The sequence below is a fragment of the Streptomyces caniscabiei genome (assembly GCF_014930365.1).
Classification (GTDB): domain Bacteria; phylum Actinomycetota; class Actinomycetes; order Streptomycetales; family Streptomycetaceae; genus Streptomyces; species Streptomyces caniscabiei.
In genome coordinates, this window is record NZ_JABXWI010000009.1 from 230,687 (window position 1) to 346,029 (window position 115,343).

General features: G+C 71.6%; 100 protein-coding genes and 1 pseudogene (2 of these 101 running past the window's edge). 36 read left to right on the plus strand and 65 right to left on the minus strand.

Going from position 1 to position 115,343, the window contains the following annotated elements; translation table 11 throughout:
* The 4 genes from HW837_RS25300 to HW837_RS25315 all read right to left on the minus strand — a co-directional run.
* Positions 1–801: the 5' portion of a TIR-like protein FxsC gene (locus HW837_RS25300; protein ID WP_159040885.1), read on the minus strand. Its footprint begins 537 nt before the window's first position; only the first 801 of its 1,338 coding nucleotides appear in the window; it begins with the start codon at positions 799–801; its stop codon lies beyond the left edge, outside the window.
* A 111-nt stretch (positions 802–912) separates the two neighbouring features.
* Positions 913–1,695, minus strand: a complete 783-nt coding sequence (locus HW837_RS25305) for an AAC(3) family N-acetyltransferase (RefSeq protein WP_237270354.1) — start codon at positions 1,693–1,695, stop codon at positions 913–915.
* Positions 1,688–3,853 carry a radical SAM/SPASM protein FxsBH, inactivated beta-hydroxylase extension form gene (fxsBH, locus tag HW837_RS25310; RefSeq protein ID WP_193380047.1) on the minus strand — a complete coding sequence of 722 codons (2,166 nt, stop codon included), beginning with the start codon at positions 3,851–3,853 and terminating at the stop codon, positions 1,688–1,690. The genes HW837_RS25305 and fxsBH overlap by 8 nt, the downstream gene beginning before the upstream one ends.
* 103 nt (positions 3,854–3,956) lie before the next feature.
* Positions 3,957–4,244, minus strand: a complete 288-nt coding sequence (locus HW837_RS25315) for a hypothetical protein (RefSeq protein WP_218162081.1) — start codon at positions 4,242–4,244, stop codon at positions 3,957–3,959.
* A gap of 152 nt (positions 4,245–4,396) precedes the next feature.
* Between HW837_RS25315 and HW837_RS25320 the strand changes: the two genes are divergently transcribed.
* A complete protein-coding gene (locus tag HW837_RS25320) occupies positions 4,397–5,311 on the plus strand; it encodes a DUF4231 domain-containing protein (protein WP_045557848.1) in 915 nt (304 codons plus the stop codon).
* Positions 5,312–5,341: 30 nt separating this feature from the next.
* Here the strand turns inward: HW837_RS25320 and HW837_RS25325 are convergent, their stop codons facing one another.
* The 5 genes from HW837_RS25325 to HW837_RS25345 form a co-directional block, all read right to left on the minus strand.
* Positions 5,342–5,833 carry a hypothetical protein gene (locus HW837_RS25325; RefSeq protein ID WP_196789368.1) on the minus strand — a complete coding sequence of 164 codons (492 nt, stop codon included), beginning with the start codon at positions 5,831–5,833 and terminating at the stop codon, positions 5,342–5,344.
* Positions 5,834–6,075: 242 nt separating this feature from the next.
* Positions 6,076–7,113, minus strand: a complete 1,038-nt coding sequence (locus HW837_RS25330) for a rod shape-determining protein (protein WP_045558044.1) — start codon at positions 7,111–7,113, stop codon at positions 6,076–6,078.
* Between the two features lie 210 nt (positions 7,114–7,323).
* The gene (locus HW837_RS25335) at positions 7,324–8,757 is read right to left on the minus strand and encodes a carboxyl transferase domain-containing protein (RefSeq protein ID WP_193380046.1); all 1,434 of its coding nucleotides are present in this window, start codon (positions 8,755–8,757) and stop codon (positions 7,324–7,326) included.
* The gene (locus HW837_RS25340) at positions 8,754–10,235 is read right to left on the minus strand and encodes an acyl-CoA synthetase (RefSeq protein ID WP_045557851.1); all 1,482 of its coding nucleotides are present in this window, start codon (positions 10,233–10,235) and stop codon (positions 8,754–8,756) included. Before HW837_RS25340 ends, HW837_RS25335 begins: the two co-directional genes overlap by 4 nt.
* Before the next feature lie 101 nt (positions 10,236–10,336).
* Positions 10,337–11,704, minus strand: coding sequence for an SLC13 family permease (locus tag HW837_RS25345; RefSeq protein WP_045557852.1), 1,368 nt, complete (start codon positions 11,702–11,704; stop codon positions 10,337–10,339).
* A 299-nt stretch (positions 11,705–12,003) separates the two neighbouring features.
* On the opposite strand from HW837_RS25345, the gene HW837_RS25350 reads away from it, so the two are divergent.
* The 3 genes from HW837_RS25350 (at position 12,004) to HW837_RS25360 (ending at position 14,739) form a co-directional block, all read left to right on the plus strand.
* Positions 12,004–12,714 (plus strand): FadR/GntR family transcriptional regulator, encoded by a 711-nt coding sequence (locus HW837_RS25350; protein WP_045557853.1) that lies wholly within the window; start codon positions 12,004–12,006, stop codon positions 12,712–12,714.
* Between the two features lie 193 nt (positions 12,715–12,907).
* Positions 12,908–13,678: a hypothetical protein gene (locus HW837_RS25355; RefSeq protein ID WP_193380045.1), complete on the plus strand. Its 771-nt coding sequence runs from the start codon at positions 12,908–12,910 to the stop codon at positions 13,676–13,678.
* Complete coding sequence (locus tag HW837_RS25360) at positions 13,675–14,739, plus strand: nucleotidyl transferase AbiEii/AbiGii toxin family protein (protein WP_045557855.1); 1,065 nt, start codon at positions 13,675–13,677, stop codon at positions 14,737–14,739. Before HW837_RS25355 ends, HW837_RS25360 begins: the two co-directional genes overlap by 4 nt.
* Here the strand turns inward: HW837_RS25360 and HW837_RS25365 are convergent.
* Positions 14,736–15,809 (minus strand): MerR family transcriptional regulator, encoded by a 1,074-nt coding sequence (locus HW837_RS25365; protein WP_193380044.1) that lies wholly within the window; start codon positions 15,807–15,809, stop codon positions 14,736–14,738. The two genes, HW837_RS25360 and HW837_RS25365, sit on opposite strands and share 4 nt — an antisense overlap.
* Positions 15,810–16,095: 286 nt before the next feature.
* Here HW837_RS25365 and HW837_RS25370 point away from each other — a divergent pair, with 286 nt between their 5' ends.
* From HW837_RS25370 to HW837_RS25380, 3 genes are all read left to right on the plus strand, one after another.
* Positions 16,096–16,911 (plus strand): DUF3152 domain-containing protein, encoded by an 816-nt coding sequence (locus tag HW837_RS25370; protein ID WP_313895580.1) that lies wholly within the window; start codon positions 16,096–16,098, stop codon positions 16,909–16,911.
* Positions 16,912–17,105: 194 nt separating this feature from the next.
* Complete coding sequence (locus HW837_RS25375; protein WP_045557858.1) at positions 17,106–18,008, plus strand: ATP-grasp domain-containing protein; 903 nt, start codon at positions 17,106–17,108, stop codon at positions 18,006–18,008.
* A 167-nt stretch (positions 18,009–18,175) separates the two neighbouring features.
* Entirely contained in the window at positions 18,176–20,683 is a 2,508-nt protein-coding gene (locus HW837_RS25380) for a LuxR C-terminal-related transcriptional regulator (protein WP_193380042.1), read from the plus strand.
* On the opposite strand, the gene HW837_RS25385 is transcribed toward HW837_RS25380, so the two are convergent.
* Together HW837_RS25385 and HW837_RS25390 are read right to left on the minus strand one after the other, a co-directional pair.
* On the minus strand, positions 20,661–21,092 hold the full coding sequence (locus HW837_RS25385; protein ID WP_313895581.1) for an ATP-binding protein: 432 nt from the start codon (positions 21,090–21,092) through the stop codon (positions 20,661–20,663). The two genes, HW837_RS25380 and HW837_RS25385, sit on opposite strands and share 23 nt — an antisense overlap.
* Positions 21,089–22,009 (minus strand): MEDS domain-containing protein, encoded by a 921-nt coding sequence (locus HW837_RS25390; RefSeq protein WP_045557860.1) that lies wholly within the window; start codon positions 22,007–22,009, stop codon positions 21,089–21,091. Before HW837_RS25390 ends, HW837_RS25385 begins: the two co-directional genes overlap by 4 nt.
* A 312-nt stretch (positions 22,010–22,321) precedes the next feature.
* On the opposite strand from HW837_RS25390, the gene HW837_RS25395 reads away from it, so the two are divergent.
* Positions 22,322–23,128 carry a nucleotidyltransferase domain-containing protein gene (locus HW837_RS25395; RefSeq protein ID WP_193380104.1) on the plus strand — a complete coding sequence of 269 codons (807 nt, stop codon included), beginning with the start codon at positions 22,322–22,324 and terminating at the stop codon, positions 23,126–23,128.
* 171 nt (positions 23,129–23,299) lie between these two features.
* Entirely contained in the window at positions 23,300–23,719 is a 420-nt protein-coding gene (locus HW837_RS25400) for a hypothetical protein (RefSeq protein ID WP_193380041.1), read from the plus strand.
* Between the two features lie 41 nt (positions 23,720–23,760).
* Here the strand turns inward: HW837_RS25400 and HW837_RS25405 are convergent, their stop codons facing one another.
* From HW837_RS25405 to pgfA, 11 genes are all read right to left on the minus strand, one after another.
* Positions 23,761–24,414: a hypothetical protein gene (locus tag HW837_RS25405; protein WP_234442524.1), complete on the minus strand. Its 654-nt coding sequence runs from the start codon at positions 24,412–24,414 to the stop codon at positions 23,761–23,763.
* 30 nt (positions 24,415–24,444) lie between these two features.
* Entirely contained in the window at positions 24,445–25,062 is a 618-nt protein-coding gene (locus HW837_RS25410) for a hypothetical protein (protein ID WP_045557864.1), read from the minus strand.
* On the minus strand, positions 25,022–25,861 hold the full coding sequence (locus HW837_RS25415) for an FkbM family methyltransferase (protein ID WP_045557865.1): 840 nt from the start codon (positions 25,859–25,861) through the stop codon (positions 25,022–25,024). The genes HW837_RS25410 and HW837_RS25415 overlap by 41 nt, the downstream gene beginning before the upstream one ends.
* Entirely contained in the window at positions 25,858–26,127 is a 270-nt protein-coding gene (locus HW837_RS25420; RefSeq protein WP_093789215.1) for a Trm112 family protein, read from the minus strand. The genes HW837_RS25415 and HW837_RS25420 overlap by 4 nt, the downstream gene beginning before the upstream one ends.
* Positions 26,124–27,038, minus strand: coding sequence for a hypothetical protein (locus tag HW837_RS25425; protein WP_045558046.1), 915 nt, complete (start codon positions 27,036–27,038; stop codon positions 26,124–26,126). Before HW837_RS25425 ends, HW837_RS25420 begins: the two co-directional genes overlap by 4 nt.
* A 15-nt stretch (positions 27,039–27,053) precedes the next feature.
* Positions 27,054–27,836, minus strand: coding sequence for a class I SAM-dependent methyltransferase (locus tag HW837_RS25430; protein WP_045557867.1), 783 nt, complete (start codon positions 27,834–27,836; stop codon positions 27,054–27,056).
* A complete protein-coding gene (locus HW837_RS25435) occupies positions 27,836–29,263 on the minus strand; it encodes a condensation protein (protein ID WP_193380040.1) in 1,428 nt (475 codons plus the stop codon). Before HW837_RS25435 ends, HW837_RS25430 begins: the two co-directional genes overlap by 1 nt.
* Complete coding sequence (locus tag HW837_RS25440; RefSeq protein ID WP_193380103.1) at positions 29,260–33,717, minus strand: alpha-(1->3)-arabinofuranosyltransferase; 4,458 nt, start codon at positions 33,715–33,717, stop codon at positions 29,260–29,262. The genes HW837_RS25435 and HW837_RS25440 overlap by 4 nt, the downstream gene beginning before the upstream one ends.
* Complete coding sequence (locus tag HW837_RS25445) at positions 33,714–34,394, minus strand: class I SAM-dependent methyltransferase (protein ID WP_060884830.1); 681 nt, start codon at positions 34,392–34,394, stop codon at positions 33,714–33,716. The genes HW837_RS25440 and HW837_RS25445 overlap by 4 nt, the downstream gene beginning before the upstream one ends.
* A 149-nt stretch (positions 34,395–34,543) precedes the next feature.
* The gene (locus HW837_RS25450) at positions 34,544–35,695 is read right to left on the minus strand and encodes a glycosyltransferase family 4 protein (protein WP_045557871.1); all 1,152 of its coding nucleotides are present in this window, start codon (positions 35,693–35,695) and stop codon (positions 34,544–34,546) included.
* 250 nt (positions 35,696–35,945) lie between these two features.
* Complete coding sequence (pgfA, locus tag HW837_RS25455) at positions 35,946–36,923, minus strand: cell envelope lipid trafficking protein PgfA (protein WP_193380039.1); 978 nt, start codon at positions 36,921–36,923, stop codon at positions 35,946–35,948.
* 195 nt (positions 36,924–37,118) lie between these two features.
* Between pgfA and HW837_RS25460 the strand changes: the two genes are divergently transcribed.
* From HW837_RS25460 to HW837_RS25475, 4 genes are all read left to right on the plus strand, one after another.
* A complete protein-coding gene (locus tag HW837_RS25460; RefSeq protein WP_177261771.1) occupies positions 37,119–37,271 on the plus strand; it encodes a hypothetical protein in 153 nt (50 codons plus the stop codon).
* Positions 37,272–37,274: 3 nt separating this feature from the next.
* Positions 37,275–38,516 (plus strand): PucR-like N-terminal domain-containing protein, encoded by a 1,242-nt coding sequence (locus HW837_RS25465; protein WP_045557873.1) that lies wholly within the window; start codon positions 37,275–37,277, stop codon positions 38,514–38,516.
* 343 nt (positions 38,517–38,859) lie between these two features.
* Positions 38,860–39,633, plus strand: coding sequence for an IclR family transcriptional regulator (locus tag HW837_RS25470; protein WP_045557874.1), 774 nt, complete (start codon positions 38,860–38,862; stop codon positions 39,631–39,633).
* Positions 39,630–40,508, plus strand: coding sequence for an SMP-30/gluconolactonase/LRE family protein (locus HW837_RS25475; protein ID WP_045557875.1), 879 nt, complete (start codon positions 39,630–39,632; stop codon positions 40,506–40,508). The genes HW837_RS25470 and HW837_RS25475 overlap by 4 nt, the downstream gene beginning before the upstream one ends.
* Positions 40,509–40,522: 14 nt before the next feature.
* On the opposite strand, the gene HW837_RS25480 is transcribed toward HW837_RS25475, so the two are convergent.
* From HW837_RS25480 to HW837_RS25490, 3 genes are read right to left on the minus strand one after another with little or no spacing between them, the layout of a single operon-like run.
* The gene (locus tag HW837_RS25480) at positions 40,523–41,995 is read right to left on the minus strand and encodes an MAB_1171c family putative transporter (protein WP_193380038.1); all 1,473 of its coding nucleotides are present in this window, start codon (positions 41,993–41,995) and stop codon (positions 40,523–40,525) included.
* Positions 41,992–42,705, minus strand: a complete 714-nt coding sequence (locus HW837_RS25485) for a toxin-antitoxin system, toxin component (protein WP_237270355.1) — start codon at positions 42,703–42,705, stop codon at positions 41,992–41,994. The genes HW837_RS25480 and HW837_RS25485 overlap by 4 nt, the downstream gene beginning before the upstream one ends.
* A gap of 35 nt (positions 42,706–42,740) precedes the next feature.
* A complete protein-coding gene (locus tag HW837_RS25490) occupies positions 42,741–43,355 on the minus strand; it encodes a hypothetical protein (protein WP_045557877.1) in 615 nt (204 codons plus the stop codon).
* A gap of 309 nt (positions 43,356–43,664) precedes the next feature.
* On the opposite strand from HW837_RS25490, the gene arfA reads away from it, so the two are divergent.
* The 3 genes from arfA to HW837_RS25505 all read left to right on the plus strand — a co-directional run bounded on the left by arfA (position 43,665) and on the right by HW837_RS25505 (position 46,225).
* Entirely contained in the window at positions 43,665–45,179 is a 1,515-nt protein-coding gene (arfA, locus tag HW837_RS25495) for an arabinosylfuranosidase ArfA (protein ID WP_045557878.1), read from the plus strand.
* Between the two features lie 90 nt (positions 45,180–45,269).
* Positions 45,270–45,728, plus strand: coding sequence for an RrF2 family transcriptional regulator (locus HW837_RS25500; RefSeq protein WP_045557879.1), 459 nt, complete (start codon positions 45,270–45,272; stop codon positions 45,726–45,728).
* 158 nt (positions 45,729–45,886) lie between these two features.
* A complete protein-coding gene (locus HW837_RS25505; protein WP_237270356.1) occupies positions 45,887–46,225 on the plus strand; it encodes a sulfite exporter TauE/SafE family protein in 339 nt (112 codons plus the stop codon).
* A 96-nt stretch (positions 46,226–46,321) separates the two neighbouring features.
* On the opposite strand, the gene tnpA is transcribed toward HW837_RS25505, so the two are convergent.
* Positions 46,322–46,750 (minus strand): IS200/IS605 family transposase, encoded by a 429-nt coding sequence (gene tnpA / locus HW837_RS25510; protein WP_078853443.1) that lies wholly within the window; start codon positions 46,748–46,750, stop codon positions 46,322–46,324.
* A gap of 23 nt (positions 46,751–46,773) precedes the next feature.
* Here tnpA and HW837_RS25515 point away from each other — a divergent pair, with 23 nt between their 5' ends.
* Both HW837_RS25515 and HW837_RS25520 read left to right on the plus strand, forming a co-directional pair.
* Complete coding sequence (locus HW837_RS25515) at positions 46,774–48,054, plus strand: RNA-guided endonuclease InsQ/TnpB family protein (protein ID WP_193382442.1); 1,281 nt, start codon at positions 46,774–46,776, stop codon at positions 48,052–48,054.
* Between the two features lie 65 nt (positions 48,055–48,119).
* Positions 48,120–48,500, plus strand: coding sequence for a sulfite exporter TauE/SafE family protein (locus tag HW837_RS25520; RefSeq protein ID WP_269153635.1), 381 nt, complete (start codon positions 48,120–48,122; stop codon positions 48,498–48,500).
* Positions 48,501–48,551: 51 nt separating this feature from the next.
* Here HW837_RS25520 and HW837_RS25525 read toward each other — a convergent pair whose 3' ends face one another.
* The 15 genes and pseudogenes from HW837_RS25525 to HW837_RS25595 form a co-directional block, all read right to left on the minus strand.
* Positions 48,552–49,394, minus strand: a complete 843-nt coding sequence (locus HW837_RS25525; RefSeq protein ID WP_193380036.1) for a phosphotransferase — start codon at positions 49,392–49,394, stop codon at positions 48,552–48,554.
* A gap of 88 nt (positions 49,395–49,482) precedes the next feature.
* Positions 49,483–49,998 carry an ATP-binding protein gene (locus tag HW837_RS25530; RefSeq protein ID WP_234442526.1) on the minus strand — a complete coding sequence of 172 codons (516 nt, stop codon included), beginning with the start codon at positions 49,996–49,998 and terminating at the stop codon, positions 49,483–49,485.
* A gap of 252 nt (positions 49,999–50,250) precedes the next feature.
* Complete coding sequence (locus HW837_RS25535; protein ID WP_193380035.1) at positions 50,251–51,087, minus strand: intradiol ring-cleavage dioxygenase; 837 nt, start codon at positions 51,085–51,087, stop codon at positions 50,251–50,253.
* A 122-nt stretch (positions 51,088–51,209) separates the two neighbouring features.
* Complete coding sequence (locus HW837_RS25540) at positions 51,210–51,950, minus strand: SDR family NAD(P)-dependent oxidoreductase (RefSeq protein ID WP_193380034.1); 741 nt, start codon at positions 51,948–51,950, stop codon at positions 51,210–51,212.
* A 78-nt stretch (positions 51,951–52,028) separates the two neighbouring features.
* Positions 52,029–53,567, minus strand: a complete 1,539-nt coding sequence (locus HW837_RS25545; protein WP_093789221.1) for an AfsR/SARP family transcriptional regulator — start codon at positions 53,565–53,567, stop codon at positions 52,029–52,031.
* A gap of 78 nt (positions 53,568–53,645) precedes the next feature.
* Positions 53,646–54,521, minus strand: a complete 876-nt coding sequence (locus HW837_RS25550) for a phosphotransferase family protein (RefSeq protein WP_234442541.1) — start codon at positions 54,519–54,521, stop codon at positions 53,646–53,648.
* A 226-nt stretch (positions 54,522–54,747) separates the two neighbouring features.
* Positions 54,748–56,007 carry an ABC transporter substrate-binding protein gene (locus HW837_RS25555; RefSeq protein WP_177261772.1) on the minus strand — a complete coding sequence of 420 codons (1,260 nt, stop codon included), beginning with the start codon at positions 56,005–56,007 and terminating at the stop codon, positions 54,748–54,750.
* 304 nt (positions 56,008–56,311) lie between these two features.
* A complete protein-coding gene (locus HW837_RS25560) occupies positions 56,312–57,949 on the minus strand; it encodes a pyridoxal phosphate-dependent aminotransferase (protein WP_045557887.1) in 1,638 nt (545 codons plus the stop codon).
* Positions 57,950–58,135: 186 nt separating this feature from the next.
* Positions 58,136–59,191, minus strand: a pseudogene (locus HW837_RS25565) (aldose epimerase family protein); the annotation flags it as partial.
* Between the two features lie 60 nt (positions 59,192–59,251).
* Complete coding sequence (gene mmsB, locus HW837_RS25570; protein WP_045557889.1) at positions 59,252–60,496, minus strand: multiple monosaccharide ABC transporter permease; 1,245 nt, start codon at positions 60,494–60,496, stop codon at positions 59,252–59,254.
* On the minus strand, positions 60,493–62,043 hold the full coding sequence (gene mmsA / locus HW837_RS25575; protein ID WP_045557890.1) for a multiple monosaccharide ABC transporter ATP-binding protein: 1,551 nt from the start codon (positions 62,041–62,043) through the stop codon (positions 60,493–60,495). Before mmsA ends, mmsB begins: the two co-directional genes overlap by 4 nt.
* A gap of 32 nt (positions 62,044–62,075) precedes the next feature.
* A complete protein-coding gene (chvE, locus tag HW837_RS25580; protein WP_177261773.1) occupies positions 62,076–63,188 on the minus strand; it encodes a multiple monosaccharide ABC transporter substrate-binding protein in 1,113 nt (370 codons plus the stop codon).
* A gap of 136 nt (positions 63,189–63,324) precedes the next feature.
* Entirely contained in the window at positions 63,325–64,293 is a 969-nt protein-coding gene (locus HW837_RS25585; protein ID WP_045557892.1) for a hypothetical protein, read from the minus strand.
* Between the two features lie 131 nt (positions 64,294–64,424).
* Positions 64,425–65,447: a zinc-dependent alcohol dehydrogenase gene (locus tag HW837_RS25590; protein WP_193380033.1), complete on the minus strand. Its 1,023-nt coding sequence runs from the start codon at positions 65,445–65,447 to the stop codon at positions 64,425–64,427.
* Positions 65,444–66,601: a mandelate racemase/muconate lactonizing enzyme family protein gene (locus tag HW837_RS25595; RefSeq protein WP_045557894.1), complete on the minus strand. Its 1,158-nt coding sequence runs from the start codon at positions 66,599–66,601 to the stop codon at positions 65,444–65,446. The genes HW837_RS25590 and HW837_RS25595 overlap by 4 nt, the downstream gene beginning before the upstream one ends.
* Before the next feature lie 768 nt (positions 66,602–67,369).
* On the opposite strand from HW837_RS25595, the gene HW837_RS25600 reads away from it, so the two are divergent.
* From HW837_RS25600 to HW837_RS25625, 6 genes are all read left to right on the plus strand, one after another.
* On the plus strand, positions 67,370–68,413 hold the full coding sequence (locus tag HW837_RS25600) for a LacI family DNA-binding transcriptional regulator (RefSeq protein WP_045557895.1): 1,044 nt from the start codon (positions 67,370–67,372) through the stop codon (positions 68,411–68,413).
* A 143-nt stretch (positions 68,414–68,556) separates the two neighbouring features.
* A complete protein-coding gene (locus HW837_RS25605; protein ID WP_045557896.1) occupies positions 68,557–69,561 on the plus strand; it encodes an ABC transporter substrate-binding protein in 1,005 nt (334 codons plus the stop codon).
* Positions 69,562–69,661: 100 nt separating this feature from the next.
* A complete protein-coding gene (locus HW837_RS25610) occupies positions 69,662–71,200 on the plus strand; it encodes a sugar ABC transporter ATP-binding protein (protein ID WP_045557897.1) in 1,539 nt (512 codons plus the stop codon).
* Positions 71,197–72,297 carry an ABC transporter permease gene (locus HW837_RS25615; protein WP_045557898.1) on the plus strand — a complete coding sequence of 367 codons (1,101 nt, stop codon included), beginning with the start codon at positions 71,197–71,199 and terminating at the stop codon, positions 72,295–72,297. The genes HW837_RS25610 and HW837_RS25615 overlap by 4 nt, the downstream gene beginning before the upstream one ends.
* Positions 72,294–73,325 carry a galactofuranose ABC transporter, permease protein YjfF gene (gene yjfF / locus HW837_RS25620; protein WP_045557899.1) on the plus strand — a complete coding sequence of 344 codons (1,032 nt, stop codon included), beginning with the start codon at positions 72,294–72,296 and terminating at the stop codon, positions 73,323–73,325. The genes HW837_RS25615 and yjfF overlap by 4 nt, the downstream gene beginning before the upstream one ends.
* A 196-nt stretch (positions 73,326–73,521) precedes the next feature.
* On the plus strand, positions 73,522–74,247 hold the full coding sequence (locus HW837_RS25625) for an SCO2400 family protein (RefSeq protein ID WP_193380032.1): 726 nt from the start codon (positions 73,522–73,524) through the stop codon (positions 74,245–74,247).
* A 64-nt stretch (positions 74,248–74,311) separates the two neighbouring features.
* Here the strand turns inward: HW837_RS25625 and HW837_RS25630 are convergent, their stop codons facing one another.
* From HW837_RS25630 to HW837_RS25645, 4 genes are all read right to left on the minus strand, one after another.
* Positions 74,312–76,681 carry a zinc metalloprotease gene (locus HW837_RS25630; protein WP_093789223.1) on the minus strand — a complete coding sequence of 790 codons (2,370 nt, stop codon included), beginning with the start codon at positions 76,679–76,681 and terminating at the stop codon, positions 74,312–74,314.
* Positions 76,682–76,993: 312 nt separating this feature from the next.
* A complete protein-coding gene (locus tag HW837_RS25635) occupies positions 76,994–77,302 on the minus strand; it encodes a hypothetical protein (protein ID WP_045557901.1) in 309 nt (102 codons plus the stop codon).
* Positions 77,295–78,545: a hypothetical protein gene (locus HW837_RS25640; protein ID WP_237270357.1), complete on the minus strand. Its 1,251-nt coding sequence runs from the start codon at positions 78,543–78,545 to the stop codon at positions 77,295–77,297. Before HW837_RS25640 ends, HW837_RS25635 begins: the two co-directional genes overlap by 8 nt.
* 123 nt (positions 78,546–78,668) lie before the next feature.
* A complete protein-coding gene (locus tag HW837_RS25645) occupies positions 78,669–79,106 on the minus strand; it encodes a MarR family winged helix-turn-helix transcriptional regulator (protein WP_045557903.1) in 438 nt (145 codons plus the stop codon).
* Positions 79,107–79,236: 130 nt separating this feature from the next.
* Here HW837_RS25645 and HW837_RS25650 point away from each other — a divergent pair, with 130 nt between their 5' ends.
* Positions 79,237–80,259, plus strand: coding sequence for an NADP-dependent oxidoreductase (locus HW837_RS25650; RefSeq protein WP_093789225.1), 1,023 nt, complete (start codon positions 79,237–79,239; stop codon positions 80,257–80,259).
* Positions 80,260–80,364: 105 nt separating this feature from the next.
* Here the strand turns inward: HW837_RS25650 and HW837_RS25655 are convergent, their stop codons facing one another.
* A complete protein-coding gene (locus tag HW837_RS25655; protein WP_093789226.1) occupies positions 80,365–81,549 on the minus strand; it encodes a serine hydrolase domain-containing protein in 1,185 nt (394 codons plus the stop codon).
* 25 nt (positions 81,550–81,574) lie between these two features.
* Positions 81,575–84,124, minus strand: coding sequence for a M14 family zinc carboxypeptidase (locus HW837_RS25660; RefSeq protein WP_193380031.1), 2,550 nt, complete (start codon positions 84,122–84,124; stop codon positions 81,575–81,577).
* Positions 84,125–84,368: 244 nt separating this feature from the next.
* Between HW837_RS25660 and HW837_RS25665 the strand changes: the two genes are divergently transcribed.
* From HW837_RS25665 to HW837_RS25675, 3 genes are all read left to right on the plus strand, one after another.
* The gene (locus tag HW837_RS25665) at positions 84,369–84,947 is read left to right on the plus strand and encodes a TetR/AcrR family transcriptional regulator (protein ID WP_193380030.1); all 579 of its coding nucleotides are present in this window, start codon (positions 84,369–84,371) and stop codon (positions 84,945–84,947) included.
* A 65-nt stretch (positions 84,948–85,012) separates the two neighbouring features.
* Positions 85,013–86,182, plus strand: coding sequence for a GDSL-type esterase/lipase family protein (locus tag HW837_RS25670; RefSeq protein ID WP_093789228.1), 1,170 nt, complete (start codon positions 85,013–85,015; stop codon positions 86,180–86,182).
* Between the two features lie 131 nt (positions 86,183–86,313).
* Entirely contained in the window at positions 86,314–87,144 is an 831-nt protein-coding gene (locus HW837_RS25675; protein WP_045557909.1) for an EI24 domain-containing protein, read from the plus strand.
* Between the two features lie 34 nt (positions 87,145–87,178).
* Here HW837_RS25675 and HW837_RS25680 read toward each other — a convergent pair whose 3' ends face one another.
* Together HW837_RS25680 and HW837_RS25685 are read right to left on the minus strand one after the other, a co-directional pair.
* The gene (locus HW837_RS25680) at positions 87,179–88,432 is read right to left on the minus strand and encodes a pyroglutamyl-peptidase I (RefSeq protein ID WP_045557910.1); all 1,254 of its coding nucleotides are present in this window, start codon (positions 88,430–88,432) and stop codon (positions 87,179–87,181) included.
* 153 nt (positions 88,433–88,585) lie between these two features.
* Positions 88,586–89,182, minus strand: a complete 597-nt coding sequence (locus tag HW837_RS25685; protein ID WP_045557911.1) for a TetR/AcrR family transcriptional regulator — start codon at positions 89,180–89,182, stop codon at positions 88,586–88,588.
* Between the two features lie 114 nt (positions 89,183–89,296).
* Between HW837_RS25685 and HW837_RS25690 the strand changes: the two genes are divergently transcribed.
* Complete coding sequence (locus HW837_RS25690) at positions 89,297–91,759, plus strand: glycoside hydrolase family 3 protein (protein WP_093789230.1); 2,463 nt, start codon at positions 89,297–89,299, stop codon at positions 91,757–91,759.
* 96 nt (positions 91,760–91,855) lie between these two features.
* Here the strand turns inward: HW837_RS25690 and HW837_RS25695 are convergent, their stop codons facing one another.
* Together HW837_RS25695 and HW837_RS25700 are read right to left on the minus strand one after the other, a co-directional pair.
* Positions 91,856–92,845: an aldose epimerase family protein gene (locus HW837_RS25695; RefSeq protein ID WP_193380029.1), complete on the minus strand. Its 990-nt coding sequence runs from the start codon at positions 92,843–92,845 to the stop codon at positions 91,856–91,858.
* A gap of 33 nt (positions 92,846–92,878) precedes the next feature.
* Positions 92,879–93,778 (minus strand): SGNH/GDSL hydrolase family protein, encoded by a 900-nt coding sequence (locus tag HW837_RS25700; protein WP_193380028.1) that lies wholly within the window; start codon positions 93,776–93,778, stop codon positions 92,879–92,881.
* A gap of 277 nt (positions 93,779–94,055) precedes the next feature.
* On the opposite strand from HW837_RS25700, the gene HW837_RS25705 reads away from it, so the two are divergent.
* Positions 94,056–94,550, plus strand: coding sequence for a DUF3145 domain-containing protein (locus HW837_RS25705; RefSeq protein WP_045558053.1), 495 nt, complete (start codon positions 94,056–94,058; stop codon positions 94,548–94,550).
* Between the two features lie 123 nt (positions 94,551–94,673).
* Here the strand turns inward: HW837_RS25705 and fabF are convergent, their stop codons facing one another.
* The 5 genes from fabF to fasR form a co-directional block, all read right to left on the minus strand.
* A complete protein-coding gene (fabF, locus tag HW837_RS25710) occupies positions 94,674–95,945 on the minus strand; it encodes a beta-ketoacyl-ACP synthase II (RefSeq protein WP_045557915.1) in 1,272 nt (423 codons plus the stop codon).
* A 103-nt stretch (positions 95,946–96,048) separates the two neighbouring features.
* Positions 96,049–96,297 (minus strand): acyl carrier protein, encoded by a 249-nt coding sequence (locus HW837_RS25715; RefSeq protein WP_045557916.1) that lies wholly within the window; start codon positions 96,295–96,297, stop codon positions 96,049–96,051.
* A 110-nt stretch (positions 96,298–96,407) separates the two neighbouring features.
* Positions 96,408–97,439 carry a ketoacyl-ACP synthase III gene (locus HW837_RS25720; RefSeq protein WP_045557917.1) on the minus strand — a complete coding sequence of 344 codons (1,032 nt, stop codon included), beginning with the start codon at positions 97,437–97,439 and terminating at the stop codon, positions 96,408–96,410.
* Positions 97,440–97,452: 13 nt separating this feature from the next.
* Positions 97,453–98,367, minus strand: a complete 915-nt coding sequence (locus tag HW837_RS25725) for an ACP S-malonyltransferase (RefSeq protein ID WP_045557918.1) — start codon at positions 98,365–98,367, stop codon at positions 97,453–97,455.
* A gap of 89 nt (positions 98,368–98,456) precedes the next feature.
* Positions 98,457–99,659 carry a fatty acid biosynthesis transcriptional regulator FasR gene (gene fasR, locus HW837_RS25730; protein WP_045557919.1) on the minus strand — a complete coding sequence of 401 codons (1,203 nt, stop codon included), beginning with the start codon at positions 99,657–99,659 and terminating at the stop codon, positions 98,457–98,459.
* A 210-nt stretch (positions 99,660–99,869) separates the two neighbouring features.
* Between fasR and HW837_RS25735 the strand changes: the two genes are divergently transcribed.
* On the plus strand, positions 99,870–100,529 hold the full coding sequence (locus HW837_RS25735) for a pirin family protein (RefSeq protein ID WP_193382456.1): 660 nt from the start codon (positions 99,870–99,872) through the stop codon (positions 100,527–100,529).
* Positions 100,530–100,536: 7 nt separating this feature from the next.
* Here the strand turns inward: HW837_RS25735 and HW837_RS25740 are convergent, their stop codons facing one another.
* The 3 genes from HW837_RS25740 to HW837_RS25750 all read right to left on the minus strand — a co-directional run bounded on the left by HW837_RS25740 (position 100,537) and on the right by HW837_RS25750 (position 103,855).
* Positions 100,537–102,408, minus strand: coding sequence for a serine/threonine-protein kinase (locus HW837_RS25740; RefSeq protein WP_045557921.1), 1,872 nt, complete (start codon positions 102,406–102,408; stop codon positions 100,537–100,539).
* 123 nt (positions 102,409–102,531) lie between these two features.
* Positions 102,532–103,359 (minus strand): serine hydrolase domain-containing protein, encoded by an 828-nt coding sequence (locus HW837_RS25745; RefSeq protein ID WP_045558054.1) that lies wholly within the window; start codon positions 103,357–103,359, stop codon positions 102,532–102,534.
* A gap of 19 nt (positions 103,360–103,378) precedes the next feature.
* Positions 103,379–103,855 (minus strand): GNAT family N-acetyltransferase, encoded by a 477-nt coding sequence (locus tag HW837_RS25750; protein WP_045557922.1) that lies wholly within the window; start codon positions 103,853–103,855, stop codon positions 103,379–103,381.
* 96 nt (positions 103,856–103,951) lie between these two features.
* Between HW837_RS25750 and HW837_RS25755 the strand changes: the two genes are divergently transcribed.
* Together HW837_RS25755 and HW837_RS25760 are read left to right on the plus strand one after the other, a co-directional pair.
* Positions 103,952–104,446, plus strand: a complete 495-nt coding sequence (locus tag HW837_RS25755) for a MerR family transcriptional regulator (protein WP_045558055.1) — start codon at positions 103,952–103,954, stop codon at positions 104,444–104,446.
* Positions 104,443–105,468 carry an aldo/keto reductase gene (locus HW837_RS25760; RefSeq protein ID WP_093789234.1) on the plus strand — a complete coding sequence of 342 codons (1,026 nt, stop codon included), beginning with the start codon at positions 104,443–104,445 and terminating at the stop codon, positions 105,466–105,468. Before HW837_RS25755 ends, HW837_RS25760 begins: the two co-directional genes overlap by 4 nt.
* A gap of 202 nt (positions 105,469–105,670) precedes the next feature.
* Here the strand turns inward: HW837_RS25760 and HW837_RS25765 are convergent, their stop codons facing one another.
* From HW837_RS25765 to HW837_RS25775, 3 genes are all read right to left on the minus strand, one after another.
* A complete protein-coding gene (locus HW837_RS25765; protein WP_045557924.1) occupies positions 105,671–106,522 on the minus strand; it encodes a DUF4429 domain-containing protein in 852 nt (283 codons plus the stop codon).
* 76 nt (positions 106,523–106,598) lie between these two features.
* On the minus strand, positions 106,599–107,807 hold the full coding sequence (locus HW837_RS25770; protein WP_193380027.1) for an alpha/beta hydrolase: 1,209 nt from the start codon (positions 107,805–107,807) through the stop codon (positions 106,599–106,601).
* 125 nt (positions 107,808–107,932) lie between these two features.
* On the minus strand, positions 107,933–108,589 hold the full coding sequence (locus HW837_RS25775; RefSeq protein WP_093789237.1) for a TetR/AcrR family transcriptional regulator: 657 nt from the start codon (positions 108,587–108,589) through the stop codon (positions 107,933–107,935).
* A gap of 99 nt (positions 108,590–108,688) precedes the next feature.
* Between HW837_RS25775 and HW837_RS25780 the strand changes: the two genes are divergently transcribed.
* Both HW837_RS25780 and HW837_RS25785 read left to right on the plus strand, forming a co-directional pair.
* A complete protein-coding gene (locus tag HW837_RS25780) occupies positions 108,689–110,314 on the plus strand; it encodes an MFS transporter (RefSeq protein WP_045557927.1) in 1,626 nt (541 codons plus the stop codon).
* Positions 110,315–110,600: 286 nt separating this feature from the next.
* Complete coding sequence (locus tag HW837_RS25785; protein ID WP_045557928.1) at positions 110,601–110,942, plus strand: hypothetical protein; 342 nt, start codon at positions 110,601–110,603, stop codon at positions 110,940–110,942.
* A 166-nt stretch (positions 110,943–111,108) separates the two neighbouring features.
* On the opposite strand, the gene HW837_RS25790 is transcribed toward HW837_RS25785, so the two are convergent.
* The gene (locus tag HW837_RS25790; protein WP_045557929.1) at positions 111,109–111,864 is read right to left on the minus strand and encodes a potassium channel family protein; all 756 of its coding nucleotides are present in this window, start codon (positions 111,862–111,864) and stop codon (positions 111,109–111,111) included.
* A 72-nt stretch (positions 111,865–111,936) separates the two neighbouring features.
* Positions 111,937–114,669 (minus strand): pyruvate dehydrogenase (acetyl-transferring), homodimeric type, encoded by a 2,733-nt coding sequence (gene aceE / locus HW837_RS25795; protein ID WP_045557930.1) that lies wholly within the window; start codon positions 114,667–114,669, stop codon positions 111,937–111,939.
* Between the two features lie 436 nt (positions 114,670–115,105).
* Here aceE and HW837_RS25800 point away from each other — a divergent pair, with 436 nt between their 5' ends.
* Positions 115,106–115,343, plus strand: the 5' portion of a protein-coding gene (locus tag HW837_RS25800) for a DUF3052 domain-containing protein (protein ID WP_033527287.1). The gene runs 203 nt beyond the window's last position; the window shows 238 of its 441 coding nt (coding positions 1–238); its start codon is at positions 115,106–115,108; its stop codon lies beyond the right edge, outside the window.

Here is a 115,343-nt window from a genome sequence, read left to right on the forward strand (position 1 = left end):
GATCAGCTCCTCCGCCAGCGTGGCGATGGACCGTGGTGTCTCGTCGCCGTAGGGGTTCCACTGCAGGGAACTCTCGCCGTAGCGGCCGTTCTTCCGGGTCTCCGGGACCCGATGGCGGGCGGGGGCCGCCACCGTCAGATGGATACGGCGGGGTCCGTCCCCCGGGGGAGCGAAGGCGCTCGGCGTGGACTCGAACGGCCGGGGGGTGCTCGACGGCAGCGGCGTCTCCTCGGCGACCTGCACGATGCGCTGGGCGAGCGTGAAGACCGTCTCGTCGTACTCGTCCCGCAGCCGCTGGAGTTTGATCAGTCCATAGATCCCGTGGTCCAGATATCGCTCCCCGAACGCGTTGCGCTCCACCTGCAGATGGCGCACCGACTCGGGCAGCCGGTCCATGCCGACACGACTCCACAGCGCCGGCACGATCGCCGGGATGTCGCCGGCGCCGGCGTCCCGGGCCTGGCGTATGCGGTCGCTGAAGGCGAACCATTCCCGACCGCAGGCCTCGCTGCTGAAGTACCGCGGGGAGTACAGCGGCACGAACACCCGGCAGTGCGCCAGGTTGTCGCTGAGCCGGACCGGCCAGCCCTCTCCCGAGCGCATCTCCCGGTCCATGAAGCCCGCGGGGGTGCCCGCCGGCAGATCGGTGATGGCCAGGATGTCGGCGCACAGATCCTTGTAGAGCTTGTAGACCCAGTGATCCGGGTCCCCGCTGTCGGGCCCGGACGGAGTGTGGGCATAGCTCAGAAAGAAATAGGGCCGGTTGTCCGGTGCGCCTCGCCCTCGTACATGTCTGTTCACGCGCCCCCCGCCTGTCGATGCCCTCTGTTCCCCCGCCGGAGAGTCATCTGGCCGGAACCAACAATGTGCCCGACCACCCCCGTGACCGCATGGCTTGTTTCACGTCATTTGTCAGCGATATCCGGACATCAGCCGAGCTGCGGTGTCGACAGCGTCCCGCATGTCCAGGAGGAGTGCGGGCTTCCCCGCCCATTCCCCCACCCCGAGCAGCTCACGCGGCACCTGTGCTCCGATCTCCCTGAAGTCACCGTCGAACAGGGCGAGATCCTCGTACTCGAACCAGTTGCCCTTCTCCTCCAGCACACAGCGGTACGTCCGCGTCGGCGGGGGTGGGCTGGTCCGGTACTCGGCGAGGTGGAACGCCGTGCAGACTTCGAACCCCACGCGCAGCAGGAGTATCTGGGCCCCCGCCGTGTACAGCGCGGCCATCGGGGAGCGCTCGCCGAGATGGCACTGCGGGTCGTGGTCGGCGAGCAGCTCCGCCGCGCGGGCGCCGAGTGCGGCGAACGAAGTCTGGGGGTGGGCGCTGCGCACGGCGCCCGGTGTGCTGCGCACGCACTCGGCGAGCGCGCCCATCGCCGGGCAGGGAGTGGCGTCCTTCTCGAACGGCAGCATTCCTGCCCGGAACTCGGCTTTCTCCCGCTCGGTCATGCCCTCCGTGAACGCCTGGTACTCGCGGGAGGTGTCGGAGTTCTCCGGGGTGAAGGCCGGGACGACGAGGGTGCCGCCGGGGCCCAGGGCGCTCAGCAGCGCGTCGCGTACGGCGACGGGGGCGAGGCCGGTGCCGCTCAGCGAGGAGTGGACCATCAGGACGCCGCCGGGGCGGACGCCCCACTCGGCCAAGTCGTCGCGGAGCCGGGCCGCGAGGCCCTCCTCCCGAGTGGCGTCACCCATGCAGCGTCACCCATTCTCTTCGTAGTTCCTCTGCCAAGTGAACTCCAGACTCGGTGAGTTGGGCATCCTGCAAATCGGTGAGGCGGTCAATGGTGTCGCGGGCCCGGCGCAGTTCCTCGGTGCGGGCGGCCGGGTCGGTCGCCGCTGTCGCCCGGCCGATGGCCTCGCTCGCCTCGTCGAGGAGGCGTCCGGCACCGGTACCGGGCACGTTCAGGTCCGCGATCTGGCGCAGGGCGGCGAGCCTGGACCGCCGCAGCAGCCGGGGCAGTTCGCGGGCCAGCTCCTCGGGCTCGAAGTCGACGGCCACGCCCAGGGCGCCCGGTGTGTCCGTTCCGGGCAGCAGCAGTCCGGCGCCTGCCGCGAGGGGCGTGATCGTGGTGCAGAGGGACGCGTCGGGGCCGGGCGGCCGGCTCGGGGCGTCCGTCTCCGGAGCGTCGTACGCGGCGCGCAGCCGCTTGCCGAAGAGGGCCAGGTCGCTGGGGCTCAGCGGGGTCGCGACGGGCACCGGGTAGCAGTCGCGGTACGGGTCGGCGTCGTCGATGAGCAGCAGTGGTCCGTCCGTGAGGTCCGTCGAGCGCAACGGGCGCCATTCGACGTGCAGTTCCCTGCCGTCCTGATCCGTTCCCGTCACCTGGAGGCCGTCCGCCGTGACCACGCACTCGACCCGCCCGGGCGCCGAGAGGCGCAGGGTCCCGAGGGTGGGGAGGTGGAGGTCCCGGTCCGGCTGCCACCAGGTGAGGGCCGCTTCCGTCTCCGCGAGCACGGAGGCCGCCACGGCCGTCGCCGCCAGCCGGGGGAGGTCGGTGTGACCCTCCAGGGCACGCAGCAGCACGGGGCGCAGGTAGGGGTGGGCGAGCACGGTGTCCAGATGGGCCGCAGCGGCGGCGTCGGAGTCCAGCGCGACCAGGAGCCCCCAGGTCGCGTCCCAGTCGGGGTGGCCGGACAGCTCCGAGTTCACCCGGGCCAGCAGGGTCCTGTTCAACTCCAGCTGGGCCAGTCGCAGGTCTTCGGTGTCCGCGACCGCCGGGTGCAGCGCGCGCTCGGTGATCCGCTCGGCGATGCCCTCGACCAGGCCCCGCAGGTCGGAGCAGAACACCGAGGGGTTGTCGAAGCCCTTCTCGGCGCTGTAGCGGTGGGCATAGAGGCCGCCGCCGCAGGACTCCACGACCGGGCAGCGACGGCAGGTCTCGCTGACGCCCGCGATGCCCAGCTGCCGGGCGCGGACGCCGGGGTGCTCGGCGAACTCCGCGAAGCCGTGGCGGAAGACGTCGTAGCCGGTGGCGGGGGCGCCCTCGTACGCGGTCTTCAGTGAGTCGGCCTGTTCGAAGGTGCCGTCGGTCTCGATGACCGCGAGGTCGGACGGGGCGAGCCCGAGTGCCTCCGTCAGGCTGGGGCCGCCGCGCAGGGTGCTGAGGACCGAGTCGAACGTCCGGACCGGCATGGGGCGTCCCTGTTCCACCCAGCGGTCGAAGATCTTCAGCAGCCAGTCGGCGTAGGGCGTCCCCCCGCCATGTCCGGGAGGGGGGCTGTCCCACGTCGAATGCGGGAGGAGGTAGTCGACGCGGGGCGGTTCGAGGGCGGTCAGCGCGTCGTGCACCGCGACCGGGTCGTTGGCCACGTCGACCGTGCACAGCAGACCCTGGAAGAGGTCCCGGTACTCCGGCAGGCAGAGGAGCCCGATCGCTCGCAGCACCCGGTCGTAGCTGCTGCGGCCTCGACGGTCCAGCCGATGGCGGTCGTTCGCCACCCGGTCGCCGTCGAGCGAAATTCCGATCTTCACACCGAATTCCCGGAACACTTCCAGGTGCCGCTTGTTCAGTTGTACGCCATTCGTATGAATGCGCAGGTCCAAAGTCGTGACCGGCGACAATACCCGGGTGAGTTCCTCGCACATGTGCCGTAGCCGGGCCGGTCCGGCGAGAAGTGGTTCTCCCCCGTGCAGAATCACGGCGACGGATTCCAGTTCGCTGTCGGCCGCGTATTCGGCGAGCCGGCGAGCCACTTGCCCGAGGGTCTCCTCGGCGATCACCACCGGCCGCCCACGCCAGCTCTGGTCGGCGTGTTCGTACACGTAGCAGTGGTCACATGCCAGGTCGCAGCGGCTGTGCACCTTGAGGACCAGTTGCTGGATCGATCGCTGGCCGCGGAAGTCCGTCACTTTCCCGGAGTGTACGCGCCGACCCGACCGGGCGGAGACGGAGAGAGACCCCAACGTCCTTGATGATCAAGGAGGTTGGGGTCTCGGATGTGATGCTCGTGAGCTAGATGGACGAGTTGAACTCGCCCGCTCCGGCGGGGCGCGCCTCGCGAACCTCTGTCACGCGACCGGTGAACCGCTGGACGCGGGGCTCACGCGTGTCGATCGTCGCGAGAGTGGCCGTCCGCTGGGTGGCCGGTCGAGTCGCGCCCGGTCGGCGGATCGGCTTCGTGCCCATAACGTTCATGAATTTCTCGTCCTCCTCAAGAGACCAATGCGTCATCAGTCCCTTGCCGACGAGATCCCGTGGCATGGGCCTGGTCATTGAGGTTCGGACGACACTGTAGGGCATGGTTCTATCATGCACGCCCTATACCATGCACGCCTCCGGGGGTAAAGGGTGCCTGTCCTCGCCGTGTTCCGCGCCAGGCGGCCTGGCGCGAATTCAAGATTGACGAGAGCATGACCGTTCCGTTGACTTCCCGGCATCCGTATGAGGTCTGCATGGCTGCGACGCCCGGCCCCAGCACTACGGTGAGTGATCGAGATCTGTCGCCGTTGTTCCAGGTGTGCGATGAGAAGGCGGTGACCCATCAGGGTGAGTCGTTCAAGGTCGTCCGTATGCAACTGGTCGTCCTGCTGCTCGCGACCGCCACCGCGTCACTGGCGGAGCGGGTCGGGAGCCGGGTGCCCTCGGCCGTCGCGGCCGTGCTGTACGGCCTGACCATCGGGATCGGTGTCTATGTGTCCCGGCGCCGAGCGCGGGCGCAGTGGCAGGCGCACCGGGCTGCGGCCGAGGTGGTCAAGTCGCTGGCCTGGCAGTTCATGGTCCACGGGGGACCGTTCCCCTCACGACTCGTCAATCCCGAGGCGATGTTCGCCGAACGGCTGGAGGAACGGCTCAGCGAGCTGCGCAAGGTGGGGTGGGAGGACCCCCGCGAGTCCGTCACCGAGCTCGGGCTCGGGCAGATCACGCCGAGGATGCGCGCGGTGCGCGCCAAGGCGTTCGCGGCGCGGCGCGACATCTATCTCCGTGACCGGGTGCTGAACCAGCTGGCCTGGTACGGCGGCAAGGCCGGGCAGGCGCACCAGGCGTCCGTGCGCTGGTCGGGCGTCACCACGACCCTGACCGCGGTGGCCCTGGTCACCGCTGTGGCCCGGGCCCTGGGGGTCATCGGCAGCCGCTGGGACCCGACCGGTGTCCTCAGCGCGGCCGCCGCGGCCGGTGTCGCCTGGCAGGAGGTACGGCGCCACCGCCCGTTGACGTACGCGCACAAGCTCGTCGAACAGGATCTGGACACCCTGCGCGTCACCATGACCACCACGGTCACGGAGGACGGGTGGGCCGACGCGGTCGCGGAGGCCGAGCGGCTGGTCTCGCCGCAGCACACGGACTGGCTGGTGCGGTTCGGGTCCTGACGCGGGGAGGGCACCCACGGGGCAGGGGGATCAGGCGCGGCGTACGCCCGGGCTCCACAGGACCGTCACCGGGACGCCCGTGAGGCGTGCGTAGTCGACGATGTCGGCCGTGCCGCCCAGGCCGCGGGCGGGGGCGCCGTCCCAGACGGCGATCATGCGGTCGGTGTGGTCGACGATGTAGCGGCCGGCCGCGTAGTACGCCTCCTCGTGGGTGCGTTCGTACGGCAGTTGCTCGCGTTCGGCGCAGCATTTGAGGAGACGGCGGTAGGCGGCGCGGACCTCGTCGTCGCCGAGGTGGGTCTCGTAGTCCATGCCCGGGATGACGGCGGTCAGTTGCAGACCGCTCTCCAGGGCGATCTCCGCGAACAGCTGATCCGCCCCGGCGGCGAGGCTGCTGAGGGCCCGGGTGCCGGAGGGGCGGCCGCGCAACTCCGCCCGGATGCCCGAGCGGACGGCGGACAGGGCGGCTTCCGGGATCTCCCGGTGTCCGGTGATACCGATCCGGGTCACGGGCCCTGGCATCCGTGCGCTCACCTCCGTGGCCGTGTTCCTCCAAGTAACCCTAGCGGCGGGGCACTTCGGCGAGAACGACGCGTACGGGTGTTCGGTGGGGCGTCACGGGCTCACGGGGGCGACCGCCGGGAGACCGTCGTGGTGCCGACCGCCCTCGCGTGCTCCGGGTGCTGCCGCTCGTGGGCATGTTCGGAGAAGTGTTCGTAGGGGGTGTCGGCGGGGTGGTCTCGGGGCCGGCTCGGGTGCGTCGGTCAGTCGCCGACCGGGTCCAGGCTGATGGGTGCGATCCGGCCGTCCAGCATGGCGCCTACGCCGAGCGCGGCGCAGACGTCGGGCCGTTCGGCGATGTGGACCGGCATCCCGGTGGCGTGGCGGAGCATCTGGTCGAAGCCGGGGAGCAGGGCGCTGCCGCCGACCATCATGATGCCGCGGTCGGCGAGGTCGGCCACCAGGTCGGGCGGGCAGTCGCGGAGCACCTTGCCGATGCCGTCGACCACGGCGGTGAGGGGGGTCTGGATGGCGTCCCGTACGGCCGCGGTGTCCACCTGCACGGAACGGGCCAGTCCCGTCGCCACGTCCAGGCCGTGGATCTCGGTGGAGGTGGGGCCGTGCGGGGTGAGGCCGTTGCCGGAGAGGGCCAGCTGGAGCGGCCGTACGGACTGGCTCGGCAGCGTCAGTTCGTGGCGCAGACGCAGGTGCTGCACGATCGCGTGGTCGATGGTCTCGCCGCCGACGGGGATGCGTACCGCGCTGACGACCGAGCCGAGCGAGAGGACGGCGAGTTCGGTGGCGCCCGCCCCGCACACCATGATCATGGTGGCCTCGGGCTGCTCCACCGGCAGACCGCAGCCGACCGCCGCCGCGATGAGGGTGTCCACCAGTTCCACCCGGCGGGCGCCGAGGCCCACCAGGGTCTCGATCGTGGCGCGTTGGGCGAGTGGGTCCGCGCCGTGCGGGGTGCAGGCGGCGGCGCGCAGCACGGGCTTGCGGCGCAGTGTGCGGCGGACCCGGTCGCCCAGCAGCTGGCGCAGCATGCGCTGGGCCATCTCGATGTCGACCACCGTGCCGCCCGAGACGGGGCGGACGACCCGGATGTAGTCGGGCGTACGGCCCGTCATCTTCTCCGCGAACTCCCCGACCGCGATCAACGCGCCCGTCCGGGTGTTCACGGCGGCGACGCTCGGCTGGTCGACGACCAGGCCCGCGCCCTTCACATACACCCGGGTTCGCGCGGCCCCGAGGTCGACGCCGAAGTGGCAGCGGCGCAGCTGCTCCAGACTGGCGGTCATCGCGGTCATTGCGGATCCTCCCGAGAGCACGGACCGTACGGACCGCCGCCGGTCGGCGGTTCCCTGGTTCCCTTTGCATCGTGCGGGGGGCGGGAGCGGGGTGCCTGTTGGGGTGGGCCGGGTGGGGGTGCGGCTGGACGGGTGGTTCAGCGCGTGTCGGTGTCGGTTGGGGCGACCGTCGTCGGTCGGGTGTGGGTGAGGGCGGGGGCGTCAGTCGGGTGTGGGTGGTGTCGTCGGGTCGACGATTCCCCGTACGACTCCCAGCTCCACCAGGTCCTGCGGTCGTACCCGCAGTTCGTCCGCTGTCGCCCGGACCAGGGTCTCCGGCCGTTTCAGGATCGCCGCCGCCAGTTCCGGGGCGATCACCGAGAAGTAGGAGTCGGGGGTGGCCCAGGTGTGGGTGGGGGAGGCGAGGGCGAGGGCTCCGCCGGAGCCGCCCTCGCCGATGAGGAGGGTGGTGACGGGGGTGCGGGCGCTCGCGACGGTGGTGAAGAGGGCGGCGATGGCGGGGCCCGCGCCCTGGCGTTCCGCTTCGGCGTCGTTCGCGGCGCCGGGGGTGTCGATCAGGGTCAGGACGGGGATGCCGAGGCGGTCGGCGAGGCGGATGAGGCGGGTGGCGGTGCGGTAGCCCGCCGGGCGGGTCGCGGTGCCGCACTGGGCCGCGTAGGCGACGGTCCGCCCGTCGTGTTCGCCGAAGCCGCAGAGCATGCCGGGGTCGGTGCCGCCGGCCCGGTCACCGCTGAGCGGTGCGCGGCGGGTGAAGTAGGCGTCCAGGTAGGCCTCGGCCCGGGGGCGGTGGGGGGAGCGGGCACGTTGCACGGCTTCCCAGCCGGTGCTGGGCAGGGGGGTTTCGTGGGGGTGCGGGCCGCGGAGTGCGTGGGGTGGGCGTGCGGGGTCCTTGGACGGGCCGGTCAGGAGGGTCAGCCACAGGGACAGGGTGTCGCGCAGGTCGTCCGGGTGGACCACCGCGTCCACGGAGCCCGCCGTGACCTGGGAGTCCGCCGTGTACGCCGCCCGGTCCGCGTCCGGTGGGCGGACCCGGGAGCCGGCGAAGCCGATCTGGGCCTCCGGCAGGGCCAGGACGATGTCGGCGCCGGCGCCGAGGGCCGCCCAGCCGCCGCCCGTCGTCGGATCGCGGAGCACCGCGATCTGCGGCAGTCCCGCCTCGCTCGTCAGCGCCGACTCCCGTGCCACGCGCTGGAGTTGGGTCAGCGCGCGCATGCCCTCCTGCATACGGCTGCCACCCGTCGCGATCAACGAGACCACCGGGAGGCGGTGTTCACGGGCGTAGGTGTACGCCGCCTCCAGCCGGTCGCCGGTGCGCTCGCCGAGCGAGCCGCCGAGGAAGCCGAACTCGAAGGAGATGAGCACGGCCGCCGTACCGGTGCGGACGGCGGTGCCGGTCGCTTCGGCCCCTCCTTCCGTACGCGCTTCCGTACGCGTCCGGTCGCCGATCCACGCGCGGCCCCACACCACCGACTCCTCCTCCCCGGTGCGGGCCGTCGCGCGGGCGCGTGCGGTGTCGTAGTCCTGCCAGGCGAGGGGGCCGTCGGGGGTGTACTCCCTTTGCGGCGTGGGGAGTTCGGTGAAGTCGTCCGTCAGGAGGGCCAGGGCCTCGCGGGCCGAGAAGCGGCGGTCGGTCATGCGGACGCGTCCGTCGTCAGCGCCCGCTTCATGATCTTGCCCATGTCGTTGCGGGGGAGGGCGGCGAGGTAGTGGACGGTCCGGGGGCGCTTGTGAGGGGAGAGGAGGGTGGCGACATGGGACGCCAACTCCGCCGCCGGGGGCGGGGATCCGGGATCCTGCGGCACGATCCAGGCGACCACGCGTTCGCCGAGGTCGGGGTCCGGCGCGCCGGTGACGGCCGCCTCCCGTACGCCCGGGTGCTCCAGGAGCGCGTTCTCGATCTCACCCGCGCCGATCTTGTACCCGCCGCTCTTGATGAGGTCGGTGGCCTTGCGGCCGACGATGCGCACATAGCCGTCGGGGTCGCGGACGGCCATGTCGCCGGTGCGGAACCAGCCGTCGGCGGTGAACGCGGCGGCGGTCGCGTCGGGGCGGTTGAGGTACTCGGTGAAGAGGTTCGGGCCGCGCACCTGGATCTCGCCGACCGACTCGCCGTCGTCCGCGGTGAGGGGAGTGCCGTCGTCCTCGACCAGCCGCAACTCCACGCCGGGCAGGGGGACTCCGACCGTGCCGGCGCGGGGTTCGCCGTCGGCGCGGACGCTGGTGTTCATGAGTGTCTCGGTCATGCCGTACCGCTCGATCACCCGGCGGCCCGTCGCCGCCGCGATCCGCTCGTGGTCGTGCAACGGCAGCGCGGCCGAGCCGGAGACGAGGAGGCGGGCGCCGCCGAGTGCCTTCGCCAGTTCCGGGTCGCCGGGCAGGGTCTCCGCGATGCGGTGGTACATCGTCGGGACGCCGAACAGCATCGTCGCGCCGGACGACAGCTCCCGGGCCACCGCGGTCGTGTCGAACCTGCCGAGGTGGCGGACCGCGCCGCCGCGCCGCAGCGGGCCGAGGATGCCCAGGATCAGGCCGTGCACATGGAAGAGCGGCAGGGCGTGGACCAGGACGTCGTCTGCGGTCCACTGCCAGGCGTCGGCCAGCGCGTCCAGAGTGGTCGCGATGGCGCGGCGGGGGATGACGGCGCCCTTGGGCGGGCCGGTCGTTCCGGAGGTGTAGACGATGAGGGCGGGGGCGGCGGGGGTCGGTTCCCCTGTCGGTTCGTCCGTGGGCGCCGGGCGGGATGTCGAGTCGTCCCGTACGTCGATGTCCAGGCGCTCCAACTCGGCCAGTGCGGACGGCAGTTCGACGTCGGGGGCGGTGAGGATCAGTGCGGGGGTGCTGTCCTTCAGGATGTGCCCCAGCTCGCTCTGGCCCGACTTCGGGTTGAGCGGTACGGCGGGGACGCCGGCCCGTAGCGCGGCCACGACGCCCACCGCCGTCTCCAGCGTCGGTGTCGCCCAGACGGCCACGCGGCCCGCGTCGCGGATCCGGGCGGCGAGCGCGTCGGTCACGGCCGCGAGTTCCGCGTACGTCAGGGACCGGTCGCCGAAGCGCAGGGCGGGGCGTTCGGGGGTTCGGGCTTCGCCGGTGAGGGCCGGGAAGAGAGAGGACACGTTCCGTACTCCTTGGTCGTCGGTCGTCGGTCGTCGGTCGTCGCCGTTCGAGGTGTCGCGCTGCCCTTGCGGCTCCCCGATCCTCGGGGTTCCCCGAGGGGTTACCCGAATCCCGGCACCACCAGCACCAGCCACACCACGGCGGGCACCACGGCCACCACGATCCCTCCGTAGATCATCAGCTGTCGGAAGAAACGCTCGCGGTCCACGTCCGGCGCGGCGGCCAGGACCAGCGCGCCGTTGGTGGAGAAGGGACTGACGTCCACGACCGTCGCGGAGACGGCGAGTGCCGCGATCATGCCGACCGCACCGATCTCGCCCTGGGCCAGGAACGGTACGGCCAGGGGGATCAGGGCGCCCATGATGCCGACGGAGGAGGCGAACGCCGAGACGACGGCGCCGATGTAGCAGAGGAGCACGGCGGCGAGGAGGGGGATGCCGATGCCGCCGACGCCCTCGCCGGCCCAGGTGATGGTGCCCATCTCGTCGAGTACGCCCACGTAGGTGAGGACGCCGCAGATGAGGAGGACCGTGGACCAGGCGATCTGGGTCACCGCCTTGCGGCTGTCGTCCGGCCAGAGGGCGCTGAGGAGGGCGGCGAGGGTGACGGCGGTGAGGCCAGCGTCCAGGTCGAAGGCGAGGACCGCGACGACCAGGGCCGCGAGGGAGGCGAGGGTGGCCGTGATGGCGGGGGTGAGCGGGGTGTCGGGCTCTGGGTCCGGGGCCGGGTCCGGGGCCGGGTCGGTCTCGGAGACCGAGACAGAGACAGAGGCGGAGGCGGAGGGAGGGGTAGGGGCCGCGGCTGTAGCCGTGGCGGTGGCAGAGACAGGGGCAGGGGCAGGGACAGGCGCTGAGACAGGGGCTGAGGTCAGTTTCAGGCCGCCGAAGAGGACGAACACCACCCCCGCGATCACCAGGTTGGCGATCAGGGACGTCAGGAAGAGGAACAGCTCGTTGCCGGGCAGGTTCTCGCGCTCGACGATCCCGTTGACGATCGTGCCGTAGATGCTGATGGGGGAGAAGCCGCCGCCCTGCGCGCCGTGGACGACCATCGCGCCCATCAGCAGGGGGCTGATGTTGTAGCGCGAGGCGAAGCTGAGGGCGATGGGGGCGACGATCGCCACCGCCGCCGGACTGACCGCGCCGATCGCCGTCAGCGCGGCGGTGAGGAAGAACATCACCCACGGGATCAGCGCCACCCGCCCCCGAACGAGCCGGATCGAGGCGTGGACCAGCCAGTCGGTGGTGCCGTTGGCGCGGGCCATCGCGAAGAGATAGGTGACGCCGACGAGGACGACGAAGAGGTCACCGGGGAACCCGGCGAAGATGCCGTCCGCGTCGAGGTCGGCGACGAGTTCGCCCACTCCGAAGGCGGCGGCGAAGGCCAGCGCGCCCATGTTCACGGAACGGGTCGTGGCGATGACGAACACCACGGCGAGGACGAGGATCGAGATCAGTTCGGGGGACATACGGGCTCCCGTCGTTGGGTCCCGGAACGGCACAGGGAGGGGAGGAGGGGGAGGGGGCGAGGTGCGGGCAGAGGGACTGGGGGCGTGTGGGCAAGTGGTCGAGTGGCTGAGCCACTTACGGTTGGTCAGCGTGCGGGCGTACGAGGGTGGCGTCAAGGGGGTGCGCGTAAATTGGTTCAGCCACTCGACCACCGCTCCACTGGCTCCACCCGGTGTTACGCTCCCGACGAGCGACGCCGGACGAGCGGCACACGCACTGCGAGCAGCACGAGCAGCATCGAGCAGCACGAGGGGGAATCGTGAGCGACGCCCTGCGCCCCATGGCCAAGCAGCGGCTCTACGAGCAGGTCCTCGACCGGCTGCGGCAGTACGTCGCCGAGGGCGGTCTGAGGGCCGGTGACCGGCTGCCGCCCGAGCGGGACCTGGCCCAGCGGCTCGGGGTCAGCCGGGCCTCGGTCAAGCAGGCCATCGTGGTGCTGGAGGTCCAGGGGCTGGTGGAGGCCCGGCACGGTGGCGGCACGTACCTCGTGCGGGACAGCCTGGACGTGGAGCCGGTCGAGAGGATGGTCGAACGGCGTCAGCGGTTGCCCGATGTGCTGGAGGCCCGCGAGGCGCTGGAGACGAAGCTCGCCGAACTGGCCGCCGAGCGCCGCACGGAGGACGACCTGACCGCGATGCGGGACGCCCTCACGCACATGGCCGGCGAGATCGAGCGGGACGGGCACGGCATCGAGGGCGACCGGCTGTTCCACGCGGCGGTCACGGCGGCCGCGCACAGCAGTCTGCTCGCCGAGTTCATGCGCTCCATCGCCGACCAGATCGCCGAGAGCCGCACCGAGTCGCTGCGGCAGCCCGGCCGCCCCGACCGTTCGCTCGCCCAGCACCAGGCGATCCTCGACGCCATCGCCGCCCGGCAGCCCAAGCAGGCGGCCACCGCGATGCGCCGCCATGTCCGCACGGTCGCGAAGGTCCGCCTGCTGGACTGGGACCCGGGCGACTCACCGTCCTGAGCCCGCCCCCGCCCCGCCCTCCTGAGCCCGCCCCGCCCCGCCCTCCTGAGCCCGCTCCCGTCCGCCGTTGTCAGTGGCGGTCAGTACAGTCGGCCACCGGCGAGTCGGCAGGTGCCGACGGGTCCACAGAAGCGGCGGAGGACGGTCGTCGGCGGAGAGCCGGCGGGCGAGCGTGGGGGAATGCGGGGCGGCGGTGCGGGAGTTCGCGGGGGAGTTCGAGACCCATCTGACAGTGGCGGCCGGATCCGTGGCCGGTGACGAGGACCGGATACGGCGGTGGGCGGAGCGTCACCGGGTCAAGTACACCCGGATCGTGCTCGACCGGGGAGCGGTGCCCGACCAGCCGATGCTGACGGTCCGTGGCCAGGGGGCGCTGTCGGCGCAGCGCGCGGCCGCGTCCGTGTGGGTCGAACGGCTGGGCGCCGAGGGGTTCGTGGTGGCCCGGGTGAAGATCGAGGCCACACCCTGGAACGCGGACGTGCCCCGGACGGCCGCCGAGGCCCGCGCCCTCTCTCCCGGCTGCTACTTCGAGCACCATGTGAAGCTCGCCCTCGCCGACGACACCGAGGTGGCGACGGTCCGCGCCCTCGCCGAGCGCCATGAGGCCCATGTGTCGCGCAACGCCCGCCGCGAGCTGGGCGCCACCGACCGAGCGGGCGGACAGCGGGGCGGCGCCGGGGGCGACGGGCCGGACGGTCGGCCCGCACGCGGGCACGAGCGTTTCGTCACCCAGCGCTGCCGTGACGTCGGCCGGCCCGAGGCCCGCCGCCGTCTCGACGCCCTCCTCGACGCGCTCGCGACGGCGGAGTTCAAGGCGGTGGAGGTGGAGGAGGAGTTCGTCGTCCACGACGACCGCCCGCAGTTGGACGCCGGGTGGATAAGGGAGCGGACGCGCATCGGCACCGCCCCGCTCGGCGAGCGGCGGACGGATGTGCGTGCCGATGAGCCGGCGGACGCCCGGTGACCGGGTCCCGGGCGGGCGAAGGAGCCCGGTCCCCGGACGACGAGCGGTGGCGGGCCGCGCACCGGGCCGTGCTCGACCACCTGCTCCGTCTCGTCGCCGAGTACTCGCCCCTGGGGGAGGACCTGGTGCTGCGCGGCAGCATGGTCATGTCGGCGTGGGTGGGGGCCGAGGCGCGCGAGCCCGCCGACCTCGACTGGATCGTGCCCCTGCCCCTGCTGGTCCCGGTGGACCCCGCGCACCCCTACCCGTACGTGGACGGGCTGGAGTCCGTACAGCAGTGGCCGGAGGCGGCCGACGGGGCCGGGCGGTACGAGATCTGGAGGTTCGAGGAGTTCGACACCGGGGGCCTGCGGCCGATGGTCCCGCCCGACGGGCTGCACTGGGTCTTCGAGGCGGAGCCCGAGGAACGCCCGCCGCATCTGGCACTGCTCGACCTGGTGCGGGAGCGGCCGGTCGCCGCGCCGGGCGTGGTGCTCGACGTGAACGGCGCCCGGCCCGACGGCATCTGGACCTACGTGGAGTACGAGACCCCCGGCGTCCGTCTCACCATCCCCTGGGCGGCGGAGGGCCTGCCGCCCGGTGAGGCGCGGCTGGACTTCGCCCGGGACGAGCCGCTCCCGGAGCTTCCCGTGTGGACGGCGATACCCCGCGCCGACGGCAGCGGCCGGACCGTCGTGCGCACCCCGGGCCCCGCGCTGTCGCTCGCCTGGAAGCTCCTGTGGCTGCACACCGACTGCGCCACCGAGGGCCACGCCCGGGCCAAGGACCTCCATGACGCCGTCCTCCTCGCCGAGGCCGAGGTCACCCGGCTCTCCCCGCGCCTGCTCCACAAGGTCTTCCGCCGTGCGCCCGGCGCCGGCACCCCGGCCTACGCCGACGCCCTGCGCGTGGACACGCTCGTCCTCGACGCCGAGGACTGGGCGGACTTCCGCACCGCCCACCCCCGGGTGCGGGGCACGGCCGAGGAGTGGGTGGAGCGCCTGGGCCGAGCGCTGGAACGGGTGCCGGCGCCGCCCGCGGCGCGGCGGAAGGGCAGGGGACGTGCGGCCGGCGCCTCCTAGCGCTCCCCGCGCACCCCGTTCGTCACCACGTCCGCCACCACGCAGCTCACGTTGTCCGGGCCGCCCGCCTCGTTCGCCTCGGTGACGAGGGCGCGTACGGCGGTCTCGGGGTCGGGGGCCGAGGACAGGGTGCGCCGGAGGGCCGGGTCGGGGACGACCGACGAGAGGCCGTCTGAGCACAGGAGATAGCGGTCGCCGGGGTGGGCGTCCTGGAGGCGCAGGTCGGGCGTGCCGGTCGCCCCGCTGTTGGTCAACGCCTTGAGGAGCAGGGCGGGTTGGGGGTGCGCGGTGGCCTCCTCCGGCGTCAGCCGGCCCTCGTCGATCATCGACTGGACGACGGTGTGGTCATGGGTGATCCGGAACAGTTCGCCGTCGCGCAGCAGATACGCGCGGGAGTCGCCGATGTGGACGAGGGCGAGCTGCGAACCGGTCCAGAGCATCGCCGTCAGGGTGGTGCCGTCGTCCCCGGTCCCCGCGACGCCCCGTACGGCGTCGCTCGCGCCCCGCACCGCGTCCTCCAGCAGGTTCAGCACACTGCCCGCCGGTAGGGTCTCGCGGTCCAGCGTCTTCAGCGCCTCCACGGCGGCCGTGCTCGCGGGTGCCCCGGCGGGGCCGAAGCCGTCGGCGACGGCGAGGACGCGGGTGCCGGCGTAGGCGGTGTCCTGGTTGGCTGCGCGTACCAGGCCGGTGTCGGAGAGGGCGGCGTAACGGAGTTCGAGCATCGCGGTGTCCTCCTCGGACGGGTGGGTGAGGTGGTCCACGAGGAAGGCCGCCAGGTCGCGCCGGGTCGCCATCTCGGCCTCGACACCGGCCCAGTACGCCCGGATCTCCCGGGCCGCGGGGCCCGGCTCCAGCGCGCACACCGTACGGATACGGGCCAGCGGCATCCCGAGCCGGCGGAGCCAGGCCACCAGCCGGGCCCGCTCCAACTGCTCGGCGGCGTAGTAGCGATAGCCGGTGTCGGGGTCGACGCGGGCGGGCCGCAGCAGCTCCAGCTCGTCGTAGAGCCGCAGTGCCTTCGGTGACAGCCGGCACGCCTTGGCGAAGGCCCCGATCGTCAGCATGTCCATGGCTCCCCCTGGCTCTTGTGGTCCTGGCGTTCCTCGTTCCGCGATCGATGCTGGGGCTTCACCGAAGGTGAAGGTCAAGCGATGGTGCGGAGCCAAGCCGATCATCCGTTATCTTTTCGTGACTGACTCGGCCACATCCGATCACATACTGATCACACTCTGAAGGAACATGAGCGCGCACAAGGCAACACGTTCTCGCACCCGCAGCCGTACCAGCACCCGCCGTCGTCGGCGGAAGGTTCGTGCGCCGCGGGCGAGAGTGCCTCTGTGGAGCGGGCTCGGGGCGGTGGCGGTCGTCGGTGTCGCCGGTTTAGCCGCGGTGGGGTGGGTGGGCGGCGGCACGGGCGAGACGGCCGGCGGGTCCGGGGCGACCACGTCCGCCGAACCCTCGCCCGAGCGCTCCAGGCGCTCACCCGGTCCCAGCCGGAGTGCCGACGCCGACGCCGACAAGGGTGCGTCCGGTGGTCCCTCCTCCTCGCCCAGCTCGTCGCCGAGCGACTCAGGTTCCCCCTCGCCCAGCGACTCGCCCGTCACCATCCCCAGGACCGGGCCCGGCACGTTCACCACGGCCTCCGGCGGCAGCCCCAAGGTGGGGAAGGGCACGCCCCTGCGCTACCGGGTCGACGTCGAGAAGGGACTGTCGCTGTCGGCAGCCGAGGTCGCCGACGAGGTCGAGGCCGTGCTCGCCGACCCGCGCGGCTGGACCGCCGACGGCAGATCGGCGTTCCAGCGGGTCTCCGGCGGCCCCACCGACTTCGTCGTCAAGGTGGCGACCCCCGGTACCGTCGACGCGTTCTGCCGCCGGGTCGGGCTGAACACCCGCGGCGAGTTCAACTGCCAGGCCGGCGACGACGTCATGGTCAACCTCGAACGCTGGGAACTGGCGACCCCCGTCTACGCCGAGGACGTCGAGGCCTACCGCGCCCTGATCATCAACCACGAGGTCGGTCACTTCCTCGGCCAGGGCCACGTCACCTGCCCCGGCGAGGGCAAGCCCGCCCCGGCGATGATGCAGCAGATCAAGGGCATGAAGGGCTGCGTCCCCAACGTCTGGCCGTACGACAGCGACGGCCGCTTCCTCACCGGGCCCTCGGTGCCGTGAGCCGGCACGGGCCCACGACGACCGGCCGCCCGTGGAACCCGGTCCCGTCCCGTCATGTCACCCGCGGTTGTTAGCCTGCGCCGGAGACCCGCATTCCGGAGACCCGCATTCCGGAGACCCGCGTTCCGGGACCCGCACCCCGGAACCCCCTGCGCGCGGCCCCGGACGGGCAGCCGCAGCCGCAGACGTACGAGATGGGAGCCCCCGTGGCCCGCACAGCCGCCCCCCGCATCGCCCTCGCCACCTACGACCCCGGGCCCCGGGTCAACCACGACCGCGATCTGCCGGTGCTGGTGGAGGCACTGCGGGAGGCCGGGGCCGACGCGGCTGCCGTGCGCTGGGACGACCCGGCCGCCGACTGGGCCGCGTACGACCTCGTCGTCATCCGCTCCACCTGGGACTACAGCTGGCGCGCGGCCGAGTTCGTGGCCTGGGCGGAGAAGACCGGTGCGGCCACCCGGCTCGCCAACCCGGCCGACGTCGTGCGCTGGAACACCGACAAGCGGTACATCGGCGACCTCGCGCGGGCCGGGGTCCCCGTCGTACCGACGGACTACCTCGCGCCCGGCGACCCCCTCCGGCTCCCCGAGGCGCACGAGTACGTCGTGAAGCCCACCTCCGGAGCGGGCGCCCGCTACGCCGCCCGCTACACCCCCGACCGGCGCGAGACCGCCGCCGCGCAGATCGAGCGGATGCGCGCCGAGGGGCTCACCGCGATGGTGCAGCCGTTCATGACCAGCATCGACACCGAGGGCGAGCGGGCCCTGCAGTTCTTCGGCGGCCGGCTGCTGCACGCCAGCCGCAAGGGCGCGGTGCTCGCGCCCGGGACCGCGTACGACGCGGAGAAGACCGCCCACCCCGACCTGGTCCACTGGACTCCGACCGAGGCCGAACTCGCCGTGGCCGAGCGGGCGTTGGCCGCCGTACCGGGGCGGTCCGAGCTGCTCTACGCGCGCGTCGACCTGGTCACCGGCGCGGACGGGCAGCCGTGTGTGATGGAGCTGGAACTCGTCGAGCCCAACCTCTTCCTGTGGCTTCACCCGGCCTCGCTGCCCCGCGTGGTCGAGACGATCCTGACCGCCGCGACCACCGGCTAGCCGCGACGACGGCCCGCACCCCGTCCCGCACCCCGTCCCGCACCCGCCCGGCCCGCACCCGCCCCTCACCCGAAGAGGCGGGAAATCCATGAAGCGGGCGTCCCGCCCGTGCCCGCTGCCTACCCTTCGGGGTTACAACAGCGCGTACGGGAACCACAACTGAGGGCGTGACCAGCATCGTGGGCGGATCGGAGTCGCGGCGCACTTCCGGTTTCCCGGCGGAGCTGACGAGCTTCGTGGGGCGGCGGGACGAGGCGGCCGATGTCAGACGGTTGCTGTCGGCGGGCAGACTGCTGACGCTGACGGGACCCGGCGGGGTGGGCAAGACCCGCCTCGCCGGGCATGTGGCGGGACAGGTCGCACGGGCCTTCCCGGACGGCGTGTGGCTCGTGCCGCTGGCCGCGCTGAGCGACGAGGCCTTCGTCCCGCACGCCGTCAACGACGCGCTCGGCGTCCGCAACGAGACCGTGCGGCCCCCGCTGGAGATCCTCGTCGACCATCTGCGGGAGCGACGCTTATTGATCGTGCTCGACAACTGCGAGCATCTGCTGCGCAGTTGCGCCGTCCTCGCCCAGGCCGTGCTGGCGGCCACCGAGGGCGTACGGATCCTCGCCACCAGCAGACACCGGCTCGGGCTGGCCGGGGAGCAGCTCTTCGAGGTGCCGCCGCTGCCCGCGCCCGCGCCGGAGGAGCTGAGCCCGTCCACGAGTTCGTCGGCGGTCGAGTCCTTCCCCGCGCTCAGGCTGTTCGCCGACCGGGCGGCGGCCGTGGTCCCCGGCTTCACCGTCGGCGAGGCCAACCAGCAGGCCGTGGCCCGGCTCTGCCGCCGCCTCGACGGGCTGCCGCTCGCCATCGAGCTGGCGGCGGTCCGGGTGCGGGCCCTCGGCGTGGACCAGCTCGTCGAACGCCTCGACGACCGCTACCAGCTCCTGACCTGCGGCAGCCCGACCTCCGCGCCCCGCCATCGCACCCTGCGCTCCGCCGTCGACTGGAGCCATGAACTGTGCACCCCGCAGGAGCAGTTGGTGTGGGCGTGGCTGTCGGTGTTCGTCGGCGGCTTCGACCTGGCCGCCGCCGAGGCGGTCTGCGCCGGGGAGGACGCAGGGACCGGGGAGCGGATCGCCCCGTGCGCGGTGCTGGACGCCGTCGCCGGGCTCGTCGACAAGTCGGTCCTCGTCCGGGAGGAGCACGGCGGCCAGGTCCGCTACCGGCTGCTGGTGTCGCTGCGCGACTACGGGCTGGAGAAACTGCACGCCCTGGGCGCGGCGACCGAGACCCGGCGCCGCCACCGGGACCACTTCGCGCGCCTCGGCGCCGAGTACGAGCAGGCCTGGTTCGGCCCCGACCAGACCGAGATCACCGAACGCATCCGGATCGACCAGGACAACTTCCGGGCCGCCCTGGACTTCTGCCTCACCACCCCCGGTGAGGCCCAGCACGGGCTGCGGCTGGCCGCCCGGCTGTGGTTCCACTGGGTCGCGGGCGGCATCTGGGGCGAGGGACGGCACTGGATGGACGGCGCCCTGCGCGCCGGCGCCCGGCCCGACGTGGCCCTGACCCGCGCCATGTGGGCGGGCGCCCTGACCTCCCTGGTGCACAGCCGCTCCGCCGCCGTCCTGGCCGGCCTCGACCCGGTGCGGGCCGCCGCCGACGCCGACGAGGAACTCCCGGTGCCCGCGCCGCCGCCCGTGCCGGCCGGCGCCCTCGCCCCGGGCCGGGCCCGCGCCTCCACCGCCTTCGTCGTCCTCACCCGCGTCGAACTGGCCTGCACCCTGGTCAGCCGGGGCCGCGCCGACGAGGCGATCCCGCTGTGCGCCGAGGCCGTCGCCCTCTGCGAGGCCCACGGGGAACAGTGGGCCCGGTCCTGGGCGCTGCGCACCCTCGCCCTCGCGCACTGGTCGGCCGGGCAGTACGACCGGGCCGCCGAGCACGCCCGCGCCTGTCTGCGGCTGCCGTACACCGTCAGCCAGCACCAGAGTCTCGCCCGTACCCTCGATCTGCTCGCCGCCGCCGAGGCGCTGGCGGGCGACGCCGAGCGGGCCGGGGTGCTGCGCGGCGCCGTCGACCGGATCTGGCACGACATCGGCGGCAACCCCATGGACGACCACCGGCCGGGCCGTCCCCGCGCCGCCGAACACCACGCCCGCCTCGCCCTCGGCGACCACGCCTACGCCCTGGCCCACCGGCGCGGCGGCCGTCTGACGGCGGAGCAGGCGGTGGCCTACGCGCTGGGCGAGCCGTCGGCGGGACCCGCCTCCGCCGCGCGTACGGGCGGGCGGCGGGACGGCCCCGCCCGTACGCCGAGGACGGACGACGGCCGGGACGGCGCGGGCGCCGTGGCACGTACGGGGGAGGTGTCCGCCGTACGCCGGCCCGCGCGGAACTCCTCCTCGGGCCCGCGGGAGGGCTCCCTCACGGCCGGCGGGCCGGCCCGCGCCCCGGCGTCGACGAAGGCCCCGGCGCCCGCCCCCGTCGTCGACCCGGTGCCGCTGACCCGGCGTGAACTCCAGGTCGCGGCCCTCGTCGCCCAGGGCCGCACCAACAAGCAGATCGCCGACCACCTCGTCATCGCCCGCCGGACCGCCGAGGGCCATGTCGAACGCATCCTCGTGAAGCTGGGCTTCCACAACCGCAGTCAGGTGGCCGCCTGGTTCAGCGCGCGGGCAGGGCTCTAGCGGGCGTCGTACGCACCGGGGCGGGCGGTGGCACGGGCAGCGGGGCGGACAGGGTGACCGAGGTGCCGCCGGGGGTGTCGTGGACGTCGATCCGGGCGGCAGCGCCGATCCCGGCGAGCAGGGACTCCGCGAGACGCGGGCCGCGCCCCTCGGGCAGCCCCGCCGGGAGGACCGCGCCGCCGTACCTCACCTCGCAGCGCAACTCGCCGTCCCGCACCCGCAGTTCGACGACTCCCGGGTCGGCGCCCCGGGCGGCGGCGTCCGTGGCGATCTCCACGGCGGCCTGCCCGAAGGCGGCCCTGGCCGGGGCGGTGAGCCGGGCACGCAGTGCCGCCTCCTCCACCAGGACCCGCACCAGGGGGAGTTCGCAGACGCGGAACTCCATCCGCAGCCTCAGCCCCTCGCTCACCCGGTGCCTCCCTCGTCCCCGTCGCCCTCCACCCGGACCAGCAGCTGGGGCACCTCGTCGGCGCCCAGCTGCTCCAGCACCAGCCCCAGCAGTTCGCCGCAGCGCACGGTGACCTCGCTGCCGGGCGGGAGCGAGGCGGCGAGGCTGATCAACTGCCAGGCGCAGTGGGCCTCCATGAAGCACAGGTCGCGCAGGTCGAGGACGAAGTGGCTGGGACCTGAGTCGTCACGGTGTTCCAGCGCCTCACGCAGCGCCTCGACGAACTCGCTGCGGGTGCCCAGCTCGGCGGTGCCCGCCATCCGGCCGCCGTCCGGGGTCCCGATGACCTCCAGGGAGTCCAGGCGCTCCATGACCCGCAGCGGATGGACCTTGCCGACGCGGGAGGTCAGCGCGTCGTCGAAGCGCTGACGGTCGTACCAGCAGATCGCGGTGAACAGCGGGTCCGCGAAGAGCGGCGCCACCGAGGCCTCGTAGTCGAGCAGCCGGTCGTGGCCCAGGTTGACCCGGGGCGCCCAGCTCATGTCGGCGGTGACCCGCAGCCCCGCCCAGCCGTCGTCGCAGGCACGGTCGACCTCGGCGGCGTAGGTGTCGATGGTGCGGCGCTCCTCGAAGCGGCCGTCGGGCACGTAGATCTCCGTGTTGCGCCGGACCGACAGCTGGCCGTCGTCCCTGGCCGCCGCCACCTGCCCGCTGCCCCGGTCCAGCAGGGCGACCACCTCGTCGTCGCTCATGTCGTCCGGGTCCATGACCAGCAGGACCTTCTCGCCGCGCGCCAGACTCGTGCGGGTGTACGCGGTGAAGACCTTCCACGGCGACTCCCCGGCGCCCTCCAGGTCACCCGGCCCCATGCACGCGTGGTCCCCCAGCCGCAGCCGCTCGACGGGCACGGTTCGCTCCGCGGGGTGCTGCGTCGTCATGGGGGCGCCTTCCCGTGAGGATCAGAACTCTGCACGGACAGTAGGCCCACCGGCGCCGCCGTCGGCCGGATGATCGCCAATCTTCCGCTCGGGCCGGTTTCGGGACGGATCGGAGAGAAGTCCGATCGGGAATGTGCGCGGTCCGACCGGGCGCGACCGGAGGGTTTCGCTCTTGCCGCACCCCCCGACGACGCGATCCGACATGGCGTCGACACCGGCCGCAAGTGGCGGGCCCTGCCTGCGGATCACCCGCCTCGACGCACGGTCCGAGGGTTCGAAGCGGCACACCACAGCACCAGGCACAGTGGCCGCATGAACGAACGAGGGCTGGACCGCGACGGAACGATCGCACGCGAAGGCGCACTGGACCGAGTGCCGGCAGCGTTCGTCCCCGTCGTCGATGCCGCCCGCGCTCACCTCACCGAGACGTTCGGCGGAACGCGCCTGCACAGCGCCTACCTCTACGGCAGCATCCCCCGCGGCACCGCCACCCCCGGAGTCTCCGACCTCGACCTCCAACTCGCCCTCCACGACGAGCCCACCGAAGCCGACCGCACTGACGCCAGAGCGATCGAGGCCGTACTCGACCGCGCATTCCCGCAGATCGACGGCGTCGGGATCCTGCTGACCGGCACGCGGGGTCTGCTCAGCGACGTCGAACGTCACGACGCCGGATTCTTCATCGCCTGCCTCTGCACCCCGTTGCTGGGCCCTGACCTCGCGGAACAACTGCCCCGTTACCGCCCCACAGCCCTGCTCGCGCGGGAGACCAACGGTGACCTCGCCCGCGTGCTTCGACGCTGGCGTGCCAGAGCGGCCGAAGCCACCACGGACGCCGATCGCCGGACCCTCGGCCGTCTTGTCGGCCGTCGCGTCGTCCGCACCGGATTCACCCTGATCATGCCCCGATGGGGCGGTTGGACCAGCGACCTCGACCAGTCCGCCGAGCTCTTCGGCCGCTACTACCCCGAGCGCGTCGGGCAGATGCGTGTCGCCGCGTCCACTGGGCGTGCGCCCACACCCGACCCGGCGGTGCTCGGGATGCTCATCAACGACCTCGGACCGTGGCTCGCAGCCGAATACACAGCCGTGCACGGCGAGAAAGCCCCACGCCTCTGACAGCCGGGGCCGAGCCACTCGCGCAGGCCCTCGAACGCCTCCTGGCAGCGGGCAGGGCCTACGCTCTGACCTGCGGCCACCGCATGATCCGACTCGGTGGACTCGCGTGGGCCGAGACGGAACGGACGCGGCAGGGTTGAACGGAACACGCACCTGTAGCGTCTGAGATACATGAACGTATCGCGCCATTTCGCAGTCTTGCTTCTGAGTGCCGGGTTGTTGCTCTCAGGGTGCTCGTCACCGTCCGACGAGCGGGGCGACGACTCCTCCGCCCCGACCCTGCCCGCCCGTACCGTCGTCAAGGACAAGTGGCAGGAAGGGCCGGCGGATCCCCAGCAGCACAAGCCGTACCCGTACGACATCTACACGCACTGCGGGATCAAATCGGTGAAGTTCGGCGGCCGTTGGTGGGTCTTGGACTCCGTGTTCCTCGGCGCCGAGCAGGTCAAGGGGGAGCCGTCCTCACAAGGAAGCCAGAAGCTCGCCGGCTACATGACGCTGATCGGTCCGGACACCGCCAATTTCGATGCCGCCGGGATGCCCACGATGCAGTTCGTGCCGACCGAGGATGAACCGGGGGGCTGTGCCTAGGAATCCTCGTCGGCGGCAGAGCCTGGGTGGCAGTCGCCCGGTCAGCCGTTGAGCGTGGCGGAAGGCGTGTCCCCGTTCTGGGCCTGGCGGGCTCGCCTGGCGAGCACCGTGGCCAGGTCTCGGACACCGTCCTCGTCGACGCCGTTCTCGTTCGTGTCCAGGGAAGACGCCAGCGTCCACAGCAGTGTCGTGCCGACCCGGGTCTGGGTCACGGCGCCCGGCTCGCCCTGGAATCCGGAGGAACCGAACCGGGCGTCGCGCTCGTCACCGATCGGTCCGAGGCTGAACGTCTTGGCCCGTTGTCCCGCCTTCTTGCCGTAGTAGCCGTCCCAGAGCACGTCGTACGCCTTGCGGGCGGCCTGTTCGCTGTCGTAGGCGATGATCAGAAAGGTGACGGTGGCGGCGTCGTTGTGCCGGAAAGTCGAAGCGCCGAAGAAGCGGGAGTTCTCGCAGCCCGCGTTGTCCTTGATCGGGCAGGCCTCCGAACGGTAGTTGAGCTTGTCGATCTCAACGGTCGTGGTCCGATGGGACGCCTTCCAACGCGTCATGGCCCCGCCGTCCGGCAACGTCTCCCGAACCTGTTCCTTCGTGAGCGCCACCGCCTTGCCGTTCCAGCTGTCGCTCTCCGCGCCACCGCCACAGCCGGCCAGCAGCAGTGCCGCCGCGATCGCCACGCACCACCGCTGTTTCCTCATGACCATGCCACCACCCCTCAGGCCGTGATCTTATGCGGACCGCATCACCACCCTCTGCAACAGCCCCCACGTGAACTCCGCGACGCACTCCCGCCGCACCCCGTCCCCGTCCGGCGCGACGAACCGCAGTCCCCACCGCGTCGGTGCCGTGCCCTCCAACGGCCGTGCCGGCGGGAACGCCCGCGCCACCTCGTCCACCGTGCAGGACCACGGCGTGAGATCCTCCACGGCGCGCGGCTCGGGCCCCGCCGCCCCCGGGGCCCGCACCAGCCACTCGTTCCACACCGCCCCGTTGGGCGCCAGCAGCACCTCGAAGCGGAGGTCGTCCCAGAGCGGCACCGGCCACAGCCACGCCTCGCAGTCCAGGTCCCCGATGCTGCGCCGGGTCACGGACTCGGGCGCGCCCAGCACCGACCGGTACCGGGACGCCGACCCCCGGCCGCGGGGCGAGCGCACCATGGCCTGCCACCGCCGGTTCGCCTCACGCATCAGCGCGACCGAGACGCCCAGCTCGCGCCGGGCGTCCTCGACGAGCTCCGGATTGTGGTCGGCCATCCGGCGCAGCAGCACGAGCTGGAAGTCGAGCGGGGTGAACGGACCGGAGGGCCTATCCGGCCCGGGGCGCTTCGCGGAGGACATGCCCTCCATGGTCGCCCACGGCGCCGGACGCGGCGGCAGGCTCACCCGGGCGGCGCCCGTCCGGCAGGAAGAGCACCGAGTTGACGTACCGGGGTCCGGAGAACGGCAGGACCCGCCGGAGCAGCCCCTTGGACGCCAGGTGCGACGTACGCGCCTGGTGGGCCTCCAGGGTCGCCGGGTCCAGCGGGAGCCAGGTGCCGGAGGGGAGGACCCAGCCGGCGTAGCCGAGGCCGGCGAGCAGGTCGACGACCGGCGCGATCGGCTGGATACGGGCCTCCAGCTCGATGAAGAGCGCCGGGCGGTCCCGGACGAGGAGGCCGGACGCGCCGCGCAGGACGGCCAGTTCGTTGCCGTCGACGTCGATCTTGACGAAGCCGACATCGGTCAGACCGAGGCCGTCGAGGGTCACACAGCGGACGTCCAGCGCCCGGCCGTGGATGTCCCGGCGGACCAGGGAGGACAGACCCCGCCCGCCGTCGTCGCCCGGCGGCAGCCAGAGGCGGGCCGTGCCCGGGTGGTCCGAGGCGGCGGCCTGCACGACACGGACGTTGCGGGGGGCCGACGAGACGAGCAGCCGGGCCAGCCGGGGCACCGGCTCCACGGTCACCACCCGCCCGGCACGTGCCGCCAGCCGCCGCGTCCAGGGGCCGTACCAGCCGCCGACGTCCACGGCCGTGCCGCACCCCGGCGGGCACAGCTCGTCCAGCCGGGACAGCTCCGGCTCGAAGCGCGGATAGACGAGCCGGGCGGTCGCGGCGACCGCCCGCTCCGGCAGCAGCGGCGCGAGCCGCGCGGCGAGTGTGGTCATGCGTCCGACTCCCTCAGCAGTTCGGTGAGCCTCGCGTGCTCGTCCTCCGTCACCTGCTCGCCCGACGACGGCAGCAACTGCGGAATGCCGTCGACGATCGGGTAACGGCGGTGCAGCCGGGGGTTGTAGAGCGATTCCGGAGCCCGGGCGGCACCGGCACCGGCACCGGCGGCACCGGGCCGTTCCTCCTCGTGGACCACCAGATGCAGCGGCCCCTTGTCCAGCGGGCACGCCAGGATCTGGAGCAACGGGTCGTCGGGATTCAAGGTGGGGTCAACTCCTTGGCGGGTGCGGGGGAGGGGGAGGCCGGCGGAGGGCTGTCGTGCTTGGGCATGCTCAGCAGGACGCCCACCGCCAGCACCGTGCCGGACAGCCGCAGCGTCAGCCGCAGCGGATCGTCGGGCAGCGACTCGCCGAACGACAGCGTGCCGAGCACGGCCGTGAACAGGCAGGTCACCGTCGTGCAGACCGGCACGATCAGCGAGGCCCGGCAGCGCTGGAGCGCCGCCTGCGACATCACCAGACCGAACGCGCCGGTGAACAGCAGGAGATACGGGTACGGGGAGCGCAGCAGGCCGACGACCGCGTCCCCGATCCCACCGGTCGTCAGCCGGCTCGACACCCCCTTGATCGCCAGCGAGCTGACGCCGTACAGCAGGCCCACGGCCACGCCGTACTCGACGCCCGTGGTCGGCAGCCGGTGCCGGTGCCGGGCGCGCCGCTCGGCGGACCGGTACAGGCCGACGCCCGCCGCCAGCGCCGGCAGACAGATCGTGAGGACCAGCGCGTACGGCGCCTCGCGGCTGACCGTGTCGGTGCCCTCGTCCAGCGACAGCACCACCATCAGCAGCGCGGCGAGGATGGCCCCGAGGGCGTACCGCTCCCGGCCCGTCGTCTCCTCCCCGAGCAGCCGCGCCGACAGCAGGACCAGCAGCACCAGGCCCGAGACGAAGATGCCCTGCGCGGCGGCGATCGGCAGCGTCCGGTAGACGACCAGCTGGGCGGCGAACCCGGCGGCCAGCGACAGGGAGCCCGCGATCCACAGCGGGCTGCCGACGACCAGCCGCAGCAGCTTCACCGGCTCGCGGACGGTCACCTGCGGCATCGCGGTGAGGGCTCGTTTCTCCAGGACGAATCCCGTGCTGTACAGCGCGTTCGCCAACAGGGCCGCGGCCACTCCCCACCACATCGGCTACGTCCTCCGCGCGTGCAGCAGCAGGATCGACGCCGCCGACGGGGCCGCGCAGACCAGCCGGTCCAGGGGACGCAGCGGACGCGGTACGCCGTGGAAGGGCGCCCCGCGCAGCCGGACGACCTCGAAGCCGGACGCGGCGACGAACTCCTTGAGCGCGCGGGCGGTGTAGAGCCGCAGATGGCCCACGACCTCCGTCCCCGGGCGGCCGTGGATGCCGCGCAGGCTCACCTCGGAGAACACCGGCTGCACGCCCGCGAGGAGCAGGGCGCGGTTGTACCAGGCGGCCAGGTTGGGCGTCGACAGCATCAGATGGCCGCCCGGGCGCAGGACGCGGCGGATCTCGTCGAGGGCCGCGTCCGGGTCGACGAGGTGCTCGACGACCTCGCTGAACAGCACCGCGTCGGCGGACTCCGACCGCAACGGCAGCCCGCCGTCCGCCAGTTCGCCGCGGATCGCGTACGGGATCCGGGTGCGGGCGCGGCGGAGGGCGTCCTGGGACCAGTCGACGCCGATGATGCGGTGGCCGGGGAGCAGGGGCGCGGCGGTGGCCGCGGCCGTGCCGTCGCCGCAGCCGATGTCGAGGATCGTGCGGGGGCCGGTGCGGGCCGCCGGGCCCAGCGCGGCCGCGAGCATGCGGGCCTGGGCGAGGCTGCGGGGGGTGCCGGAGGCGACCGGGACGGCCGGGTCCTCGTAGAAGTCGCGAAGTCCCCCGCTCCGGGCGGCTGTTGTCGTGGGGGCGGATGTCGTGGTGGACGTGGTGGTGGACTTGGTGGTCGGCATCACTCGATGTCCTCTTCCGTCGCGTGCAGATAGTGCTCGAAGAGGTCGCGGAGGTGGGCGCCGTCGCCGTGGCTGAGCAGGGCCCGGGACCAGCGCAGCGCCAGGTGCAGGCGGCCCGCCGTCGAGGCGGTCGTGACGGTGAGACCGCGGGGCATACGGGCGGGGGCCGAGAACCAGACGGCGTGCGCGCGGCCGGCCTCCTCGCCGAAGTCCAGCGAGTACGGGACGCGGCCGATGTTGCTGAGCAGGGTGGTCGACGTCCACGGCGCGGCCGCGCGGCGCAGGCCCCGGGTGAGGGCGGCGCGCCAGGACACCGGGACGACCGGGGCGGTCAACAGGGAGGCGCCGTGGCCGAGTTGGGGGCGGGGGAGGGACTTCAGGGCGCGGGTGCGGTCGGCCGTGCGGCGCAGGAGTACGGCGAGCGGGGTGGCGTCCGGTCGCAACTCCTCCGGTGAGAAGGGGACTTCGACCAGGCGGGTGCCGTTGCCTATCGGCATGTCCGTGTCCCGCGTGCGGTCGTCCACCGGCATGGTGATGCGGAGGGGGCGGGGGCGGGCGCCGTGCTCCCGGTTCCAGTGGGCGAGCATCAGGGCCGTGGTGACCATGAGCTGGTCGTTCACGGTGTACGGGGCGGACTTCGGGCGGCGGGGGACGGGCAGCTCGGTGACGAGCAGGCCGTTGCCGGGGGAGGGCTCGGGGGTGCCGGGGGCGACGCGGGCGGGGCGGGCCCAGTTGGAGGGGGGCGCGGTCTCGGCCGGGGGTGGTGCGTCCTGGGTGGGGGTGGGGCGGACGGGTGGGGCGGTGGGGGCGTTGTCCTGACCGCCGTAGAGCTGCGCGGCGGTGGCGAGGATACGGAGGCAGGCGGGGCCGTCCAGGGCGGTGTGGTTGATGGTGAGGAAGAGGACGGTGCCGGGGTTTTTGGGCGGTGTGGGGGTGTGGGAGGCGGCTGGTGTTGGGTGGGGTGGGGTGTGGTGGGGTGCCGTCAGGCCGACCGCGTCCGAGGCCTCGCTGCCGACCGCCGGGCCCGCGCCCTCCACCACCTCCAGGCGGATCGGTGGGGAGAGGGTCAGCGGCGGGGCCTCCATCAGGGCCCGCGTCCGGGCGTCCCGCAGCGCGTGTGGGCCGGCCGGCAGGAAGGTCACCACCTCGACCTCCGGCTCCTCCGTCAGCTCCCACTCGTAGCGGCGCCGGTACCAGTGCCCCGGGGCCTCGCGCATCAGGATGCGGGGGTGGTGGCGCAGCGCGGCCGTGAAGGCGGTGCGGAGGCGGTCGGGGTCGAGCCGGCCGGGGAGGTGGACCTCGATGTGGACGGTCTCGGGCTCCTTCTCCTGGTGGCAGTGGCGGGACACCTCGTCCACCACCGGGAAGGGGATCCGCACGGGCCCCGGCGCGGCGTCGTCCCGCGCGGGCCGGTCCAGCGCCGTCATCCCGGCTCCCCCCTTCCCGTATCGCCGTGCCCGGTACCGTCGACCCCCCTGCCGTCCCCGTCCTCCACCGGTGTCGTGTTCGGCCTCGGCTTGGTGAGGGGGATGCGGCGGGTCGGGGTGTCAGGGTCTTCTCGCGGGGCGCCCGGGCCGCGTGCCGAGATCGTCGGGCTCGCGACCTGGCCGCCGCCTCCGGCTCCCGCGCCGCCCGGCCCGCCGTTCAGCGTCCTGCCGAACCGTCGCCGCTGCGGCAGCGGCGCCGTCGGCGCCTCCGCCCCCGGCGGCCGCTCGAACTCCCTTGTGGCGCGGGGCCGTTCGGGCGCGGCCGCGACATCGGCGCCCACGCTCACCAGCGCCGCGAACAGGCCGATCAGCGCGAGGAGTTGGGCCACGTGTCCGAACGCGCCCTCGTCCGCGGCCACCGGCTCCCCCGCTCCGAACGCGGCCGCGACCCCCGCACCGGCCAGCGCGAGGAACGCGATCGGCACGAGCAGGGTGTGCCGTTTCCAGGCGAGGAGGGCCAGCAGCGGGACGAGGAGGGCGAAGAAGCCCGCGATCACGATGCCGACGAGGGTGAGCGCGATCGTGCCGAGCCAGAGGCCGGGGCCAGGCGGCGTCGGCTGCGGCTCGTCCGGGTTGGGCTCCTGGCGGCGCCAGAGGGCCAGCCCGATCAGGGCCACCAGGGCGACGCCCGCGCCGATCAGCCCCGCCTCGTACGTCACGGACGGCTCGTACGACAGCTTGACCGTGCCGCCCGCGCCGCCGGGGACGCGCCAGCCCTGCTGCCAGCCGTCGAGCCTGACCGGGGTCAGCTCGCGGCCGTTCAGCGTGGCCTTCCAGCCGTCGTTGAAGTTCTCGTACGTCGTCAGGTAGGAGGCCGCGCCGTCGCCGACGGTGACCGCGCGGCGGTCGCCGAGCCAGTCCCGTATGCCCAGGTCCCGTCCGGAGACGGCGGGTTCGGTGACCGTGCCCCGGGTGAGGGTCACGGCCGTGACGGCCAGCGCGCCCGAGTCCTCGGACTCGAAGGTGTGCCGGTCGGCGGCGTCCAGCTCCAACCCGCCGCCCGCACGGCCGTCCTGGCAGAGCGTCAGGTCGACCGGCCTGCGGTCCACCAGGTCCCGTACGGTCCCTCGGGCGCTCGTCTCGTACAGCGTCCCGTCGACCTCGACCGTCGGACCCTCGCCGCACGGCAGCTCGAAGTCCCGGGTGGGGGCGGGCTGCGGCGTGCGGTACTGGTCGAGGGCCGGGACGTACGCCTCCGTGAGCCCGACCGGGAGTTGCAGGTCGTCGTCGGCGACGGGGTTGTGGACGGTCATCGGGGCCGTCTCGGTGACGGTGATGTCGAGCTGGTCGGTGTTGATCGGGTCGAAGCGGACCCAGCCGTTCTCGTCGACGGCGGCGATCACGGCCCCGTCCGGGGAGCTGATCTCGACCTGGGTCGGCCGGGCCGACAGTCCGCCCGCCGGGGCCAGGACGAGCGAGCCGACCGGCCACTTGTCCTTCCAGCTGAGGTGGATCGTCGGCTCGTCGCCCGCGATCCACGCCGTGGTCAGGTCGCCGTCGGTGAGGTTGCGGGGCGACAGCCCGGCGCCGAGCGAGGCGGTGGAGTCGGCGGTCGCCGTCATCCGGGTCTGCTGGTCGGGAGCCACCTCGTACAGCAGCTTGTCCAACTCGTCGCCCGGCACGGGGACGGCCGTCGCCTTCATCTCGTACGTGCCCGCCGTGCCCGTGGCGAAGGTGCGGTGCAGGCCGGGCTCGGTGCCCGTGGGGGACAGGCCGGTCGGGTCGGCGGCCCGCGCCAGCGAGATCATCTCGGCCGAGGCGGCCGTGCCCTCGGGGCCCTGGGCGTCGGTCGGCAGCCGCAGCATCCGGGTGACCTTGACGCCGGGCAGGTCGATCTCGGCGAAGCCCGCGCCGACGAGACCGGTGTGCCGCTCCGCCGAGTCGAGAATCGTGATCTTCAGCCAACGTGTCTCGCCGGGGCGGGCGTCGACGGTCTGCGTGGAGCCGTCCGGCTGGAGGTTCGTGGAGCGCGAGCCCCGCTCGGTCTCCACCTTGATCCGGGTCGGCGCCGACCGCACCCCGTCCTGCGGCAGCGGCGTGACCTCGAAGGTCTCCGGGATGTCCTGCCCGCCGTCGAAGTCGATCCGCAGCCACTGCCCGTTCGCCGACCCGGCCGCGCCCTCCGCCCAGGCGGTGTCCCGGTCGCCGTCGAAGGCGTTCACCGGGTCGTACTGCGGCAGATGGAAGAGCCAGTTGCCGCTGGTGGACGCCGTCACCGACTTGGCGCCGCGCAGCTCGGCCACCGTCTGGTGGTCGAGCCCCGTCACCGGCAGGATCTGCTTCGGCTTCGCACCGGCGTCCTGCACGCTCCCGCTCGGGTTCCGCTCGTCAGCCGTATACGTGTACGACGTGTTGGCGTTGACCAGGCCGAACCGGGTGTCCGCCCGGCGCAGCCCGTCACCGATCACCTGGACGGCCGGGGTGCCGAGGCCGGGATGGTTGTCGCCGGTCAGCACGGTGGCCCTCTCGCGCAGCTCCGGGTCCGCGGCCAGCGGCAGCAGCGACTCGGGCCCGCCGGAGACGACGGCCGTGTCCGCGATCGCCTTCAGCCCGGCCTGACCGGGGCGCGGCACGTCGTCGGCGGGCCGGTAGATCTCCACGGCCCGCTGCCGCGCGTACAGTCCCTCGACCTGGAGCGGGGTGCCCTCGGTGATCCGTCCGCCGGTCATCACCGGTCCGAGCCCGGTGACCCGCTCGTACCCCGACTGCTCCAGGGTCCGCTTCACGGTCGTGGTCGGCACGGCACCGATCTGGTCGGGGTCCAGGTCGTTGCGGACGACGACGTAGTAGAGGCCGGCTCGGCTCAAGTAGTCGGCCAGTCCCGGCACTTCGGCGCCCGTGAGCAGCGCCTGCTCGACGGCGTCCATCGCGCGCCGGTTGCCGGGCGTGCCGAAGGGGACGTAGTCGCGCTGCGCCCAGCGGGACTCGGCGAGCACGTCGAGGGGCTGGTCGACGGTGGTGCCCCAGGTGTGGATGCCGTGCGCGGTGGCCGGCACGACCAGGGCCCGCGAGTCCGGCGAGTACTTCTCCAGCCAGTCGGCCGTCGCCTGCCAGTACTTGGGCAGTTCCCGGAACGAACCGGGCTGCAGCACCGACCCGTTGAGGTACGGCCACAGCAGCCCGGGGACGACGAGCACGGCGGCGACCAGCGGCGCGAACCGGCGCCCCCGCACCGGGCGGGCCCCGCGCGCCTGCGCGGCCACGCCCACCAGATGCGCGAGGCCCAGCACGAGCGCCAGCGCCAGCCCGGTCTGGAACTTGTAGATGTTCCGGAAGGGCGCGAGGCCCCCGTTCAGCCAGTCCTGGACCACGCCGTGGAAGGGCGCCCCGAACACACCGCCGTACCCGGCGAGCGTGATCAGCGCGACGACCAGCACGGTCAGCACCAGCCACCGGCGCTCGGGCATGTCCCGACGCGCGAGCCCGGCCAGACCCAGCCCCGCCGCCAGCGCCGACGACAGGATCACGAGCACGGAGGCGGCGACGGACCAGCCGGCCGGCAGCCAGGGCTCGCCGAAGTTCAGATACGCCACCCAGTTCCCGGCGCCCCGCAGCGCCTCGGTCGCCGACATGGTGGCCGTCGTGGTCTGCGAACTCTCCACGTACGGAAGGAAGTTCTCGCCGTAGAAACCGAGCAGCAGCAGGGGGACCACCCACCAGGCGGTCGCCAGGATCACCCCCGGCACCCACCAGGCGATCAGTCTCCGCTGTCTGGGCCCCGGTGTCCGGGTGAGCAGATACAGCCCGACGGGCAGCAGCGAGGCCAGGGTCGCGGAGGCGTTGACACCGCCCATGAAGGGGATGACCAGCGCCGACCGCAGGGCCGCCACCCGCGCGCTGTACCGCTCGTTCGTCAGCGGCAGCAGCACCCACGGCAGGAACGCCCCCGGCAGCGCGGCGGCCGAGGTCGACCCCACGACCGTGGTGAACACCGGCCACAGCGCATAGGCCCCGGCGGCCAGCAGCCGCGACGCGGAACTCCCGACCCCGAGCCGCTCCGCCAGCCGCAGCGCGCCCCAGAAAGCCACCGACACGATCAGCGACAGCCACAGCCGCTCCGCCAGCCACACCGGCAGCGCGACCAGATCGGTCAGCCCGTAGTACGGCAGCATCGGCCACAGATAACCGACGTACTGGTCCGCGATGCCGCCGAACCCGCCCCGGTCGTGCCACAGCTGGCCGAGGTCGGAGACGAACTGCCAGGGGTCGGTGGTGACCCCGAGCTTGGTGTCGAAGGTCTGCCGCCCCGGCTGCGCCGCGACCAGCAGCACGAACACCACGGCCCAGAACCCCAGCAGCCAGCGCCGCGACCGAGGGCCCTCAGGAGGGGGTCCCTCGGTCGTGCCCGGCGGCCGTACCGGCGCGGGAGGTGGAGCCTGGACCGTGCTCGTCATGGTGGACACCGCCGGAGGATGAGGAGGAGGTTCCAGGTGGCGAACTCACGCAGGACCGGCGCCTTCACGACGGTCTCCGCGAGGAACGGCCAGTAGCGGGAGCGCGCCGACACGACCGTGACGTCGTCCCGGTCGCGCACCTGCCGCAGAGTGCGTCCGATGTGCACGGCGAAGAGGTTCTCGCCGAGGGTGTGCTTGGCGTCCTTACCCGTACGGCGCCGATAGCGGGCCCGCGCCCGCTCCGCCCCCAGGTAGTGCCAGGGCGCCCACTCGTGCCCGCCCCACGGGGACAGCCAGTTCGTGAACGAGACGTAGATCAGCCCGCCGGGCCGGGTGACCCGGACCAGCTCACTGATGAAGGTCGGCGGATCGGCGACGTGCTCCAGCACGTTGGAGGTGAAGGTGACGTCGGCGACCCCGTCGGCGAGGGGCAGCAGATACCCGTCGGCGACGACGGCCCCGTCCGGCGGCTTCGTCCCCAACTCCCGTAGGTCCGGCTCGAAGAGAAAGGCCTGCGCCCCGCGCCGCCGGAACTCCTCGGTGAAGTACCCGCTCCCGCCGCCGACATCGACCACGGTCAGCCCGTCGACGGGCCCGCCCCCGTACGCCTCGACCTGATCGACGGCGTCCCGGGCGAGCAGGGAGTAGCAGTACTCGGGATCGTCCTGCTCCCGCATGAAGGCCCGGAAGAGGGACACCGAGCGTCGCAGCGAGGGGTCGCCATAGGGGCGCGGGGCTGTGACATGTGCGGCTCCGCCGCGTGGGCGCGACCAGCCACGAACAACCCGCGGTCGCCGACGGTCGGTCGAGGCACCCCATTTGGCGCTCAACGAGACCAACCCCGCACAGCCTCCGCAGCCACCGCCCCGAACTGCCGCACAGTGCGATCCCACCGGTAATGCGCGGCGCGCTCCCGCGCCGCCTTCCCCATCAGCACCCGCCGATCGGTCGACAGAGCCAGCGCGCACCAGGCCGCCGCGAACGAGGACTCCCCGCGGGCGAGCACCCCGGTCTCCCCGTCCACCACGGAGTCCCGCAGTCCGGGTACGTCGAAGGCGACCGAGGGCGTCTCGCGCACGGCGGCCTCCGTGACGACGAGCCCCCACCCCTCGACCGAGGACGGATGCAGCAGCAGCCAGGCCGCGCACAGCAGCCGGTGCTTCTCCTCCTCGGAGACATGCCCGGCGAACTCGACCCCGGCCCCGGCCATCGCCTCCAGCCGGGCCCGCTCGGGCCCGTCACCGACGATCACGAGCCGTCCGCCGGTGACCGGCCGCACCCGTTCCCAGAGTCGCAGCAGCAGATCGATCCGCTTGTACTCGACCAGCCTCCCCACCGCCACGAACAGCGGCTCGGAGGACCGGTCGGCACGCGGCCCGGGTTCCTCGACGCCGTTGTGCACGACCCGTATCCGCTCACGCTCCACACCGATCGAGCGGAGCGCGGTGGCCGTGGACGAGGAGACGGCGACGAGCAGGTTCCGGCGTTGCGCGGCCGTCAGGGACCAGTGTTCGAGTCTGCGGCCGAGCCGAGCGGCCGGCGCCAGCGGGCCGCTGAACCGCTGCTTCCACAGATCCGTGTGCACATGGTTGACCAGGCACATCGTGGGACCGTTGTGCCAGAGCGGCGCGAGGTAGGGCATGCCGTTGCACACCTCGACGAGGAGGTCGCAGTCGCCGACCTGACGGGCGAAGGTCGATCTGGCGCGCAGATGGTGGCTCAGGTCGCCGCCCGCGGAGACGACCCGGTAGTCGCGGTAGGCGGCGGGGCCGCCGCACACCAGGGTGACCTGGTGGCCGAGGGCGGTCAGTCCGTCGGCAAGGCGGTCGACGAGGAGCTCGGAGCCCCCCGCCGCCGGATTACCGAGGTCACGGCGGGCGAGAAAGACGATCCGGCGCGGCTGTGGGGGGCCTGCCGAACGGTGCTGGTCCAGGCGCGGAAACACCTCGACCAGCGAGAACGGCACGTGCTGGGGCATGGGTGCTCCAACTCGTCTCGGGGTGCGGAACTCAGCGGGGAGAAGGACGTTCGCTGTGGGGGATGTTCCGGGGGGAGGGGGGTCCGGATGGATCTGTTGGTTCCTACGGTCTGTGCTGTTCTCCGGTGGGCTCTTGTGGGCGAGGTGTGGGTGGGCTGTGCTCGGGTGGGGTGGACAGTTTTCGCCCAGAGGTAAGAAGCTGCTACTCACCGGCGTGACAATTTCCGGGGTTTATTGAACTGACGCCCTGTCACATCGTGATCGGCGCCTGGGAGGACTCGGGCGTATCGGGGCGCCGCCTGCCACGTACGACCAAAGCGGCGCCCACGGCGGCGAGGACGAACCCGACCACAGCGCTACCGATCGGCACCGTCAGCCCCACCAGTCGCAGCAGTCCGCTGTCCTTCTCCGCCTGGTCCACCGCGAACTTCTGCGTCGCCGGGGTGAACGCGAGCTTCTCGCTGTCGAGCAGCACCGCCGCGTCCTCGTCGCCACCGGGGGCCCGCAGGGTCCGGCGCGGCCCGGTCTGCGCGTAGAGCACCCGTCCCGTGCTCTGGTCGACGACCAGTTCGAGACCGTGGTTGGCGTACCACTCCTCGGCGAGCACCTGCGGCCGGGTCGGCTCGTCGACGAGCGCGCCGGGCACGAGCCGCGTACCGGTCTTGGTGGCCGGAACCTTCGCGGTGAAGCGCAGCCCCTCGTAGCCCCGGATCTTCTTCCGGCCCTCGTAGTGGAGCGTCACCGTCGCGCCGAGCGTGTTGTCCCACCAGCGGTAGGAGCGCTTCTGCACGTCGAAGGGGAACTTCAGGTACGCCTCGCCCTCGATGTACGGCTTCTCGTCGCAGCAGTGCACCGGCCGGTTGGTCTTCCGGTCGCTGACCCAGCGGTGCGGGGTGAAGTCCAGCGCGTCGTGCGGGTCGGCCGCCGGCAGCGACTCGTCGGTGTCGACCGAGGTGATCACGTCCCACACCGCGGCCCCGCTGCGCTCACTTTCGGCCACATCGCCGCGCACTCGCTGGGTCACGGTGATCTTCTGGTCGGGCACGGTCTTCACCTGCTCCACGTCGAAGACGCTGCCCGTGCCGGTGTAGACGGCGGTCGTGTCGATGTCGATCGGATTCACGGCGGCCCGTGGCTCCACGTACCACGCGAGCAGCGGCGCGAGCACCAGCAGGAAGGTGCCGAGGCCCAGCAGGACCAGTGAGAACGGTGAGGCGGTACGGCGCATCCGGGCACTCCAGGGGGCGTTGGGAGGTGCGGCTCGGGTAGACGTGCGGCAAAGACGACGCCAGGGGAAGGTGCGCGTGACGTATGGGCCGGGAACCGTAGGCGGAGTCTTGACGCAGTGTCAATGCATTGCTGACACTGAGTCGGCGGGGTGCCTGGGTGGGGCCGACCTGTCGACCGAGAGGCTGACCCTGCGATGTCCAGACTGCTCGCCGCCGTGCTCACCATGGCGGCCGCCGCCGCTCTCGCGCTGGGGGCCGCGTTCGGCATCGTCGCGCTGCTCGACGCGACGCCGGACCAGCCGAACACGCCACTCATCACGTACGAGAACGCCGGTCGGGAGCGCTGAGGGGTGACCGGTGTGCCGGGAACCGTGACGGTCCGCTCCGCGTGGCACGACGTGCCGCGCCTCCAGGTACGCGAGTTCGCCGCGATCGCCATGGCCGAGGCACCCGCCCTCGCCGAGGAGATCCTGGGCGAGATCCGCCGCGAGTACCCGCACCTGCCCGTCGTCCTCGACGACTCCGGCGAACCGATGGCCCTCATCGGCATCCGCCGCGCGATCGAGGTCTTCGTGCAGCATCTGGAGACCGCCGAGGGCCGCCCGCGCGTCCCTCCCGGCGTCTTCCAGGAGTTCGGCCGCGGCGAGGGCCTGCACGGCCGCAGCCTCGACTCGCTCCAGGCGATCTACCGGCTCGGCGTACGCCTCGCCTGGCGTCGCTTCGCGGAGATCGGCCAGCGCGTGGAGATCCCGCCGCCCGCGATGTACGAGCTCGTCGACGCCGGATACGAATATCTGGACGGCCTGGTGGACCAGTCGGTGCGCGGCTACGCGGAGGCGGCCGCCCGGCAGGCGGGCGAGCGTCTGCGACTGCAACGCCGGCTGATGGAGCTGCTGCTCGCCGAGCACCATCGGGGCGACCCGGCCGACGCGCTCGCCGAACGCGCGGCCCGGATCGGCTGGACCCTCCCGGAGAAGGTCGCGGTCGGGGTCCTGTTACGCCCGGCCCGCGAGGCCATGGCGCCGGCCGTCGGGCAGGGCGTCCTGCTCGACATGGAGTACGAGCAGCCCCGCATGGTCGTCCCCGAACCGGACGCGGCCGGCCGCCCCGAACTCCTGCACCGCGCGCTGACCGGCTGGTCCGGCGCGATCGGACCGCCGGTGCCGCTGGCCGACGCGGCGAAGTCGCTGCGCTGGGCTGAGGCGGCGGTGCGTCTGATGGAACGGCGGCTGCTGCCCGCCGGGGAGGTGCTGCACTGCACCGAGCACACCGAGGCGCTCGTCCTCCTCCAGCCCGAGGAACTGATCGACGACCTCGCCCTGCGGTGTCTCGCGCCGCTGGCCCACTGTGGTCCCACCCACGGCCGCCGTCTCGCCGAGACGCTTCTCGCGTGGCTGGAGACGCGTGGGGGCGCGCCCGAGATCGCGGCACGCCTTGGTGTGCACCCGCAAACCGTTCGGTACCGTCTCCGGCAGATTCGGGAACTCTGGGGCGATGAGATCGATGATCCCGATCGCCGCTTCGAGCTGGAGCTGGTGCTTCGGGCGCAGCGGTTGCGGGGGGAGCTGGGGGATCCGCGCGGGCGGCGATAGGGCGCGTAACAGCTCGGGGGTGCGGGTGGTTGGGCGGCTGCGGCTCCGGTGGGGCTTCTCGCGCAGTTCCCCGCGCCCCTAAAAACATCAGGCCCCTGCGGGCCTGCAAAGCACGGGGCGCAGCCCCTGCTTTTCAGGGGCGCGGGGAACTGCGCGAGAAGCCCCACGCACCCGCACCCGACAACGCACCCCGCCCCACCCCACTCCCTCTCGATCGTCCGTGGTTATTGCCCGGTCAGCGCACTATGACTAGCCTGTGTTCGTCATGCCGATCGACCGTTGAAATTTCGAACATCGCCGCAGACAGCACACCGAACCGACTGACAGAGGGAGGGGGCCAACCGTGGGACGCCTCGTACCTGCCGTGACCCGGGCGCTCGACATATTGGAGCTCTTCCTGGACGGGGACGGCACGCTGTCCGCCCCCGACATCGTGCGCAGACTCCAACTGCCCCGCACCACCGTGCACGAGCTGGTCACCACGCTCGCCGCCCGGGGCTACATCGTCCAGGTACAGGGCCAGCCGGGGCGCTACCGCCTCGGAGTCCGCCCGTACCAGCTCGGCAGCCGCTACGCCGAGCAACTGGACCTCGCCGCCGAGGGCCAGCAGGTGGCCCGCTCCGTCGCCGAGACCTGCGACGAGACGGTGCACGTGGCGATCCTGGAGTACACCGACGTCATCTACATCGCCAAGGTCGACTCCACGCACGCCGTGCGCATGGTCTCCGCCGCGGGCCGCCGCCTCCCGGCGCACTGCACCTCCGTCGGCAAGATGCTCCTCGCCTCCCTTCCCGAGGCCGAGCTGAACGCCCGCATCCCGGACGACGCCGACCTCCTCGCCATGACTCCCAACAGCATCACCGACCCGGCCGCCCTGCGCGAGACCCTGGCCCGGATCCGTGAGCGGGGTCTCGCCGTGGAGAACCGAGAGTCCAACCCGGACGTCTCCTGCGTCGCCGCGCCGGTCCGCGACCGCACCGGCAGGGTCGTCGCCGCGATCTCCATCTCCGTCCCCATGATCCGCTGGAGCGACGAGCGCCGGATCGAGCTGGAGCAGCTCGCCGCCAAGGGCGCCGCGCAGCTGTCCGAGCGTCTCGGTCACCGGAGCGTGGCATGAGCACCCACACGAGTCACCCGGCCTACGAGGTCGCGGTCCGGGAGTACGCGGCCCTCGGTGAGGGTCCCACCTGGGACGCCGCCGCCCAGCGTCTGATCTGGATCGACATCCTAGGCTCCCGGGTCCACACCTACGACCCGGCCTCCGGCCGCCGCACGGTCCTCGTCACCGAGCAGCACGTCGGCGCGGTCAAGCCCCGCGCCGGCGGCGGCCTCGTCCTGAACCTCCGGGACGGCGTCGCCCTGACCGACCCCGACGGCTCCTTCCGCTGGCTGCACCACGAGCCCGTCCCGGGCCGCCGTGCCAACGACGCCGCCGTCGCCCCCGACGGCTCCCTCTTCGCCGGCACCATGCGCTACGACGAGGCCCCGGGCGGCGGCACCCTGGCCCGCTTCACCGCCGAGGGCCTCACCACGACCGTCCTCGACGACGTCGCCGTGAGCAACGGCACGGGCTGGAGCCCGGACGGCCGGCTGATGTACTACATCGACTCGCCGACCCGCCGGATCGACGTCTTCGACTACGTGGACACCGGGGACGGCGTCCGCCTGCCCGTCGACCGGCGCCCCTTCGTCACCATCGAGGACGGCGGCGGCTTCCCCGACGGCCTCACGGTCGACGCCGAGGGCTGTGTCTGGGTCGCCCTGTGGGAAGGGAACGCGGTCCGCCGCTACACCCCGGCCGGCACCCTCGACCGGGTCATCGCCCTCCCCACCCCCCGCCCCACGGCCTGCGCCTTCGCCGGCCCCGACCTGACCGACCTGTACATCACCACGGCCCGCACGGGAACGGACACCCCGCACCCCCTGTCGGGCTCCCTGCTGGTGGTACCGGGCGCGGGCAAGGGCCTCGCCCAGCCGGCGTTCGCCGGCTGAGCCCGGAGGGGCGTTCACTCACCTGCGGGTACACCGCTCTCCGCCCGAGACGCGGCGGAGAGCGCCCGTACCGCCTCGATCGCGGCCGGCTCGCGCAGCACCAGCGACACGGCCTCGATGTCCTGGAGCAGATCGGTGGGGTCGGAGGAGACCCTGAACTCGGGGAAGGCCGTACGACCGGACGCACCTGCCGGATCACCCGCACCCGAACCCTCGCCCGGACCCCAGCCGGAACCCGGACCCCACCCGGAACCCGGACCCCAGCCCGCATCCTCGCCCGGACCCCAGCCCGCACCTTCCCCCGCACCCCCGCCCGTTCCGCGGCCCGGGAAGACGAGCGGGCCCGAGAAGAGCGTGACCGTGGGCCCGCTCTCCGGTGAGTCCCTCCGCGTCGCCACCGCGTCCTGGATCGCCACGGCGGCGGCGAGGGCCTTCGCCCGGCCCGCCTCGTGCCCGAGGTCCAGCGCGGCGTCGTACGCACGGCGCCGCAGATCCTCGTCGAGGTGACGGGTCAGCCGCAGCAGGGCGTCCCGGATGAACGTCTCCCGGCGGGTGAGCCGCAGCTCGGGGGTGGCACGCAGCGCGAAGGGCACCCGGGAGTCGTCGACGGACCGGGTCAGCAGATACAGCGGCCGCAGCCGCCGATGGCTCGCGCGCACCCGCCAGCGGTCCTGCAGATACTGACCGCCGTGCGGCAGGATGAAGCCCACCGCTATGCAGATGGCCGCCAGGGCGGCGACCGGCGGTGCCACGTGCGTGCTCAGCCAGTCCAGGTCGTGCCCCGTCCAGCGGGCCACCACCGCCGTGAGCTTCGCGGCGTCGAACACCAGGTTGAGCGCACAGCCCAGGCCCAGCGCCTTCAGGCCGCCGCGCAGCCATACGTCCAGGCTCTCCGCGCGGACCCAGTTCCGTATCAACCGGTAGGTGATCAGACAGGCCGCCGTGTGCGCGACGAGGTAGAGCAGGATCTCCTCGCGTATGAAGGGCGTCGTGGCGTAGTACGTGTCCAGGTCGCGCAGCCGCTCGCGGGGGACGTCCGCCAGCGCGAACAGCACCCACAGGACGACGATCACCCCCGTGTACACGGCGACGACCCACCGCATGAGCCGACGGGTGGCCGGGGAGCGGTCGGCGGGGCCGTTGCGCCAGGTGACGATCAGCAGCAGACAGCACGCGCAGAACGCGGTGATCAGGGAGTACACCCAGGGCGCGGCGACGTTCGGGACGCCCACGACCCGGTTGGTCCACGCGATGACCGAGGGCACCGCGAACACGAACACGCAGCAGGCGAGCAGCAACACCCCGCCGACCGCCCGCAGCAGCGAGTCCCGCCACAGCTTCACGATGCTGGGCAGCTTGATCACCAGGGCGGCGGTCAGGACGGCCGTGGGGATCCAGAACGAGATGTACAGGTCGCCGAAGAAGTCGGCGGGACCGCCCGCGCCGAGGGTCCCGGTCGTCGCCGCGGGCACGGCCGTCCCCCTCATCTCCCGTGCCGGCGATAGCCCAGGGACGCCTGGATGGCCTGCCCGACGGGGTCGCCGGACCCCGCTGTCCCGGACGCCCCGGCCGTTCCGCCGGCTGCCGGGGACCCGCTCTGCCCGGTGTCCACCCAGGAGCGGAAGGCGGTCGCCAGCCGGTGGCCGAAGTCCTCGGCCTCCTTCTCGTCCGACTCGTGCGAGCCGTTGCGGGCCGCGACGGGCGTACCGCCCCGCCCGAGAGCGGCCGACAGCTCGGGGGAGAGCGGCGGCAGCGCGGACGCGCGCTCGCCGCTCCTGTCCGGGTCCACGGCCTCCGCCGTGAGCGCCGCCGCGTCCGCCCCCGGCAGATGATGATGGCAGTGCCCGGCGTGCATGTGCCACAACTCGTGCCCCAGGATGACCAGTTGCTGCACGGTCTCGGCCCGCTCCTCGACGATCACCAGATCGAAGTCGGGGAACTCCATCCACAGTCCGGTCACCCCGATCCCGTCCGGGAACCGCTCGAACCGCAGCTTCACCGGCCGCCCGCCGCGTCGCGCGCTCATCTCCTCGCACAGCGCCGCGCCCAACTCCCGTACGCCGACGGGCGCGTCGAACCTTCCCCGCACCGCCTTGCTGAGCCAGGCCGTCAACGTCCGCATCTCGGCGGCGGACGGCGACGGCCCCAGCGCGCCCCGCACCCTGCCGAGCACCGCGCGCAGCCCGGTGGACCTCATGGGCCGCCGGCCGCCCGGGCGTTCGCCGCGGCGTATCACCGGGCTTCCTCGTCGTCGACGCCGAGCAACCCTTCGAGCATGACGGCGAGCGCCTCCTGCTTGCGCGGGGTGAGCCGTTGCCCGCGCAGCGCGAGCGTGACGACGCCGTGCCGGGTGGCGAACTCGACCAGCGGCCCGTCGTCGTGCGCGCCCCCTTCGAGTCCCGCCAGGATCCGCCCGAGTTCGCGGTTCAGGACGGTCGCGGCCGGGTCGGTGAAGAACCGGACGCCCTCCTCGATCCCGAAGAACTCCGCGAGTTCGGTCAGGTCGGGCACGTTCGGCATCTTCCGGCCGAGCAGCAGCTGCCGGGCCCACTCGGGGCTGATCGAGAGCCGCTCCGCGACCTCCCTGCCGACCTCTCCGGCCCGCTTCCCGCTCCGCGCGACATACGCCTCGTGCACCGCCCGCACCCGTCGGCGCACCCGGTCGTCGACCCGGTCCGCCACCGGCGCGTCCCCGTCGAGCAGGGCCCGCACCTCTTCCTCACCGAGGGCCGTACGGTCCGCCAGGGCTCTCGCGTCGAGCAGGCGGCCCCGGTCGGCACCGGTCTCCGCGATACGGACGTCCAGTCGCGTCAGGGTCTCGGCAAGGGAATCGGGAAGCGCAGACACGCGCCGACCCTACGTGCCGCCGCCTGCCCACACCACGAGATTCCAACGATCGTTGAATTCCGACCAACGATGGTTGTGCTACCGGGAAGAGGGTGAGATCCGTGCCCTTCCAGGGGCGCGGGGAACTGCGCGAGCAACCACGGACGACCCGCACCCGCCCGTCAACAACGCCCGGCAGGCGCGCAGGCGCACGCCCCGTCCGGCCGCGAGACCCCATTGACTGGCCCCGACATCGACCATAGCGTCCCGTTCGACGCAACGAGCACCATCCGCAATACCGAACACCGAGTACTGAAGGGCCGCCCCGAGATGACCCGCACCGCCCGCTTCACCCTCGACCCCGCCTTCAAGGTCGGCGAGGTCAACCCCCGACTCTTCGGCTCCTTCGTCGAACACCTCGGCCGCTGCGTCTACACCGGCATCTTCGAACCGGACCACCCCACCGCCGACGAGGCCGGCCTGCGCACCGACGTCCTGGACCTGGTCCGCGAACTGGGCGTCACCACGATCCGCTACCCCGGCGGCAACTTCGTCTCCGGCTACAAGTGGGAGGACTCCGTCGGCCCCGCCGAGGACCGTCCCCGCCGCCTCGACCTCGCCTGGCGCTCGACCGAGACCAACCGCTTCGGCCTCTCCGAGTACATCGGCTTCCTGAAGAAGATCGGCCCCCGGGCCGAGCCGATGATGGCCCTCAACCTCGGCACCCGGGGCGTCGCCGAGGCCCTCGAACTCCAGGAGTACGCCAACCACCCGGCCGGCACCGCCCTCGCCGACCTCCGCGCCGCCCACGGCGACAAGGACCCCTTCGGCATCAGCCTGTGGTGCCTGGGCAACGAGATGGACGGCCCCTGGCAGACCGGCCACAAGACGGCGACGGAGTACGGCCGCATCGCCGCCGAGACGGCCCGCGCGATGCGCCAGATGGACCCGTCCGTGGAACTGGTCGCCTGCGGTTCCTCCAGCCAGTCCATGCCGACGTTCGCCGAGTGGGAGGCGACGGTCCTGGCGGAGACGTACGACCTCGTCGACTACATCTCCCTGCACGCCTACTACCAGCCCGAGGACGGCGACCTCGACTCCTTCCTGGCCTCCGCCGTCGACATGGAGTCCTTCATCGAGAACGTGGTCGCCACCTGTGACCATGTGGGCGCCAGGCTGAAGTCGAAGAAGAAGATCAACCTCTCCTTCGACGAGTGGAACGTCTGGTACATCTCGAAGTGGCACGAGATCGAGAACTCCGGCGCGCGGGACTGGGCGGAGGCCCCCCGTCTGCTGGAGGACAACTACAGCGTCACCGACGCCGTCGTCTTCGGCTCCCTCCTCATCGCCCTCCTGCGCCACGCCGACCGCGTGACCGTCGCCTGCCTCGCCCAGCTCGTCAACGTCATCGCCCCGATCATGACCGAACCGGGCGGCCCGGCCTGGCGGCAGACCACGTTCTTCCCCTTCGCCCAGGCCGCGAAGTACGGCCGGGGCGAGGTGCTCGACGTACGGGTGGACTCGCCGACGTACGAGACGAAGAAGTACGGCGAGACGGATCTGCTGCACGCGACGGCGGTGCGCGCCGAGGACGGGTCGGTGACCGTGTTCGCGGTCAACCGGGGCCGTACGGAAGCGCTGCCGCTGGAAGTCGCCCTGAACGGGCTGGAGTTGACCCGGGTCGTCGAGCACAGCGCACTGGCCGACGCGGACCCCGACGCGCGGAACACGCTCGCCGAGCCCGAGCGGGTCGTCCCGCACACGGGTGAGGGGGCGTCACTTCGGGACGGCGTGCTGAGCGCGGTCCTCGAACCGCTGTCGTGGAACGTCATCCGGCTCGCCTGAGGGGACGGGCCGCCAGGCCTCCGGCCCACCTCCCGCGCCCCGCCGGGGCGCGGGACCGCCGTGGTGCACGCGTGGTCGACAATGTTGGCCATGAGGATCTCGGCACGGGCGGATTACGCCGTACGCGCGGTACTGGAAGTCGCCGTACGGCAGGACAGCGGTCCGGTGAAGGCGGAAGTCATCGCGACCGTGCAGGAGATTCCGCACAAGTTCCTGGAGGGCATCCTCGGGGACCTGAGGCGGGGCGGCGTCGTCACCAGCCGGCGCGGCGGCAGCGGCGGTTACCAGCTCGCCAGGGACGCCGCCGCGATCACCGTCGCCGACGTCATCAGGGCGGTGGACGGCCCCATCGTGTCGGTGCGCGGCGAACGGCCCACCGGCCTGACCTACACGGGCTCCGCCGAGCCGCTGCTGCCGCTGTGGATCGCGCTGCGGGCCAACGTCCGCCGCATCCTGGAGGGCGTCACGGTGGCCGACATCGCGGCGAACGCGCTGCCCGAGCCGGTGAAGGAGCTGGCGGCGGAACCGGCGGCCTGGGAGAACCCGTAAGGAGGTCCGCGCCCGGCCTCCGCGCACACAATCCTCACCCCCTCCTCAGTCCTTCCTCAGCTCGATCTCGTACCGTTGCCGTTCGGCTCATCCCTACCTAACCGGTGGGAAAGCCAGGGAAAAGCGGCGGCGGCAACGGAAGACGGGACGAAGGACGCATGCGGACGCTGGTACTGCTCGCGCTGGCGGGCCTGGGCGCACAGCTCGTGGACGGCAGCCTGGGCATGGCCTACGGCGTGACCTCGACGACGCTGCTGCTCGCCATGGGCACCAACCCGGCGGCCGCGTCGGCCACGGTGCACCTCGCCGAGATCGGCACGACCCTGATGTCGGGCGCCTCGCACTGGCGGTTCGGGAACGTGGACTGGAAGGTCGTCACCAGGATCGGAGTGCCGGGCGCGGTGGGCGCGTTCCTCGGCGCGACGGTCCTCTCGTCGCTGTCGACCGAGGTCGCGGCCCCCATGATGTCGCTGATCCTCCTCGGCCTCTACCTCTGATCTTGGCCAGTGCTCCGCCCTTCAGGGCGGAGGTGAAGGCCGGCCTTGGCCCGGAGGCGCGAAGCGCCGGAGTGCTCTGCGTCTTCGGGGTGACGGTCAGAGGGGACGTTGCTGGTTTTCGATGTACTGCTTGACGACGCTCAGGGGTGCTCCGCCGCATGATCCTGCGAAGTAGGAGCCGGACCAGAAGTGTCCGCCCCACAGGTACCGGCGGACGTGGCTGTCGTATTCCTGGCGGAGCCTGCGGGAGCTGACGCCCTTGAGGGAGTTGACCAGTTTGGAGAGCTGGACCTTGGGCGGGTAGTGCACGAGCAGGTGGACGTGGTCCTGTTCGCCGTTGAACTGTTTCAGCTCGGCCTCGAAGTCCGTGCAGACCTCTCGCATGATCTCTTCGGTGCGGGTCAGCATGGCGTCGGTGAGCGCGTTCCGCCGGTACTTGGTGACGAAAACCAAGTGAACGTGCAGGTTGTGGACAACATGGCGACCGGTTCTGACATCGGGATGAGGGTTCCAGCGTGGTGACATAAACCAATGCTAGATTCTCGATCGTGAGTCAAGGCACCCTGGTCAAGCGGCAGTTCGGGCACCGTGCCCGGCTTGCGCTGTCGCCTGCCGGGATTCGCGCAGCGGATGACCAGGCGCACGCGGCCCGCACGATGTGGAACCTGCTGCACGCCTGGTGGCAGATGATGCCGAAGGAAAAGCGGACACTCGCGCACGCGGACGCCGCGATCCGCCAGGCCCGCAAGGACATCGACTTCCTCGCCGTCCTGCCCGCCCAGGCCGCGCAAGCGGTACTCAAGACGTACGTCCAGGCATGGAAGAACTGCTGGGACGGGCGCGCCGACGCCCCGAACTTCAAGGGCCGCCTCCGCACCGTGATGTCCGTGGACATCCCGCAGGGCCGCGACCTGAACATCACCCGCGTGCACCGACGCTGGGGCATGGTCAACCTTCCCAAGGTGGGCCGGGTCCGCTTCCGCTGGACCAAGGACCTGCCCGTGGGCAAGCGCGCCGACACGGAGAACCGGATCACCGGGGCGCGGCTGGTCAAGGACGCGCTCGGCTGGCACATCGCCTTCCGTGTCCAGACCCTGGAGCCCAGGCCCGATCCGCACCAGGGGCCGGACATCGGTATCGACGTGGGCGTCACCGTGCCCATCGCCCTCTCGAACGGCGAAACCTACGGGCACGGGGCATGGCTGACGGAGAAGGAGAAGGCCAGGCTCCTGCACCTGGAGCAGCGCGCCGCGCAGCGTAAGCAGCACCGCAGGCCCGGCGAGCGCACCAGCCGCCGACTGCACCACACCTACGACCAGATCGCAGAACTCCGCGCGAAAGCCAAGCGCCGGGCCCTGGACTGGCAGCACAAGACCACCACCGCCATCGCCCGCCCGTACGTACGTACGTACGGCACGGTCGTGGTCGAAGCACTCACCCTCACGAACATGGTCAAGTCCGCCAGGGGAACGGTTGAAGAGCCGGGCAAGAACGTCGCCCAGAAATCCGGGCTGAACCGCTCCATCAGCCAGGAGGCATGGGGTCGCACCGTCACCATGCTGGCGTACAAGACCGCCCAACTCGGCGGCACCCTGGTCAAGGTCCCCGCCCCGGGCACCTCCCGGCGCTGCTCGGCGTGCGGCTTCACCACGCCCGGCAGCCGGGAGTCCCAGGCCGTGTTCGTGTGCAAGAACCCGGACTGCGGCTGGTCGGGCAACGCGGCCCGCAACGTCCTGCACCTGTACCGGACGAGCCTCGCGCTCGTCCCGGCTGCCGGGAGGGCAGTCGTCAGGCGCGCCAAGCGCGTCAAGCCCGCTGCCGCGAGGTAAGCAGGAATCTCCCGGCTTCAGCCGGGAGAGCACTTCAAGTCCTGTCCCGCTTCACCCGGCGCGGCCTGCCCCGGGAACGTCTCGGCCGGCCGCTGCGGAAGCGGTTCCTCTCCCCGCTGGGCCTGGTCGCGGGCTTCCTGGACGTGACCGGCGGGGGCGGCTGGGGCCCGGTCGGTACACCGGCACTCCTCGCGAGCGGCCGCATGGAACCCCGTAAGGTCATCGGCTCCATCGACACGAGCGAGTTCCTCGTCGCGGTCGCCGCGAGCCTGGGCTTCCTCTTCTCCCTCGCCTCCCAGGGCTTGGACTGGGCGTGGGTCGCCGCGTTCCTGCTGGGCGGCCTGATCGCCGCGCCGATCGCCGCGTGGCTGGTCCGCCTGGTCCCGCCGCGCGTACTGGGTTCGGCGGTGGGCGGCGTCGACGAGCCGCTGGCAACCCGTCGCTGACAGCCGGCCGGACCGCCAGGGTCACGGGCGCCCCGGAGCTCCGTCCTGAGTTCAGCCCCGTTCGCAGCGGTCGAGTGCGGCACGGACCCGGCTGAGCCCCTCCACCCTCCAGTGCCCCCGGTCGGGCAACTGGTCGTCTCGGCGCCACCGCCAGGCCGAGAACATCGCCCAGTTCAGGGCACGGCAGCGCTGGACCAGACCGTGGTCGGCCCCCGCGTAGTGCTGTGCCACGTCCTCGGGCGCGTGGGCGAGGTCGAACTCCACCGGCCCACGGCAACACGTGGCCAGGTCCACGAAGAGCGGGCCTCGCCGTGTGCTGAGGAGGTTGCCCGGATGGGGCTCGCCGTGCAGCAGCTGTTCGTCGGCCTTCTCCGCGCCGATCTCGGTGCTCAGCTCGCCGAGGGCGTCGCTGAGGAGTTCCCGGCCGGAATCGGGCAGTTCGGGGGAACGCTCCCGGTCGTTCACCTCTCTGAGCGCCGCGGCGACTCGATCGGTGACATGCGGCGCGTCCAGAGCGATCCGGCGCAGGGCGGCATGATGCCGCAGGAACGCGTCCGCGTAGGCGGCCCCGTCGATCTCCGCTCCCACCGGTTCGTAGTAGGTCCAGAGCGAGACGGCGAAGGCGTCACGCACATGGACCCGGGGCTCGACCCGGGGATCGAGTTCCGCCACCGGAGCCCCGGCATCGGCGAGACGGCGGGCGACCTCCACTTCGAACTCGGAATCGGCCAGGTGCCCCACAGGCGCGACCCGAACCAGCACGTCGCACGGAGCCAGGCGCAGCGCGACCCGGTCCGAATCGTGGACGACGACCACATCGTCCACCCGAAGTCCCAGCCCCGAAGCGGTCATCCGCCCCGCCTCGACCGCGCGGCGCAGCTCCGACGGCTCCATGACGCCCTCCCTGAATCACGTTCGTCGTTGTAGGCCACGCGCCCCTTCCACCTGTACGGGCTCCAGGAGCAGGGCGGAACCCGTGGTCTCACCCCAGCCGCACGGCCAGTGTCACCTCCGCGCCCGCTCCTGTCATGGCCGTCGTCACCGTCAGGCGGTCCGTGACCAGGTGGGCCAGCCAGAGGCCGCGGCCGGGGCAGGTGTCGGTGAGGCCGGGGAGGAGTTCCGGGATGGCGGGGGTGAAGCCGGGGCCGTTGTCGGTGATGCGGCACTCCAGTTCATGGGGGAGGAGGCGCAGTTCCAGGCGGCCCTGACCGCCCGCGTGTTCGACCGCGTTGGCCGCGATCTCGCTGACCGCGAGGGTGAACTCGCCGAGCCGTACGCCGCCCAGGCCCGCCGCCGCGGCCGTGTCCTCGACCTGGGCGCGCACCTGGGGGAGGTTCTCTCCGGTGAAGTGGCGTTTCAGCAGAAGCGTTTCGGGAGGGAGGGGCGGCGCCTCGCCGCCGGAGCCCGCCACCGCGCCGGTCGCCCCGGCGCCACCCTTCCTCTCCCCGCCCGGCATCACGGCCGCCTCCTCTCGATGGGTGTCGATGGGTACGGACACGGGTCGTTGGGAGTCAAAGGCGAACTGCCGCACCTCGCCCACGCTAGCCGTGCTCGCCCGATGCGTACCCAGCGGATCGAGAGGGCATCACGCCTGGTCGTAACCGTATGAATTCGATCGGGTGGTGATCGGATGCGCCCGACCTCTGCTGATCGGTTTCCGTCGATCGATCAGGGCAGAGGGGTCCCGACACGACATCGGCTCCCTCCCGCACGGTCCGGCAGGGAGCCGACGGCTAGTCGCTCGTCTGTGTCAGCCCGTCTCCACCCCCACCGTCAGCGACCCCGCGTACCCGGCCGTCGGGGAGCTGCCCAGGGCTGTCAGGGTGAGGAGCCCGGACGCGGCGCCCCCGTCGTCGTAGATCGAGTCCTGGGCGAGGGTGGTGCGGGGGACCCGGTTCGCCGAGTAGGGGGAGAGCGCGGCGACGCGGGTGGTGACGGTCTCGGAGAAGTAGAGCTGGCCGGTGTGGAGCTCCTGGCCGCCCGTGAACGAGCCGTCGGGGGTGAGTGTGACGTCGGTGTGCACCTTGAGGTGGATGTGGATGCACCGGCCCCGGTACCAGCCGGGGTAGACCGTGGTGATCCGGGCGACGCCGCCGGCGTTCGACAGGACGGCGCCGCGCAGGAACGTGCCGTTGTCGGGCTCGTCGTGGCCGTTGTCGCCGACGAAGCCGGAGTACTCGCCGAGGGCGTCGCAGTGCCAGACCTCCACGAGGGCGTTGCCCAGCGGGGCGCAGGTGTCGTCGTCGACGACGGTGAGGGTGAGCTGGAGCGGGAAGCCGGTCTTGTCCTCCCTGATGTCGGCGCGGATCAGTTGTCTGTCGAGGTGGTAGGGGCCTTCGGTCATCTCCTTCGTGAGGGTGCAGACGGCCGCGGCGGCCACGGGGGCGGTGTCCCCGGTGTCGGCCGCCGCGGATGTGGGGGCTTCAGGCGTGGCGGCGGCGCCGACGGCCAGGGTGGCGGCCGTGGCGCCGGTGGCGATCAGGACGGTCCGGCGACCGACCGAGGTCGCCCCGGTTGTCTCTGAGAGCGCCGATGGGAGCGCTGATGAGGGCGCTGATGCATCTGAGGGCACTGAAGTGTCTGTCATGAACACGGCACCCTAGAAGCGGAAGCTGTCCGCCCGCTGTCAGTTCGGCAAAGTGAGTAATCGTCAAGTTCCTTGCAGGACAAGTGAGTTGACGGTCAGAGCGGACGCCCCCGACGATCGCCTCAGGTCGCGAGGTAGCCCCCGTCGGCGAGGAGCACCGCACCGGTGATGTAGCCGGCCCTGTCGGAGGCCAGGAACGCCACCGCCTCGGCGATCTCCTCGGGCTCGCCGGCCCGGGTGAGCGGCGTGCTCTGGCTGAACGTCTCGAAGATCTCCCCCGCCGTGTCGACGGCCATGTCGGTACGGATCGGGCCGGGGGCCACGGAGTTGACGCGCACGCCCGCCGCGCCGAACTCGACGGCCCACGACCGGGTCAGCGCGTCCATCGCGGCCTTGGAGGCGTTGTACACGGAGCCCACCGCGGTCCCGATCTGCCCGGCGATCGACGACACGTTGACGATCGCGCCCTTCTTCCTGGCCACCATGGCCGGCACGAGCGCGGCCGTGAGGAAGTAGGTCGCACGGACGTTGACGTCGAAGATCCGCTCGTAGCCGTCGAGCGACTGCTCGGGGGTCGGCGCGAACGGGAAGACACCCGCGTTGTTCACGAGCACGTCCACCTCGCCGACCTCCTCGGCGAGCCTGCGGACCTCGTCGATGTTCCCGACGTCCGCGACGACGAAGTGGCCCGTGCCGCCCGCCCGTTCGATCAGCTCGATCGTCTCCTTGCCCTGCTCGGTCCTGCGCCCGGTCACATAGACGGTGGCACCCGCCTCCGCGAGCTTGACCGCGATCGCGCGGCCGATGCCCGACGTGGCGCCGGTGACGAGTGCCTTCTTGCCCTGAAGTTCGTTGGTCGACATGCCCGCAACGGTGGCCCCGCCGGATCGTCGGCGCATAAATTCCGTATATACCGCCTGGTCAGGGCGTGATCGCACACCTCAACCGGTCAGCGCCGGTGTGCGCAGCACGAAGTAGAGGCGCACGAACCGCGGCAGCCGGTAGCGGCCGAGCACGAGCGGCTCGATGAGGTGGACCCCCGCGAGCGACTCCAGCATCCGCTCGATCTCGCCGGGGTCGGCCCCGGACATCCGCGCCGCCTCCTGGGAGTCGATCACCTCGGTGTCCTGGCGCGCGAAGCACAGGAGCAGGTGCCGTTCCGGGTCGCTCAGCAGCTGGTCGGCCGCGATCATCGGGGCCAGCATCGCGACGCAGTCGGACGGGAGTGTGCCGGTGGGCTGTCTCTCCCGGTCCAGCTGCGCGAGGAACATCCCGATCGTCCAGTCGGGGCGCGAGGCGAGCTTGCCGGCGATCACCCTGATCGGGGCCGGCAGTCGCGAGAAGCGTTCCAGCAGCGCCCCGGCCTGCTCGGGTTCCGCGTCCGCGCGCGCCGGTCCGATGGTCCGGCGGAAGAACTCCCGCGCCTCCCGCTCGGTCAGCCCGGCGATCTGCACCCAGGTCACACCGGGCAGCTCGTGCAACCGGCGGACACTCGTGAGGATCATCGCCGAGCCGGGCGTGGCCAGCTCGCGTACGGACTCCGCGTCCCGCACGTCGTCGACCACGACGAGGAACCGCTTGCCGCGCGCCTTCTCCCGCCACAGTGCGGCCTTGTCGCCGGCCGGGTTCTCCACGCCGACCGCCCGCAACAGCTCACCGGCGACGTCCTCGCCCCTGACGACGATCTGCCCGTCCGGGAAACGGCCCTTGACGAGGTGGCCGATCCGGGTGGCCAGCACGGTCTTGCCGCTGCCGCGCATACCGGTGATGCCCACGGTGCCCGGCAGCGTCCGCAGTGCCCGCGCGATCTCCTCGGCGCGCCCGGTGAAGTCGATCAGGTCCGGCAGCAGCTGCTCCGGTCTGCGCGGCGCGGTGAGTTCGCCGCTGAGGATCTGCGCGTGGACCCGGCGCAGCTCCGGCCCCGGTTCGAGGCCGAGTTCCTCGCCGAGCAGGGCGCGCGCCCGGTGGTAGTGGTCGAGCGCCTCGCCCTGTCTGCCCTCCAGGTAGAGCGCGCGCATCAGGAGGGCGCGGGGACGCTCCCTCAGGGGGAAGGCGGCGACGTGGGCCTGTAGCTCCAGCACGTCCGGCAGGCGTTCGAGGCAGTCCTCGCGCGTCTTGAGCCGGCGGTCGCCGAGCCGCACCCGCTGGGCGTCGAAGTAGGCGCCCCGGAGGCCCTCCAGGGGCTCGCCGCCGCAGTCGTCGACGATCTCCGCGCGGGCCGTGTACCCGCCGTCCCTGGACTTCAGGTCCAGCTCAGGCAGCGCCTTGCGGATCTTGTACACGTACGTCCGTAACGCCATCACCGCGCTCGGCGTCGGGTCGTCCCAGACCATGCCGATCAGCTGGTCGTTGCTCAGCCGGACGCCGTTGTTCAGCAGCAACGCCGCCAGCACCGCCCGCTGTTGGCGTGGCCCCAGCTCGATCTCCTCCTCGTCGCGCCAGGCTCGTACCGGTCCCATCAGCGAGAATCGCAGGCTCATGCGACAGCACAACGCGCCCGCGGATCGCCTGCTTCCCTGATCGCCTGCTTCCGTCCCGAACAAGTCCGGCCCGGGGATTCAGACGTGGAGCAGCTCCAGTGCCTGGCGCAGGTTGTGTTCGGCGATGCCCGCCATGAAGGCCCGGTCGGGGAAGTCCCCGTCGAGCAGCCGCAGAGGCCCCGCCGTCAGCGAGAGGCGCTGTGCGAGCGTGTAGAGCGCGAGCCGGTCCTCGTCCAGGTCGGCCACCCGCAGCGGCCGGTAGTCGTCGTGCAGCCGAATCCGCAGGAACACGTGCTCCCACTCGACGTCGAAGTACATCAGGCCCTCGATGTCGATCGCCACGGGGTTCCCGTCCGCGTCCACCAGGACGTGGTCGGGCCCCAGTTCGCCGTGCACGACCGCGTACTCCGCGCGCGGCCGCACCGCCGCCGCCAGGTGCAGCAGCCGCTCCTCCAGCCGGTCGCGCGCACCCGCGATCCGCGGATCACGCGAGGCCGCCTCGGCGAGGTCCCGCAGCGCGCGGTCGAGCACCACACCCTCGCACGACGTACCGCGTGAGGTTCCGCCCGCGTCGACGACGGCCGCCTTGCCGTACGCCGGTGCCCGGTGGCCCCGCATCGCCTCCAGCGACTCCGCGAGCCGGGCCATGACCGGAGCCGCCGCCCGCCGGTCGCGTGCGAGCAGCTCCTCCAGGCTCTCGCCCCGGAGGTCCTCGACGATCGCGAGATCGGCCGGGCCGTGGGTGCCGTCGCGGTCGACGAGACGGATCGCCGGGACGCGGACACCGAGCGCGTCGAGCCGCGTGTGCGCGGCCTCGAACAGCGCGAGCCCGAGGCCGGGGGAGAACGGGTCGGTGAGGTCGTCGTCGCCCTCGGCCGCCGGCCAGTAGTTCTCGGCCTCGTCCCACAGGTAGGCGACCGCGGTCGACTCGTCGTCCATCACCAGGCGGTACACGCCCTTCTTGCTGCCGCCGGCGAGCCGCTCGACCGCCGTCAGCCGCCGCCCGCCGCCCAGCGCGGCCCGCGCCGCGCTCGCCAGCCGCTCCCTCGTCCGCGTACCGGGTGCCACGTCCGTACCGCCTCTCCGCCTGGACAACCCGCGCACCCTACGGGAGCACGGGCGCGAGGGCGATCGGTTTGTTCCCGCCGACGCGCAACCGACCCGCGCGCGCGACCGGCCGCTACCGTGCCGTCTTCGCGATCGACTCCAGCACCTCGCGGGGGTTGCCGTCCGGAGTCACCGCCTTGCCGATCCGGCGGCGGATCTCGGCGGCGACCTCGGACCAGTTGGTCTCGGCGACGGGGTAGAGGCGGAGGTTCTGGAGGGTGTCGAGGCCGTTCCACAGCGGCTTGTGGGCCTTGTCGGCGCGCATCGCGTCGGCGGCCGACGTGGTGACGGGGAGCAGTTCGTACTCGGCGGCCTGCTCGGTCACGTACTTGTCGGTGTAGAGGAAGTCGAGGAACTGGCCGATGGCGGTGCGGTGGTCGTCGTTGCGGAAGGCGACGACCCAGTCCGCGGTGCCCATGGTCGGTGTCTCGTCGCCGTCGCGGCTCGGCAGCGGCACGGCGCCGTAGGGCACGGAGTCGGAGGAGTCGTCGATCTGGCGGATCAGCGACAGCGGCGCGTTGACCATGGCCGCCTCGCCGGTGAGGAAGGCCTCGACCGCGTCCGCCCGGTTCAGGTCGCCGGGCGGGACCGGGCCGGTGAGACCCTCGCCGATCAGGTCCTCCTTCAGCCAGGTCAGGGTGGCCACGTTGGCGGCGGAGGCGATGTCGTAGCGGTTGGTGGAGTCGGTGTAGCCGCCGTCGCCGGCCAGCAGCCACATCAGCGTCTCGGCCTCCGCCTCCTCCGGGCCGAGCGGCACGGCGATCGGGTACTTCACGCCCTGCGCCTTCAACACCCGTGCGTCGGCGGTGAGTTCGTCCCAGGTCGTCGGGGGCTTGAGGCCCGCCCGGGCGAACAGGTCCTTGTTGTAGTAGAGCAGCCGGGTGCTCGCGGTGAAGGGCATGCCGTACTGGGCGCGGTCCAGCTCCCCGGCGTTGGCGAGGCTCCGGACGAAGGAGGCCTGGACGGGGACCGACAGCACCTCGTCGGCGCTGTAGAGGAGATCGCGCGCCGCGTACTCGGAGTAGCCGTCCGTCTGCACGATGTCCGGAGCCTCGCCCCGCTCGACCAGCTCGGCCACCTTCTTGTCGACCTCGTCGGGGTCATGGACCTGGACGTCCACGTCGATCCCCGGGTGCTCGGCGCGGAACGCGAGCACCACCCGGTCCCAGTAGCCCTCGGAGTTCTTGTGGACGCTGTCGCCGTAGTTGGTCGCGACGACCGTAAGGGAGACCGTCCCCGACTCCGCGTCCGCGTCGCCGCCGCAGCCGGAGAGCCCGGCCGTGAGTCCCAGCGCGGCCGTGACCGCCACGATCGTCCGGGCGTTGTGGCGCACGGTCCACCCACTTCCAGCTTCCTACAGGAGTCGTGATCGGGCTTGATCGTATGGCGCGTGCCGGTGTGTACGGGGCCGCGGGCGTTGCGTTTTGATTCCGACGGCGTGACGGCGGCCCGGAACGACCGACATGTCCCGTCGCCGACAGGAAGTACGGAATCGGTGCCACGGTCGTTCACTCGTCCCACCACGACAGGTCGGCCCACCACGACAGGCCGCCCACCACGACAGGCCGACGCCCCCGACGGCGGCCCGTGCGGGGCCCGTCGGGGGCGTCGACCTGATGTGATCCGGGAGGCGAGGCTCAGCCCACCTGGTTGTAGACCCCTCCCGCCGCCGGCCACCCCTGGGGTTCCTCCAGGGGCTCCGGCTGGGTGCGCCCGCGTACCTGGGCGGCGGTGAGGCCCTGGGCCGCGCCCATGGAGCGGCGGCCCTGGGCGGCGGCCGCGAGACCGGGCATCCCGGTCTGGGCGACCGGCTGGAGGCCCGGGGCCGGCATGGAGGCCGCCGGTGCGGCGGGCATCGGGGCCGGGGCGGGCGCGGGGACCTGCATCGGCACCGGCATCGGCATCGGGGCGGGCATCGGGGCCGGCGCGGGCGCCGGGGACGGGAACTGCATGGACGCGGCGGCGGGAGCGGGGGCCGGGGCGGGCGCCGGGGACGCGAACTGCATGGAGGACGCGGGTGCCGGGGCCGGCATGCTCATGGCCTGCGCGGCGAGGTTCTGCATGCCGGTGCCGCTGGTCTCGCCCATCAGCCGGTCCACGGCCGCCGTACCCGAGCTGTAGCTGGTCCCGGTGCTCAGCTCGGGTACGGCGGCTCCCCTCCTGGACCCGTAGAGAACCGACTCCAGGCCGGACACCAGGCGACGCACGTCCACCTGGGGCCGGACCACGAGTCGCAGGAAGCGACTGGACGAGCCGACCTTGTTGCCGCACTCGCGGACCAGGATCCGGTGCTCGGTGAGCAGCCGGTCGCGGACCACGGTGCCCTCGGCGCCCACGGGCAGGCGCACGAAGAGGAAGTTCCCCTGCGACGGGTAGACCGTCAGCCCGGGGAGGGCGGAGAGCTGGCGGGCCATGTCCAGCCGGTCCCGGCGGACCTGGTGCAGGCTCTCCATGTACTCGGCGCCGTGGTTCTTCAGCATGAACACCACGTGCTCCGCGAAGGAGTTGAGGTTCCACTTCGGCAGCATCGAGCGGACCTTGCCGGCCAGCGCCGGGTTGGCGACGAGGTAGCCGAAGCGGATGCCGTGCAGGCCGAAGTTCTTGCCGAGGCTGCGCAGCACGACCACGTTGGGCCGCATGACCGCGTCCTGGACCGTGGACGGCTCGGACTCGGCGTCGGCGAACTCCAGGAACGACTCGTCGATGACGATCAGGTCCAGGTCGGCCATCGCGTCCATGAACTGCACCAGCGCGTGCCGGTGGAGGAAGCCGCCGTCGGGGTTGTTCGGGTTGCAGATGACGGCGACCCTGGTGCCGCGGGCCCGGATGAACTCGGCGTACTGCGCGAGGTCGAGGGCGAAGCCGCTGGACTCCTGGAGCGGGAACATGTCGACCCGCTTGCCGGTCTCCATCGGCTGGTCGGTCCAGCGGCCGAAGGTGGGGACGGGGACGGCGAGCGACTCCCGGACCATCAAGTGGTCGAGCCAGGTGATGAGTTCGGTGGACCCGTTGCCCATCGCCACGCACTGCGGCGGCAGTTGGAGCAGATTGCACAGCTCGGACGTGATCGTGTCCGCGCTGCTCGGGTAGTACGTGATGATGTCGCGCAGCTTGCTCGCCATGTCGTCGAACATGGCGGGGGTGGGGAAGTAGGGGTTGCAGGGGATACAGAAGTCCACCGGACCCGCACCGTCGCCGCCCTCACGTGTCAGCGCCGCCATCGAGGGGCTGTGCGCCGCAGTGCTGCGGAACAACGAGGTGACGTTGTCGGCCATGGAACCTCCGTAGGGGGCGGACCCGTTGGGGACGACCGGGTCCGACGACTAAGGGCGGCCCGCGCGGGGGAGCACGGGCCGCCCCTACATACGGAGGCTCGGGGGGCGCTGTTCAACCACCGAGGATTTGGCGGGAAATTGTGAGCGAGCTGTGAAGACGGCGTCGACGGGGCTGCCGGCCGGACCTCAGTCGAACGCGTGGACCGTCGTCGAGCGGTACGTCTGCCCAGGTCGGAGCACGGTCGACGGGTAGGCCGGCTGGTTGGGCGAGTCCGGGAAGTGCTGGGTCTCCAGACAGAGCGCGTCGCCCTGCCGGTAGATCGCCCCGGAGGGTCCTACGAGTGTGCCGTCCAGGAAGTTCCCGGAGTAGAACTGCAGCCCCGGCTCGGTCGTGGAGATCCGCAGCGTGCGGCCCGACGCCGGGTCCACCAGGGTCGCGGCCCACTCCGGCTCGGCCGTGACGCCCTTGTCGAGGACCCAGTTGTGGTCGAAGCCCTTGGCGTACAGCAGCTGTGGGTCGGCCCTGCGGAGGTCCTCGGCGATCGTCTTGCCGGTCCGGAAGTCGAAGGGGGTGCCCTCGACCCCGACCGGTTCACCGGTGGGGATCAGCCCGGAGTCGACGGGGGTGTAGCGGCCGGCGGCGATCGTCAGCCGGTGGTCGCCGACCGAGCCGCTGCCCTCGCCCGCGAGGTTGAAGTACACATGGCTGGTGAGGTTGACGACGGTGGTCCGGTCGGTGGTGGCCTCGTAGTCGACGCGCCACTCGCCCCGCGCGGTGAGCGTGTACGTCACCTTCACGTCGAGCGTGCCCGGGTAGCCCATGTCGCCGTCGGCGCTCGTATGGGTCAGGTACAGCCCGACCTCGGAGTCCCGCTCGAACGGCTCGACCTGCCAGACCACCTTGTCGAAGCCGCCGGCGCCGCCGTGCAGGCTGTTGGCGCCGTCGTTGACGGACAGCTCGTACGGCTCGCCGTCCAGGGTGAAACGGCCCCCGGCGAGCCGGTTGCCGTACCGGCCGATCAGCGCGCCGAAGTACGGGGAGTCGGCGACGTACTCCTCCAGGGTGTCGAACCCGAGGGAGACGCCTGCGTACCGGCCCTCGGCGTCCGGTACCTCCAGCGACTGCACGATCCCGCCGTAGGACAGGACCTTCAGCCGTGTGCCGCCGTTCTCCAGCGACCAGCGGTGGACCTCGGTCCCGTCGGCGAGCCTGCCGAAGAGTTCCTTCACGGGTGACGCCCCACTTTCCTGTTCATGAAAAAAAGGGGGCCCCGCCTTTCGGCGAGGCCCCCTCACGGTGTGTCAGGAACCGCTCTTGCGCTTGTTCCACACGTCGAACCCGACGGCCGCCAGCAGGGCCAGGCCCTTGATGACCTGCTGCCAGTCGGTGCCGACGCTGAGGAGGTTCATGCCGTTGTTCAGCACGCCGAGGACGAGACCACCGATGATCGCGCCGAGGACGGTGCCGACACCGCCGCTCATGGACGCGCCACCGATGAACGCCGAGGCGATGGCCTCCAGTTCGTAGCTCAGACCCGCCTTCGGCGAGGCCGCGTTGAGGCGGGCGGCGATCGCCAGACCGGCCAGGGCCGCGAGCACGCCCATGTTGACGAAGACCAGGAAGGTGACCTTCTTGTCCTTCACACCGGAGAGCTTCGCGGCCGGCAGGTTGCCGCCGATCGCGTAGATGTGCCGGCCGAAGACGGAGTTGCGCATCAGGTAGCCGTAGCCGACGACCAGCGCGCCCAGGACCAGCAGGATGATCGGCGCGCCCTTGTAGCTGGCCAGCAGCATGGTCACGGTGAGCAGCGCGGCCACGATGGCGACCAGCTTGAGCAGGAAGATGTTGCGCGGCGCCACGTCGAGCGCGAACTCCTGCTGACGCTTGCGGTCACGCATCTCCTGGATGACCACGAAGGCGATCAGGGTGAAGCCCAGCAGCAGCGTGATGTTGTGGTAGTTGGTCGTGGGGCCGGCCTCGGGCAGGAAGCCGTTGCCCATCTTCTGCAGGCCGTCGGGGAACGGGCCGAGGGTCTGGCCCTCCAGCAGGATCTCCGTGACACCGCGGAAGACGAGCATGCCGGCGAGGGTGACGATGAACGACGGTATCCCGAGATACGCGATGAAGAACCCTTGTGCCGCGCCCGCGACCGCGCCCGCCATCAGACAGAGGACCACGGCGAGCGGCCAGGGCACGTCGTGCTGCACCGTCAGCACGGCCGCGAACGCGCCCACGAAGGCCGTGAGCGAACCGACCGACAGGTCGATGTGGCCCGCGACGATCACCAGCATCATGCCGATCGCGAGGATCAGGATGTAGCTGTTCTGCAGGACCAGGTTGGACACGTTGCGCGGCAGCAGCAGGTCGCCGTCGGTCAGGATCGCGAAGAAGGCCACGATCAGACCGAGGGCGATCAGCATGCCGTACTGCCGCATGTTGCGGCGCATGCCGTCCAGCATCAGCTGCAACAGGCCGCCGCCCGTGGCCGATCCGGTGCCGCCCGGCGGCGCCGGGGCCGGGCTCTTGGCGGTCACATCCGTGCTCATCGGGTTACCTCTTTGTCCTTCGTCATCTGGCGCATCAGCGATTCCTGCGTGGCCTCGGCACGCGAGAACTCGCCTGTCAGCCGTCCCGCCGCCATGGTGTAGATGCGGTCGCACATCCCGAGGAGCTCCGGCAGCTCCGAGGAGATGAAGACGACCGCCTTGCCTTCGGCGGCAAGCTTGTCGATGACCGTGTAGATCTCGTACTTGGCGCCGACGTCGATACCGCGCGTCGGCTCGTCCAGGATCAGCACGTCCGGACCGGCGAAGATCCACTTGCTGAGGACGACCTTCTGCTGGTTGCCGCCGGACAGCTTGCCCACCGGCTCGAACACCGTCGGTGCCTTGATGTTCATGGTCTTGCGGTAGCGCTCGGCGACCTGACGTTCCTCGTGCTCGTCGACGACGCCCCGCTTGGCGACCTTGTTCAGGGCGGTCAGCGAGATGTTCCGGTTGATCGTGTCGATCAGGTTGAGGCCGTAGTGCTTTCGGTCCTCGGTGACGTACGCGATGCCGTGCTTGACGGCCTCGGCGACCGACTTCGTACGGATCTCGGTGCCGTCCTTCAGGACCGTGCCGCCCGCGTAGCGGCCGTAGGTCCGGCCGAAGACGCTCATCGCGAGTTCCGTGCGGCCGGCGCCCATGAGGCCCGCGATCCCGACGATCTCCCCGCGCCGCACCTGGATCGACACGTTGTCGACGACCTTGCGCTGCTGGTCGATGGGGTGGAGCACGGTCCAGTCGCGGATCTCCAGGGCCGGTGCCGCCTCCACCTCCGTCTCGTGCGGGGTGCGGTCGGGGAACCGGTTGTCGAGGTCGCGGCCCACCATGCCGCTGATGATCCGGTCCTCGGTGGTCTCCGCGGACTTCACGTCCAGCGTCTCGATCGACTTCCCGTCGCGGATGATCGTCACCGAGTCGGCGACCTTGCGGATCTCGTTGAGCTTGTGGGAAATGATGATCGAGGTGATGCCCTGCTTCTTCAACTCCAGGATCAGATCGAGGAGTTTGCCGCTGTCCTCGTCGTTCAGGGCGGCGGTCGGCTCGTCCAGGATGAGCAGCTTCACCTTCTTGGACAGGGCCTTGGCGATCTCCACCAGCTGCTGCTTGCCCACGCCGATGTCGGTGACCCGGGTCTCGGGGTGGTCGTCGAGACCGACCCTGCGCAGCAACTGCGTCGCGTGCCGCAGGGTCTCCCGCCAGTCGATGAACCCGCCCTTGGCGTGCTCGTTGCCGAGGAAGATGTTCTCCGCCAGGGAGAGGTACGGCGACAGCGCCAGCTCCTGGTGGATGATGACGATGCCGCGCTGCTCGCTCGCGCGGATGTCCTTGAACTCGCAGACCTCTCCCTCGAAGAGGATCTCGCCCTCGTAGCTGCCGTGCGGATGGACACCGGAGAGCACCTTCATCAAGGTGGACTTCCCGGCGCCGTTCTCACCGCAGATCGCGTGGACCTCGCCCTGGCGGACGGTCAGGGTGACGTCCGACAGCGCTTTGACGCCGGGAAAGGTCTTGACGATCGAGCGCATTTCCAGGACGGGTCCCGCCATGGTCGTGCCTTCCAATCAGTTGGTGCCGGCGGTTACTTGAGGTCGCCGGCCTTGATGTAGCCGGAGTCGACGACGACCTTCTGGTAGTTGGTCTTGTCGACGGCGACCGGCTCAAGCAGGTAGGCCGGGATGACCTTGGAGCCGTTGTCGTAGGTCTCGGTGTCGTTGGTCTCGGGCTTCTTGTCGTTCAGCAGCGCGTCGACCATGTTCGAGGCCACCTTGGCGAGCTCGCGGGTGTCCTTGTAGACGGTCATCGACTGCTCGTCCGCGATGATCGACTTCACCGAGGCGACCTCGGCGTCCTGGCCGGTGACGATCGGCAGCGGCTTGTCCTTGGAGCCGTAGCCGTCGGACTTCAGCGCGGAGAGGATACCGATGGAGATGCCGTCGTACGGCGAGAGGACGGCGTCGACCTTGCCGCTCTTGTAGTCCTTGGTGAGGATGTCGTCCATGCGGCGCTGGGCGGTGGCGCCGTCCCAGCGCAGGGTGGTGACCTTGGTGATGTCGGTCTCGCCGGACTTCACGACCAGCTGCTTCTTGTCGATGAACGGCTTGAGGACGTTCATCGCGCCGTTGAAGAAGTAGCGGGTGTTGTTGTCGTCGTTGGAGCCGGCGAACAGCTCGATGTTGAACGGGCCCTTCTTGGAGCCGTCCTTGAGGCCGAGCTTCTCGACGATGTAGTCGGCCTGGAGCTCGCCGACCTTCTCGTTGTCGAAGGAGGCGTAGTAGTCGACGTTCTCGGTGCCGAGGATCAGCCGGTCGTAGGAGATGACCGGGATGTTCGCGTCCTTGGCCTGCTGGAGCACGTTGTTCATCGACTTGTTGTCGATCGCCGCGACGATCAGGGCCTTCACACCCTGCGTGATCATGTTCTCGATCTGGGAGACCTGCTTGGCGGGGTCGTCCTCGCCGAAGACCAGCTGGGTCTTGTAGCCCTTGGACTTCAGGTCCGCGACGACGTTGTCGCCGTCGGCGATCCACCGCTCGGAGGACTTGGTCGGCATCGAGATGCCGATGGTGGCGCCCTCCGTGCTGCCGCTCTCGTCCTTGCTGCCACCCTCGCCGCTCTGGCCGCAGGCGGACAGAGTGAGGGCGAGAGAGGCGGCGGAGGCTATGGCGGCGAGTGCGGCTCGGCGAGTACGCATGATCATCATCCTTGATGTCTTGAAGGCCTGGAACGTTCTGGCGAGGACGGCGCTTCATGAGCCGAAAGCTGCCAGAGAAGATGTGGGGGATTCTGTGTGACTGCGTCTTCTTCTGTGAAGACAGTTGGCCGGTTCGTTATGAGGGAATTCCGAATCGCTTCAGTTCGCCGGGCAGCCGGGTGCCGAGCGGCGCCATGTCGCCGTCCGCTCCGTGCCGCGCGAGGAGGTCCAGAGCGAGCCGGCCGCGCCGGACGCGTTCCTTGGCCGTGGACAGCGTGAGGTCCCGCATGTGGTGCCCGTAGGGGTAGATCCCGGGGGCCTTCGAGAGACCGAACTTCAGGTAGATCGGCGCGCCGCGCCGGATCAGCTCGGCGACCTCGTACATCCGGACATAGCCGCCGAGGTCGTCGGGCGCCTCGATGTACATGTCCATGGGCGCGCCGGAGACCCGCCGGATCTCCGTGAGGTGGTCGAGCGTGAGGTCGCTCGGCACGTTGATCGAGTCGCCGCCGAGGTTCTCGTACACGGCGTACGCGGTGGGGTTCACCGGTCCGATCAGCGCCGACACCTTGAAGGTCGTGTCGGCCGGGATGATCCCCTCCACACGCGCCCGGTGCAGCGTCCACAGCACGCCCTCGTCGGCGACGAGCAGGCACTTCACGCCCAGCTCGGTCGCGCGCACGGCGTCCTCGACACAGCCGGCGACCGCGTCGTGGCCCCGGGCGCGGAGGCCCGCGCCCTTGGAGTCCGTACGGGTGGAGGCGCCGATGTCCCAGGTGCCGCGGGGGCCGGTGAAGAGGCAGAGCTCGATGTCGCGCTCGGCCGTCGCCTCCACCATCTCGGTGATCTCGGCGTCGGTGAGCATCCACACACCGCTGCCCTGGCTGATCCGGTGGATCGGGACGTCGAGCCGCGAGGCCTCCTTGAGGACCACGGCGAGCGCCTCGGGCCCCTCCACGGAGGGCACCTCGGTGCGCCAGCGGCCGCCACCGGGGAAGATGTGCGGTGAGGCGTCGGAAGGGTCGAGGGCGGGTGCGTTCAGCCCGAGAGCGGCGAGGGCCTGCTCGCCGGGTCGGCGCGGCGCCGGAGCGGTGGTGTCGGTCACAAGCTGTCCTTCTGGCTGGTCAGATTCGATATTTCGGACGAGGTTCGCGGCTCTTGGTGCACAAAGCTCTTGGGTGTACGCCGGTACGAAGTCGTCAGGTACCCCGTACCGGCGTACGGCTCAGGGGTGTGTCATGGCCGCAGCAGGACCTTGCCGACCGTCGGGTCGCCGGACCCCACCAGCTCGATGGCCTGCGGGAACTCCGCCAGCGGCAGCTCGTGCGTGACGAGCGGCAGAGGGTCCAGCAGTCCGGCTCCGAAGACCCGCACCGTGTGCGCCCACGCGTCCGGCGCCGCGCCGAACACCGTGTGCACCTCCAGCTGTCGTACGACGAGATCGGTCGGGTCGAGCCCGTCCGCGCCCGGCGCCGGGATGCCCGTCAGGACCAGCCGCCCGCCGCGCCGCAGCAGCGCGGCGGCCGTGCGCGCCGCGTCCGCGGACCCGGCGGTCTCGATGACCACGTCGAAGTCGCCCGGAAGCTCCTGGTCCTTGGTCCGGAAGTCGGTCGCGCCGAAGCGCTTCGACAGCTCCGCGCGGTCCGGACGGGTGCCCACGACGAGCAGCTCGGCGGGAGACGCCGCCTTCAAGAACTGAACGGCGAACATCCCGAGCGTCCCGGTCCCCACCACGGCGACCCGCTCACCCGGAACGGCGTTCGCCTTCAGCGCGGCGGCCGCGATGCACGCGGCCGGCTCCAGCAGCGCCGCCGCTGTCAGATCCGCGTCGTCCGGCAGGACGTGCAGCAGACGGGCGGGCAGGGTAAGGGTCGTGGCCATCGCGCCGGGCTGGGTGAACCCGGTCTCCTCGTACCCCGCGGAGCACAGGGTGGTCTCGCCCGCGTGGCAGCGGTCGCACACCTGGCAGTTCCGGAAGCCTTCGCCAACTACCTTGCGCCCTACAAGAGTTGAAGGAACGCCGGCGCCGACCTCGACGACCGTCCCGGACCACTCGTGGCCCGGGGTGAGCGGGTAGCGGACGTACCCCTCCGGCCGGTTCCCCTGGAAGACCTCGCGGTCGCTGCCGCAGATCCCCGAGGCGTGCACCCGGACCAGGGCCTCGCTGGCCTCCGGCGGCCGGGCCTCGTGCGGGACGAGCCGGTGCTCGCCCGGTGCCTCGATGACGACGGCGCTGGCCGCGTCGGGGGAGGCGGTCACTTGGCACCCTTGGGCTTGCGCTGCTCCCAGCCCTCGGCCCACAGGTCGAAGCGCGCCTGCTGCTGCGGGAACTCCGCCGCCGCCTCCACGTCCAGCTCGACCCCGAGGCCGGGCTTGTCGGAGAGATGGAAGTAGCCGTCCACGACCTCCGGGGCACCCGAGACGACCTTCTTGATGTCCGCGTCGGCGAAGTCGTTGAAGTGCTCGAGGATCTTGAAGTTCGGGGCGGTGAAGCCGACCTGGAGGGAGGCAGCCGTCAGCACCGGGCCACCCACGTTGTGCGGCGCGACCAGCATGTAGTGCGTCTCCGCGGTGGCCGCCAGCTTGCGGGTCTCCCAGATGCCGCCGATGTGGCCGACGTCCGGCTGGATGATGTCCACGGCCTGGCTCTCGAAGAGCTCGCGGAACTCGATCCGGTCGTGGATCCGCTCACCCGTGGCCACCGGCATGTCGACCTTGGCGGCGACCTTCTCCAGCGCCTTCAGGTTCTCCGGCGGCACCGGCTCCTCCAGCCACGCGGGCTTGAAGGGCGCGAGGTCCTTGGCGAGCCGCACGGCGGTCGAGGGCGAGAACCGGCCGTGCATCTCCAGCATCAGCTCGGCGTCCGGCCCGATGGCGTCGCGCACGGCCTCGATCAGCGAGACGGCGTACAGGCTCTGCTCGTGGTCCAGCTCGAAGTGGCCGGTCCCGAAGGGGTCGATCTTGAGCGCCTTGTAGCCGCGCTCCATCACGCCCCGCGCCGCCTTGTGGTACGCCTCGGGCGTGCGCTCGGTGGTGTACCAGCCGTTGGCGTACGCCTTGACCTTGTCGGTGACCTTGCCGCCCAGCAGCTGCCAGACGGGTACGCCGAGGGCCTTGCCCTTGATGTCCCAGCAGGCCATCTCGATGACGGCGATGCCGGACATCACGATCTCGCCGGCGCGCCCGTAGTCGCCGTACTTCATGCGCTTGACCAGATCCTCGACAGCGAACGGGTCGGAGCCGAGAATGTGGTTGGTCTTCGCCTCGTGCAGATAGCCGAGCAGCGCGTCGGTGTGGCCCAGCATGCGGGTCTCGCCGACTCCGGTGAGACCCTCGTCGGTGTGCACGAGGACGTAGGTCAGGTTTCGCCACGGCGTCCCGACCACGTGCGTGCTGATTCCCGTGATGCGCACGGTACTCCCTGCCCTCTGTAGTCCGTAGTTTGTTCGAAATTTCGTCGCTCGTTCGAAATTCTGGTCGTGACAGTAAGGACGACCCGGTCGGAGTGTCAATGGGGTGAACACACAACGGTTCGGGGCGACCCGCTCTGTCCGCGCCCCGGGAACGGTACGGGGTGATCCGGGGCCGGGTGAACCCGGCGCGCGGCATCCGGATGTGAGCGGTGTCCTTGGCGGGGTGTGGACGTCCAAGAAGCCCATGTCGGGGGCCGTGATGTCCGTTGCGTCCGTGGCGAGTTGGGGGCGGTGCGGCGATTTCCGGACGTGCTGGGGGTCCGGGGTTTCGGTCGCCGGCGACCGGTCGGGCTGTCGGAATGCGGGCTCTACCAGGCCGATCGCGCTGGACGGTGTTCCGGAAAGCGGCCGCGGGGCGACCCGCGTCATCGCGATCGGGCCAAAAGCCTGTTGCTTCGCAGGTGGGCGCCCCCGATCGCCGCCGTGGTGACCCGCGCGGCCCGTCGCGTTACGCAAACGTGACCGCCCTCCCTGCTGCAACCCTCTTGACCGCCGGGAATTGTTAGCGCTCACAATGACCTCCGCAACGCACCACTCATCGCCCGACGGCAACCAAGGAGGTACGAGCGTCGTGTCGGCTCTGCGTCAACTCGCCTTCCCCGTGGATGCCTTGGGGCGTTCCGGACTTACGGTATGAAACCGGCGGCGCGGGACAGCGCCTCCGCGACCCAGGTCTTATCGGCAGACGACCGCCAAGGAGGTACGGCCGTGACACACGCACAACTGCGGCCGCCCACCATGGCCGACGTCGCCCGCCAGGCCGGGGTGTCCCACCAGACCGTCTCCCGCGTGCTGGGGGACCACCCCAACGTGCGGGACGAGACCCGGGCCAAGGTGCTCCGCGCGATCGAGGAGATGGGCTACCGCCGCAACTTCTCCGCACGGGCCCTGGCGACCAGGCGCACCCAGACCCTGGGCGTGGTCGCCTCCAACACCACGCTCTACGGCCCGGCCAGCACGTTGTTCGCGCTGGAGGAGGCGGCGCGGGCCGAGGGCTACCTCGTCTCGACGGTCAGTCTGCGCGAACCGACCGTCCAGTCACTGTCCGAGGCCCTGGACCGTCTCATCGAGGGTGGGGTGGAGGGGGTGATCGCCCTCGCCCCGCAGCGGTCGGCGGTGGCCGCCCTCGCCGAACTGCGGCACCCCGTCCCGGTGGTGGCCGTGGGCACCGGCTCCGGCGCGGAGATCCCGAGCGTCAACGTGGATCAGCACCTCGGCGCGCGGCTGGCCACCGGCCATCTGCTCGCCGCCGGCCACCGGAAGGTCTGGCACCTCGCCGGACCCGAGTACTGGCAGGAGGCCGTCGACCGGACCACCGGCTGGCGGGCCACCCTGGAGGAGGCCGGCGTCGAACCGCCGCAGCCGCTGAGGGGTGACTGGAGTCCGCTTTCGGGCTACCGTGCGGGCCAGGAACTGGCCGGCTGGGTGGGCCGCGGCCTGACCGCCGTCTTCGTCGCCAACGACCAGATGGCACTGGGGGTGTTGCGGGCCCTGCGCGAGGCGGGCGTGCGGACCCCACAGGACGTGGCGGTGGTCGGCTTCGACGACATCCCGGAGTCGGAGTTCTTCGCCCCACCCCTGACCACCGTCCGACAGGACTTCGCCACGGTGGGACAGCGGAGCATCGCTCTGCTGCTGGACCTCATCGAGGGCCGGGCCCCCTCCGTCTCCCAGGTCGCCATCGAACCCCACCTCGTCGTCCGCGCCAGCACCTTCCCGTACGGGCCCCTGTCGGGGGCCGCTCCGGGCTGACGCGGCTCCGAACAACCGAACGACCTTCATTCATCAGTGTGGCCGACATTTCGAACAATGATCGACAGGTTGGACGCAGTGCGGCCGGTCCCCATGAGTACCAACGGTCCGTCCCCGGACCGGCTCTTCAAAGGAGAAGAAACATGCTCAACAGACGGAACTTCCTGACCGCGGCGATCGGCGTGGCGGCGGCGGGCACCCTGGCGGCCTGTGCCAAGGAGGACGAGGGCTCCGGCGGCGACTCCGGTTCCGGCGGCAGCAAGAAGATCACCCTCGGCTTCTCCCAGGTCGGCTCCGAGTCCGGCTGGCGCAGCGCCAACACCGACTCCGTGAAGTCCGCGGCGAAGGAGGCGGGCTACAACCTCAAGTTCTCCGACGCGCAGCAGAAGCAGGAGAACCAGATCTCCGCGATCCGCAGCTACATCGCGCAGAAGGTGGACGTCATCGCCTTCTCGCCGGTCGTCGTCACCGGCTGGGACGCCATCCTCAAGGAGGCCCAGGCCGCGAAGATCCCCGTCGTCCTGACCGACCGCTCCGTCGAGAGCGACGAGTCGCTGTTCGTCACCCTGGTCGGCTCCGACTTCACCGACGAGGGCCGCCGCGCCGCCAAGATCCTGGAGAAGGTCCTGGAGAAGGCCGGCCACAAGGGCAAGGTGAAGATCGCCCAGCTGGAGGGCACCACCGGTGCCGCCCCCGCGATCGAGCGCGCCAAGGGCTTCAAGGAGGTCATGGACGCCGAGCACAAGGACGACTGGGAGATCGTCGTCAGCCAGACCGGTGACTTCACCCGCGCCGGCGGCAAGCAGGTCATGGCGGCCTTCCTGCAGTCCAACCCGGACATCAACGTCCTCTACGCGCACAACGACGACATGGGCCTCGGCGCCATCCAGGCCATCGAGGCGGCCGGCAAGAAGCCCGGCAAGGACATCCTCATCGTCACGGTCGACGGCGTGAAGGACGGCTTCATCGCGATGTCCGAAGGCAAGATCAACGCGATCGTCGAGTGCAACCCGCTGCTCGGCCCCCAGCTGATGGACGTCGTGCAGAAGGTCAAGAACGGCGAGAAGGTCGAGCGCTGGATCAAGACCGAGGAGAGCGACTTCATGCAGGACCAGGCCAAGGACGCGCTCCCCACCCGTAAGTACTGACCCACCCGCCCCACCGGCAGGGAGCCTCCGGGCGACCGGGCACACCCCGGTCCGGGAGGCTCCCCGCGGGCCTGAACCCATGTCAAGAGGAGCGCTGCTCATGGCAGAGCCGCGGCCCGTCCTGGAGATGACGGGCATAGTCAAGGAGTTTCCGGGGGTACGGGCTCTGTCGGGCGTCGACTTCCGGCTCTTCCCCGGTGAGATCCACGCCCTGATGGGCGAGAACGGAGCCGGGAAGTCCACCCTCATCAAGGTGCTGACGGGGGTCTACTCCCTGGACGGCGGCACCGTCACCCTCGACGGGAAGTCCGTGCTGTTCGGCAGCCCGCTGCAAGCGCAGCAGGCCGGCATCAGCACGGTCTACCAGGAGGTCAACCTCTGCCCCAACCTCTCGGTGGCGGAGAACATCTTCATCGGACGTGAACCCACGCGCGGGGGCCGCATCCAGTGGAAGCGGATGCGCAAGGAGGCCGCGGAGCTGGTCGACCGCCTCGGCCTCGACATCGACGTGACCGCGCCCCTGTCCGCGTACCCGCTGGCCGTGCAGCAACTGGTCGCGATCGTACGGTCGGTGGGCACCGGCGACAGTGACGGCGAGGGCTCCGGCACCAAGGTGCTCGTCCTGGACGAGCCCACCTCCAGCCTCGACCGCGACGAGGTCCTCGAACTCTTCCGCCTGATGCGGCGGCTCAGGGACGAGGGCGTCGCCATCCTCTTCGTCTCGCACTTCCTGGACCAGATCTACGAGATCTGCGACCGGATGACGGTGCTGCGCAACGGCACCCTGGTCGGCGAGCACATGGTCCGTGACCTCGACCAGGTCGGGCTGATCGAGCTGATGATCGGCAAGGCCCTGGACCAGCTGGAGGAGCTCCACGAGCACCAGCTGCGCTCCGACGTCGGCGAGACCCTGGTCGCCGCCGAGGGCCTCGGCCGGACCGGCGGCATCGCCCCCTTCGACCTGGAGATCAACAAGGGCGAGGTCGTCGGCCTCGCCGGTCTGCTCGGCTCCGGCCGCACCGAACTCGCCCGGCTGCTCTTCGGCGCCGACCAGCCCGACAGCGGCAAGGTCACCGTGGGCGGCAAGCAGGTCTCGATGAGCGCCCCGAACGACGCCATCGGCGCCGGGGTCGCGTTCTGCTCGGAGAACCGCAAGGCCGAGGGCCTGATCCCCGATCTGACGGTCCGGGAGAACATCATCCTGGCCCTTCAGGCGTCCCGCGGCTGGACCCGGCCCATTCCGGCGAGCCAGCGCGACGAACTGGTCGCCAAGTACATCAAGGCGCTGGACATCCGCCCCGCCAACCCGGAGGCCCGGGTCGGCCAGCTCAGCGGCGGCAACCAGCAGAAGGTGCTGCTCGCCCGCTGGCTGATCACCCAGCCGCAGCTGCTGATCCTGGACGAGCCGACGCGCGGCATCGACATCGGCGCGAAGGCGGAGATCCAGAAACTGGTCGTCTCCCTCTCCGAGGACGGCATGTCCGTCCTCTACATCGCGGCCGAGCTGGAGGAGGTCCTCCGCCTCAGCCACACCATCGGGGTCCTGCGCGACCGCAAGCTGGTTGCCCGGCTCACCAACGGGCCGGAGATCACCACCAGCAAGATCCTGGAGACCATCGCGAGCGGAGAACACCAGTGAGCACCCCATCCGCAGCCACCACCTCCCGCTGGCGGGCGCTGACGCACCACCACCTGTTCTGGCCGGTCGCGGTCCTGGTGGCCCTGCTGCTCATCAACGTCCCCTTCACGCCCGACTTCTTCGCGATCAAGATGACGGACGGCCACCTCTACGGCAGCCTCGTCTCGATCGTGCTGTTCGGCTCGCCGCTGATCCTGGTCGCCGTCGGTATGACCCTGGTCATCGCCACCGGTGGCATCGACCTCTCCGTCGGCGCGGTCGTCGCCATCACCGGCGCCCTGACCTGTTCGTACATCAGCGACCAGGCCGACCAGAACGCCCTGGCCGGGGTCTTCCTGGCCATGGGGATCGGGCTGGTGGCCGCGGTCCTGTGCGGTCTGTGGAACGGGTTCCTGGTCGCCCGCATGGGCATTCAGCCGATCATCGCGACCCTGATCATCATGGTCGCCGGACGCGGTGTCGCCCAGCTGATCACCGACGGCCAGATCATCACCATCAACAGCGAGCCGTACAAGCTGATCGGCGGCGGCTACTGGCTGACGCTGCCCTTCTCCATCTTCGTGGTGGCCGCGGTCGTCGCCGTCACCGTCGCGCTGACCCGGAAGACCGCGCTCGGACTGCTCGTCGAGTCGGTCGGCGGCAACGCCGAGGCCAGCCGCCTGGTGGGCATCCGGTCCCGGCGCATCAAGATCATGGTCTATATGTTCTGCGCCCTGTGCGCGGGCATCGCCGGCCTGATGATCAGCTCCAACACCTCGGCTGCGGACGGCAACAACGCCGGCCTGTGGATCGAGCTGGACGCGATCCTCGCGGTGGTCATCGGCGGCACCTCGCTGCTCGGCGGCCGGTTCTCGATCGGCGGCACGGTGATCGGCGCCCTCGTGATCCAGACCCTGACCACCACGATCTACACCATCGGCGTGCCGACCCAGACCAACCTGGTCTTCAAGGCCGCCGTCGTCATCGTCGTCTGCCTGCTGCAGTCCCCGAAGTTCCGGGCCAAGGTCTTCGGCGCCAAGGGCCGCGGCAAGCCCGCCGCCCCGGCGGAGCCCGCCACCCCGGCCGACGCCGCCCCGAAGATGGAGGTGTCGCGATGAGCGCGACCACCAAGACCCCCACGGCGCCGGAGGGCCGTACCGCGTCCCAGGTGTCCGCGGTCACCCGCCTGCTCGGTGACCGGCGGCTGCCGGTCCTGGTCACGGCCGCCCTGTTCCTCGCGATGTACATCACCGGCCTCGGCCGGTACCAGAACTACGGCTTCGCCGAACCGCAGGTGTTCCTCAACCTGTTCATCGACAACGGCTACCTCCTGGTCGCCGCCGTGGGCGCCACCTTCGTCATCATGTCCGGCGGCATCGACCTGTCCGTGGGCTCGCTGATCGGCTTCACCACGATGTTCACCGCCTGGCTGGTGGAGCGTCAGGGTCTGCCCCTGATCGTGGTCGTCCCCCTCGCCCTCGGCGTGGGCGCGTTCGGCGGCTTCCTGATGGGCTATGTGATCCACAACTTCGAGATCCAGCCGTTCATCGTGACCCTCGCAGGCCTCTTCCTCTTCCGGGGCCTGTGCCTGGTCATCAGCAAGGAGTCCATCTCCATCAGCGACTCCACGGTCAGCAGCCTCGCCCAGACCCGGGTGCCGCTCGGGCTGGGGGACCTGTCGATCGGCGCCCTGGTGGCCCTGGCCGTCCTCGCGTTCGCCTTCTACGTACTGCACTACACGCGCTTCGGACGCCGTGTGTACGCGATCGGCGGCAACGAGCAGTCGGCGCTGCTGATGGGACTTCCGCTGGGCGGCACCAAGATCGCCGTCTACACGGTGAGCGGCTTCTGCTCGGCGCTGGCCGGCCTGCTGTTCATGCTGTACATCCAGTCCGGCGACCCGCTGCACGCCGTCGGCATGGAGCTCGACGCCATCGCCGCGGTGGTCATCGGCGGCACCCTGCTGACGGGCGGCTCCGGCTATGTCATCGGCACCCTCTTCGGCGTCCTGGTGCTGGGCCTGATCAAGAGCATCATCCAGTTCGAGGGCACCCTCAGCTCCTGGTGGACGAAGATCGCCACCGGTGTGCTGCTCTGCGCGTTCATCCTGATCCAGCGGGCCATGACGGCCCGTAAGCAGACCTGAGCCGAGGGGTTCACGGCACGTCGGTTCCCGCGGTCCGTCGCACACAACGTGCGGCGGGCCGCGCGGCGTTCGCCGACAACGCGGCGAATGGTCGGGCTTGACCTCCACCGGGCAAACCGGAAAGCCCAGTTCCGCACACAACCTTCACAGGAGCCTCTAGGAACGCTCCCGGTGCGGAATCTAGTCTTCCCGCGTCATGGACTACTGCCACCCGTGCCGACGGCACCTCAACGGCGCCCTCGCCTGCCCGGGCTGCGGCACCCCCGTCGAAGAGCTACGCGCGTACGCGGACGACGCCGACGCGCATGCCGACGAGACCGAGGAGACCTCCCCCGAGCCGGCGGACGAGCCCGGCCCCCGCGCCTCGCGCCGCCGGGCCGGCCGTGAGCGCGCGGCGGGGACCCGCTCCAACCGCCGCGACCGCAAGGCGGCCGCCCACCGGCGGCGACGCAAGCGCGTCCTGCTGATCGGCTCCGGCCTGCTGCTGGCCGTCGGCGCGCTGAGCCTGACGGAGCTGGGCATGGAGTCCCCCGGCTCGGGTCCGGCCACCAACGCGGCCGACGACAGGCGCGCGGGCGGTGCCTCGGCCTCCCCCGACGGGGGCGCGGCGGAGCGGGACGACACCTCCGAGGGCTCCGGCGCGGACGCCTCCCCGTCCGGCTCGCCCTCGAAGTCGGCCTCCCCGTCCGCCTCCGAGTCGGAGAAGGACGACAAGGACAAGGACGAGGCGGAGCAGGAGAAGGAGCGCGACGGCCAGTCGGCGACCACGGGGCCCCGCCCCGACGCGTCCCCCTCCGCCCCGGCCGCCACCTCCGGCCCCGACCCGACGGCGCGGCCCACCTCCGACCCCACCCCCGACGACCCGGACCCCGAGCCGTCCCCCTCGGAGACGTGCGAGAAGTTCCTGTGGTGGTGCGCCTAGGGTGGTCGGCCCCCGACGGCCCCTGACGCATCGTCAGGGGCCGTCGGGGGAAGCGGGTCCGGAGTCACCGGTCGGCGTGGCCCTCCGCGATCTGCTGCCTCTCCCACTGCACCTTGCGCACCACGTCGGGCTTGACCCGGCGGTCCTCCAGGGTGTGGGCGAGACCGTCCAGCAGGTGGGTCGCCGAGTCCCGTCGGCCCAGTTCGTCCAGACCGGCCGCGTACCGCGTCACGTCGTTCGTCAGCCGGATGTGACCGAAGGTGTCCGCCGCGGCCCCGAGGTCGCCGTAGGCGTGCTCGGCGAGCCGTCCGCCCGCCTCGGCGTCGGTGGTCGCGGCCTCCACGCTCACCGCGCCGTTCCCGGTCGCGAGGACCTTGCCGGGGACGGTGGCCGCGGTGGCGAGACACGCGGCCGAGTGCCTGGCCACCGCCGTGTCCGGGATCCGCTCGGTGACCTCGCGCAGCACGTCGTTGGCGTCGTCCAGGACCCGGCTGCCGCCCAGCGCGAGGACGCGTCCCACCGTGTCGGTGAACACGTCGTCCGCGAGGCGCTCCTGGTCACGGCTCGCCGGGCGCTCCACCCGGACGGTGACCGGGTCCGCCAGCACCTGGCCGCCGGAGGGATCGGCGGACGAGGCCCCGTCGCGGGCGGACCGCAGCGCCGCGTACACCCGGTAGGCGCCGGGCTCGGAGATCTGCCAGCCACCGACACCACTGGAGAGGACGACCTGCTCGTACAGCGACTCGCCGGGCTGTAGCAGGACGGGTTCCGGGCGCAGGCAGTAGCGCAGGTACGGCTGGACCACCCGGGCCTCCGTCGCGCCGTCCCGCTGGACGAGCAGGCTGAGTTCGTCACTGCGCAGCGACGCGCGGTTCACCATCGTGGGGACGCCGGAGGTGTTGGTCAGCTTCAGCTCCCCGATCACCGGCTCCAGCATGCCGAAGCGGTAGGCCTGTTGCCGGTCGGTGCCGCGGTTGAAGCGCAGGGTGAGCCCCAACGGCCCCGTGGCGGCGCTGCGTCGGGCCTGTTCGAAGCCGTGGTGGTCGAACCAGGGGATGTTGCCCTGCTGCACGAACCGCGCGGGGGCGTGCCGCAGGAAGCGGAGTTCGTCCTCCGAGAAGAAGTACCGGAATCCCGAGAAGAACGCCTGTTCTCCGCCGTCGAAGCGGTCCGGGTAGTTCATGTAGCTGAAGGCGTGGGGCTCGTTCCGCAGCGCGATCCAGGGCGTGCCCAGCGACTTCTGCCACGAGTGCGCGAGGTTGAAGCAGTGACCGATCTCGTGCACCGCCGTCCAGAAGCGCATCCGCCGCACGTAGGCCTCGGGGTCGGGATCGTTCGGCGGCCGTTCGGAGATGAACGACTTCGAGAACACGGCGCAGCCCTGCCGCTGGGCGGTGCCGATGTCGTCGAACATGATGCCGCCCAGGCCGGGACCTTCGTCGTGCCGGCCGGCGAACAGGGTCCACACCTGCCACTGGGCGACGCCCTGTCCCGAGGGGCCGGGCTGCCAGGCGGACCAGTGCCGCTGCATGGCGTCGTGCATCTCGATGTCGGACCAGGTGCCGTTCACCGACTCGGAGAGCGGAATCTCGTTGCTGCCCCGGGTGCGCGTGACACGGATGCCCTGGCGGCTGAACGCGTCCTCCACGGTGAGGGTGGTGTTCGGGAGGTCGGGCGGCCGCACGGGGTGGTCGTGCAGCGCGTACTCGACGGTCTGTTCGGCGTCGGAGACCTTGTCGTACTCGATCTCCACCTCGCGGAAGTGCGGCGTGGCGTGCGCGTACCGCACCACCTCGTCGGGGGCGTCCGGCCGTACGAAGGTCACCAGCGCGCCCATGGGCTGCAAGGGCGGCGTGCCGGTGAGCTGGACGCGGATCGCCGTGCCGGGCCGCAGGGCCGAGTTGCCGTCGCGGTACCTGATCGGTCCGGTGTACGTGCCGTTCGGCTCCTTGCGGACCTTGGCGAGCCAGGTGAGCCGGCCGCTGGTGAGCCGCCAGACCGTGCCGGAGACCGTCATGGTGGGAGCCGGGCCGTCCACGTCGACGCGCAGTTCCTCGAAGGACACGACGGCGCTCTCGGGTGCCGCGATCTCGGCGGCCGGGGCCTGGCCGGACACGATCTGCTGCCCGGTGGCCGGTTCGCCGTTGCCCGACGACGCGGCCGACGTCCACGGGAAGCCGGAGGCCGCCGGCGTGACCGGCCTCGCGCCGGCGGCCGGGGGCGCCTCGGCGGCTTGCGCGAGGTCCCCGGGCGGCACGGGGAGATCGAGGCGCAGGTACACGCCGCTGCGCCCGGTCGCCGCGATGGCCTCGCCCTCCGCGGCCGCCTCGGGCCCGGTCTGCCTCTCGCCGCCCAGACGGCGGGTGATCGTGCCCATCACCGCGCTGACGAGCTGGTCGAACTCACTGCGCTGGCTGGATTCCTGCGTGGTCATACTGCCTCCCGCTTCCGCCCGTGCCGAGCACGCGCGGACGAAGGTGAACGGTGAACGGCCGGGAGCCCGGACCGTTCCGGACCGGAGAAACGTGGGCCTGGGCGACGTCGGCCTGTGCGCCGCGGCCGTCGGAGGCGGCCGCGGGGGGCGTCGTTCGGGGGACGCGACGTCGGACGGCGCACGAAAGGGGAGTTATTCACCCGACAGGCGGGTCTGTTCCCACTGGCCAGTCAAAGCCCGGCGGGGGAGAGCCGCAACCTGACCCGTCCTCCACCGGCGTTCAACCGTCCTCCCGCCGGCCTTCAACGGCCTTCACGCGTAGCCGCGTAGACCGCCGCCGGTCACGGCGTCGAGGACGCCGTCGGCGGCGCGGCTGATCGCCACCCAGCGGACGGCACCCGTGTCGACCCGGACGCTCAGCCGCTCGACGCCGTCGACCCGCACGCCGATCGCGTGGTCCCCCTCCGGCAGCCGGACGGGGACGGAGCGGGCGAGGCCGATCTGCAGCCGGGTGCGGACCCCTGGGTCGTCCAGAACGACCTCCCCGTCCACCACGACCACGACGTGCTGGCCCTCGAAGCCCTCCTCCAGCGCGATGGTCAGCTCACCCGGCTCAGCCAAGGCTCTTCCCTCCGTCGGGGACCCGTCGTTCGGGCGGATCGGTCGGTGGCCGTCCCACGTCCGAGAGCGTCTCGCGCGCCCGCGCGTCGACGAAACGGGTCACGAGATGCTGGGCGGCGCCGAAGATGACGGCCCACGCCACGATCTGCGGACTGGAGTCCAGGTAGCTCAGCCCGGGGATGAACGCACCCCGGATGAGCAGCACTCCCACGAACGCGGTCAGGGCCCCGGTGGGGAACTTCAACAGGGCCGCCGCGAGGGGCAGCATGTACGGCGAACTCGTCCCCTGGATGCGGCGCAGGGAGGCGATGACCGTGAGCGCCGCGCCGGCGAGCCCCGCGGCCTCCACGACGAGGACGTCGACCCGCCGGGCGTAGTCGCTGGGCGCCAGTTCCTCGTCGTCGCGGTCGACCTCCCCCGACGGGCAGGCGGCGTACTCGCTCTTCTCGGGCAGGAAACACATGTTCAGGGAGTCGGGGCAGGCCCATCCCCAGACCGCGAGCCCGCCCGCGCCGAGCAGGACGAAGAAGGTCGCGATCCGCAGGATGATGCTGAGGCTGCGCACCCTGCTGAACTCGCCGTCCAGCGCCTCGTAGGAGGCGCTCAGCGCGGAGACGAGGAGTTCACGGTCCCCCGGCAGCCGCTCCTCCGCCTCCACGCGTCCCACGGCCGCGGCAACCTTCACCCGCAGCGGGTCGTTCGGGCGGAGATGCTGCTCGACGTGGCTCAGCACGTCGGCGCTGCGGCCGACCAGGTCCTGCTCCGAGCACAGCCTGAGCAGCATGACGTCGGTCGCGCGCACATTGGCCCACGTTCTCTCCAGGGCCGCGGCCCCGGTGAACAGACGGCGCCGCGCGGAGACGGCCTCGCGCGCCTCCCGCAGTTGCCGGGCGATCCCCTCCAGCGTCTTCTCCCGCTGACACCGCTCGACCGGGTCCTCGACCGGCCGGCATCCCTCACGGGCCGCCTGCTGCTCCAGATAGAGGATGTGGGCGACGGCACGCTCGCGCCAGGCTGTCCGGTGACCCCGGAACATCTCCTCGGCGGGGCGGGGGAGTTGGGCCGGGTGCTCCGGCCGGGCCGGCTCGTCGGCGGCGGGGCGCGATGCCCGGTCCCGCGCCGGTGTGCGTCCGAGGACGTGGGCGGCGATCCACGCGAGAGCGACGGCGGTGGCGCGGGGCTTCTTCGGGCCGTCGGCACCGCCGGACCCGGCGGCGCCGTCGAAGGCCTTCCCGTTGGTCATCCAGACCTCCAGCAAAGACTCCCCTGCTCAGCGTAGGCCGGACGACCGACGGGTGCACCTACACCGGATGCCCCCGCGCCCGGCGCCTGCCCCGCCTGCGCCCGGCCCGTCGCCCCCGCGCGCCTACGCCTCCAGCATCCGCCGCAGCAGCTCCCGCAGGGACTCCCGCTCGGTGGTGCTCAGGCCCGCCAGCGGCTCGCGGGCGAAGTCCAGGGAGTCCCGGAGGCTGCGGGCCACCCGGCGGCCGTCGTCGGTGGCGGCGGCCAGCTTCACGCGGCGGTCGTTCGGGTCGGGGCGGCGCTCCACCAGGCCCCGGGCCTCCAGGCGGTCCACGATGCCGGTCACGTTCGACGGCTCGCAGCGGAGTTTCTGGGCGAGGCGACGCATGGGAAGCGGTTCCAGGGAAAGGAGGCCGAGGAGACGGGCCTGGGCGCCGGTGAGGCTGTGCTCGGCGGCGGCGTCCTCGTACTCCTCGTGGTAGCGGGCCACCACCGTGCCGATGAGTTCGACGACCTCCATGGTCAGCGGGTCGATGCGGGGGGTCGTCTTCTGCGTGGGCATGGATTCGAGGGTACCCCTTTACTTGACAACATGAAATATTCAGGAGCATGGTTGTTTCAGACACTGAAGTAACCACTCGGTATGTACGCGCCACCAGCGTGCCCCACGCACCGCAGAAAGGCCCACCCCCATGTCCGACACCCCCGCCCTCCCCGCCACCAGCCGTGAATGGCACCTGCTGAGCCGTCCCGTCGGCTGGCCCAAGGACGAGGACTTCGCCCTGGTCGAGGCGGAGATCCGGCAGCCCGGCGCGGGTGAGGTCCTCGTACGGAACAAGTACCTCTCCGTGGACCCGTACATGCGTGGCCGCATGAGCGACGCGAAGTCCTACGTCGCCGCCTACGAGCTGGGCAAGGTCATGCAGGGCGGCGCCGTCGGCGAGGTCGTCGCCTCGGCGGCGGACGGCATCGCCGTCGGCGACCACGTGCTGCACTTCGGCGGCTGGCGCGAGTACGCCACCTTCGACGCCAAGCAGGCCGTCAAGGTCGACCCGGACGCCGCGCCGCTCTCCACCTACCTCGGCGTCCTCGGCATGACCGGTCTCACCGCCTACGCGGGCCTGCTGCGGGTCGGTGCCTTCAAGGAGGGCGACGCCGTGTTCGTCTCCGGCGCCGCCGGTGCCGTCGGCAGCCAGGTCGGCCAGATCGCCAAGCTCAAGGGCGCCTCACGGGTCATCGGCTCCGCCGGCTCCGACGAGAAGGTCAAGCTGCTGGTGGAGGAGTACGGCTTCGACGCCGCCTTCAACTACAAGAACGGCCCCGTCGCGGAGCAGCTCAAGGAGGCGGCCCCCGACGGCATCGACGTCTACTTCGACAACGTCGGCGGCGAGCACCTGGAGGCCGCGATCGGCGCGCTCAACCTGCGGGGCCGGGCCGTGATCTGCGGCATGATCTCCCAGTACAACTCGACCGAGCCGACCCCCGGCCCGCGCAACATGGTCAAGATCCTGCAGAACCGCCTGCGCGTCGAGGGCGTCCTCGTCGGCGACCACTACGACTTCCAGCCCCAGTTCGTCCAGGAGGTCGGCCCCTGGGTCGCCTCCGGCGCCCTCAAGTACCGCGAGACCGTCGTCGAGGGCATCGAGAACAACCTGGAGGCCTTCCTCGGCGTCCTGCGCGGCGACAACACGGGCAAGATGATCGTCAAGCTCTGAGCGCCACCCCGTGACGGCCGCCCGCTCACGGTCGTTGCACACGACGGAGTCCGCACCCCTGGACGTGGGGTGCGGACTCCGTCGCGTGCGGTGCCGCACAGCGCTTCAGGGCCGCGCCGCCAGCGCCGCCGTGTGCACCGCCCGGACCAGTCCCGTGTTCTCCGGGGCCGCTCCGCCCGGGAAGGCCATACGGCGGCGGGTGTAGCCGTAGGCGAGGCCGCTGCGGGGGTCGGCGAAGGCCTGGGAGCCTGCCGCGCCGCTGTGGCCGAACGTGCCGGCGCCGAGGAAGGGGTGCACGAGCTCGGCGGTGGCCTGGAAGCCGAGGCCGAACGCCTTCGGGGCGCGCGCCACCAGGTCGTGGCCGAGGGAGTGGATCTGGCCGAACTCGCCGATGGTGTCGGGCTTCAGCAGCGGCGGCCGCCCGTCGACCTCGCTGACGGCCGCCGCGTACATCCCGGCGAGCCCCCGCGCCGAGCCGATGCCACCCGCCGACGACTGCCCGCCGGCGCGCACGATCCGCGCGTTGGGGAAGTCCGTCAGCTCACCCGGCTCGGGCACCTGGTTGTTGAACGCGATCGACGTCAGCGTGTGCGGGCCGGCGGGCGCCGCGTCCAGCTCGGCCTGCTGCGCGGGCGTCGGCAGCATCGGCTGCACGGTCCGGAAGCGGGGCTCGTGCTCGGCCGGCAGTCCCAGGAAGAGGTCGAGCCCGTACGGGGCGCGGATCCGCTCCTCGTACACCTCCTGGAGCGTGCGGCCCGTCGCCCGCCGTACGACCTCGCCGGTGAGCGCCCCGATGACCAGCGCGTGGTAGCCGAAGGCGGCACCGGGCCGCCAGTACGGGCGCTGCACGGCGAGGCGTTCGGCGAGGACACGGTCGTCCGCCAGCTCCTCCAGGGTGAACCCGGCATCGGTGCCGATGAGCCCCGCCCGGTGCGAGATCAGCTCCCGCAGAGTCACCGCGCCCTTGCCCTCGGCCGCGAACTCCGGCCAGTAGTGCGCGACTTCGCGGTCCAGCTCCAGTACGCCGTCCTGGACGAGGAGCGCGACGACGAGATGGGCGGCGCCCTTGGTGGAGGAGAACACGCCGTGCAGCGCGTCGCCGCCCGTCTCCGCCTCCTCCGCGGGCCCGGCCCACAGATCGACGACCCGCCGCCCGTGCACATACGCGGTCAACTGCCCCTCGTAGTCGGCGCGTTCACCGGCCACGAGGGCGGCGAACTCCTCACGCACCGCCTCGAAGCCGTCGGCCACGGTCCCATGGACGGCGGCCGTCCGGATCCCCTCGGTCATGCGCACTCCTCTTCCTCGACCCCGGCTATCTCCACACGGTCAGCAACGCCCGCCCCACCTGCGGGAGTTCCCCCTTCGGATGGGCGCGGAAGAGCGGTTCCGTGCCGAAGAGGACCGCGTCCGGGTCGCTGACGACCGCCGGCCGGCCCGCCGCCGCTGCCGGACCACCGCTGCCGTCCTCCAGCGGCCGCCAGTGCCCGGACACCAGCGGATTCCCGGTGCCGTACGACTGCTCGACGGTGACCTCGCTGCCGAGACCGGTGAACCACACCGGCGCGTAGACGAAGCTGTGGTCGGGCGCGCCGCCGGTCACCGCGCCACCCGCGTTCACCACCCGCACCACACCGTTGGCGTCCCCGTTGCCCTGCACCGCCGTGGCCCGCAACTGCCCGGTGGCCGTGGCCAGCGCCGCGCCGGACGTGCCGCGGCCGACCAGCCCGTGCCGGGCGAGGAAGCCGGTCAGGGCCGTACGGGCGGACGGGTTCAGGGCGCCGTACGACAGCCCGGACGACACGAACAGCACATCGGCGCGCGACCAGTCGAAGCCCGCGTTGAGGACCGCCGTCGACACCGGCACCACGTCGAAGCCCATCTCGCGCAGCGCGAACAGCTCGCCCGCCGTGACGGCCGCGGCCACCCGGACCGGACGCAGGGGCGTGCCCTTCGGACGGCCCTCGGCCGCGGCGAAGACCACGTCGTGCGAGCGGGCGAGCGCCTCGGCCCGCCGTCGCGCCGAGGACGGCACGAGCGCGCTGCCGTCGGCCGCCTGACGTACGGAAACCCCGTCCCGCAGAAGGGAGTTGAGGGCGGCGATCTCCTGCGGGGTGTCGAGCCGGAGGCGCAGGTCGCCGCGCGGGGCGACCTGTCCGACGCGCGCGGCGGCCGTCACCGGCCGGGCGGGCACGCCGGACGGACGGCCGCTGTCCGCCGCCACCACGGTGGCGCCCCACAGCCGCCCGAGGCTCCAGCCGGAGATGTCGTACATCGCCGAGACCTTGTCGCTGATGTCCCGCCCGTCGGCGAGCAGCACATTGGCCATCCCGCGCTTGGGCTGACGCATGTCGACGACGTACGACCCCTTCGCGTACGACCGGCCGTCGAGCCGGAAGGCCCGGGTCGCGCGGGTCACGCGTACGTCGTTGGCGAGCAGATGGTCGACGAGGCGCGCGGCGGCCGTGGCGGAGCGCTGACCGCCGCCCGCGGGGACGACGTAGGCGCGCGGGAAGTCGGCCGTGTAGACGTCCTCGGGGCCGATGCCGGGCACCCCGGGCACGGTCCGCTCCGAGACCGGCATCTGCGCGGCGCCCGCGGCACCGCGCCGGAAGACCTCGATCTGGTCGGCGATCAGCGAAGTCCGCTTCTCCCGGACGAAGTCGAGGGTCGCGCGCAGGGCCGCGCCCGCCACGTCGACGTTGATCGCGGAGCGGCGGCGGAGTTCCTCGACCGGCAGCGACTCGTACGCCGCGTTGTTCACCTGGAGCGGGATCTCCACGGTGTGCGCGGCGACCGTGCCGTGGAAGGCCGCGTACTGCGGGGTGAAGATCGGCGGCCAGTCGTCCCAGCCCTCCTCCGAGTCGCGGAACGGGATCTGGGCCGGTTCGACACCGTCCGAGGCGGGCGTGTAACCGAGGGCGTTGACGGCGGACTCCATGCGGAGCGCGTTCGCGTAGGTGTTCTTCAGGAAGAGGTCGTACTCGTAGTTCTCGCCGTGCGGGGGAGTGGTCGGCTCGATGAGCGTGCCGTTGACGTACCCGTGCAGGTCGAGCATCACCACGGGCTGTTTGTCGATGCCGATCTGCCGCATCGCCCGCACCTCGGGCTGCGAGGCGGTGACGAAGTCCCGGTTCATGTCGAACCCGGCCGCGTTGGCGCGGGTGCCCGCGATCCGGCCGTCCGGGTTGGCGGTGATGTTGAAGTACAGCCGGGAGTGGGCGAGGAGGTCCTTCGTCCCGGCGTCGGTCGCCGTCGCCAGCCGCTCGATCAGCTTCAGCGAGGCGTCGGTGCCCTCCCACTCGTTGCCGTGGATGTTGTTGTTGAAGAAGACGGGCGCCTTGTAGGCCTTGCGGATCTCCGGGCTCCGGGCGGCCGACCGGGGCGCGGACTCGATGAGTTCGCGCATCCGCGCCTGGTCGCGGGCCTGGCGAGCGGTCTCGGGCGCGGTCACGGTGACGAGGTAGAGCCGGTGGCCCCCGGCCGAACGGCCGGCGATCTCCACGCTCACCCGGTCGCCGAGCAACTGAAGGGCGTTCAGCTTCGGGGCGATGGCGTGGTACGGGGTGAGGCCCAGCTTGAGGGACTTGTCGGCCGGGTTCTCCTGATCGGGGGAGAGGACCTGCTCGCGGGGGTAACCGCGGCCGGTACCGGCCGAGTCGGCGAGATCCGCGACCGGGGCGGTCAGGGCCCGGCGGGTCACGCTCGCCGGGGCCTGCGCGGCGCCCGGCGACAGGGCCGAGCCCTCGCGGACCGGCGGCTTGGGGTCGGCGCCCGCGGGTTGCGGGGCGACGAGCAGGGATCCTGCGGTGACGGCGGCGACGCTGAACAGTGCGGATCTCGGGCCGGGTCTCGGCGGACGCACGCAACCTCCTGGAGTGGGGTTCCTTCTGGAGCGGGTTCCTACGACGTGCCGGTACGGGTGTGACGACGGCCGGCCGGGGCCGGTCGACCACAGGTGGTCTACATGTTCGACTCCCGGGCAACAAGAGGGCACAGGCGACACGGCAACCTAAGAGTTGTCGCCACTTGCCTAAAGCTTTTAGGAAACCGCATAATCGACCCGGTCGAACGGACCGGACCGTGAACGGAAGGACGGTGCCACGGGCATGGCGCGTGCGGGACTCAGCCCGGAACGTCTCACCCTGGCGGGCGCCGAGTTGGCCGACGAGATCGGCTTCGACGAGGTGACCGTCTCGGAGTTGGCCCGCCGCTTCGACGTGAAGGTCGCGAGTCTCTACTCGCACGTGCGCAACTCCCAGGACCTCAGGACCCGGATCGCTCTCCTCGCCCTGGAGGAGATGGCCGACCGGGGCGCCGCCGCGCTCGCCGGCCGGGCCGGGAAGGACGCGCTGGCCGCGCTCGGCGACGTGTACCGCGACTACGCCCGCGCACACCCCGGCCGGTACGCGGCGGCCCAGTTGAGGCTGGACCCGCCGACGGCCGCGGCGAGCGCGGGCGGGCGGCACGCCCGGATGACCCGGGCGATCCTGCGTGGCTACGACCTCACCGAGCCGGACCAGACCCACGCGGTCCGGCTCCTCGGCAGCGTCTTCCACGGCTACGTCAGCCTGGAGTCGGCCGGCGGCTTCAGCCATAGCGCCCCCGACTCGCAGGAGAGCTGGGAGCGCGTCCTGGACGCCCTCGACGCCCTGCTGCGCAACTGGCCCGCCCCGCTGCCCGGTTGACCCCCGGGCGCCCCGCCGCCGACCACCACCGGCCCCTCCGTCCCCCACGATCGTCAGGTTGAGCCATGACCTCCCCCTGGATCACCACCCCCATCACCGCCGACCTCCTGCGCGGCGCCCTGGAGCTGGAGCGCACCGAACACGGCGTCCTGCCGCACCGGTTGCCCGCCCGGGCCCGCGCCCAGTGCTCCGATCCGCAGCTGGCCATGGTCGAGTCCCAGCCCTCCGGCGTACGCCTGGTCCTGCGCACCCGTGCCACCGCCGTCGAGCTCGACGCCCTGCGCACCAAGCGGACCTACGTGGGCGCCCCGCCCCGCCCGGACGGGCTGTACGACCTCGTCGTCGACGGCCGCCCGACCGCCCGGGCGAGCGTGCCGGACGGCAACACCCTCACCATCGACATGACCACCGGCACGGCGGAGCACCGGCCGGGTCCGCCCGGCACGGTGTCCTTCACCGACCTCCCCGACGGCCTGAAGACGATCGAGATCTGGCTCCCGCACAACGAGACCACCGAACTCGTCGCCCTGCGCACCGACGCCCCCGTCGAACCCGCCGCCGACCCGGGCCGCCGGGTCTGGCTGCACCACGGCAGCTCCATCAGCCACGGCTCCGACGCCGCGAGCCCCACCGGCATCTGGCCCGCCCACGCCGCCCTGCTGGCCGGAGTCGAACTAGTCAACCTGGGCCTCGGCGGCAGCGCCCTCCTCGACCCCTTCGTCGCCCGCGCGATCCGGGACACCCCCGCCGACCTGATCAGCGTCAAGATCGGCATCAACCTCGTCAACCACGACGTGATGCGGCTGCGCGCCTTCACCCCGGCCGTCCACGGCTTCCTCGACACCATCCGCGACGGCCACCCCGACGTCCCGCTCCTCGTCGTCTCACCGATCCTCTGCCCCATCCACGAGGACACCCCCGGCCCCAGCGCCCCCGACCTCAGCGGCCTCGCCGAGGGCCACCTCCGCTTCCGGCCCATGGGCGACCCTGACGACATCACCCCCGGCAGGCTCACCCTCCGCGTCATCCGCGAGGAACTGTCGGCGCTCGTGGCCCGGCGATCCGAGGAGGACCCCCACCTCCACTACCTGGACGGCCTCGCCCTCTACGGCGAGCAGGACGCCACCACCCTCCCGCTCCCGGACGACCTGCACCCGGACGCCGAGACCCACCACCTCATCGGAGAACGCTTCACGGAGCTCGCCTTCACAGCCAAGGGCGCCTTCGCGCCCTGAAGGGGCGCGGGGCAGTATCGATATGCGGCTCCGCCGCGTGGGCGCGAGCAACCACATACAACCCGCAGTCGCCAGAGCACCCCACCCCCGAGCCCTCCTGCGCAAACGCACCGAACGATAAAGTGCGCCCCATGCGCGATCTGAGGGTGGGTTTCCAATACCTCGTCCAGGGCCAACGCTGGGTGGCCAGGCACGGGAAGCAGTACGGCTTCGGCCTGATCCCGGGCCTCATCACCCTGGTCCTCTACATAGCCGCCCTCGTGGCCCTCGCCGTCTGGGGCCCGGACTTCGTCACCTGGGCCACCCCCTTCGCGGACGACTGGTCGAGCCCCTGGCCGGGCCTCTTCCGCGGTCTCCTCACGGCCGTCCTGTTCGCCCTGGCCCTGGCCCTGGCGGTCATCACCTTCACCGCCGTGACCCTCCTCATCGGCCAGCCCTTCTACGAGAACCTCTCGGAGAAGGTCGACCGGGACGTCTCACCGGACGGCACCGCCCCGGAGTCCCACCTGCCGCTCTGGCAGGAGCTGTGGATCTCGGCCCGCGACAGCCTCCGCATCCTCGCCCGGGCCCTGGTCTGGGCGATCCTGCTCTTCGCCCTCGGCTTCGTCCCGTTCGTCGGCCAGACGGTGGTGCCGGTGGTCGGCTTCTTCGTGACCGGCTTCTTCCTCACCGAGGAACTGACGGCCGTCGCCCTCCAGCGCCGCCGCGTCGAACTCCGCGACCGCCTCGCCCTCCTGCGCTCCCGCAGGACGCTGATCTGGGGCTTCGGCACCCCGCTCGGCCTCGCCTTCCTGGTGCCGTTCGTCGCCGTCTTCCTGATGCCGGGCGCGGTCGCCGGCGCCACCCTCATGGCCCGTGACCTGCTGGGCGAGGAGACCACCGGCGAGGACGAGCGGGGCCGCGTCCCCGGCGACGGCCACCCCGCCCCGCCCATGTTCCGCAAGCCCGAGGTCGGCGCCTGACCGGGCGTCACGCCACCGCGCGGCCCAAGGGTCCTCAGGCGCCGGGAGCCGAGGCGTCCACGGCGACCGTCACGATCGCCCGCACCTGGGCGATGATGTCCAGCCGGTTGCGCACGAACTCGGGATCGGTCACCGCTCCCGTCGCCGGGTCGGTGTTGCCGGTCCCGAACTGCAGGACGGGCGTGTGCACATGCCCGCCCGGCAGCGTGGAGCCGAGCCCCAGCCGGTCGCGCAGCAGCGTCGCCCGGTAGGCGATCTCGTTGGAGAGGTAGTCGCCGCCGCCCCCGGCCCGCGCGGTCGAGCCGGGCGTCGGACCGTCCGGGCGGACCACCGCCGTCGTGCCGCCGGCCGGTATCTCGGTCACGCTCGTGTTGTCGTAGACCGGGAAGCGGCCCGTGTCCGCGGCGACGATGTCCGCGTACGGCAGCGTCGTGGTCGTCCACTGCGGCTGGCCGGCGGGGTCGGCCACCGGGATGGTGCCGGTGCTGCCGACGGTGTCGTTGTCGGCGAAGCCGCCGCGCCAGGCCCCGTTGGTCCGCTCGATGTCGAAACGCCCCACCCGGCCCTGGCTGACGGTCGCGAAGAGGTCCACCCGGGGCAGCCGCGCACGGAGCGTCCGCTCGACCGTCCCGTCCGCGAAGTCCTGCCAGCGGACGGGGAAGACGGCGGTCTCGACGCGGGCGAGCCCGTCGGCGGTCCGGATCACCGTCCCGTCGAGCGCGAGCGCGGTCGCCCCGGACGGGTTGGAGATCCGTACGTCCCGGTCCAGCGTGAACGGATCGAACCCGGTGACGAGGACCCGCTTCACCCCCTTGTCGCGCGGCGGAAGGCGCAGGGAGTCCTGCCCGCGCGAAGAGGTCTCCAACGCGTCCAGCAGCCGCGCCCTCTGCTGCTCACTCAGCTCGAACCCGGGCTCCCAGCCCCGCACCTCCCGCGTCATCCCCAACCGCGCCCAGTACAGCGGCCGGTCGTCGTCCCGGCTCAGGTCACCGCCCGCCGGCCCCCGCCCCTGCGCCCGGTCCACGGCCCGCGTCCACAGCCGCCCGCCCTGCCGTACGACGATCCGCTCGGCCTGCGCGTACGACCGCGCCCCGTCCAGCGCCCGTGCGAACTCCGGTGCCACGGTGTCGAATCCGGACCGCCGCAGGATCTCCTGGGGCACGGCCCGGTCGAGTCGCTGTTCCTCGACCGTGGGCGCGGCGGCCGAGGAGACCGATGCCGCCGCCGGGGGCGAGGCGGCGGCGGAGGTGGGGGCGCAGAGACCGGCGAGCAGGGCCGCGAGCCCCATCGTCGCTCCGCGTGCCCGTCGGTAAGTCGTCAGCGAGACCAAGGGAGTTCGGTCCTTCCGTCTGGGTCGTGCCGTGGGGTGCCGCTCCGGACGGCGGCAGTATCGCGTGACGGAAGGTGCGCGCGCCATGCCCGACGCCGGGCCGACCGCTCCCTACTCGGCGTCCTCGCCCAGCAGGGCCAGGAAGTCGCGGAACGCCCCCGGCATGTCCACGGTGTCAGGGGCCAGCAGCCACTGGTACTGCAGGCCGTCCATCACGGCCACCAGCAGCGGGGCCGCGCGCTCCGGTGCGAGCCCGCTCGGGAGGCGGTCGCCGTACTCGGCGCGCAGCACCTCGGCCATGGAGCCCCGCACCCGCTCGTACCGCTCGGTGAAGAACTCGCGCGCGGGATGCCCCTCCGTGACGCTCTCGCCGAGCAGCGCGGAGAAGGTCTGCACGATGCCGGGCCGCATCGCGTTGTACTCGACCAGGGACCCCAGCAGATCGAGCCGCAGCGGGCTGTCGGGGACGGCGTCCCACCGGTCCCGCTCCCTGAGGACGGCGACGAGCAGCGCCTCCTTGGTGGGGAAGTAGTGCAGCAGTCCCTGCTGGGTGAGCCCGACACGCTCGGCGACCGCGGCCATGCTCGCGCCCCGGTAACCGCGCTCGGCGATCACCTCCAGGGCCGCCAGCACGATCTCCGCGCGCCGCTCCTCGCCCCTGACGCTCCTGGTCCCACGGGTGCCGCTCATGCCGTCACCGTACGGCATCCGGCCTCTCCGAGCCGCCGTAAAGATAACGGCAAAATAACGAAACCTACCGATCTACAGGTAATGCGTGCACGATGGCGGGAAGACGAACGGACTCGACGAGGAGGCACCGCGATGGCGGCAACCCCGGGCACCCGCCCCACCCCGGCCGACGAGGCCCGCGCAGCGGCCGTGGAGAAGGCCCTCGCCAGGCTGGACCTGGACGCCAAGGCGAGGCTCCTCGCCGGCCAGGACATGTGGACGCTGCCCGCGCTCCCCGAGATCGGCCTCGCCTCCCTCGTCATGTCCGACGGCCCCATCGGCGTACGGGGAGTGCGCTGGACCGCCGAGGACCCGTCCGTCGCGCTGCCCTCCCCGACCGCCCTGGCCGCCGCCTGGGATCCCGAACTCGCCCACCGGGCGGGGGTGTTGCTGGCCCAGGAGGCCCGCCGCAAGGGTGTCCACGTCCTCCTCGCCCCGACGGTCAACCTGCACCGCTCACCGCTGGGCGGCCGCCACTTCGAGGCGTACAGCGAGGACCCCCACCTCACCGGCGAGATCGGCTCGGGCTATGTGGCGGGCGTGCAGTCCGGCGGCGTCGGCACCACGGTCAAGCACTTCGTCGCCAACGACGCCGAGACCGACCGCTTCACGGTGAACAACCTGGTCTCCGAACGCGCCCTGCGCGAGCTGTACCTGGCCCCGTTCGAGGCGATCGTGGCGAACGCCCACCCCTGGGGCATCATGACCGCCTACAACACCGTCAACGGCACCACGATGAGCGAGCACCGCTACCTCGTGAACGAGGTCCTGCGCGGCGAGTGGGGCTTCGACGGCTTCAACGTCTCCGACTGGCTGGCCGCCCGCTCCACGACCGCCGCCCTGACCGGCGGCCTCGACGTCGCCATGCCCGGCCCGGTCACCGTCTACGGCGAGGCCCTGGCCGCCGCCGTCCGCGCCGGCGAGGTCACCGAGGCCGAACTCGACGAGGCGGTCCGCCGTGTGCTGCTGCTGGCCGCCCGCGTCGGCATCCTCGAAGGCGCCGACCCGGTCGTCACCGAACTCCCCGCCCCCGTCGACGGCGACGCCCTGGCCCGCGAGATCGCCCGCCGCTCCTTCGTCCTCGTCCGCAACGAGACCCGGGACGGCCGGGCCGCCCTCCCGCTCCGGCCGGGCTCGACGGTCGCCCTCATCGGCGCCGCGGCCCGCGACGCCCGCGTCCTCGGCGGCGGCTCGGCCACCGTCTTCCCCGACCACATCGTCTCCCCGCTCGACGGCCTCACCGCCGCCCTCCCCGAGGGCGCCCTGACGTACGCCGTCGGCGCGGACCCCAACGAGGAACTGGGCGTCGCCGACAAGGGATTCACCCTGGAGGCAGTCTGCCGCGACGCCTCCGGCACGGTCATCGGCACCCGCTCCTCGCCCAACGGCCACATCCAGTGGATGGGTGCGGACCTCCCCGACGGCGTCACCCACAGCGCGCTGCACACCGTCGAGGTGACCGGCACCTTCGTGCCGCGCGAGACCGGCACGCACACCTTCGGCATCAAGGGACTCGGCGCCTACACCCTCACCGTGGACGGCACCACCCACTTCGACGGTGTCCAGACCACCGACACGGACGACCCCTTCGTCTCGTTCTTCGGCGCCCCCGTCCCGCTGGCCCAGGTCGAACTGACCGAGGGCACACCGGTACGCGTCTCCCTCACCCATGTCGTGGAACTCGCCGCCGACGCCCCGATCACGATGCTCGCCTTCACCCTCTGCCACCAGGGACCGCAGCGCGATCCCGACGACCTGATCGCCGAGGCCGTCGAGGCCGCCCGAGCCGCCGACACGGCCGTCGTCGTGGTCGCCACCACCGAGCGGGTCGAGTCCGAGGGCTTCGACCGCAAGGACCTGCGCCTCCCCGGCCGCCAGGACGACCTGGTCCGCGCGGTGGCCGCCGCCAACCCCGCCACGATCGTGGTCGTCAACGCGGGCTCCCCGGTGGAACTCCCGTGGCGCGACGACGTGGCCGCCGTCCTCCTCACCTGGTTCCCCGGCCAGGAGGGCGGCGCCGCCCTCGCCGACGTCCTCACCGGCACCCACGAGCCCGGCGGCCGCCTTCCCACCACCTGGGGCACCCTGGCCGAGGCCCCGGTCACCCAGGTCACCCCCACCTCCGGCGAACTCACCTACGACGAGGGCGTCTTCATCGGCTACCGAGCCTGGGACAAGGAGAACAGGACCCCCGCGTACCCCTTCGGCCACGGCCTCGGCTACACCGACTGGACGTACGAGTCCCTCGACATCAGCGGCACGACGGCGACCGTCCGCGTCCGCAACACGGGCTCGCGCCAGGGCCGCGAGACCATCCAGCTCTACCTGGCCCCCACGACCCCGGACGCCACCCGCCCGACCCGCTGGCTGGCAGGCTTCGCGACGCTGGAGGCGTCCCCGGGCGAGACGGCGGAGGCCGTCATCCAACTCCCGCGCCGCGCCTTCGAGATCTGGGACGAGACGACCGGCGCGTGGGTGCACGTGAAGGGTTCGTACGAGCTGGAAGCGGGCCGTTCGATCGAGGACCGTCGAGCAAGGGCAACGTTCGAGGCATAGGGCGCCTGGAGCGCCCCGTCAGGGGCGCGGGGCCGTGTCGATATGCGGCTCCGCCGCGTGGGCGAGACCAGCCCCCACAGACCCGCACCCGACGACCTACGATCGCACCCCGAACCCATAGACCGTCTCCGACCGATACACGCCGCCCGGCCGCAGTTCCGTACTCGGGAACCGCGGCCGGTTCGGCGAGTCGGGAAAGTGCTGCGTCTCCAACGCGACCCCGCCCCCGGGCCCGAACGGCTCCTCCAGATGATCCGCCGTATAGAGCTGCATCCCCGGCTCGGTCGTCGCCACGCTCAACACCCGCCCCGACCCCGCCTCCCACAACTCGGCGACCCCCTCCGCGCGCCCCGTGACCCCCTTGTCCAGCACGAAGTTGTGGTCGTACCCACTCCCCACCTTCCGCGCCGTACGGAAGTCGAAGCGGGTCCCCTCCACCGCCGCCAGTTCACCCGTCGGAATCAGGTCCGCGTCCACCGGCGTCACCCGCGACGCGTCGATCCGCAGCTCGTGCCCCCCGGCGCCGCCGGAGCCGGCGCCCGCCAGGTTCCAGTACGAGTGGTTGGTCAGGTTCACCACCGTCGGCGCGTCCGTGACCGCCTCGTACGCGATCCGCAGCGCGCTGCCGTCCTCCTCCAGCGTGTACGTGGCGGAGACCTCCAGCCGCCCGGGGAAGCCCTCCTCGCCGTCCGGGCTCACCCGCGTCAGCCGCACTCCGGCCCCGTCCGCGACGCCCTCCGCCTCCCACACCCGCTTGTCGAAGCCGAGCGGACCGCCGTGCAGCGAGTTCGGCGGGTTGTTGCGCGCCAGCTCGTACGTCCGTCCGTCGAGGGTGAAGCGCCCGCCGGCGATCCGATTGGCGTACCGTCCGACGAGCGCCCCGAAGAACGGCCCCTGATGGCGCAGATACCCGTCGAGGCCGGCGAACCCCAGCACCACGTCGGCGGTCCGCCCGTCCCGGTCGGGAAGCTCCACGGACTGCACGATCCCGCCGTACGTCAGGACGCGCACTCGCGTCCCGCCCCGCTCCAGCGTCCACCGGTGCACGGGCGTGCCGTCGGAAAGTGTGCCGAAAAGTTCGCTCATGAGCGAAACCCTAGGCCACGACGGAACTCTGGGTCACGACCCCTTGGCGCTGACGATCCGGTACGCGATCTCCGCCAGCCGCGCCTGTCCGTCCACGCTCGGATGGAACCAGTCCCACTGGCTGAGCTGGGCCTGCCCGAAGCGGTAGTCGAAGACGGCGTCCCCGTCGTACCGGCAGTGGCGGTCCTTCGCGCAGACCTCGCGCAGCACGTCGTTGTACGCCTCCACCCGGTCCTGGACGGCGTCGCGCCGCCGGCCGGCCGCCGTGGTGAGGACGTCCGGGTCGGCCAGCATGGATGGACAGATGCCCAGCTTCCACACCTGCTTGCCGACCGGGCTGGCGCGGCCCGCGGACCACAGCCGCTTCAGATCCGGCACGCTCGCCACGAACACCTGCGCCTTGGGCAGCGCGTCCCGCAGCGTCGCCATCGAGTCCTCGAAGTCCGCGCGGAAGTCGGCGACCGGCGTCATCGCGTCGACGGTCGCGCGGCACGCGTCGTTCGCCCCGACCATCACCGTGACCAGCTCCGGCTCACGGGTCACCGCGCGGGCCATCTGGTTCGGCAGGTCGGCCATCCGGGCCCCGGTGACCGCGTAGTTCCAGCTGTGCCGCAGCGCGCCGGAGCGGCCAAGGAGCCGGACGGCGAGACTGTCGACCGAGGCGTCGGTGCCGGTCGCCCAGGACACCTCGGGGCAGTCGGAGAGGACCTTGCACGCGTCGAAGCCGCGGGTGATGGAGTCCCCCACGGCGACCAGCGACTCGGGAGTGCTGTCCCACGCGGGCGTCGGTCTGGGCGACGCGGCGGCCCGCGGTCCGGTCCCCTCGGGGCCGGGGGAGTCACCACCCGTGGCGTCGCACCCGGTCACGGCCAGCAGGAACGCGGCCGTGGCCGCGCCCCACACCGCCCTCGAACGGTGGCGTCGCTTCCGCATCCCCTGGTCCCCTCGGTCGGTCCCGCACGTGCAAGTTCCCACCCAGGACAACGCGCGGGAGTTCCCGACACGGGAGACCGACGAGAACGCTGCGGCGAACGGTGCAACTGTTCCGTACCGCACACGCGTCCCCCCGGGTGAAACAGCGTCGCGTCCTGGCGTCCGCTCCGACGGTACGTCACACTCCTTGCCCCGCCGCACGGTAGCCTCGCCACGTGGCCGCCCTGCCACTGCCGTTCCGTCGAATGACAAGATGCCCTGCTCTGTGGAGGCCCCGGTGACGACACGTGGAGTCCTGTACGTGCACTCCGCGCCGCGTGCGCTGTGCCCGCACGTCGAGTGGGCCGTCGCGGGCGTTCTCGGGACCCGCGTGAACCTCGACTGGATCCGGCAGCCGGCCGCGCCGGGCACCTGGCGCTCGGAGTTCTCCTGGCAGGGCCAGGCCGGCACCGCCTCCAAGCTGGCGTCGGCCCTGCGCGGCTGGCACCTCCTGCGCTTCGAGGTCACCGCCGAGCCCTGCGCCACCGCCGAGGGCGAGCGCTACAGCTGCACCCCCGACCTCGGCATCTTCCACGCCGTCACCGGCATCCACGGCGACATCCTCATCCCCGAGGACCGCCTCCGCGCGGCCCTGCTCCGCAGTCAACGGGGCGAGACCGACCTGGAGTCCGACCTCGCGAAGCTCCTCGGCAAGCCCTGGGACGACGAACTGGAGCCCTTCCGCTACGCGGGAGAGGGCGCCCCGGTCCGCTGGCTCCACCAGGTGGTCTGACGGCCCTTTTCAAGGGGCGCGGGGAACTGCGCGAGAAGTCCCACGGACCCGCACTCGACGTACAGACAACTGTGGCCCGAATCCCTGAAAGGGACCCGGGCCACACGCGCGTCAGCGAACGAATCAAACCGTCCGGAACGCCAGCACCACGTTGTGCCCACCGAACCCGAACGAGTCGTTCAGCGCGGCGATACGCCCCTCGACCGGCAGCTTGCGAGCCTCACCGCGAACGATGTCGGCGTTGGCCTCCGCCTCGGGGTCCAGGTCGTTCACATTGATCGTCGGCGGAGCCACCCGGTGGTACAGCGCGAGCACCGTCGCCACCGTCTCCACCCCGCCGGCCCCACCGAGCAGATGCCCGGTCATCGACTTCGTCGCCGACACCGCGAAGTGGTCGGTGTCGTCGCCGAACACCTTCCGCAGCGCCTTCAGCTCCGCGATGTCACCGGCCGGCGTCGACGTCCCGTGCGCGTTGACGTGCACGATCTCCGCCGGGTCCAGGTCGGTGCGGTCCAGCAGGTTCTGCAGGGCGTGGGCGATCCCGCGCCCCTCCGGCTCCGGCTGCACGATGTCGTGGCCGTCGGCGGAGATGCCCTGGCCCACGGCCTCGGCGTAGACCCGGGCACCCCGGGCCGCCGCGTGCTCCGCGGACTCCAGGACCACGACGCCGGCGCCCTCGCCGAGGACGAAGCCGTCACGGCCGGTGTCGTACGGACGGGACGCGCCCTGCGGGTCGTCGTTGTTCTTGGACATCGCCATCATGTTGCCGAACGCGGCGATCGGCAGCGGGTGGATGGCGGCCTCGGTGCCACCGGCGACCACGACGTCGGCGCGGCCGGTGCGGATCATCTCGATGGCGTAGCCGATGGCCTCGGCGCCCGACGCGCAGGCGGAGACCGGGGTGTGCACACCGGCGCGCGCGCCGACGTACAGACCGACGTTGGCGGACGGGCCGTTGGGCATCAGCATGGGCACGGTGTGCGGGGAGACGCGGCGTACGCCCTTCTCCTTCAGCACGTCGTACTGGTCGAGCAGGGTCGTCACACCGCCGATGCCGGAGGCGATGACCGCGCCGACGCGGTCCGCGTCGACGGTGCCGTCGTCGGCCGACGTCTCCGTGTAACCGGCGTCCGCCCACGCCTCCTTGGCCGCGATCAGCGCGAACTGCGCCGAGCGGTCCAGTCGGCGGGCCTGCGGCCGGGGAATGACCTCGGTCGGCTCCACGGCGATCTGCGCGGCGATGCGGACCGCCTGGTCGGCGGCCCACTCCTGCTCCAGGGGGCCGACACCGGACTTGCCGGCGACCAGCCCTTCCCAGGTGGAAGTCGCGTCGCCACCCAGCGGTGTGGTTGCGCCGATACCGGTGACGACCACGGTGCGATTGGTCGAGCTCACGGGAATGTTCTCCAACGGTTACGAGGATTCAGCGGCGCCACCGCCGGGTGGCGGGGCAAGCGGACTGCTCCGCGGGGGATCGGGCCGGACCCGATCCGCCGGATCAGCCCTGGTGCTTGAGGATGTAGTCGGTCGCGTCGCCGACCGTCTTGAGGTTCTTGACGTCGTCGTCCGGGATCTTGACGTCGAAGCGCTCTTCGGCGGCGACGACGACCTCGACCATGGACAGCGAGTCGACGTCCAGGTCGTCGGTGAAGGACTTGTCCAGCTGGACGTCCTCGACCGGGATGCCGGCGATCTCGTTCACGATGTCGGCGAGACCGGCGACGATCTCTTCCTGGGTGGCGGCCATGTCAGGCGCTCCTTCGTAGTTTTCAGTGTTTCGAGAGGGTGGGGCGGCCCGCCGCGTCAGCGGCAGGTGGTGCGTTTCCCGAGCCGGACCGCATGATCCGGCACGGGTGCCTAGGGGAGGGTAACGACCGTCGCGGCGTACACGAGACCCGCCCCGAAGCCGATGACGAGCGCGGTGTCGCCGCTCTTCGCCTCGCCGGTCGCCAGGAGCCGCTCCATCGCGAGCGGGATCGAGGCGGCCGAGGTGTTGCCGGTGGTGCGCACGTCACGCGCGACCGTGACGTGCTCCGGCAGCTTGAGTGTCTTCACCATCGAGTCGATGATCCGCTCGTTGGCCTGGTGGGGAATGAAGACGTCCAGGTCGTCCGAGCTGATCCCGGCCGCTTCCAGCGCCTGCTGTGCGACCTTCGCCATCTCGAACACGGCCCAGCGGAACACCGCCTGGCCCTCCTGCGTGATCGCGGGGAACTTGACGTTGCCCTCGCTGTCCAGCGGAAGATTCTCGACGTCCCCGATCCGGAACTCGTTCCACGGGACCGTCTGCTTGATCGTGCCGGCCTTGTCGCCCTCGGAGCCCCACACCGTCGGGCCGATGTGCGGCTCCTGGGAGGGACCGACGACGACCGCGCCGGCGCCGTCGCCGAAGAGGAAGGCCGTGGCCCGGTCCTCCAGGTCGGTCAGGTCGGACAGCCGCTCGACACCGATGACGAGGACGTACTCCGCGGAGCCCTCGACGACCATGCCCTTGGCGAGGGTGAGGCCGTAGCCGAAGCCCGCGCAGCCGGCCGAGATGTCGAAGGCGGCGGCCTTGGCCGTGCCCAGCTTGTCGGCGATCTCGGTGGCGACGGCCGGGGTCTGGCTGAAGTGCGAGACGGTCGAGACGACGACCGCGCCGATCTGCTCGGCGGAGATCCCCGCGTCGGCGATCGCCTTGCCGGAGGCCTCGATCGACATGGCGGCGACGGTCTCCTCGTCGTTCGCCCAGTGCCGGGTCTCGATGCCGGAGCGGGAGCGGATCCACTCGTCGGAGGAGTCGATCCTCTCCAGGATGACGTCGTTGGGCACCACCCGGACCGGGCGGTAGCCGCCGACGCCGAGGATGCGCGCGTACGGGGCGCCCTTGCTAGGCCTGATCTTCGACATAGCTCCGGGGCTCCTAGTTCTGGTGCTCGGCGATGAGCGCGCGAGCGGCGTCGAGGTCGTCCGGTGTCTTCAGCGCCACCGTCGCCACACCCGGCAGCGCGCGCTTGGCGAGACCGGTGAGCGTGCCGCCGGGGCACACCTCGACGATCGCGGTCACACCCAGCTCCTTGAAGGTCTCCATGCACAGGTCCCAGCGGACCGGGTTGGCGACCTGACCGACGAGACGGGAGAGCACCTCGGCGCCGGTGGCGACGGCCTGCCCGTCCTTGTTCGAGACGTAGGTGAGCTTCGGGTCCCCGGGGGCGAGTTCCTCGGCGGCCTTGGCGAGGCTGTCCACGGCGGGGGCCATGTGGTGCGTGTGGAAGGCGCCCGCGACCTTGAGGGCCACCACACGGCGGACACCCTCGGGCTTGTCCTCGTGCAGGGCGGCCAGCTGCTCCAGGGTGCCGGCGGCGACGATCTGCCCGGCGCCGTTCACGTTGGCCGGGGTCAGCCCCAGCTTCTTCAGGTGCGGGATCGTCACCTCGGGTTCGCCGCCGAGCAGCGCGGACATGCCGGTCTCGGTGATCGCGGCGGCCTCGGCCATGGCCAGGCCCCGCTTGCGGACGAGGGACAGCGCGGCCGTGTCGTCGAGGACACCGGCGAACGCGGCGGCGGTGATCTCGCCGACGCTGTGCCCGGCGACCGCGCCGGGCGCCACCTCTCCGAGGGCGGCGGCGGACAGCAGTCCGGCCGCCACGAGGAGCGGCTGGGCCACGGCGGTGTCGCGGATCGCGTCGGCGTCGGCCTCGGTGCCGTAGTGGGCGAGGTCCAGCCCGATGGCGTCCGACCACGCGCCGAGGCGGTCGGCGGCGCCGGGGAGGGCGAGCCAAGGAGTCAGGAAGCCGGGCGTCTGGGCGCCCTGGCCGGGAGCGACGAGTACGAGCACTCTCACACTCTCTCTTGAGGGCGGCTCAGGCCGCCCGTGGGGACAGGGACGAAGAACACGAGGGGGTTTTGTAGCCCTCCGACAAAACCCTAGAGCTGCGGATCCCCATCCACCAGACGCCCCAGGATCAGCGCGATCCTCAAGGTGAAGGCCGAGCGCACATCGGAAGGCGACCAGCCGGTGACGTCAGTCACACGTCGAAGCCGGTAGCGCACGGTGTTGGGATGGACGAACAGCATCCGGGCCGCGCCCTCGAGGCTCGAGGCCTGTTCGAGATAGACGCTGAGCGTCTCCAGGAGAGCGGAGCCTGCCTCCTCCAGCGGTCTGTAGATCTCCTCCACCAGTTGTTCGCGCGCGCTGGGATCACCAGCGATCGCGCGCTCCGGAAGCAGATCGTCCGCCAGAACGGGGCGTGGCGCGTCCTGCCACGCCGAACACGCCTTGAGTCCGGCGGCGGCGGCCTGCGCGGACCGGGTCGCGGCCAGCAGGTCGGGCACGATCGGCCCGGCCACCACCGGCCCCGCCGCATACGGGCCGATCAGCGACTTCGCCACCTGCAACGGGTCGTTGTTCCCGCCGGCGATCACCACCAGGCGGTCGCCCAGCACCCCGGTGAGCACCTGGAGCTTGGCGTGCCGGGCGGCGCGCCGGATGGCCTCCACGGTCAGCTCGCTGTCGCCGTCCGGGGCGGTGCCGAGGACCACACAGACATGGTCGGGGGAGTTCCAGCCGAGCGCGGCGGCCCTGCTGACGGCGCCCTCGTCGGCCTCGCCGCTGAGCACCGCGTTCACCACCAGGGACTCCAGCCGGGCGTCCCACGCGCCGCGTGCCTCGGCGGCCTGCGCGTACACCTGCGCGGTGGCGAAGGCGATCTCCCGCGCGTAGACGAGCAGGGCCTCGCGGAGCACGCTCTCGTCGCCGGGGGCGGCGACCTCGTCGATGGCGGACTCCATGACCTCGATGGTCGTGCGCACCATCTCCACGGTCTGCCGGAGCGTGATCGCCCGGGTCAGCTCACGCGGCGCGGTCCCGAACACGTCCGTCGAGATGGCCTGCGGGGCGTCCGGGTGCCGGAACCACTCGGTGAAGGCGGCGATACCGGCCTGGGCGACCAGCCCGATCCACGACCGGTTCTCCGGCGGCATCGCCCGGTACCAGGGCAGCGTCTCGTCCATCCGCGCGATGGCCTGCGCGGCGAGGCTTCCGGACGACTTCTCCAGCCGCCGCAGCGTCGCGGAGTGCGGATGGACGTACGGCGCGGTTGCGGATTTGCTGGTTTCGGGTTCGGGCACGGGACAAGACTGCCTTATCGCCGCGCTCGCTTGCGCTGGAGGGTGCGTGGGCCTGGGTTGCGAGTCTGCCCGGGGCTGCCGCCCCGGACCCCCGCTGTCGGCCTGCGGCGTCGTCCTCGAGCGCCGGACGGGCTGGATGGTGGCGGCCCGGGGCCCGGATGTACCGGCCGGGGCAGAGGGGAGCGGCCGGAGGGATACCGTGGGTCCGTGATGGACCTACGGCGCGCCGCCACGCGCTACCCCGGTGGGGACCCGGAGGCCGGGATCTCCTCGCTGCACGCCTTCTCCTTCGGGGCGCACTACGACCCCGACAACCTGCGGTTCGGCGCGGTGATCGCCTGCAACGAGGAGCGGCTCGAACCGGGCGCCGGGTTCGACGAGCATCCGCACAGCCACACCGAGATCGTCACCTGGGTCGTCGAGGGCGAGCTGACCCACCGGGACACCACGGGCCACGAGACCGTCGTCCGCCCCGGCGACGTCCAGCGGCTCAGCTCGGCCGGCGGCGTCCGGCACGTCGAGCGCAACGACGGCTCCGCGCCGCTGACCTTCGTGCAGATGTGGCTGGCCCCGCTGGACCCGGGCGGCGACCCGGCGTACGAGATCGTGCGCGGCATCGCCGACTCCACCCCGTACGCCGTCCCCGAGGCCGGCGCCATGCTGCACGTCCGGCGGCTGGGCACGGCGGGGGAGCGGACCGAGGTACCGGACGCGGTACGGGCGTACGTGCACGTCGTCCGGGGCGCGGTGCGGCTGGGGCCGCACGAGCTGGGGGCCGGGGACGCGGTGCGGGCCGAGGACGAGAAGGGGCTGGAGCTGATCGCCGTCGCCGCGCCGGCCGAGGTGCTGGTGTGGGAGCTCGGCGGGTGAGGGCCGGTCAGTTCTCGGTGGTCGGCTCCTCCGCGTTGCGCCACACCGTGATGTCCACCGAGACGTAGTCGCTGGGGTCGCCGCTCGGCGCCGAGCCCTGGAAGGTGACCAGCGCCATGTGGCCCGAGTTGGTCCGCACGCACATCTGGGAGCCCTTGGAGACCTGGCCGAGCTTGACGGAGTCCGTGTACCGGGTCTCGCCGCGGCAGGTGGCGAGGGAACCCTTCTGGGAGTTGTTCAGCAGGACGAGCTTGTCGCTGCTGCTGCCCACCTTCTTCTCCTCGAACAGCGGGTCCGAGTAGTAGTAGAAGTCGCCGTCGTCCTCGTACGACACGCCCATCTCGCTGTCGATGGGCTTGGGCGGGGAGTCCGCGAAGCGCACGTAGTAGTTGCCGGGGATGTTGACGCCCTTGAACGTGACCGGCTTCGGGTCCGCCTTCGGCTTGGACGCGGAGTCGCCGCCCGAGCCGGCCGACGCACCGCCGGTCGAGCCGCCGGAGGACTGGCTCGACGAGCCGCTCGACGAATCCGTGAGGCCCTTCACGAGCGACGCGCAGCTGCCGAGAAGGCCCAGTCCGAAGACGGCCGCGACACCGATGCCGATCCACTTGCCGACGTTGCTGCGCGGCGGCGGCACGGGCAGCGGACGGGGAGGCCCCTGCGGATGGCCGTGACCCGGCGGGTACGGCTGCTGCCAGCCGCCCGGCTGCTGGTAGGGCGCATGGTGCCCGGTCGGCACGGTGTGCGGGCCCGAGGGCCCCGGCTGCGGGGCGTACGGCGCCGACGGCGGCCCCACCGGGCCCGGCGGGGGCGGGGTCGTCGGACCGGAGTGCATCGTCGGCGCCGCGTGCATCGTCTGCGCGCCGTGGTCCACGGACGGCGGACTCAGCTGGGTGACCGGGGCGGTGGGCGGTGGCGTCTGGGTCGCCGGGGTCGCCGTCCCGGCCGCCCTGTTCCGCTCCGCCAGCAGCTCCGCCGACGCCGAGACCCGCCGGGTGATGTCGGCGCCGATCGCCTCCGGCAGCCACGAGCCCGACTGCACCAGCGGCGTCGCCGACGCCTCCTGGCAGAGGGCGACGACCTCGGCGGGGGAGGGGCGTTCGGCCGGGTCCTTGGCCAGACAGCGTTCGATGAACCGGAGTTCGTCGGAGAGACCGCCGAGATCGGGTTCCTCGTGGACGATCCGGTACAGCACGGCGTGCGAGGGCCCGTCGCCGTACGCGCCGGAGCCACGGGCGGCGAACGCGGCCACCTGGCCGAGGGCGAACACGTCCGAGGCGGGGGTGACCGGCTTCCCGGCCGCCTGCTCGGGCGACATGAACGCGGGGGTGCCGATGGAGACGCCGGTGCCGGTCAGGGCGGTGGCGTCGGCGGCCCGCGCGATGCCGAAGTCGATGACCCGGGGCCCGTCGGCGGCGAGCAGCACGTTGGAGGGCTTCAGGTCGCGGTGCACGATGCCCGCGCCGTGGATGACCGACAGCGCCTCCGCGACCCCGGCGAGCAGCAGCAGGACCGAGTTCAGCGGCAGCGCGCCGTGCTCGGCGACCGCCGCGTGCAGCGACGGGCCGGGCACGTAGGCGGTGGCCAGCCAGGGCTGCGCGCCCTCGGTGTCGTGGTCGAGGACGGGCGCGGTGTAGAGGCCCTGCACGCGCTGGGCGGCCCGCACCTCCTGCTTGAACCGGCGGCGGAACTCCGGGTCCTCGCTCAGCTCGGGCCGGATCGTCTTCAGCGCGATCGGGTGCCCGCCCGGCGTGTACGACAGGTACACCGTGCCCATACCGCCGGAACCGAGCCGTGCCGCGAGCCGGTAGCTCGCCACGGTCGTCGGGTCACCGGCCTCCAGCGGCCGGAACTGCCCGCCCGCGCGAACCTCGCCCATGGTCTCCCCCGAAAGCTGTGCGCCAGATGTGCACGGGGGAGGCTAGCGGACGGATCGGCGCCGGGGGCCCTCGGAACGGGGCACGCGCCCCATCCGTGGAAGAGTTGTCGCTTCCTTCACCGATCAGACACCGTTCCCGACCTCGGCGAGCACAGCGTCCGTGAACGGAGTCCAGGCCTCGACCGCCCACGGCCCGAACGCCCGGTCCGTCAACGCGACACACGCCAGCCCTGCGGCGGGGTCGATCCACAGGAACGTCCCCGACTGGCCGAAGTGCCCGAAGGTGCGCGGCGACGACGACGTGCCCGTCCAGTGCGGCGACTTGGCGTCCCGGATCTCGAAGCCGAGCCCCCAGTCGTTGGGGTTCTGGTGCCCGTAGCCCGGCAGGACGCCCTTGGTGCCCGGGTACTGCACGGTCATCGCCGCCGCGACCGTGCGCGGGTCCAGCAGCCGGGGCGCCTGCACCTCGGCGGCGAACCGCACCAGGTCCTCGACGGTCGAGACACCGTCCTTCGCGGGGGAGCCGTCGAGCGAGGTGGACGTCATGCCGAGCGGTTCCAGCACCGCCTGCCGCGCGTACTCCGCGAACGGGATCTCGGCCGCCTTCGCCACATGGTCCCCGAGCACCTCGAACCCGGCGTTGGAGTACAGCCGCCGCTCCCCGGGCGGGGCCGTCACCCGGTGCTCGTCGAAGGCCAGCCCGGAGGTGTGCGCCAGCAGGTGCCGCACGGTGGACCCCGCGGGGCCCGCCGCCTCGTCCAGCTCGATCGCCCCCTCCTCGTAGGCGACCAGCACGGCGTACGCGGCGAGCGGCTTGGTGACCGAGGCCAGCGGGAAGCGGTGCCCGAGCGGCCCGTGGGTCCCGAGGACGGTGCCGTCCGCCCGTACGACAGCGGCGGCGGCGGTGGGAACCGGCCAGTTCTCGATCAGCGCGAGGCTCTGCAAGGACATGCCCACGAGCCTAAGCCGCTCACAGATCGAGCTGCATCAAGGGGTCGGGCCGGCGCCGGAAGCCCATCGACGCGTACAGCTCCTGGGCCTCGGCGGAGGCGGTCAGATGGACGTATCCGGCGCCGACCTCGCGGAACCACTCGACGAGGGCCTCCATGCAGGCGCGGGCGTACCCCCGGCGCCGGCAGTCCGGGTCGGTGGCCACGCTGAAGACATGACCGACCGCGCCGCGCGGGTTGCCGGGCTTCCCGATCCGGTAGTCGACCGTCCCCACCACGAGCGCCGCCAGCGCGTCGGGCCGCTGCGGATGGTCGACGACGAAGGCCGCGAACTCCCCTTCGGGACCCGCGAGTCGGCGGCGCAGGAGCGGCAGGGACTCGGTGTGCCAGTCGGTGGGGCCGCCCGCTCCCGGGGGCCCCATCGAGTCGATCATCACCTGGCGCAGCCGGAGCACTTCCGCCGCGTCCTCGGCCGTGGCACGTCGTACGAGACTCATGTCCGCACGCTAGTCACCACGATCACGTCAAGTCCCCGTGTTTTCTCACCTGATTCGCTTGCTTCGAGCGCACTCCAGGGTTTTAGCGTGGTGGTCATGACGGTGATGGAGACCACGAGTACGACGAGAGTCGAGAGTGCCACGGGTGCTGCCGGCACCGACAGTTGCGCCGGTCCGCCGCTCAAGCCGCGCCGGCCGGACGGGCAGGACAGATACACGATCAGCGAGGTGGCCGACCTCACCGGACTGACGGCGCACACCCTGCGCTGGTACGAGCGGATCGGGCTGATGCCGCACATCGACCGCTCCCACACCGGCCAGCGCCGCTACCGCAACCGCGACCTCGACTGGCTCGACCTCGTCGGCAAGCTCCGGCTCACCGGCATGCCGGTCGCCGACATGGTCCGCTACGCCGAGCTGGTGCGCGCGGGCGACCACACCTACACCGAGCGCTTCGACCTGCTCAAGTCGACCCGGGACGACGTCCTGTCCCGGATCGCCGAGCTCCAGGACACCCTGAACGTGCTCGACCGCAAGATCAATTTCTACGCTGACGCCGGGCGGGCCCTGGCCTCGGAGAGGGCTTCATGACGGACGGCACGACGAACGGCAGGATCGCGACGGCACGGCTGGGCGCCGACGGCCCCGAGGTCGGGGTGCAGGGCCTCGGCTGCATGGGCATGAGCTTCGCGTACGGCCCCTCGGACGCGGCGGAGTCCAGGGCCACCCTGGAACGCGCGCTGGAACTGGGCGTCACGCTGTACGACACGGCCCACGCGTACGGCGCCGGGGAGAACGAGAGGTTCCTCTCCCCCTTCTTCAAGGCCCACCGTGACGAGGTCGTCGTCGCCACCAAGTTCGGCCTGGCGATCGACCCCGACAACCCGGCCGGGCGGATCATCCGCAACGACGCCGCCCACATCCGGGAGTCCGTCGAGGGCAGCCTGCGCCGGCTCGACGTCGACGTGATCGACCTCTACTACATGCACCGCCGCGACGTGAACGTCCCCATCGAGGAGACCGTCGGCGTCATGGCCGAGCTGGTCCGCGAGGGCAAGGTCAAGCAGCTGGGCCTGAGCGAGGTCACGGCCGCCGAGCTGCGCACCGCCCACACCGTGCACCCCATCGCCGCCCTCCAGTCGGAGTGGTCGCTCTTCAGCCGGGACATCGAGGCGAACGTGGTCCCCACGGCCCGCGAGCTGGGCGTCACCCTCGTCGCCTACTCCCCGCTCGGCCGCGGCTTCCTCACCGGGTCCTTCGCCAAGGCGGAGGACCTCACGGCCGACGACTTCCGCCGCCAACAGCCCCGCTTCACCGGCGACAACGCCGCCGCCAACGCGGCCCTCCTGGACCCGATCCGCGAGGTCGCCGCCTCCCACGACGCCACCCTCGGCCAAGTAGCCCTGGCCTGGGTCCACCAGCAGTCGGCGATGCACGGCCTCCCGGTCGTCCCGATCCCGGGCACCCGTAAGCCGGGGAGGGTGGAGGAGAACACGGCGGCGACGAGGATCGTCCTGGGCGAGGAGGACATGACCCTCCTGGAACCGATAGCGGCGAAGGTAGCGGGAGACCGCTACGCGGACATGCGCTTCACGTCGGCGGGCAGGGAGTAGCACCGACTTCCCGGGCAGGGAGTAGCACCGACTTCCCGGGCGGGGAGGAGGGCCGACTTCCCGGGCGGGGGTCACGGCAGCTGAGTCAGGGGCGCGGGGCTGTGTCGATGTGCGGCTCCGCCGCGTGGGCGCGACCAGCCACGAAGCACCCGCACACGGCAACGAAGGGATCCCCGAACGGCGCTTCCCGGAGGGCGCGCCGCTAAAGCTCAGCCAGCAACTCCGCCTTCTTCACGCTGAACTCCTCATCCGTCACCAGCCCCGCCTCATGCAACTCCCCCAGATGCCGGATCCGGTCGGCGATGTCGGCCGGATCCCGCCGGGGCCCCGCCTCGACCGGAACAGCCGCACCCCCCGCGGAGCGCACCGCCGCCAACACCGCGGCAGCGAACGGCAACGACTCGTGCACCGGCCCGTACCCCAGCCCGAACACGACCGCGGCCGGATCATGATCCGGCTGGGCCGGCCGCTCCACGGCCCCGTCGCGGCGCAGCAACCGCAGATACCCCTCGAACAGCTCCGGCGAGCGCCATTCGACGCCGGCCAGCGCGCTCACCGGAAAGCTCTGGTCCCCGGCCTTCCACTTCGCCGACGACGCCCCCGTCCAGAACCAGCGGAACGACACCGACCGCCCGTCGAACGAGGCCTTCCCGTCGTACGCCTTGAACTGCAGCGGCACCTCCGGCGCCGCCACCAGGAAGCGGTCGACGGGCCCCGATCCGGTCAGCCGGGCCCGCAGCTCGTCGGCGTAGTACTCCGCGAGTGTCTCCCGTTCGGCCGGCAGCACCAGCCGGTACGGGTCGGAACCCTCCTTGAGCTGGTCCCCCGCAGCTTCCATCAGCGGATCGGCGCCGGGCCGCGGTATGACACGCAGTACGACGGTGCCCCGCTTCCCGGGTGTCAGTGAAACCCCCGCGATCGCCTCCAGGGGGATGCGCCGCTCACCGAGCGCCTGGAAGAGCTTCGGTGTACGAATCCCCCGTTCGAAGCGGATGAGCACGGAGTCGGACTCGAACTCCCAGGCGGCATGAAATCCGGCCAGTACGTCACCCATGCGGGTCATCGTATGCGGGCGGCGCGGGGAAGTCCCGACCGAGGCGAACCGCACTTTTCACCCTCCTCTACGCGCGTCAGGCCGCAACGCTGTCGGACAGACCGGTCAGACACGCGTCGTCGTCCCGTGCGCACCGCACCGACTCGTACGCGCCGATGCCGATCTCGGCGAAGTTGCGGAGGCTCTCCGTGCCCGGCTCGAAGTAGCCGCTGTGCCCCTCGGCGTCGGACGCCGACAGGATGCGCGCCCCGAACTCCGAGGAGACCGGGTCGGCGCCGTGACCGAGCCCGCCGACCTCCAGGTAGGGCACGTCCTGGACCCAGTCGTCGGCGTCCCGCATGGCCCACACCCGGGCCGCGGTCCGCAGCTGGCCGACCGTCTCGGCGCGCATGCCGGGGCTGCCCGCGACCGCGATGTCGGTGACCCGCGACGGCAACGAGCGCGCGGCGACCCCGCACACCACCGAGCCGTAGCTGTGGCACACCAGCGCGACCGTGGAGGCGCCGGGCAGGCCCCGCACCAGCGCGTTCAGCCGGACCGCGCCCTGTTCGGCCCGCAGCGCGGTAGCCGAGTCCAGGCCCAGGCCGTCGGGCGCGGTGTAGTCGGCCCAGGCGATGACGGCCGTACGCGTCCCGCTGCTCGCCCCGCGCTCCGCGTCGTAGAGCGACTCGGCCATGCCGACGGGGGCGGAGTAGCGGCGGTTGGTGCGCTGGAAGTTGATCACGTTGGTGTCGACGCCGGGGACGACGACCGAGATGCGCTCGGCCTTGTCGAGGTCGCCGAAGACCTCGGCGACCCGGCCGTTGCCCTCGGGGTCGAAGGCGAGGATGTGCCGGTTCTTCACGGCCAGCATGTCGAAGCGGTGCATCCGGCGGCCGGCCTCGTGCCGGCCGGTCGCGGAGAGCCGCTTGTCGTGCGTGCGGTCCCGTTCGTGCCGGCTCTGCTGCTTCAGCGCGATGCGGTTGGCCCGGTAACGCAGGTCGACGGGCGCGCCGTTCATGTTGCCGACGGCGAGCGGGTAGCGGTGGGCGAGCCGGCTGCGCTGATGCGCGGTGAGCGAGGCGAAGAAGTCCGCCAGGCGGTGCGGGGGCGATTCGGCGTCCGGCAGTTCACGGCCGCCGAGGTGTCCGCTCTGCCACGCGGAGAGCGACGCCTGGAGCGGCGACTTCTCTCGATGGCTGCGGATCGCGGTCCAGCCGGTGGTCGCCAGCATCACGAAAACCACGGCCAGCGCCAGGAGTGCGCGCCAGACGTTCAGTTGCGGGGAGGAGTCGAAGGAAGTCACTGAAAGGACACACTAAGAGAACGGAAGGGTCTCGCGTTAACCGAGTGAGGGGGATCACGTTTCGATCACGCCCGTTCCGTACGATGGCGCAGAGAACATCCCGATGATGCCGATGTCGGCGAATTTCAGCCAGTGCGCCACTTTTCAGCCAACGAGGGGCGCAGGGCGTCCAGATGCGCGGCGGTCAGCTCGCGCATCGCCTCCATGCTGAGGTCGCCGCCCAGCGCCCACAGCCGCTCGGTCACGCGCATGACACCGGCGAACACGGCCACCGCCACGCGCGGCCGGGGGTCCCTCTCCACGTCGAGACCCTCGCGCTCGGCGATGATCCGCTCGATCTGCCGCCCCACCTCGTCGGCCCGGCGCAGATGCGCGGCCAGCAGCGCGGGCGTCGACTCGACCATGCCGTACGCCCGCAGATGGAGGTCGAGCGGCACGACCTGGCCGACGGCCTCGCCGAAGGCGTCCCAGCCCTCCAGGACGGCGTTGCGCATCGCCTCCAGCGGGGCCTCGTGCGCCGGTCGGGCGCGCACCGCGTCGAGGAAGTGCTCGTGGGTCAGGCTCACGACCGCGAGCGCGGCCTCCTCCTTGCCCGCGAAGTAGCGGAAGAAGGTGCGCTGCGACACATCGACGGCCTCGGCGATGTCGTCGACGGTCGTCGCCTCGTACCCCCGCGTCGTGAACAGTTCCAGGGCCGCCCGCAGCAGCGCGTCATGGGTGCGCCGCTTCTTCCGCTCGCGCAGCCCGGGCCGCTCCTTTGACGTCGTCGCCGCCGTCTCCATGAACCCTCGTTTCCACCCGCCCCTGCGGCGAGTGACGTGACAGTTACCGACTTGTGAATTGGTTTGTCAACTGTCAGTGGCTGTCATTAGCCTCGCGGCATGACTAGTCAGACCACTGTCGACAAGACGGGACCGGGGGACAAGGCGCCAGGCGTCCCGTCGGACCCGACGACGAACCGGGGCCGGGGCCTGCGCGGCCATCCCTGGTTCACCCTCCTCACCGTGGCCGTCGGCGTCATGATGGTCGCCCTCGACGGCACCATCGTGGCGATCGCCAACCCGGCCATCGCCAAGGACCTCGGTGCCACCTGGGCCGATGTCCAGTGGATCACCAACGCGTACTTCCTCGCCCTCGCCGTCACCCTCATCACCGCGGGCAAGCTGGGCGACCGCTTCGGCCACCGGCAGACCTTCCTCATAGGCGTGGTCGGCTTCGCCGCCGCCTCCGGGGCCATCGGCCTGTCGAACTCGGTCGCCTTCGTGGTGACCTTCCGTGTCTTCCAGGGCCTGTTCGGCGCGCTGCTGATGCCGGCCGCGCTCGGCCTGCTGCGCGCCACGTTCCCCGCCGAGAAGCTGAACATGGCGATCGGCATCTGGGGCATGGTCATCGGTGCCTCCACCGCGGGCGGCCCGATCCTCGGCGGCTTCCTGGTGGAGAACGTCAGCTGGCAGTCGGTGTTCTGGATCAACGTCCCCGTCGGCGTCCTCGCCGTGGCCCTGGGCGCCTGGATCCTGCTGGACCACCGCGCCGAGAACGCCCCGCGCTCCTTCGACGTGCTGGGCATCGCCCTGCTCTCCGGAGCCATGTTCTGCCTGGTCTGGGCGCTCATCAAGGCCCCGGAGTGGGGCTGGGGCGACGGCCAGACCTGGACCTTCCTGGTCGTCTCCGTCGTCGGCTTCGTCCTCTTCGCCCTCTGGGAGACGAAGGTGAAGGAGCCGCTCGTCCCGCTGGCCCTCTTCCGTTCCGTACCGCTCTCGGCGGGTGTCGTCCTGATGGTCCTGATGGCCATCGCCTTCATGGGCGGCCTGTTCTTCGTCACGTTCTACCTCCAGAACGTGCACGGCATGAGCCCCATCGACGCGGGTCTGCACCTGCTGCCGCTCACCGGCATGATGATCGTCGGCTCGCCGCTCGCCGGGGCGCTGATCACCAAGGCCGGACCGCGCATCCCGCTGGCCGGCGGCATGGCCCTCACCGCGATCGCGATGTACGGCATGTCGACGCTCGAGACCGACACCGGCAGCGCCGTGATGTCCCTCTGGTTCGCCCTGCTCGGCCTGGGCCTCGCCCCGGTGATGGTCGGCGCCACGGAGGTCATCGTCGGCAACGCGCCCCTGGAGTTGTCCGGTGTCGCCGGCGGCCTCCAGCAGGCCGCGATGCAGATCGGCGGCAGCCTCGGCACGGCCGTGCTGGGCGCGGTGATGACGTCCAAGGTGGACAGCGACTTCGCGGGCAACTGGAAGGACGCGGGGCTCCCGCCGCTCGACGCGGAGCAGCTCGCCCAGGCCAAGCAGGCCGTCCAGCAGGGGGCCGCCCCGGTCGCCCCGGGCACCCCGGCGGAGATCGCCGCGAAGATCACCACGGTCGCGCACGACACCTTCATCTCCGGCATGAGCCTGGCGTCCCTCGTCGCCGCCGGGGTGGCCACGGTCGCCGTCCTCGTGGCGTTCCTGACCAAGCGCGGCGCGAACGCCGAGGCGGGTGCGGGAGCGGCGCACATCTAACAGCCCCGCCGCCGCTTCACGCGCGGGTTTCCGCCCGCGTTCGCCTATCAGGGTGACAAGGCTGATGATCGCTTCCGCCCGGCGCGCGCCGCAGGTCACAGTGGGTCAAGTCCTCCGCACGGCATGGTCGTTCGACCGCGGAGCGACCCGGGGGTCTGCGGCGCGCTGCCGGAGGGGGGCAGCGCGCGCAGACGGCTCCACCAACTCTCCCTGGTTTCAACCACTTCGCTGGGGTACCCGCCACGACGTACTCGAACTGACCGCGAGGTTCAGGGAGTTGTTGACAATGGCGGGTTTCGGACACAGTTCGCGCAGGCACCCTCGCTCACGTGGCCGGACGTGGTCACGATGGGGGTCCCCCCGGCCGAGCGGAGCCGAGGTTGGGGGAGGGCCGGATCGCGCGACCCTCGGGATCATCGGAGTCATCTGCGCGATCGCCGGATTCTTCGTCCTGGGCATCGTCCTGGGACCCGTGGCGGTCCTCTGCGGCTGGCTGGCCATGAACCGCACCTGGTCCGGCGCCCGCCCTGTCCCCGCGATCATCGCGGTCGTTCTGGGTGCGATCGACACGATCCTGGCGATCATCTGGCTGGCGGGTGTGACGGGGCCGGGGGCCGGTCTCGTCTGAGCGTGCGGCCCGGTGGGGCTTCTCGCGCAGTTCCCCGCGCCCCTGAAAAGCAAGGGCTTCGCCCCATGCTTTTCAGGCCCGCAGGGGCCTGACGCTTTTAGGGGCGCGGGGAACTGCGCGAGAAGCCCCACGCACCCGCACTCGCCGACGCACCCCACCCCTACGGTCATCGGCGCTGTTCAGGTACCCCTTCGACGGACTTCAACGACGCCACCTCCGCCCGCAGCAGCCGAACCTCCTCGGCCAGTTCCGCTATCGCGGCCGTCTGCCGCCGCTCCTCCGCGTCGTCCTTCTCGAACCGCGCTATGAACCACGCCGCGATGTTCGCGGTCACCACACCCAGCAGCGCGATCCCGGACAGCATCAGCCCGACCGCCAGCACCCGCCCCAGCCCGGTCGTCGGCGCATGGTCCCCGTACCCCACGGTCGTCATCGTCGTGAACGACCACCACACCGCGTCGTCCAGTGTGTCGATGTTCCCGCCGGGAGCGTCCCGCTCCACGGACAGCACCGCCAGCGACCCGAACATCAGCAGCCCGACGACCGCCCCGCCGACGTACGTCGTGAGCTTTATCTGCGACGCCATCCGCGCCCGCTGCCCGACCAGCAGCAGCGTCGCCACCACCCGCAGCAGCCGCAGCGGCTGGATCATCGGCAGCACCACGGCCGCCAGGTCCAGCCACCGCGACCGGACGAACTCCCACCGCCGCTCGGCGAGCAGGACCCGGACGAGGTAGTCCAGCGCGAAGGCGCCCCACACCCCCCACTCGGCGGCCTCGCACCACCACTGCACCTCGTCGCTCGCGTCCGGCCGGACGATCGGCACGGCGTACGCGACGGCGAACACCAGGGCCAGGCCGAACAGCGGCCGCTGCGTATGCCGTTCCCAACGGAGCTGAGCCGATACCGATCGCTGCTTCATGGCGGCATCGTAGGAAACGTGAAGGGGTGGTGAACCCACCGGTTCACCACCCCTTGACACCCGGTCCGGATGCTAGGCGTCGCCGCCGGCCGCTCCCGGGTCCGCCGCGGCCACGTCGAGCAGCTGGTACCGGTCGATGGCCTGCTTGAGCACCGAGCGGTCGACCTTGCCCTCACGCGCCAGCTCGGTCAGCACCGCGACCACGATCGACTGCGCGTCGATGTGGAAGAAGCGCCGCGCCGCGCCCCGGGTGTCCGCGAAGCCGAAGCCGTCCGCGCCCAGCGACTGGTACGTGCCCGGCACCCAGCGCGAGATCTGGTCCGGCACCGACCGCATCCAGTCGGAGACGGCCACGAACGGCCCCTCGGCGCTGCCGAGCTTCTTCGTCACGTACGGGACCTGCTGCTCCTCCTCGGGGTGCAGCAGGTTGTGCCGCTCCACCTCGACGGCCTCACGGCGCAGCTCGTTCCAGGAGGTCGCGGACCAGACGTCCGCCTTCACGTCCCAGTCGGCGGCGAGGATCGCCTGCGCCTCGACCGCCCACGGCACCGCGACACCGGAGGCGATGATCTGTGCGGGGATCGAGCCCGCCTCACCGGCCTTGTAGCGGTGGATGCCCTTGAGGATGCCCTCGACGTCCACGTCCGCCGGCTCGGCCGGGTGCTGGATCGGCTCGTTGTAGACGGTGAGGTAGTAGAAGACGTCCTCGCTGTCCGGGCCGTACATCCGGCGCAGACCGTCCTTCACGATGTGCGCGATCTCGTACCCGAACGCCGGGTCGTACGCGACGCAGCCCGGGTTGGTGGACGCCAGCAGCTGCGAGTGGCCGTCCGCGTGCTGGAGGCCCTCACCGGTCAGGGTCGTACGGCCGGCGGTGGCGCCCAGAACGAAACCGCGGGCCAGCTGGTCGGACATCTGCCAGAACTGGTCACCGGTGCGCTGGAAACCGAACATCGAGTAGAAGACGTAGACCGGGATGAGCGGTTCGCCGTGGGTGGCGTAGGCCGAGCCGGCGGCGATCAGTGACGCCGTGCAGCCCGCCTCCGAGATGCCGTCGTGCAGCATCTGCCCGGTCGGGGACTCCTTGTACGCGAGCAGCAGATCGCGGTCGACCGCCTCGTACTGCTGGCCGAGCGGGTTGTAGATCTTCGCGCTCGGGAAGAACGAGTCCATACCGAAGGTGCGGTACTCGTCGGGCGCGATCAGCACGAACCGCTTGCCGATCTCCTTGTCCCGCATGAGGTCCTTCAGCAGCCGGACGAACGCCATGGTGGTGGCGATCGACTGCTGACCGGAGCCCTTCTTCACACTCGCGTACGTCTTGTCCTCGGGCAGCGGCAGAGGCTTCGCACGCACGACACGCGTCGGTACGTACCCGCCGAGCCCCTTGCGGCGGTCGTGCATGTACTGGATCTCCTCGGAGTCCCGCCCGGGGTGGTAGTACGGCGGGGCCCCGTCCTCCAACTCCTTGTCGGAGATCGGCAGGTGCAGCCGGTCGCGGAAGCCCTTGAGGTCGGCGACCGTCAGCTTCTTCATCTGGTGCGTGGCGTTGCGGCCCTCGAAGTTCGGGCCCAGCGTCCAGCCCTTGACCGTCTTCGCCAGGATGACCGTCGGCTGGCCCTTGTGCTCGTAGGCCGCCTTGTACGCCGCGTAGATCTTGCGGTGGTCGTGACCGCCGCGGCCCAGGTGCAGGATCTGGTCGTCGGTCATGTTCTCGACCATCGCGCGCAGCCGGTGGTCGTCACCGAAGAAGTGGTCGCGGATGTACGCGCCGGTCTCCGTGGCGTACGTCTGGTACTGGCCGTCCGGCGTGGTGTTCATCCGGTTGACCAGCACACCGTCGCGGTCCTGCGCGAGCAGCGGGTCCCAGGAGCGGTCCCAGACCAGCTTGATCACGTTCCAGCCGGCGCCGCGGAAGACCGACTCCAGCTCCTGGATGACCTTGCCGTTGCCGCGCACCGGGCCGTCGAGGCGCTGGAGGTTGCAGTTGACCACGAAGGTCAGGTTGTCGAGGTGCTCACGCGCGGCGATCGTGAGCTGGCCGAGCGACTCCGGCTCGTCCATCTCGCCGTCGCCGAGGAACGCCCAGACGTGCGACTTGGAGGTGTCCGCGATGCCGCGCGCCTCCATGTACCGGTTCATCCGCGCCTGGAAGATCGCGCCCAGCGGACCGAGGCCCATGGACACCGTCGGGAACTCCCAGAAGTCCGGCATCAGGCGCGGGTGCGGGTAGCTGGACAGCCCGTACGGCGCCTTGGACTTCTCCTGGCGGAACGCGTCCAGCTGCCGCTCGTCGAGCCGGTCGAGCATGAACGCGCGGGCGTAGATGCCCGGGGACGCGTGGCCCTGGAAGAAGATCTGGTCGCCGCCGTCGCCCTCGTCCTTGCCGCGGAAGAAGTGGTTGAAGCCGACGTCGTAGAGGGAGGCGGAGGACGCGAAGGTCGCGATGTGACCGCCGACGCCGATCCCGGGCCGCTGGGCGCGCGAGACCATCACGGCCGCGTTCCAGCGGGTCGCGTTGAGGATCTTCCGCTCGATCTCCTCGTTGCCGGGGAAGAACGGCTCGGCCTTGGTCGGGATGGTGTTGACGTAGTCCGTGCTGCGCATCTCGGGCACGGCCACGCGCTTCTCGCGGGCCCGCTCGATGAGCCGGAGCATCAGGTAGCGCGCGCGCTCACGGCCGCGCTCGTCCACGGCGGCGTCGAGCGAGTCGAGCCACTCCTGGGTCTCCTCGGGATCGAAGTCAGGGACCTGACTCGGAAGGCCGCCAATGATGATCGGATTGCGATCGGATCCGGAAGCCACGCTGTTCCTTAGCTGTCAGAGGGCCGCTCTTCAAGGGTTCTTCTGGGGGTTTCGCAGGGGTTCTTCTGGGGGTTCTCTAGGTGCCTGCACCGCCCCCCATCGTGTACCTCGGGGACGCAAACGTCATCTCTACCGAGAGGTAACCAAGGCGCTTACTGGCTCGACAAAGGTAGTAAAGGTATTCGATGCTCGTACCCCCGGATGGTTGCCGAATGCACAAAACGGGCAGAACGGTGTGGCGTGCGTCACGTGAGGCTGTGAATCCGCGTAGAGAGTTGCGGTGACACGGCCCGGATCGTCACCGTTTCGGCGGTCTCGAAGGCTGGGTACTTGCGCGATCCGTCCCGCCCGTGTGGACTACGGCCAATGCTTCGCGCACGCGCGTGGCTGATTCCCCAGGGGGCGACCCCACCCGAACATGATCAGGAGGCAACCCGTGAGCGCGACCGCGGACCACGCGGAGGAGCGGACGAACCCTGCCGCAAGGCTGGGGTTCCAGCCCGAGCAGGTGGTCCAGGAGATCGGCTACGACGACGATGTCGACCAGGAGCTCCGCGAGTCCATCGAGGAAGTCGTAGGCAGTGAGCTCGTCGACGAGGACTACGACGACGTGGCCGATGCCGTCGTGCTGTGGTTCCGAGACGACGACGGCGACCTGACGGATGTGCTGGTGG

Bases quoted from the DNA above. Each gene is read 5' to 3' on its own strand.
- HW837_RS25305 (WP_237270354.1), bottom strand. From the start codon at position 1,695: ATGGGTGACGCCACTCGGGAGGAGGGCCTCGCGGCCCGGCTCCGCGAC.
- HW837_RS25315 (WP_218162081.1), bottom strand. From the start codon at position 4,244: ATGCCCTACAGTGTCGTCCGAACCTCAATGACCAGGCCCATGCCACGG.
- HW837_RS25320 (WP_045557848.1), top strand. From the start codon at position 4,397: ATGGCTGCGACGCCCGGCCCCAGCACTACGGTGAGTGATCGAGATCTG.
- HW837_RS25325 (WP_196789368.1), bottom strand. From the start codon at position 5,833: ATGCCAGGGCCCGTGACCCGGATCGGTATCACCGGACACCGGGAGATC.
- HW837_RS25330 (WP_045558044.1), bottom strand. From the start codon at position 7,113: ATGACCGCCAGTCTGGAGCAGCTGCGCCGCTGCCACTTCGGCGTCGAC.
- HW837_RS25335 (WP_193380046.1), bottom strand. From the start codon at position 8,757: ATGACCGACCGCCGCTTCTCGGCCCGCGAGGCCCTGGCCCTCCTGACG.
- HW837_RS25345 (WP_045557852.1), bottom strand. From the start codon at position 11,704: ATGTCCCCCGAACTGATCTCGATCCTCGTCCTCGCCGTGGTGTTCGTC.
- HW837_RS25365 (WP_193380044.1), bottom strand. From the start codon at position 15,809: ATGGACATGCTGACGATCGGGGCCTTCGCCAAGGCGTGCCGGCTGTCA.
- HW837_RS25375 (WP_045557858.1), top strand. From the start codon at position 17,106: ATGGGAGCCCCCGTGGCCCGCACAGCCGCCCCCCGCATCGCCCTCGCC.
- HW837_RS25390 (WP_045557860.1), bottom strand. From the start codon at position 22,009: ATGACGACGCAGCACCCCGCGGAGCGAACCGTGCCCGTCGAGCGGCTG.
- HW837_RS25395 (WP_193380104.1), top strand. From the start codon at position 22,322: ATGAACGAACGAGGGCTGGACCGCGACGGAACGATCGCACGCGAAGGC.
- HW837_RS25400 (WP_193380041.1), top strand. From the start codon at position 23,300: ATGAACGTATCGCGCCATTTCGCAGTCTTGCTTCTGAGTGCCGGGTTG.
- HW837_RS25405 (WP_234442524.1), bottom strand. From the start codon at position 24,414: ATGAGGAAACAGCGGTGGTGCGTGGCGATCGCGGCGGCACTGCTGCTG.
- HW837_RS25410 (WP_045557864.1), bottom strand. From the start codon at position 25,062: ATGGAGGGCATGTCCTCCGCGAAGCGCCCCGGGCCGGATAGGCCCTCC.
- HW837_RS25415 (WP_045557865.1), bottom strand. From the start codon at position 25,861: ATGACCACACTCGCCGCGCGGCTCGCGCCGCTGCTGCCGGAGCGGGCG.
- HW837_RS25430 (WP_045557867.1), bottom strand. From the start codon at position 27,836: ATGCCGACCACCAAGTCCACCACCACGTCCACCACGACATCCGCCCCC.
- HW837_RS25435 (WP_193380040.1), bottom strand. From the start codon at position 29,263: ATGACGGCGCTGGACCGGCCCGCGCGGGACGACGCCGCGCCGGGGCCC.
- HW837_RS25440 (WP_193380103.1), bottom strand. From the start codon at position 33,717: ATGACGAGCACGGTCCAGGCTCCACCTCCCGCGCCGGTACGGCCGCCG.
- HW837_RS25445 (WP_060884830.1), bottom strand. From the start codon at position 34,394: ATGCGGGAGCAGGACGATCCCGAGTACTGCTACTCCCTGCTCGCCCGG.
- HW837_RS25450 (WP_045557871.1), bottom strand. From the start codon at position 35,695: ATGCCCCAGCACGTGCCGTTCTCGCTGGTCGAGGTGTTTCCGCGCCTG.
- pgfA (WP_193380039.1), bottom strand. From the start codon at position 36,923: ATGCGCCGTACCGCCTCACCGTTCTCACTGGTCCTGCTGGGCCTCGGC.
- HW837_RS25460 (WP_177261771.1), top strand. From the start codon at position 37,119: ATGTCCAGACTGCTCGCCGCCGTGCTCACCATGGCGGCCGCCGCCGCT.
- HW837_RS25475 (WP_045557875.1), top strand. From the start codon at position 39,630: ATGAGCACCCACACGAGTCACCCGGCCTACGAGGTCGCGGTCCGGGAG.
- HW837_RS25480 (WP_193380038.1), bottom strand. From the start codon at position 41,995: ATGAGGGGGACGGCCGTGCCCGCGGCGACGACCGGGACCCTCGGCGCG.
- HW837_RS25485 (WP_237270355.1), bottom strand. From the start codon at position 42,705: ATGAGGTCCACCGGGCTGCGCGCGGTGCTCGGCAGGGTGCGGGGCGCG.
- arfA (WP_045557878.1), top strand. From the start codon at position 43,665: ATGACCCGCACCGCCCGCTTCACCCTCGACCCCGCCTTCAAGGTCGGC.
- HW837_RS25500 (WP_045557879.1), top strand. From the start codon at position 45,270: ATGAGGATCTCGGCACGGGCGGATTACGCCGTACGCGCGGTACTGGAA.
- HW837_RS25505 (WP_237270356.1), top strand. From the start codon at position 45,887: ATGCGGACGCTGGTACTGCTCGCGCTGGCGGGCCTGGGCGCACAGCTC.
- tnpA (WP_078853443.1), bottom strand. From the start codon at position 46,750: ATGTCACCACGCTGGAACCCTCATCCCGATGTCAGAACCGGTCGCCAT.
- HW837_RS25525 (WP_193380036.1), bottom strand. From the start codon at position 49,394: ATGGAGCCGTCGGAGCTGCGCCGCGCGGTCGAGGCGGGGCGGATGACC.
- HW837_RS25535 (WP_193380035.1), bottom strand. From the start codon at position 51,087: ATGACAGACACTTCAGTGCCCTCAGATGCATCAGCGCCCTCATCAGCG.
- HW837_RS25540 (WP_193380034.1), bottom strand. From the start codon at position 51,950: ATGTCGACCAACGAACTTCAGGGCAAGAAGGCACTCGTCACCGGCGCC.
- HW837_RS25545 (WP_093789221.1), bottom strand. From the start codon at position 53,567: ATGAGCCTGCGATTCTCGCTGATGGGACCGGTACGAGCCTGGCGCGAC.
- HW837_RS25560 (WP_045557887.1), bottom strand. From the start codon at position 57,949: ATGGCCGACAACGTCACCTCGTTGTTCCGCAGCACTGCGGCGCACAGC.
- mmsB (WP_045557889.1), bottom strand. From the start codon at position 60,496: ATGAGCACGGATGTGACCGCCAAGAGCCCGGCCCCGGCGCCGCCGGGC.
- mmsA (WP_045557890.1), bottom strand. From the start codon at position 62,043: ATGGCGGGACCCGTCCTGGAAATGCGCTCGATCGTCAAGACCTTTCCC.
- chvE (WP_177261773.1), bottom strand. From the start codon at position 63,188: ATGCGTACTCGCCGAGCCGCACTCGCCGCCATAGCCTCCGCCGCCTCT.
- HW837_RS25605 (WP_045557896.1), top strand. From the start codon at position 68,557: ATGCTCAACAGACGGAACTTCCTGACCGCGGCGATCGGCGTGGCGGCG.
- HW837_RS25610 (WP_045557897.1), top strand. From the start codon at position 69,662: ATGGCAGAGCCGCGGCCCGTCCTGGAGATGACGGGCATAGTCAAGGAG.
- yjfF (WP_045557899.1), top strand. From the start codon at position 72,294: ATGAGCGCGACCACCAAGACCCCCACGGCGCCGGAGGGCCGTACCGCG.
- HW837_RS25625 (WP_193380032.1), top strand. From the start codon at position 73,522: ATGGACTACTGCCACCCGTGCCGACGGCACCTCAACGGCGCCCTCGCC.
- HW837_RS25630 (WP_093789223.1), bottom strand. From the start codon at position 76,681: ATGACCACGCAGGAATCCAGCCAGCGCAGTGAGTTCGACCAGCTCGTC.
- HW837_RS25640 (WP_237270357.1), bottom strand. From the start codon at position 78,545: ATGACCAACGGGAAGGCCTTCGACGGCGCCGCCGGGTCCGGCGGTGCC.
- HW837_RS25645 (WP_045557903.1), bottom strand. From the start codon at position 79,106: ATGCCCACGCAGAAGACGACCCCCCGCATCGACCCGCTGACCATGGAG.
- HW837_RS25650 (WP_093789225.1), top strand. From the start codon at position 79,237: ATGTCCGACACCCCCGCCCTCCCCGCCACCAGCCGTGAATGGCACCTG.
- HW837_RS25655 (WP_093789226.1), bottom strand. From the start codon at position 81,549: ATGACCGAGGGGATCCGGACGGCCGCCGTCCATGGGACCGTGGCCGAC.
- HW837_RS25665 (WP_193380030.1), top strand. From the start codon at position 84,369: ATGGCGCGTGCGGGACTCAGCCCGGAACGTCTCACCCTGGCGGGCGCC.
- HW837_RS25670 (WP_093789228.1), top strand. From the start codon at position 85,013: ATGACCTCCCCCTGGATCACCACCCCCATCACCGCCGACCTCCTGCGC.
- HW837_RS25675 (WP_045557909.1), top strand. From the start codon at position 86,314: ATGCGCGATCTGAGGGTGGGTTTCCAATACCTCGTCCAGGGCCAACGC.
- HW837_RS25680 (WP_045557910.1), bottom strand. From the start codon at position 88,432: ATGGGGCTCGCGGCCCTGCTCGCCGGTCTCTGCGCCCCCACCTCCGCC.
- HW837_RS25685 (WP_045557911.1), bottom strand. From the start codon at position 89,182: ATGCCGTACGGTGACGGCATGAGCGGCACCCGTGGGACCAGGAGCGTC.
- HW837_RS25690 (WP_093789230.1), top strand. From the start codon at position 89,297: ATGGCGGCAACCCCGGGCACCCGCCCCACCCCGGCCGACGAGGCCCGC.
- HW837_RS25695 (WP_193380029.1), bottom strand. From the start codon at position 92,845: ATGAGCGAACTTTTCGGCACACTTTCCGACGGCACGCCCGTGCACCGG.
- HW837_RS25700 (WP_193380028.1), bottom strand. From the start codon at position 93,778: ATGCGGAAGCGACGCCACCGTTCGAGGGCGGTGTGGGGCGCGGCCACG.
- HW837_RS25715 (WP_045557916.1), bottom strand. From the start codon at position 96,297: ATGGCCGCCACCCAGGAAGAGATCGTCGCCGGTCTCGCCGACATCGTG.
- HW837_RS25720 (WP_045557917.1), bottom strand. From the start codon at position 97,439: ATGTCGAAGATCAGGCCTAGCAAGGGCGCCCCGTACGCGCGCATCCTC.
- HW837_RS25735 (WP_193382456.1), top strand. From the start codon at position 99,870: ATGGACCTACGGCGCGCCGCCACGCGCTACCCCGGTGGGGACCCGGAG.
- HW837_RS25740 (WP_045557921.1), bottom strand. From the start codon at position 102,408: ATGGGCGAGGTTCGCGCGGGCGGGCAGTTCCGGCCGCTGGAGGCCGGT.
- HW837_RS25745 (WP_045558054.1), bottom strand. From the start codon at position 103,359: ATGTCCTTGCAGAGCCTCGCGCTGATCGAGAACTGGCCGGTTCCCACC.
- HW837_RS25750 (WP_045557922.1), bottom strand. From the start codon at position 103,855: ATGAGTCTCGTACGACGTGCCACGGCCGAGGACGCGGCGGAAGTGCTC.
- HW837_RS25755 (WP_045558055.1), top strand. From the start codon at position 103,952: ATGACGGTGATGGAGACCACGAGTACGACGAGAGTCGAGAGTGCCACG.
- HW837_RS25760 (WP_093789234.1), top strand. From the start codon at position 104,443: ATGACGGACGGCACGACGAACGGCAGGATCGCGACGGCACGGCTGGGC.
- HW837_RS25765 (WP_045557924.1), bottom strand. From the start codon at position 106,522: ATGGGTGACGTACTGGCCGGATTTCATGCCGCCTGGGAGTTCGAGTCC.
- HW837_RS25775 (WP_093789237.1), bottom strand. From the start codon at position 108,589: ATGGAGACGGCGGCGACGACGTCAAAGGAGCGGCCCGGGCTGCGCGAG.
- HW837_RS25780 (WP_045557927.1), top strand. From the start codon at position 108,689: ATGACTAGTCAGACCACTGTCGACAAGACGGGACCGGGGGACAAGGCG.
- HW837_RS25785 (WP_045557928.1), top strand. From the start codon at position 110,601: ATGGCGGGTTTCGGACACAGTTCGCGCAGGCACCCTCGCTCACGTGGC.
- HW837_RS25790 (WP_045557929.1), bottom strand. From the start codon at position 111,864: ATGAAGCAGCGATCGGTATCGGCTCAGCTCCGTTGGGAACGGCATACG.